Source organism: Rhizobium phaseoli (assembly GCF_010668805.1).
Lineage (GTDB): Bacteria > Pseudomonadota > Alphaproteobacteria > Rhizobiales > Rhizobiaceae > Rhizobium > Rhizobium phaseoli_A.
This window is the reverse complement of record NZ_WUFT01000007.1, coordinates 224153-315558: the sequence shown is the minus strand read 5'-3', so window position 1 is coordinate 315558 and position 91406 is coordinate 224153. Positions and strand designations below refer to the sequence as shown.

Annotated in this window: 82 protein-coding genes, 1 tRNA gene and 1 pseudogene (1 of these 84 cut by a window edge); 61 read left to right on the top strand and 23 right to left on the bottom strand. The window is 60.0% G+C overall.

The window, feature by feature from the left end:
* Positions 1-230: pseudogene (locus GR197_RS13585) on the top strand (bifunctional methylenetetrahydrofolate dehydrogenase/methenyltetrahydrofolate cyclohydrolase); the annotation flags it as partial.
* On the opposite strand, the gene GR197_RS13580 reads toward GR197_RS13585, so the two are convergent.
* A complete protein-coding gene (locus GR197_RS13580; RefSeq protein WP_164010234.1) occupies positions 231-1259 on the bottom strand; it encodes a substrate-binding domain-containing protein in 1029 nt (342 codons plus the stop codon).
* A 298-nt stretch (positions 1260-1557) separates the two neighbouring features.
* Between GR197_RS13580 and GR197_RS13575 the strand changes: the two genes are divergently transcribed.
* The 6 genes from GR197_RS13575 to GR197_RS13550 all read left to right on the top strand — a co-directional run bounded on the left by GR197_RS13575 (position 1558) and on the right by GR197_RS13550 (position 8613).
* Positions 1558-2919: an ABC transporter substrate-binding protein gene (locus GR197_RS13575; RefSeq protein ID WP_164010232.1), complete on the top strand. Its 1362-nt coding sequence runs from the start codon at positions 1558-1560 to the stop codon at positions 2917-2919.
* 187 nt (positions 2920-3106) lie between these two features.
* Positions 3107-4120, top strand: a complete 1014-nt coding sequence (locus GR197_RS13570; protein WP_164010230.1) for a carbohydrate ABC transporter permease — start codon at positions 3107-3109, stop codon at positions 4118-4120.
* A gap of 1 nt (position 4121) precedes the next feature.
* A complete protein-coding gene (locus GR197_RS13565) occupies positions 4122-5285 on the top strand; it encodes a carbohydrate ABC transporter permease (RefSeq protein WP_164010228.1) in 1164 nt (387 codons plus the stop codon).
* Between the two features lie 34 nt (positions 5286-5319).
* Positions 5320-6972 (top strand): alpha-glucosidase, encoded by a 1653-nt coding sequence (locus tag GR197_RS13560; protein ID WP_164010226.1) that lies wholly within the window; start codon positions 5320-5322, stop codon positions 6970-6972.
* Positions 6973-6993: 21 nt separating this feature from the next.
* Entirely contained in the window at positions 6994-8082 is a 1089-nt protein-coding gene (locus GR197_RS13555; RefSeq protein WP_164010223.1) for an ABC transporter ATP-binding protein, read from the top strand.
* Positions 8083-8259: 177 nt separating this feature from the next.
* Entirely contained in the window at positions 8260-8613 is a 354-nt protein-coding gene (locus tag GR197_RS13550; protein WP_164010221.1) for a hypothetical protein, read from the top strand.
* An 82-nt stretch (positions 8614-8695) separates the two neighbouring features.
* Here GR197_RS13550 and edd read toward each other — a convergent pair whose 3' ends face one another.
* The 5 genes from edd to GR197_RS13525 all read right to left on the bottom strand — a co-directional run bounded on the left by edd (position 8696) and on the right by GR197_RS13525 (position 15659).
* Complete coding sequence (edd, locus tag GR197_RS13545; RefSeq protein ID WP_164010219.1) at positions 8696-10519, bottom strand: phosphogluconate dehydratase; 1824 nt, start codon at positions 10517-10519, stop codon at positions 8696-8698.
* A 76-nt stretch (positions 10520-10595) separates the two neighbouring features.
* Positions 10596-11294: a 6-phosphogluconolactonase gene (gene pgl, locus GR197_RS13540; protein ID WP_164010217.1), complete on the bottom strand. Its 699-nt coding sequence runs from the start codon at positions 11292-11294 to the stop codon at positions 10596-10598.
* Between the two features lie 10 nt (positions 11295-11304).
* Positions 11305-12780: a glucose-6-phosphate dehydrogenase gene (zwf, locus tag GR197_RS13535; RefSeq protein WP_164010215.1), complete on the bottom strand. Its 1476-nt coding sequence runs from the start codon at positions 12778-12780 to the stop codon at positions 11305-11307.
* 134 nt (positions 12781-12914) lie between these two features.
* Positions 12915-14213: an NAD(P)/FAD-dependent oxidoreductase gene (locus tag GR197_RS13530; protein WP_164010213.1), complete on the bottom strand. Its 1299-nt coding sequence runs from the start codon at positions 14211-14213 to the stop codon at positions 12915-12917.
* 9 nt (positions 14214-14222) lie between these two features.
* The gene (locus GR197_RS13525) at positions 14223-15659 is read right to left on the bottom strand and encodes a glutamine synthetase family protein (RefSeq protein WP_164010211.1); all 1437 of its coding nucleotides are present in this window, start codon (positions 15657-15659) and stop codon (positions 14223-14225) included.
* 87 nt (positions 15660-15746) lie between these two features.
* Here GR197_RS13525 and GR197_RS13520 point away from each other — a divergent pair, with 87 nt between their 5' ends.
* The 4 genes from GR197_RS13520 (at position 15747) to GR197_RS13510 (ending at position 22092) form a co-directional block, all read left to right on the top strand.
* Positions 15747-16967: an NAD(P)/FAD-dependent oxidoreductase gene (locus GR197_RS13520; protein ID WP_164010209.1), complete on the top strand. Its 1221-nt coding sequence runs from the start codon at positions 15747-15749 to the stop codon at positions 16965-16967.
* A gap of 144 nt (positions 16968-17111) precedes the next feature.
* Entirely contained in the window at positions 17112-17255 is a 144-nt protein-coding gene (locus tag GR197_RS31990) for a hypothetical protein (protein WP_204330187.1), read from the top strand.
* A 312-nt stretch (positions 17256-17567) separates the two neighbouring features.
* On the top strand, positions 17568-20099 hold the full coding sequence (locus tag GR197_RS13515; protein WP_164010206.1) for a methyl-accepting chemotaxis protein: 2532 nt from the start codon (positions 17568-17570) through the stop codon (positions 20097-20099).
* A 145-nt stretch (positions 20100-20244) separates the two neighbouring features.
* Complete coding sequence (locus tag GR197_RS13510) at positions 20245-22092, top strand: methyl-accepting chemotaxis protein (RefSeq protein WP_164010204.1); 1848 nt, start codon at positions 20245-20247, stop codon at positions 22090-22092.
* Here GR197_RS13510 and GR197_RS13505 read toward each other — a convergent pair.
* On the bottom strand, positions 22065-22301 hold the full coding sequence (locus GR197_RS13505) for a hypothetical protein (protein ID WP_164010259.1): 237 nt from the start codon (positions 22299-22301) through the stop codon (positions 22065-22067). The two genes, GR197_RS13510 and GR197_RS13505, sit on opposite strands and share 28 nt — an antisense overlap.
* Before the next feature lie 89 nt (positions 22302-22390).
* On the opposite strand from GR197_RS13505, the gene GR197_RS13500 reads away from it, so the two are divergent.
* Positions 22391-23260 (top strand): LysR family transcriptional regulator, encoded by an 870-nt coding sequence (locus GR197_RS13500; RefSeq protein WP_164010202.1) that lies wholly within the window; start codon positions 22391-22393, stop codon positions 23258-23260.
* 48 nt (positions 23261-23308) lie between these two features.
* Here GR197_RS13500 and GR197_RS13495 read toward each other — a convergent pair whose 3' ends face one another.
* Together GR197_RS13495 and aceA are read right to left on the bottom strand one after the other, a co-directional pair.
* Positions 23309-23545, bottom strand: a complete 237-nt coding sequence (locus GR197_RS13495; protein ID WP_003584324.1) for an SMc00767 family acetate metabolism repressor — start codon at positions 23543-23545, stop codon at positions 23309-23311.
* Positions 23546-23566: 21 nt separating this feature from the next.
* Entirely contained in the window at positions 23567-24856 is a 1290-nt protein-coding gene (aceA, locus tag GR197_RS13490; protein WP_164010200.1) for an isocitrate lyase, read from the bottom strand.
* A gap of 192 nt (positions 24857-25048) precedes the next feature.
* On the opposite strand from aceA, the gene GR197_RS13485 reads away from it, so the two are divergent.
* From GR197_RS13485 to GR197_RS13465, 5 genes are all read left to right on the top strand, one after another.
* Positions 25049-26458, top strand: a complete 1410-nt coding sequence (locus GR197_RS13485; RefSeq protein ID WP_164010198.1) for a helix-turn-helix domain-containing protein — start codon at positions 25049-25051, stop codon at positions 26456-26458.
* A gap of 126 nt (positions 26459-26584) precedes the next feature.
* Complete coding sequence (locus GR197_RS13480; RefSeq protein WP_164010196.1) at positions 26585-27682, top strand: polyamine ABC transporter substrate-binding protein; 1098 nt, start codon at positions 26585-26587, stop codon at positions 27680-27682.
* 113 nt (positions 27683-27795) lie between these two features.
* Positions 27796-28938 carry an ABC transporter ATP-binding protein gene (locus tag GR197_RS13475; RefSeq protein ID WP_164010194.1) on the top strand — a complete coding sequence of 381 codons (1143 nt, stop codon included), beginning with the start codon at positions 27796-27798 and terminating at the stop codon, positions 28936-28938.
* Positions 28939-28942: 4 nt separating this feature from the next.
* On the top strand, positions 28943-29854 hold the full coding sequence (locus GR197_RS13470; RefSeq protein ID WP_164010192.1) for an ABC transporter permease subunit: 912 nt from the start codon (positions 28943-28945) through the stop codon (positions 29852-29854).
* 3 nt (positions 29855-29857) lie between these two features.
* The gene (locus GR197_RS13465) at positions 29858-30676 is read left to right on the top strand and encodes an ABC transporter permease (protein WP_164010190.1); all 819 of its coding nucleotides are present in this window, start codon (positions 29858-29860) and stop codon (positions 30674-30676) included.
* A 15-nt stretch (positions 30677-30691) separates the two neighbouring features.
* Here the strand turns inward: GR197_RS13465 and GR197_RS13460 are convergent, their stop codons facing one another.
* A complete protein-coding gene (locus tag GR197_RS13460) occupies positions 30692-32584 on the bottom strand; it encodes an AsmA family protein (RefSeq protein ID WP_164010188.1) in 1893 nt (630 codons plus the stop codon).
* Positions 32585-32821: 237 nt separating this feature from the next.
* Between GR197_RS13460 and GR197_RS13455 the strand changes: the two genes are divergently transcribed.
* Entirely contained in the window at positions 32822-34774 is a 1953-nt protein-coding gene (locus tag GR197_RS13455) for an acetoacetate--CoA ligase (RefSeq protein WP_164010186.1), read from the top strand.
* A 215-nt stretch (positions 34775-34989) separates the two neighbouring features.
* Here GR197_RS13455 and GR197_RS13450 read toward each other — a convergent pair whose 3' ends face one another.
* The gene (locus GR197_RS13450) at positions 34990-38919 is read right to left on the bottom strand and encodes a sensor histidine kinase (RefSeq protein WP_164010184.1); all 3930 of its coding nucleotides are present in this window, start codon (positions 38917-38919) and stop codon (positions 34990-34992) included.
* Between the two features lie 214 nt (positions 38920-39133).
* Here GR197_RS13450 and GR197_RS13445 point away from each other — a divergent pair, with 214 nt between their 5' ends.
* The 4 genes from GR197_RS13445 (at position 39134) to GR197_RS31985 (ending at position 40537) form a co-directional block, all read left to right on the top strand.
* Entirely contained in the window at positions 39134-39583 is a 450-nt protein-coding gene (locus GR197_RS13445) for a phasin family protein (RefSeq protein WP_164010182.1), read from the top strand.
* A gap of 129 nt (positions 39584-39712) precedes the next feature.
* Positions 39713-39789, top strand: a tRNA-His gene (locus tag GR197_RS13440).
* A 93-nt stretch (positions 39790-39882) separates the two neighbouring features.
* Positions 39883-40320 (top strand): DUF4174 domain-containing protein, encoded by a 438-nt coding sequence (locus GR197_RS13435; protein WP_164010181.1) that lies wholly within the window; start codon positions 39883-39885, stop codon positions 40318-40320.
* Positions 40321-40369: 49 nt separating this feature from the next.
* Entirely contained in the window at positions 40370-40537 is a 168-nt protein-coding gene (locus GR197_RS31985) for a hypothetical protein (protein ID WP_204330186.1), read from the top strand.
* Here GR197_RS31985 and GR197_RS13430 read toward each other — a convergent pair.
* Together GR197_RS13430 and GR197_RS13425 are read right to left on the bottom strand one after the other, a co-directional pair.
* Positions 40534-41415: a LysR family transcriptional regulator gene (locus GR197_RS13430; protein ID WP_164010179.1), complete on the bottom strand. Its 882-nt coding sequence runs from the start codon at positions 41413-41415 to the stop codon at positions 40534-40536. The two genes, GR197_RS31985 and GR197_RS13430, sit on opposite strands and share 4 nt — an antisense overlap.
* Positions 41412-41726 carry a putative quinol monooxygenase gene (locus tag GR197_RS13425; RefSeq protein WP_164010177.1) on the bottom strand — a complete coding sequence of 105 codons (315 nt, stop codon included), beginning with the start codon at positions 41724-41726 and terminating at the stop codon, positions 41412-41414. The genes GR197_RS13430 and GR197_RS13425 overlap by 4 nt, the downstream gene beginning before the upstream one ends.
* Before the next feature lie 175 nt (positions 41727-41901).
* On the opposite strand from GR197_RS13425, the gene GR197_RS13420 reads away from it, so the two are divergent.
* From GR197_RS13420 to GR197_RS13385, 8 genes are all read left to right on the top strand, one after another.
* Positions 41902-43398: a CoA-acylating methylmalonate-semialdehyde dehydrogenase gene (locus GR197_RS13420; RefSeq protein WP_164010175.1), complete on the top strand. Its 1497-nt coding sequence runs from the start codon at positions 41902-41904 to the stop codon at positions 43396-43398.
* A 213-nt stretch (positions 43399-43611) separates the two neighbouring features.
* Positions 43612-44094 carry an iron-responsive transcriptional regulator RirA gene (gene rirA / locus GR197_RS13415; RefSeq protein ID WP_164010173.1) on the top strand — a complete coding sequence of 161 codons (483 nt, stop codon included), beginning with the start codon at positions 43612-43614 and terminating at the stop codon, positions 44092-44094.
* Positions 44095-44454: 360 nt separating this feature from the next.
* The gene (locus tag GR197_RS13410) at positions 44455-46050 is read left to right on the top strand and encodes an ABC transporter substrate-binding protein (protein WP_007633190.1); all 1596 of its coding nucleotides are present in this window, start codon (positions 44455-44457) and stop codon (positions 46048-46050) included.
* A gap of 86 nt (positions 46051-46136) precedes the next feature.
* Positions 46137-47141, top strand: coding sequence for an ABC transporter permease subunit (locus GR197_RS13405; protein ID WP_164010171.1), 1005 nt, complete (start codon positions 46137-46139; stop codon positions 47139-47141).
* 9 nt (positions 47142-47150) lie between these two features.
* Positions 47151-48041: an ABC transporter permease subunit gene (locus tag GR197_RS13400; protein WP_164010169.1), complete on the top strand. Its 891-nt coding sequence runs from the start codon at positions 47151-47153 to the stop codon at positions 48039-48041.
* Positions 48041-49057: an ABC transporter ATP-binding protein gene (locus GR197_RS13395; protein ID WP_164010167.1), complete on the top strand. Its 1017-nt coding sequence runs from the start codon at positions 48041-48043 to the stop codon at positions 49055-49057. Before GR197_RS13400 ends, GR197_RS13395 begins: the two co-directional genes overlap by 1 nt.
* Entirely contained in the window at positions 49054-50007 is a 954-nt protein-coding gene (locus tag GR197_RS13390) for a peptide ABC transporter ATP-binding protein (RefSeq protein ID WP_164010165.1), read from the top strand. The genes GR197_RS13395 and GR197_RS13390 overlap by 4 nt, the downstream gene beginning before the upstream one ends.
* Before the next feature lie 27 nt (positions 50008-50034).
* Positions 50035-50574 carry a gluconokinase gene (locus GR197_RS13385; protein ID WP_164010163.1) on the top strand — a complete coding sequence of 180 codons (540 nt, stop codon included), beginning with the start codon at positions 50035-50037 and terminating at the stop codon, positions 50572-50574.
* On the opposite strand, the gene GR197_RS13380 is transcribed toward GR197_RS13385, so the two are convergent.
* The 3 genes from GR197_RS13380 to GR197_RS13370 form a co-directional block, all read right to left on the bottom strand.
* Complete coding sequence (locus GR197_RS13380) at positions 50564-51811, bottom strand: NAD(P)/FAD-dependent oxidoreductase (protein ID WP_164010161.1); 1248 nt, start codon at positions 51809-51811, stop codon at positions 50564-50566. The genes GR197_RS13385 and GR197_RS13380 overlap by 11 nt on opposite strands.
* A 75-nt stretch (positions 51812-51886) precedes the next feature.
* Positions 51887-52390, bottom strand: coding sequence for an isoprenylcysteine carboxyl methyltransferase family protein (locus GR197_RS13375; RefSeq protein WP_164010159.1), 504 nt, complete (start codon positions 52388-52390; stop codon positions 51887-51889).
* Positions 52387-53439, bottom strand: coding sequence for a 3-oxoacyl-[acyl-carrier-protein] synthase III C-terminal domain-containing protein (locus GR197_RS13370; protein ID WP_164010157.1), 1053 nt, complete (start codon positions 53437-53439; stop codon positions 52387-52389). The genes GR197_RS13375 and GR197_RS13370 overlap by 4 nt, the downstream gene beginning before the upstream one ends.
* A 169-nt stretch (positions 53440-53608) precedes the next feature.
* On the opposite strand from GR197_RS13370, the gene GR197_RS13365 reads away from it, so the two are divergent.
* From GR197_RS13365 to GR197_RS13355, 3 genes are read left to right on the top strand one after another with little or no spacing between them, the layout of a single operon-like run.
* Positions 53609-54145 carry a tetratricopeptide repeat protein gene (locus GR197_RS13365; protein WP_164010155.1) on the top strand — a complete coding sequence of 179 codons (537 nt, stop codon included), beginning with the start codon at positions 53609-53611 and terminating at the stop codon, positions 54143-54145.
* Between the two features lie 45 nt (positions 54146-54190).
* Entirely contained in the window at positions 54191-54796 is a 606-nt protein-coding gene (locus tag GR197_RS13360; RefSeq protein ID WP_164010153.1) for an RNA polymerase sigma factor, read from the top strand.
* The gene (locus GR197_RS13355) at positions 54793-55599 is read left to right on the top strand and encodes an anti-sigma factor family protein (RefSeq protein ID WP_164010151.1); all 807 of its coding nucleotides are present in this window, start codon (positions 54793-54795) and stop codon (positions 55597-55599) included. The genes GR197_RS13360 and GR197_RS13355 overlap by 4 nt, the downstream gene beginning before the upstream one ends.
* A gap of 35 nt (positions 55600-55634) precedes the next feature.
* Here the strand turns inward: GR197_RS13355 and GR197_RS13350 are convergent, their stop codons facing one another.
* Positions 55635-57560 (bottom strand): putative bifunctional diguanylate cyclase/phosphodiesterase, encoded by a 1926-nt coding sequence (locus tag GR197_RS13350; RefSeq protein WP_246724559.1) that lies wholly within the window; start codon positions 57558-57560, stop codon positions 55635-55637.
* A 558-nt stretch (positions 57561-58118) separates the two neighbouring features.
* Complete coding sequence (locus GR197_RS13345; RefSeq protein WP_164010257.1) at positions 58119-58907, bottom strand: glycosyltransferase family 2 protein; 789 nt, start codon at positions 58905-58907, stop codon at positions 58119-58121.
* 243 nt (positions 58908-59150) lie between these two features.
* Here GR197_RS13345 and rfbA point away from each other — a divergent pair, with 243 nt between their 5' ends.
* The 21 genes from rfbA to GR197_RS13240 all read left to right on the top strand — a co-directional run bounded on the left by rfbA (position 59151) and on the right by GR197_RS13240 (position 78083).
* The gene (rfbA, locus tag GR197_RS13340) at positions 59151-60062 is read left to right on the top strand and encodes a glucose-1-phosphate thymidylyltransferase RfbA (RefSeq protein WP_164010147.1); all 912 of its coding nucleotides are present in this window, start codon (positions 59151-59153) and stop codon (positions 60060-60062) included.
* A gap of 24 nt (positions 60063-60086) precedes the next feature.
* A complete protein-coding gene (locus tag GR197_RS13335; protein ID WP_012556659.1) occupies positions 60087-60461 on the top strand; it encodes a sugar 3,4-ketoisomerase in 375 nt (124 codons plus the stop codon).
* 1 nt (position 60462) lies between these two features.
* The gene (locus GR197_RS13330; protein WP_164010255.1) at positions 60463-61569 is read left to right on the top strand and encodes a DegT/DnrJ/EryC1/StrS family aminotransferase; all 1107 of its coding nucleotides are present in this window, start codon (positions 60463-60465) and stop codon (positions 61567-61569) included.
* Complete coding sequence (locus GR197_RS13325) at positions 61566-62444, top strand: ABC transporter permease (protein WP_164010145.1); 879 nt, start codon at positions 61566-61568, stop codon at positions 62442-62444. Before GR197_RS13330 ends, GR197_RS13325 begins: the two co-directional genes overlap by 4 nt.
* Positions 62444-63763 (top strand): ABC transporter ATP-binding protein, encoded by a 1320-nt coding sequence (locus GR197_RS13320; RefSeq protein WP_164010143.1) that lies wholly within the window; start codon positions 62444-62446, stop codon positions 63761-63763. Before GR197_RS13325 ends, GR197_RS13320 begins: the two co-directional genes overlap by 1 nt.
* Positions 63760-64740 (top strand): NAD-dependent 4,6-dehydratase LegB, encoded by a 981-nt coding sequence (locus tag GR197_RS13315; RefSeq protein WP_164010141.1) that lies wholly within the window; start codon positions 63760-63762, stop codon positions 64738-64740. The genes GR197_RS13320 and GR197_RS13315 overlap by 4 nt, the downstream gene beginning before the upstream one ends.
* Positions 64733-65446 (top strand): nucleotidyltransferase family protein, encoded by a 714-nt coding sequence (locus GR197_RS13310; protein ID WP_164010139.1) that lies wholly within the window; start codon positions 64733-64735, stop codon positions 65444-65446. The genes GR197_RS13315 and GR197_RS13310 overlap by 8 nt, the downstream gene beginning before the upstream one ends.
* A complete protein-coding gene (locus tag GR197_RS13305) occupies positions 65439-66284 on the top strand; it encodes an NAD-dependent epimerase/dehydratase family protein (protein ID WP_164010137.1) in 846 nt (281 codons plus the stop codon). The genes GR197_RS13310 and GR197_RS13305 overlap by 8 nt, the downstream gene beginning before the upstream one ends.
* A gap of 1 nt (position 66285) precedes the next feature.
* Positions 66286-67356 carry a radical SAM/SPASM domain-containing protein gene (locus GR197_RS13300; RefSeq protein ID WP_164010129.1) on the top strand — a complete coding sequence of 357 codons (1071 nt, stop codon included), beginning with the start codon at positions 66286-66288 and terminating at the stop codon, positions 67354-67356.
* A gap of 191 nt (positions 67357-67547) precedes the next feature.
* Positions 67548-68564, top strand: coding sequence for an N-acetylneuraminate synthase family protein (locus tag GR197_RS13295; protein ID WP_164010127.1), 1017 nt, complete (start codon positions 67548-67550; stop codon positions 68562-68564).
* On the top strand, positions 68561-69238 hold the full coding sequence (locus GR197_RS13290) for a cytidylyltransferase domain-containing protein (RefSeq protein WP_164010125.1): 678 nt from the start codon (positions 68561-68563) through the stop codon (positions 69236-69238). The genes GR197_RS13295 and GR197_RS13290 overlap by 4 nt, the downstream gene beginning before the upstream one ends.
* The gene (locus GR197_RS13285) at positions 69220-70188 is read left to right on the top strand and encodes a PseG/SpsG family protein (protein WP_164010123.1); all 969 of its coding nucleotides are present in this window, start codon (positions 69220-69222) and stop codon (positions 70186-70188) included. The genes GR197_RS13290 and GR197_RS13285 overlap by 19 nt, the downstream gene beginning before the upstream one ends.
* On the top strand, positions 70185-70883 hold the full coding sequence (locus GR197_RS13280) for a WbqC family protein (RefSeq protein WP_164010253.1): 699 nt from the start codon (positions 70185-70187) through the stop codon (positions 70881-70883). Before GR197_RS13285 ends, GR197_RS13280 begins: the two co-directional genes overlap by 4 nt.
* Complete coding sequence (locus GR197_RS13275; protein WP_164010121.1) at positions 70880-71512, top strand: PIG-L deacetylase family protein; 633 nt, start codon at positions 70880-70882, stop codon at positions 71510-71512. Before GR197_RS13280 ends, GR197_RS13275 begins: the two co-directional genes overlap by 4 nt.
* Complete coding sequence (locus GR197_RS13270; RefSeq protein ID WP_164010119.1) at positions 71497-72363, top strand: hypothetical protein; 867 nt, start codon at positions 71497-71499, stop codon at positions 72361-72363. Before GR197_RS13275 ends, GR197_RS13270 begins: the two co-directional genes overlap by 16 nt.
* The gene (locus tag GR197_RS13265; protein WP_164010117.1) at positions 72360-73286 is read left to right on the top strand and encodes a methyltransferase, TIGR04325 family; all 927 of its coding nucleotides are present in this window, start codon (positions 72360-72362) and stop codon (positions 73284-73286) included. The genes GR197_RS13270 and GR197_RS13265 overlap by 4 nt, the downstream gene beginning before the upstream one ends.
* Positions 73277-74155, top strand: a complete 879-nt coding sequence (locus GR197_RS13260; RefSeq protein ID WP_164010115.1) for a glycosyltransferase family 2 protein — start codon at positions 73277-73279, stop codon at positions 74153-74155. The genes GR197_RS13265 and GR197_RS13260 overlap by 10 nt, the downstream gene beginning before the upstream one ends.
* Positions 74152-75159, top strand: coding sequence for a class I SAM-dependent methyltransferase (locus tag GR197_RS13255; RefSeq protein WP_164010250.1), 1008 nt, complete (start codon positions 74152-74154; stop codon positions 75157-75159). Before GR197_RS13260 ends, GR197_RS13255 begins: the two co-directional genes overlap by 4 nt.
* 10 nt (positions 75160-75169) lie before the next feature.
* Positions 75170-76303, top strand: a complete 1134-nt coding sequence (locus GR197_RS13250) for a CgeB family protein (RefSeq protein ID WP_164010113.1) — start codon at positions 75170-75172, stop codon at positions 76301-76303.
* A gap of 35 nt (positions 76304-76338) precedes the next feature.
* A complete protein-coding gene (locus GR197_RS13245) occupies positions 76339-77115 on the top strand; it encodes a class I SAM-dependent methyltransferase (protein WP_348643278.1) in 777 nt (258 codons plus the stop codon).
* The gene (locus GR197_RS13240; RefSeq protein WP_164010109.1) at positions 77112-78083 is read left to right on the top strand and encodes a hypothetical protein; all 972 of its coding nucleotides are present in this window, start codon (positions 77112-77114) and stop codon (positions 78081-78083) included. Before GR197_RS13245 ends, GR197_RS13240 begins: the two co-directional genes overlap by 4 nt.
* A 39-nt stretch (positions 78084-78122) precedes the next feature.
* On the opposite strand, the gene rfbB is transcribed toward GR197_RS13240, so the two are convergent.
* Positions 78123-79178 (bottom strand): dTDP-glucose 4,6-dehydratase, encoded by a 1056-nt coding sequence (gene rfbB / locus GR197_RS13235; RefSeq protein WP_164010107.1) that lies wholly within the window; start codon positions 79176-79178, stop codon positions 78123-78125.
* A 181-nt stretch (positions 79179-79359) separates the two neighbouring features.
* On the opposite strand from rfbB, the gene gmd reads away from it, so the two are divergent.
* Both gmd and fcl read left to right on the top strand, forming a co-directional pair.
* The gene (gmd, locus tag GR197_RS13230) at positions 79360-80421 is read left to right on the top strand and encodes a GDP-mannose 4,6-dehydratase (protein WP_164010105.1); all 1062 of its coding nucleotides are present in this window, start codon (positions 79360-79362) and stop codon (positions 80419-80421) included.
* On the top strand, positions 80422-81372 hold the full coding sequence (gene fcl / locus GR197_RS13225; protein WP_164010103.1) for a GDP-L-fucose synthase: 951 nt from the start codon (positions 80422-80424) through the stop codon (positions 81370-81372).
* Positions 81373-81726: 354 nt separating this feature from the next.
* Here fcl and GR197_RS13220 read toward each other — a convergent pair whose 3' ends face one another.
* The 4 genes from GR197_RS13220 to GR197_RS13205 form a co-directional block, all read right to left on the bottom strand.
* On the bottom strand, positions 81727-82470 hold the full coding sequence (locus tag GR197_RS13220; RefSeq protein ID WP_164010101.1) for a GntR family transcriptional regulator: 744 nt from the start codon (positions 82468-82470) through the stop codon (positions 81727-81729).
* Positions 82471-82636: 166 nt separating this feature from the next.
* A complete protein-coding gene (locus GR197_RS13215) occupies positions 82637-83767 on the bottom strand; it encodes a sugar phosphate isomerase/epimerase family protein (protein ID WP_164010099.1) in 1131 nt (376 codons plus the stop codon).
* A gap of 68 nt (positions 83768-83835) precedes the next feature.
* The gene (locus tag GR197_RS13210; protein ID WP_164010097.1) at positions 83836-84711 is read right to left on the bottom strand and encodes an amino acid ABC transporter permease; all 876 of its coding nucleotides are present in this window, start codon (positions 84709-84711) and stop codon (positions 83836-83838) included.
* Between the two features lie 5 nt (positions 84712-84716).
* Complete coding sequence (locus GR197_RS13205) at positions 84717-85646, bottom strand: ABC transporter substrate-binding protein (RefSeq protein ID WP_164010095.1); 930 nt, start codon at positions 85644-85646, stop codon at positions 84717-84719.
* Between the two features lie 576 nt (positions 85647-86222).
* Between GR197_RS13205 and GR197_RS13200 the strand changes: the two genes are divergently transcribed.
* The 5 genes in view from GR197_RS13200 to GR197_RS13180 are tightly spaced (at most 57 nt apart) and all read left to right on the top strand, a layout consistent with a single transcriptional unit that may run on beyond the window.
* On the top strand, positions 86223-87335 hold the full coding sequence (locus GR197_RS13200; RefSeq protein ID WP_164010093.1) for an ABC transporter ATP-binding protein: 1113 nt from the start codon (positions 86223-86225) through the stop codon (positions 87333-87335).
* Between the two features lie 57 nt (positions 87336-87392).
* The gene (locus tag GR197_RS13195; protein WP_164010091.1) at positions 87393-88436 is read left to right on the top strand and encodes an ABC transporter substrate-binding protein; all 1044 of its coding nucleotides are present in this window, start codon (positions 87393-87395) and stop codon (positions 88434-88436) included.
* A gap of 10 nt (positions 88437-88446) precedes the next feature.
* Positions 88447-89274, top strand: coding sequence for an ABC transporter permease (locus tag GR197_RS13190; RefSeq protein WP_164010089.1), 828 nt, complete (start codon positions 88447-88449; stop codon positions 89272-89274).
* Positions 89267-90100 carry an ABC transporter permease gene (locus tag GR197_RS13185; RefSeq protein WP_164010088.1) on the top strand — a complete coding sequence of 278 codons (834 nt, stop codon included), beginning with the start codon at positions 89267-89269 and terminating at the stop codon, positions 90098-90100. Before GR197_RS13190 ends, GR197_RS13185 begins: the two co-directional genes overlap by 8 nt.
* A 33-nt stretch (positions 90101-90133) precedes the next feature.
* Positions 90134-91406: the 5' portion of a M24 family metallopeptidase gene (locus GR197_RS13180; RefSeq protein ID WP_164010086.1), read on the top strand. The gene runs 152 nt beyond the window's last position; 1273 of the gene's 1425 nt are visible here — the first part of the coding sequence; its start codon is at positions 90134-90136; its stop codon lies off the right edge, out of view.

Genomic DNA, 91406 nt, shown 5'->3' with positions numbered 1-91406 from the left:
GGCCGGGTGCGACGGTCATCGACGTCGGCATCAACCGTGTGGCAGCTCCCGAAAGAGGCGAGGGCAAGACCCGGCTGGTCGGCGACGTCGCCTTCGCTGAGGTCTCCGAAGTCGCCAGCACCATCACCCCCGTTCCCGGCGGCGTCGGGCCGATGACCATCGCCATGCTGATGGCCAATACCGTCATCGCCGCTCATCGCACTGCCGGGCAGACCCCGCCGCAGTTCTGACTATAGCTGCTGCGGGGCAGGGCCGGTCGAGGCTCTGACGATTAGCTCGGTCTTCCAGAGTTCCTGATCAGGGAAGGGGCCGGCCTGCTTCACCGTGCCGATCAGCCGCTGCGCGATGCGAACGCCGGCGGCCCTGAGAGAGGAGCGCGTCGTCGTCAGCGGCACGGAGAAGTTTTCCGGCTTCAGCAGCGGCAGCACGTCGTCATGGGCGATCAGCGAGATATCCTCGCCGAGCCGCAATCCCGCCTGGTTGACCGCGCGGATGGCGCCGAGGGCCAGCACGGTGCTGGAGCAGAGGATGGCCGTTGGCCGCTCCGGCAACTGCAGGAACTGTTCCATTGCCAGCAGCCCTTGCTCGTCCGTCATCAGCGCATGGCTGATGCAATCCTCGTCGAGCGCCAGCCCGCGCTCGGCAAGCGCTGATATGACGCCGTTCTTCCTGCGGATGGCGAAATCGAGATGTATTGGTCCGTTCATCAGCGCGAAGCGCGTATGGCCGAGCTGCAGCAACAGCCGCGTCGCATCGTAGAAGGCGCCCTCATTGTCGATGTCGAGATAGGGATAGTCGGGCTCCGCACCGAAGGAGCGGCCATGCACCACATAAGGCATGGAGAGCGATTTCAGCATGGCAAGCCGCGGGTCGTGGCCGCGCATATAGGCGGCGAACAACGCATCGACATTGCCGCTGATCGCGAGGCGCCTGAGCGCCGCAACCTCGTCGTCCGGGTCGGCCGGCATGATGACGAAGTGGAAGTCGTGGCGCACCGCCTCTTCGCCGAGCCCGGCCAGAAATTCGCCGAAATGCACGTCGGACTGGTGGCCGGGCGCCGTCGGCATGACGAGGCCGATCGAGCCGGCCTTGCCGGTCGCCAGCCGCTGCGCCGCCTTGTTCGGCCGGTATCCGGTTTCCTTGACAGCTTGAAGCACGCGCTCCCGGGTCGCCTCGTTGACCTCGGGATAGCCGTTGAGCGCTCGGCTCACCGTCGTCTGCGACAGCCCCAGCAATTCCGATAGCTGTTTGAGATTCACCTGCTATGCTTCCTCCCGGCCCGCCCGTCGGCCGTTTTCAAAAGGCCTGCCGCCTCCCAGTGGCATCCAAAGCGCTTTCAATTATGTAGCATTTGGTGTGCTTGACTCAAGAAAAATCGCTCCATATTTCCCGATAACCGCCGCTGCACCGTCGTACAGGCGTGTTCACGGCGGGGTTCTCATGAAATGACTTGACTCCATTCCGCCGAAAGTGGAATGAGTTGAGTGTCAAAGCGCTTTGAAATTTCCTTTTAAAGGGAATTCGGTGCGGTTGGGATTGTGATGGGAGGTTGATCACATGAAAAAGTCATTTTTGATGGGCGTTGCCGTGGCAGCGCTTTTTGCTGGTGCTGCGTCCGCGGCCGATCTGAAATTTGCCCCAGGGCAGGATGCCAAGTTCAATTGGAAGAGCTATGACGAATTCAAGGCCGCTCATGCCGATCTGAAGGGGCAGCCCCTGACGATCTTCGGGCCGTGGCGCGGCGAGGACGAGGCGTTCTTCATGAGCGTTCTTGCCTATTTCACCGAAGCGACCGGCATCGAAGCCAAATACTCCTCTTCCGAAAACTACGAGCAGCAGATCGTCATTGACACGCAGGCAGGCTCGCCGCCGAACATCGCCGTTCTGCCGCAGCCGGGCCTGTTCGCCGACCTCGCCAGCAAGGGCTTCCTGACGCCGCTCGGCGACGACAACTCCAAGTGGATCAAGGACAATTACGGGGCCGGCGACAGCTGGGTCGGTTACGGCACCTATAAGGGCAAGGACGGCAAAGAAGCCTTCTACGCCTTCCCTTACAAGGCCGACGTGAAGTCGCTGGTCTGGTACGTTCCGGAGAACTTCGAGGAAGCCGGCTATAAGATCCCGACGACCATGGAAGAGCTGCATGCCCTGACCGACCAGATCGTCAAGGATGGCGGCGTTCCCTGGTGCATCGGTCTCGGTTCCGGCGGCGCCACCGGCTGGCCGGCGACCGACTGGGTCGAGGACATCATGCTGCGTACCCAGCCGCCTGAGGCCTACGACAAGTGGACGACCAACGAGCTGAAGTTCACCGATCCGGCCGTTGTTGCCGCGATCGACGAGTTCGGCAAGTTTGCCAAGAACGAGAAATATGTCGACGGCGGCGTCGCGGCCGTGGCCTCGACCGATTTCCGCGACAGCCCGAAGGGCCTCTTTGCGGTTCCGCCGAAGTGCTACATGCACCATCAGGCCTCGTTCATCCCGTCCTTCTTCCCCGAGGGCACGAAGCTGGGCCAGGATGCCGACTTCTTCTACATGCCGACCTTTGCGTCGCATCCCGAACTCGGCAAGCCGGTTCTCGGTGCCGGCACGCTCGTTTCGATCACCAAGGATTCGAAGGCGGCCCGTGCCTTCATCGACTTCCTGAAGACCCCGATCGCGCATGAGGTCTGGATGGCGCAGTCGAGCTTCCTGACGCCGTATAAGGGTGTCAGCACCGAGGCTTATGCCAATCCGCAGATGAAGAAGGAAGGCGAGATCCTGACCTCCGCCACCACCTTCCGTTTCGACGGTTCCGACCTGATGCCGGGCAAGATCGGCGCGGGCGCCTTCTGGACGGGCATGGTCGATTTCGTCGGCGGCAAGTCGGCTCAAGATGCTGCTGGCGAAATCCAGAGCGCCTGGGACGGCATCAAGTAATCTTCCAAAATTATGCCGCCGGCTTGCCGGCCGCATGGCTTGCATGACTGGCCGGGTTCGCAAAGAGCCCGGCCATCGCAGCATTTATTGTGATTGGGCAATACAAACAGTTTGACGATGACCGGCGCTGACCCGTCAGAATAACAACCGGTCGCAATAAGATCAGGGGAAGCAGGGGAGGGACGAAATGCTGTCGCAGATAGTGTCCGCTTTGGGCGTCGTGGTCGCCGCCGTTTTCGCGTGCTCGGCCTATTTTTATTTTTCGAACAAGATCCTGGATCTCGCTCTGCCGGTGAAGGATGGCGACATCCGCGCCGCATCGCGCAATCTCAACCGCCGTGCGCTCGTGCGCCCGTGGTTGTTCGTCGGCCCGGCGCTCTTCCTGCTCGTTGTCTATCTCGTCTATCCGGTCGTTGCGACCTTCATCCTCTCCTTCTACGACCGCGCCGGCGAGCAGTTCGTCGGCGTCGCCAACTATAAATGGGCGCTCGTCGACCGCGAATTCCGCCAGTCCATCTTCAACAACATCCTCTGGCTCGCTGTCGTACCGGCCGCCTGCACCTTCTTCGGCCTTGTCATCGCCGTGATGACCGACCGCATCTGGTGGGGCAATATCGCCAAGAGCATCGTCTTCATGCCGATGGCGATCTCCTTCGTCGGCGCCTCGGTCATCTGGAAGTTCATTTATGAATATCGCGGCGGCAACGACGTCCAGATCGGCCTCTTGAACGCCATCGTCCAGACGTTCGGCGGCACGCCTGAGGTGTGGATCTCCGTTCCCTTCTGGAACAATTTCTTCCTGATGGTCATCCTGATCTGGATACAGACCGGTTTTGCCATGGTCATCCTATCGGCCGCCCTTCGCGGCATTCCCGAGGAGACGATCGAGGCCGCCGTCATCGACGGCGCCAATGGCTGGCAGATCTTCTGGCGCATCATGGTGCCGCAAGTCTGGGGCTCGATCGCGGTTGTCTGGACGACGATCACCATCCTCGTCCTCAAGGTCTTCGATATCGTGCTGACCATGACCAACGGCCAGTGGCAGTCGATGGTGCTGGCGAACCTGATGTTCAACTGGCTATTCCGCGGCGGCGGCGATTCCGGCCGAAGCGCCGTCATCGCCATCATCATCATGCTGGCCGTCACGCCGATCATGGTCTGGAACGTGCGACGCGCCAATCGCGAACTGAAGGGCCACTGAGATGACCGCTGTCGGAAGCTACTTCAAGATCGGCCCCGCCCGTCTCTTCGTTCACGCCGCCGTTCTGCTGATCGTCATCGTCTGGCTGATCCCGACGCTCGGGATCTTCGTCAGCGCGCTGCGCGACAAGGACCAGATCGTCGTCTCCGGCTGGTGGACGGCCTTCGTCGGCTCGACGCAGACCGTCGCCGTCCGCCTGGGCACACCGGACCAGCAGCAGCAGGAAGGCGCAACCTACGTCATCACAGGCAATGTGCTGGAGGGCCAGACCGGCCGTTCGGTAAAAGCCTTCGGCAACCGGGTGCAGCAGCCGGCCGCCTTCGAAGCCGGTCAGACCGCCGATCTCGGCGACGGCGAAACCCTGCAGATCAACAGCGACGGCAGCTACCGCTATGTGAAGAACGCCGCCTTTTCGCCCGACGAACGTCCGCGGCGCATCTATGCATCCGTCTCCGCGCCGCCGGAATTCACCATGCAGAACTACAAGACGGTTCTGACCGGCGAGGGTATCGGCCAATCCTTCATCAATTCGCTGACTGTGACGATCCCGGCGACGATCATTCCGATCCTGATTGCCGCTTTCGCCGCCTATGCGCTCAGCTGGATGGAATTTCCCGGCCGCGGGCTGCTGATCGCGCTCGTCGTCGGCCTCATCGTCGTGCCGCTGCAGATGTCGCTGATCCCGCTGCTGCGTCTCTATAACGAGATCGGTACCATGCTCGGCGAACCTTCCAAGACCTATCCCGGCATCTGGTTGGCCCATACTGCCTTCGGCATGCCGCTCGCCATCTACCTCCTGCGGGCCTATATCGCCGGCCTGCCGAAGGAGATTATCGAATCCGCCCGCGTCGACGGCGCCAGCGATTTCGAGATCTTCGTCCGCATCGTATTGCCTCTGTCCTTCCCGGCACTCGCCTCCTTCGCCATCTTCCAGTTCCTGTGGGTGTGGAACGACCTGCTCGTCGCCATGGTCTTCCTCGGCACCGACAAGGACCACCTCGTTCTCACAGGCAGCCTCAACGCGCTGCTTGGCTCACGCGGCGGCAATTGGGAGATTTTGACGGCGTCGGCCTTCGTCACCATCATCGTGCCGCTGCTCGTCTTCTTCGGGCTGCAGCGTTATCTGGTGCGTGGCCTGCTGGCGGGCTCGGTCAAGGGAGGCTGACCATTTTCGACCGTGACTTCAAACAGGATATTCCATGAACGTGGCTCCCCAATCGATCTCGACCCCCGACAAGGACTGGTGGCGCGGCGCGGTGATCTATCAGATCTACCCGCGCTCCTACCAGGATTCGAACGGTGACGGCATCGGCGACCTGAAGGGCATCACCGCCCGCCTGCCGCATGTGGCAAGCCTTGGCGTCGATGCCATCTGGATCTCGCCCTTCTTCACCTCGCCGATGCGCGATTTCGGTTATGACGTTTCCGACTACGAGAATGTCGATTCGATCTTCGGCACGCTGGTGGATTTCGACACGATGATCGCTGAGGCCCATCGCCTCGGCATTCGGGTGATGATCGACCTCGTCATCTCCCACAGTTCGGATCAGCACCCCTGGTTCGTCCAGAGCCGCTCCAGCAAGACCAACGCCAAGGCAGACTGGTATGTCTGGGCCGACGCCAAGCCGGATGGCACGCCGCCGAACAACTGGCTATCGATCTTCGGCGGTTCGGCATGGGCGTGGGATCCGACGCGCATGCAATATTACCTGCATAACTTCCTGACCTCGCAGCCGGACATGAACCTGCATAATCCTGAGGTGCAGGACCGTCTGCTTGATGTCGTCCGCTTCTGGCTCAACCGCGGTGTCGACGGCTTCCGCCTCGACACCATCAATTTCTATTTCCACGACACGCAACTGCGCGACAATCCCGCCCTTGCTCCGGAACGCCGCAACGCCTCGACGGCGCCGGCGGTCAATCCCTATAATTTCCAGGAGCATATCTACGACAAGAACCGGCCGGAAAACCTTGCCTTCCTGAAGCGCTTCCGCGCCGTTCTGGAAGAATTTCCGGCAATTGCCGCCGTCGGTGAGGTCGGCGACAGCCAGCGCGGCCTCGAAATCGTCGGCGAATACACCTCCGGCAACGACAAGATGCATATGTGTTATGCCTTCGAGTTCCTGGCGCCCGATCCGCTGACGGCGGAGCGCGTCGAAGAGGTGATGCAGGATTTCGAAGCTGCAGCACCCGATGGCTGGGCCTGCTGGGCTTTCTCCAATCACGACGTCATGCGCCATGTCAGCCGCTGGGGCGGGCTGGTCGCCGATCACGACGCTTTCGCCAAGCTCTATGCCTCGCTGCTGCTGACGTTGCGCGGCTCGGTCTGCCTCTATCAGGGTGAGGAGCTGGCGCTGACCGAGGCCGATCTCGCCTATCAGGATCTGCAGGATCCCTATGGCATCCAGTTCTGGCCGGAGTTCAAGGGCCGCGACGGCTGCCGCACGCCGATGGTCTGGGACAGTCAGGTCGCCCAGGGCGGATTTTCGACGGTCAAGCCCTGGTTGCCGGTGCCGGTCGAGCATATCCTGCGTGCCGTCAGCGTTCAGCAGGGCGACGAGGCTTCGGTGCTGGAGCACTATCGCCGCTTCATCGCCTTCCGCAAATTGCACCCGGCCTTTGCCAAGGGTGAGATCGAATTCGAGGAGCCGCAGGGCGATGCCTTGGTCTTCACCCGTGAATACGGCAATGAGAAGCTGCTCTGCATCTTCAACATGAGCCCGGCCGAAACCGGGGTCACTTTGCCTGCGGGCGAATGGCAGGCGTTGACGGGGCATGGCTTTATCAGCAACAACTATGGCGACAAGATCGATATACCGGCCTGGGGGGCGTATTTCGCCCGTCTCGCTTAAGGATCAGCAGGGGAGAGAGACATGACTGGACTGACGCTGAAGGATATCCGCAAATCCTACGGTTCCGTGGACGTTCTCCATGGGATCGATCTCGATATCAAACAGGGCGAATTCATTGTCTTCGTCGGTCCGTCCGGCTGCGGCAAGTCAACACTTCTGCGCATGATCGCCGGTCTTGAGGCGATCACCGGCGGCGAGATGTATATCGACGGCCATCTCGTCAATGACGTGCCGCCTTCCAAGCGTGGCATCGCCATGGTCTTCCAGTCCTATGCGCTCTACCCGCACATGACCGTCTTCGACAACATGGCTTTCGGCATGAAGATCGCCGGCGAAAGCAAGCAGGAGATCGACCGTCGCGTCCGGGCGGCGGCCGAGAGCCTGCAGCTGACCAACTATCTCGACCGCCTGCCGAAGGCGCTGTCCGGCGGCCAGCGTCAGCGCGTGGCGATCGGCCGCGCCATCTGCCGCGATCCGAAGGTCTTCCTGTTCGACGAGCCGCTGTCCAACCTCGATGCCGCGCTGCGCGTCGCCACCCGCATCGAGATCGCCCGCCTGAACGAACAGATGGCCGATACGACGATGATCTACGTGACCCACGACCAGGTCGAGGCGATGACGCTTGCCGACCGCATCGTCGTTCTCTCGGCCGGCAATATCGAGCAGGTCGGTGCGCCGCTGGATCTCTACGAGCGCCCGGCCAACCTCTTCGTCGCCAAATTCATCGGCTCGCCGGCGATGAACATCATCCCGGCGACGGTCGCCGGCACCGGAAGCCAGACGACGGTGACGCTGACCGGCGGCATGTCGGTGACCCTCGATGTTGCGACCGACGCCTCCGAAAAGGGCAAGCAGGCAAGCTTCGGCGTTCGTCCGGAGGATCTGAGGGTCGCCGACGGCGCCGACTATCTTTTCGAGGGCGAGGTGTCGATCGTCGAAGCGCTCGGCGAAGTCACGCTGCTCTATATCGAAGGCCTGGTTCCGGGCGAGCCGATCGTCGTCAAGCTGCCCGGCATCTACGATGTGAAGAAGGGCCAGAGGATGCGGTTTGCCGCCGACAGGCAGAAGTTGCATCTGTTTAACGCAACCGGCCATACCTACCGGAAATGAGGCGGCCATTTTTGGGGTGATGGCCCTAAGAATTATACGGGACGGGCCGAATTCTCACTTTCTGTTAAAGATCGGCTGCTACCTTTTCCCCATCGATTTATGAGGGGGATAAGCACCGTGGCCGCATCCAATCCGTCACAGCCAAAATCTCATTTCCTGAGCAAGGAAGAATCCTTCATGTATGACCGCGAGCAGCGGTTCAAGATGGAGGACACCATGAATGCCGCGCGCATCGAATATACGGAAAAGGGCGTCATGCACGCGGCTTCGCGCCGTTGCGATATCATCCGGATCTCGATGAGCAGCGCGTCACTCGCGATCCTCACCCAGTTCAACCTGCCGAAGCAGTTCTATCTGGATATTCCGGATGCCCGCATCACCAAGGTCGGCTGCCTGCTGATGAAGGTCAACGCCAACAATACGGTCGAAGTCCGCTTCCTGCGCCTGCTGACGCAGAAGGAACTGAACAAGATCTTCGTCTACAGCACCCATCCGGCGCACCGCGACTACGTTCTCGATATTCGCGCCTGACCGGATATCACTGCACTGATTCGGAAAACCCGCGGGGTGCTTCGCGCACCCCGCGGGTTTTGTTTGTCTGCAGCAATCATGCTCAGTTGTGGAAGAGCACGCTCGCGCCCTGATCCGAAGCGCCGACGGCGCGGCGGAACGGCGCGAAGAGTTCGCGGCCCATGCCGAATTCATTGTCGGAGAGATCGACCGTCACCGGTTCGCGCTCGGCCATGTCGGCCGCATCGACGAGCAGCTCGAGCGTGCCCTTGATTGCGTCCAGGCGGATGATGTCGCCGTCGCGAATACGGGCGATCGGGCCGCCGTCGACCGCTTCAGGCGTGACGTGGATTGCGGCCGGCACCTTGCCTGAGGCCCCGGACATGCGTCCGTCGGTCAACAGCGCCACGCGGAAACCGCGGTCCTGCAGTACGCCGAGCGGCGGCGTCAGCTTGTGCAGTTCCGGCATGCCGTTCGCCTTCGGCCCCTGGAAGCGCACGACGGCGATGAAATCGCGGTTGAGCTTGCCTTCCTTGAAGGCATCCTGGAGTTCCTGCTGGCTGTGGAAGATGATCGCCGGCGCCTCGATGATGTGACGCTCCGGCTTGACGGCTGATATTTTGATGACCGCCTTGCCGAGATTGCCACGCAGCATCTTCAGCCCGCCATTCGCCTGAAACGGCGTTTCGATGCTGGAGAGAACCTTGGGATCGACGCTTTTTTCGGGCGACGGCTGGCGCAGGACGGCGCCGTTTTCGCCGAGACGGGCGTCGACCGTATAGGCTTCGAGGCCATGGCCGAAGACGGTGCGCACGTCGTCATGCACCAGCCCGTGTTTCAACAGTTCCTTGATGAGGAAGCCCATGCCGCCGGCCGCCTGGAAATGGTTTACATCGGCAAGCCCGTTCGGATAGACGCGGGCAAGCAGCGGCACAATTTCCGAAAGCTCGGCGATGTCCTGCCAGGTCAACTGGATCCCGCCCGCCCGCGCCATGGCGACGAGGTGCAGCGTGTGATTGGTCGAACCGCCGGTCGCATGCAGGCCGACAACGCCATTGACGACCGAGCGCTCGTCGATCATCTCGCCCGCCGGCGTGAATTCGTTGCCGAGCGCGGTGATCGCCAGCGCCCGCTTGGCGGCCTCGCGCGTCAGCGCTTCGCGCAGCGGCGTGCCGGGGTTGATGAAGGAGGAGCCGGGCATGTGAAAGCCCATGATCTCCATCAGCATCTGGTTGGAATTGGCGGTGCCGTAGAAGGTGCAGGTGCCGGGGCCGTGATAGGACTTCGATTCCGCTTCCAGCAGCTCGGCGCGGCCGACCTTGCCCTCTGCGAAGAGCTGACGCACGCGCGACTTCTCGTCGTTCGGCAGGCCTGTCGTCATCGGGCCGGCAGGAACGAAGATCGACGGAAGGTGTCCGAAGGACAGCGCCGCAATGACGAGGCCCGGTACGATCTTGTCGCAGACGCCGAGGAAGAGGGCGGCATCGAACATGTTGTGCGACAGGCCGACGCCCGCCGACATGGCGATCAGATCGCGCGAGAACAGCGAAAGCTCCATGCCCGGCTGTCCTTGGGTGACGCCGTCGCACATGGCCGGCACGCCGCCCGCCACCTGCGCCACGCCGCCGGCCTGGGCTGCCGCCTCGCGGATGATCGCCGGATAGGTCTCGAACGGCTGGTGCGCCGAGAGCATGTCGTTATAGGCGGTGATGATGCCGAGATTGGGGATGCGGTCGCCGGCGAGCGCATCCTTATCGGCGGGGGAACAGACCGCAAAACCGTGGGCCAGGTTGGCGCAGCCGAGCACCGAGCGCTGCACACCCTGGGACGCGGCGGCGCGCAGGCGTTCCAGATAGCGCTCGCGGGTTGGTTTCGAGCGTTCGACAATGCGATCGGTGATCGCAGAAATGCGTGCGTGAGCGGACATGGAAGATCCCTGCCTTGTTCGTTGTCTTAATCTTTCGGCGGCTCTGGCCTGATACTCGATCGGGATTGACGGCCGATCAGGGAGCCCAGTAGATCTCGACCGGGGAAGTGGCCCGGCGCAGAACGGCGCGGATCGGCATGTCTGCCTCTTCACCCTTGCCTTCCGCCTTGGCGAGAACGTCTTTTTTGCCTTCGCCCTCAATATGGAGAACCAGGAGTGCGGCATCCTGAAGACCGGAGAAGGTGAAGGTCAGGCGCGGTTCACCGGCCCCTTCCGCTTCCATGGTGATGATGCCGCGCGGCGTCGATGCATCGAGCGCCTTGGCGAGATTGCTGCCGCCGGGAAAGAACGAGGCGGTGTGGCCGTCGCCGCCCATGCCGAGGATGACGATGTCGAAGGGCGAACTGATCGCCCTGGTCTTCTCGGTCGCAAGCTTTGCGGCCTCCTCCGCCGAGGCCGTGTCCTGATAGAGCGGCACGAAGCGCGCCGCCTTGGCTTTGTTCTGTAGGAGATTGGCATCGACCAGCAGATGGTTCGAGCGCGCATTGTCGGCCGGCACGAAACGCTCGTCGACAAGGGTGATCGTCACCTTGTCCCAGGCGATGTCGCGCGTCGACAGTGCCTGGAAGAACAGCTTCGGGGTCGAGCCGCCGGAAACGGCGATGGACGCCGTTCCACGCGCGGCAATCGCCGCCGAAAGCATATCGGCGACCTTGTCGGCGAGGCTGCCGGCGAGATCTGAAGGGCTGGCGAAGGAATGCAGGGTCGATGCCATCGGTTTCGTCCTAGATATCGTCATGCCAAGTGCGGCCGTCGCGCTCGATCAGCGCGATGGCCTGGCTCGGGCCCCAGGTGCCGGCCGTATAGCCCTGCACCTGCTGGCCGGTCGTTTCCCAACCCTTGAGGATCGGATCCACCCATTTCCATGCGGCTTCGACTTCGTCGCGACGCATGAACAGGGTCTGGTTGGAGCGGATCACGTCCATCAGCAGACGCTCGTAGGCGTCCGGATTGCGGACGTTGAAGGCCTGGGCGAAGCTCATGTCGAGTGAGACGTTGCGCAGGCGCATGCCGCCTGGGCCCGGATCCTTGATCATCAGCGACTGCTTGACGCCTTCATCCGGCTGCAGCCGGATGATCAGCTGGTTGGCGACGATGCGCCCGGCCGCCTGGTCGAAGATCGCATGCGGGATCGGCTTGAAGGTGATGACGATCTCGGACATGCGTCCGGTCAGGCGCTTGCCGGTTCTGATGTAGAAGGGAACGCCGGCCCAGCGCCAATTGTTGATCTCCGCCTTGATGGCGACGAAGGTCTCGGTATTCGAGACGCCGCCTTCGAGCTCTTCGAGATAGCCCTTGACCGGGCCGCTGCCCGATGCGCCGGCGCGATACTGGCCGCGGACGGTCGCCTGCTCGACATTGGAGGCATTGAGCGGCTTCAGCGCGCGCAGCACCTTCAGCTTCTCGTCGCGAACGGCTTCCGAATCCATCGACGATGGCACTTCCATCGCCGTCAGGCAGAGCAGTTGCAGGATATGGTTCTGCACCATGTCACGCAATGCGCCTGCCGTATCGTAATAGCCGGCGCGGCCCTCGAGGCCGACTGCTTCAGCCACGGTGATCTGCACGTGATCGATATAGTTGGCGTTCCACAGCGGCTCATAGAGCGCGTTGGCGAAGCGCAGCGCCATCAGGTTCTGCACCGTCTCCTTGCCGAGATAGTGGTCGATGCGGAAGATCTGCTCTTCCTTGAAGGCACGGCCGATCGTGTCGTTGAGCTGCAGCGCCGAGGCGAGGTCGCGGCCGATCGGCTTCTCGACGACGATGCGGGTCGACTTGGTGATCAGCTTGTGGTCGTGGATCTTCTGCGAAATGTCGCCGAAGATGCCCGGCGCGACCGCGAGGTAAAAGGCGCGCACCCGATCCTTGCCCTCGTCGAGCAGCTTCTTCAGCTGATCCCAGCCGGTATCCGTGCGGGCGTCGACCGAGACGTAGTAGAGGCGGGCACAGAATTTCTCCACCTCCGCTTCGTCGTATTCGCCCTTCTTCAGGTGCTCGTTCAGCGCGTCCTTGGCGAATTTGCGGTATTCCTCGTGCGTCAACGGGCTGCGCGAGGCGCCGATCACACGGGTCGGTTCCGTAAACTGGCCTTCGATCTGGCGATGATACAGCGCGGGCAGAAGCTTGCGTTCGGCAAGGTCGCCGCTGCCGCCGAAGACGACATAATCAAAAGGCTCAACGGGAATGATCTGGCTGCTCATGAGCTTATCTCTCAATCAGGCTGGTTGGCGGCTCTTTTAATCTAATCGATTTAAAAAAGCCAGTGTGCGGTGCAATGAATCTCTCAGGCACCGGTTTTAGAGCGAATTTCCGGAAGAGGAAATCCGCAATCGGACTAAAATTTGTCGCGAAGCGCAAACCACGACAAGGCGAGGAAAAGCAACGGCGTCCGCATGCTGGCTCCGCCGGGAAAGGCTGGAATATCGAGCGATTTGAAGAGGTCGAGATCGCCGGATTTTCCAAGCACCGTTTCCGCATAGAGCTTGCCACAATAGTTTGACAGCATGACGCCATGGCCGGAATAACCGCCGATCGAGATGACGCCGGGCATGACCTCGCGCACGAAAGGCTGGCGCGGCATGGTGATGCCGACGCTGCCGCCCCAGGCGTGGGTAATCTCGATATTCTTCAGATCCGGATAGATCTCGGCGATCTGCCGGCGAATGTGCTCGGAAATGTCTCGCGGATTGTCCGACGTATAGGCCTCGCGCCCGCCAAACAGTAGCCGACCGTCGCCGAATTTGCGGAAGTAGCGCACGACGAAGCGCGAATCGGCCACGGCCTCGTTGCCCGGCAACACATCGGGATGCCGGTCGAGCGGCGCTGTGGCGCCGATGAAAGAGCGGATCGGCATCACATGTCTTGCGGTCACCGGTTCGAGGCCGTCGATATGGCCATCGCAGGCAATCAGCGCCCGGCCGGCCGTGATCGTTCCCCTTTCGGTTTCGATCGTCACCTTGCCGCCGCCTTGGCGGATCGCCTTTGCCGCGGTCATCTCGAAGATCGCAGCGCCGGCATTGGCGGCGACCCTGGCCAGCCCCACCAGCAGCTTCAGCGGATGGATGTGGCCGGTGCCGACATCGCGCACGCCGCAATGAAAACGCTTCGAACCGAGCCGCTCCTGCGTTTCCTTCTCGTCCATGAAGCTGATGTGCGGATAGTTGTAGCGCAACGCGGCGATCTCGGCATTTTCGTAATAGGCGCGTTTGTAGCTCGCCTTGTGCGCGACGTTGAGCTGGCCGGGCACATAGTCGATCTCGATCTGGTGCTCGCGGGCGAAATCGATCAGATGGCGCTTGGCCGCCTCGGCAAGATCGAACAGCGCCTTCGAGCGTTCGTGGCCGATCGTCGCCTCGAGTTCTTCCGGCCACCATCGCTGGCCGGTGCCGAGTTGGCCGCCATTGCGCCCGGACGCCCCGTCACCGAAGCGGCAGGCCTCGATCAGCACCACCGAAACGCCTGCCTTGGCAAGATTATAGGCGGCCTGCAGGCCGGTATAGCCGCCGCCGATGATGGCGACGTCTGCTGTTCTCGAGCCGTCGAGGGCGGCATAGGTCGGCCGCTCCCCGATGGTTGCCTGATACCAGGATAGTCCCGGCGAGATCGGGCTCTGCCACATCTCCTGCGATGCCATGACGCTCCCTCACACGTTGAGCAGAAGGAATTCCCGCTCCCAGGGGCTGATCACCTGCATGAAGGTCTCGAACTCGCCGCGCTTGACGCCGGCATAGAGGCCGATGAACTGCTTGCCGAAAATCTCTTCGAAGGCGGGCTCGTCCTCGAGCAGCGCCACGGCTTCCAGCAGGCCGCGCGGCAGGTCGATCGAGCCTTCATTTGCCGAATCCTCCGTCGGCGCCGTCGGCTCGATCTGCTTCATGATGCCGAGCAGGCCGGAGGCGAGCGAGGCGGCAAGCGCCAGGTAGGGATTGGCGTCCGAGCTCGGCAGCCGGTTTTCGACGCGCCGCGCCTGCGGATCGGAAACCGGAACACGGAAGGCCGTCGTCCGGTTGTCGTAACCCCAGGCATTGTTGACCGGGCAGGACATGTCAGGCTGCAGGCGCCGGTAGGAGTTCACATAGGGCGCCAGCATCGCCATCGCGCTCGGCACGAATTTCTGCATGCCGCCGATGAAATGGAAGAACTCCTTCGAAGCCGATCCGTCCGCGTTGGAGAAGACGTTTTTACCCGTCTCGATATTGACCACCGATTGATGGATATGCATCGCAGAACCCGGCTGGGCCTGCATCGGCTTGGCCATGAAGGTCGCATAGATGTCGTGCTTCAGCGCCGCCTCGCGGATCGTCCGCTTGAACAGGAACACCTGGTCGGCAAGCTCGATCGGATTGCCGTGGCGCAGGTTGATCTCGAGCTGCGCCGGTCCCTCTTCGTGGATCAGCGTATCGATCTCGAGGCCCTGCTTCTCGGAGAAATGGTAGATATCGTCGATCAGTTCGTCGAATTCGTTGATCCCGGCGATTGAATAGCCCTGGCCGCCGAGGATCGAGCGGCCGGACCGGCCCTTCGGCGGGTGCAGCGGATAGTCGGGGTCGTCATTCTTGGCGACCAGGTAGAATTCGATCTCCGGCGCCACGATCGGCTTCCAGCCGCGGTCGTGATAGAGGCTCAGGATCCGTTTCAGCACGTTGCGCGGCGTATAGGGCACTTCGCCGCCGTCGGAATCGACGATATCGCAGATCACCTGCGCCGTCGGGTCGGTCTCCCAGGGCACGACCGAAAGCGTCGAAAGATCCGGCATCAGCTTCAGGTCGCTGTCGCGCGGCTCATAGCGGAAGCTCTCCGTCTCCTCCGGATACTCGCCCGAAATCGTGTGCCGGTAGATCGCCGAAGGCAGCGCCAGCGAGGTATTCGAGGTGAATTTCGAGCTCGGCATCATCTTGCCGCGCGGAACGCCGGCAAGGTCCGGCGTGATGCATTCGATGTCTTCGATGCCCCTGTCCCTCAGCCATCGTGCTGCCTCCTTCCAGTTCGCAACACCGCGCAGAGACCCGGGGTCCGGGGGAGTTTTCTTCGAGGCGGGTACGTTTTTGGCAGGCTTCAGCGTCGTCTTTTTTGGGGACATGACACACCGGTCTGGTTGATCGTGGCGCCATCATAACCGGACTTTGCCAATTGGCGAGAGGTTGAGAACGTTGACTTTCGCCCTTTGATGGAAAAAGAAGACGCTGTCTTGATCGGGGAAACGGGTTTGCAGCGCAAAAGCGACGTCATCGTCATCGGCGCCGGGGCGGCGGGCATGATGGCGGCCATTCGGGCCGGAAAGCGCGGCCGCTCGGTCGCGATCCTCGACCATGCAAGGGCGCCCGGCGAGAAAATCCGCATATCGGGCGGCGGCCGCTGCAATTTCACCAATATCCATGCCGGACCGAAGAATTTCCTCTCCGCCAACCCGCATTTCTGCAAGTCGGCGCTCGCCCGTTTCACGCCCGCCGATTTCATCGCCATGGTCGACCGGCACGGCATTGCCTGGCACGAAAAGACGCTGGGTCAGCTTTTCTGCGACGATAGCGCCAAAGACGTCATTCGCATGCTGCTCGCCGAGATGCGCAGCGCCGGCGTGCAGTTGCATCTCGGCACCGAGATATCAGGCGTCGAAAAGGTGGAGGCGGGTTTTCGGGTCAAGACCGGTGACGATAGCTTTGAAGCATCGACGCTGATCGTCGCCACCGGCGGCAAGTCGATCCCGAAGATGGGCGCCACCGGCTTTGCCTATCGTCTCGCCGAGCAATTCGGTCTTCCCGTGCTTGAAACCCGCCCCGGCCTCGTGCCGCTGACGCTCGATCCTGGCCTGCTCGAGGCCATTACCCCGCTCGCCGGCATTTCCGCCCCGGCCGAAATCCGCCATGGCAGGACCGCCTTCCGCGAAGCGCTGCTGTTCACCCATCGGGGTCTCAGCGGCCCCGCCATCCTGCAGATCTCCTCCTACTGGCGCGAAGGCGACGAGATCGTCGTTTCGATCGAACCGGATATCGACATTGCAGCACATCTGAAGACGGCAAAGCAGCGCAATGGCCGCCAGTCGCCGCAGACGGCGCTTGGGGACATACTGCCGAAACGGCTGGCCCAATATCTCGTCGAGCGTGAGAAAATCTCCGGCAATATGGCCGACCTGCCCGACAAGGCGCTGCTGCGCCTTGCCGCTGGAGCCCAGAACTTTGCGGTCAAGCCGTCCGGCTCGGAAGGTTACCGCACCGCCGAAGTGACGCTCGGCGGTATCGATACGGCAGCGCTCGATTCCCGCAGCATGGAGGCCAAGGCCGTACCCGGGCTTTACTTCATCGGCGAATGCGTCGACGTCACCGGCTGGCTCGGCGGCTATAATTTCCAATGGGCCTGGGCCTCCGGATTTGCCGCCGGCGAATATGCATAAATGCAGGTAATACCGATTCAAGACTTCTTAAGAGAGGTGCGCCATCCTGTCTCAATTGGCGATCTGCAAAGCTCTTCCTAAATAAGCTTTACCAGCAAGCCGTTTTGTTGGATTGTTGTGTCAGACAGAAGTGAGGTTTCCAGCATGACCAGAAACACACGACGCGCCCGCGCCATCGCAATTGCCCAGGCGAAGCCGAACGCCCGGATGGTCACCCTGCGTTATCTGATGCTGGCAGCCGGCGCCACCGCCGCCAGCCTCGCGCTGCTCTCCTCGCACTTCCTCTGATCCTGTCTTCAGGCCTGTAACGAACGTCGCGGCGCGAATGTCGCCGGCCTGCAGCCTCGTTGCTTACAAAATTTCAACTATTTCACCGTCTTGGCTTAATCCGCCGCAACCGCTTATCCGAAAATTAATATCTAATCTGACACAATTGCCCGCGATTATTTGGGCATTTCCAAGTTGTTTGGACATGAACCGGCAATGACTGCCGCCTGGCTTTCCGGGTTCCCGATGTAACTAAGAACAGCTCGATGTGTACTCGGCTGGCGCCAAATGGCCGCCTGCGGGAGGAGTGGTGCATGAAAGGCCCGGAACGCCATGTTGATTGACAAGATTCTTTCCCGCTTCAGGATCAAGACGAAGGTTCTGATCTTCGTTCTGCCTTTCGTCGTCACCATTTCGGCGGTGGGCCTGACGGGCCTTTACGCTTCGGGGCTGCTTCAGGGCCGCATGGAAATATCCAACAGCGTGCTGCAGTCGCTGAGCGGCTTCAAGGATCTCTACGGTTCGATGGACGATTTCCTGCGCGTCACCAGCCAGCAGGCACGCGACAAGCTGCTTGCGGATCTGACGACCCAGCAGGGCGTGCTCGATGCGACGTTGAACCAGGTCGGTGAAGAGGCCGCCGGCCGCGATAGCCTGGCCGAAGCGTCGCGCCGCACCAAGGACATATCAGGCGTGGTGGGCAAGCTCTGGGGCCTGCATGAGCAGGAGCAGGCACTGCATGAGCAGATCGACGCGGCGCAGAAGAGCCTGATCAGCACCCGCTTCACGGTTTCCTACCAGGCCGAGGAATTGCAGACGGCGCTTCAGAACGACGAGGGTGCCGCCACCATCACCTTGCGCACCGCCGACCGCCTGCTGAAGGGCGGCGATTTCCTCGGCACGGTCGCCAGCGGCTACAGCAAGCCGCAGACGCCGCAGGAGAAGATCGCCTACATCAACGAACAGATGCCTGCGATCGTCAAATCCCAGCGGCTGATCGCCATCTCGGTTCCGACCAATCAGAAGAACGTCATTGACGCCCTGGCCGCGACCATCGACAGTATCAAGGCGATCGCGGCGATGCCCGCTCCGACCGACGAGAACATCGCCGAACTCGGCCGTCTCGTGTCGCGCTTCCGCCAGACCTCGACCTATACGCAGCTGACCGCGACGCAGAAGATGCGTGAGGCGACACAGCGTTTCGCCGAGCTCGAGGGCCGCATCGGCCAGACCAACTCCGTCCTTCAGGATACAAGGCGCCTCGAAAATTCCGTCTATGCGCTGCAGATCGTGCTTTCCGATTTCCTCGCCAACTCGAGCAAGGACAATCTCGTGCGCCTGCAGCAGCAGGCCGGCACGCTCGGCAAGGACATGCAGGTGCTGATCACCAGCGCCAAGGGTATGGGCTTTGCCGAAGGCATATCCGGCGCAATCCAGCCGGCACTTGACGCCATCTCCGGCGGCGGCTCGAAGATCGTCGATACGATCGGCGAGCGCGTCACCGCCTATGCCGCTGCCCGCCAGGAGCTCGACCATATCTGGACGAAGCTGACCGATTTCGCCGAGCTGCAGAAGCAGACGGCCGGTACCGAGCGCACCCAGGCAAACGGCATCTCCGTCATCACCACCGGTCTTGGCATCCTCCTGTCGATCCTCGGCGGCATCGCCCTGGTTCTGACGCTGCAGCGCCCGATCAGCCAGATCACCGCCGCCATGCGCCGCATCGCCGAAGGCGCGCTGGAGACCAGCATCTCCGGCGAGCAGCGTCACGATGAAATCGGCGACATGGCCCGCGCGCTCGGCATCTTCAAGGAAAACGCCATCTCGAAAATCCGCATCGAAGAGCAGAGCGACGAGGAACGCGCCGCTGCCGAACATGAGCGCCAGCGCAACGACGCCGACAAGCGCGAGATGGATCGCCAGATCGAATTTGCCGTCAACGCGCTCGCTGCCGGCCTCGAACGCATGTCGCAGGGCGATATCTCGACGACGATCGAGACACCCTTCATCGGTCGTCTCGAACAGCTGCGCCAGGATTTCAACGGCTCGATGATGCGCCTGCAGGCGACGATGAGCCAGATCCGCGACAATGTCGAACTGATCCAGGGCAATGGCAACCAGATGGCCCAGTCGGCAGAGGATCTCTCCAAGCGCACCGAACAGCAGGCTGCCTCGCTGGAAGAGACCGCCGCCGCCGTCGACGAGATCACCGTTACGGTCCGCTCGTCGGCCGAACGCGCCAAGGATGCCGACCAGATCGTTCGCCAGGCCAAGCGCAGCGCCGACGATTCCGCCGTCGTCGTCAGCAACGCGATCGACGCGATGGGCCGCATCGAGGAGGCCTCGCGCCAGATCGAGCAGATCATCGGCGTCATCGACGAGATTGCCTTCCAGACCAACTTGCTGGCGCTCAATGCCGGCATCGAGGCGGCCCGCGCCGGTGAAGCCGGCAAGGGCTTTGCAGTCGTCGCGATGGAAGTCCGCGAACTGGCCCAGCGCTCCGCCGCCGCGGCGCAGGAGATCAAGGGCCTGATCAACAAGTCGACCAACGAGGTCAGCTCCGGCTCGCAATTCGTGCAGGAGACCGGCACGGTGCTTGCCAAGATCAGCGCTCAGATTGTCACGATCAGCCAGCATGTCGAGATGATCGCTCGCGCCAGCCACGACCAGTCCAATGCACTGCAGAGCGTCAACGCCACGGTCAATCAGATGGACCAGATGACGCAGCAGAACGCCGCCATGGTGGAAGAGACGACAGCCGCCAGCCGCGAACTGGCCGACGAGGCGGGTTCGCTGCGGCGCCTCATCCAGCAGTTCAAGATCGATGGCGAGGCAGGTGCCGCACCGGTCTACCGCGCCGCCTGATCGTCGCTCCCATCTTCAACAGAACGGCCCTGGCTTCCGGGGCCGTTTTCGCGTCATATAGGGGCAGGCAGTGGCCCTGATTTACAGAAAATTTTCCTTAACGCTTTTCGTCTAATTTAGCCCCGGTCTTCTGCCGGGGGTTTTGATGCTGCGCCTTTTTTCCACGTCGATCGTCCGCCAGATCGTTGCGATCACGCTGTTTTTGCTGGCGATCAGCACTGCCGCCATTGTCGGCGTCACCTATTATAATTTGAGCCGTTATGTCATGGACGGCGCCGTTGCCGATGCCCGGGATGCAACCCGCACCATGGCCGTCCTCTACGGCGCGGCCGATCAGGGCGCCAGGGTCGAGCTGAAGGACAACCAGCTCTCGACAGTCACGGAAGACGCCATTCCGGCCCTTGCCGATCACTCGCTGGTCGACCGGACCGCGCAGTCGATCGCCGGCGTTGCCACGATCTTCCAGAAGCAGGGCGGCGACTACGTCCGCATCTCCACCAACGTCAAAAAGGAAAACGGCGACCGCGCCGTCGGCACCAAACTCATCGCCGAGCATCCCGCTCAGCCGGTTCTCGCCAGGGGCGAGGCCTATTACGGCCAGGCCGAGCTTTTCGGCCGCAAATTCATGACCGGCTATTTCCCGATCAAGAACAAATCGAGCGCCAATATCGGCATTCTTTTCATCGGCATTCCGATGGAAGTCTATTACCAGCGCATGTATGAGCTGCAGATGCTGGTTCTCGGCGTCGGCGCCATCGTCATGCTCATTGTCGGTGTTCTCGCCTTCTATGCCATCCGCCTGTCGGTGAAGCCTCTGCAGGCGCTGACCGCGAGCGTTCACGCGATTTCCTCGGGCAATCTCGACGAAGCCATCCCCTGTGTAGAGAAGAAGAACGAGTTCGGCGACATCGGCCGTGCCTTGGCGCTTTTCCGCGACAGCGCCCGCGCCCGGCGCGACCTGGAAACGCAGGCTGCCGAACAGCGCGCCTTGAGCGATGCCGAACGCGCCAGGAACGATGCCGATAAGCGCTCGCTCGACGGCCAGATCGACTTTGCCGTCAACCAGCTTGCCGCCGGCCTCGGACGCCTGTCGCAGGGCGATGTCTCGCAAACGATCGGCACGCCCTTCGTCGGCCGGCTGGAGCAACTGCGCGTCGATTTCAACGCCTCCCTCCTGCGGCTCCAGGACACGCTGTCCGGTATCCGCGACAGCGCCTCGACCATCCAGCGCAACAGCGGCGCCGTCTCCGTTTCAGCAAGTGAGCTCTCGAAGCGCACAGAGGCGCAGGCGGCAAGCCTCGAGGAGACCGCAGCCGCGGTCGAGGAGATCACCGTCACGGTTCGCTCGTCGGCCGAGCGTGCCCGCGAAGCCAACCATGTCGTCGCCGCGACCAAAAAGACGGCCGACAATTCCGGCGCCGTCGTCGGTGATGCTGTCGCCGCCATGGATCGCATCGAAGAGGCTTCGCAGCGCATCGAGCAGATCATCGAGGTGATCGACGATATCGCCTTCCAGACCAATCTTCTGGCGCTGAACGCCGGCATCGAGGCGGCCCGCGCCGGCGAGGCAGGCAAGGGTTTTGCCGTCGTCGCCCAGGAGGTCCGCGAACTCGCCCAGCGTTCGGCCGATGCGGCCCGCGAGATCAAGTCGCTGATCGAGACATCCAGCCGGGAGGTGACGGTGGGCTCCGAACTGGTCCAGAAGACCGGCAGCGTCCTTGCCTCGATCAGCCAGGAGATCATCGCAATCAGCGGCCATGTCGAGACCATCGCCACCGCAAGCCGCGATCAGTCCGCAGCACTTCAGGAGGTCAACGGTTCGGTGAACGCCATGGACCAGATGACCCAGAAGAACGCCTCGATGGTGGCCGAGACCACCCAGGCAAGCCGGCTGCTTGCCGGCGAGGCCGATACGCTGATGACGCTGATCGACCGCTTCCGCATCATCGCCGAGCCGGCCGCCGCTCATCTGGTGGCAAGGAAGGTCGCCTGAGGAGCGTAGCCGCAGCTGCCGCCGGATTGCGCCGCCGCCTTGCGGCGTAATCTGAGATTGAGATCGAGCGAGGTGAGCCAGGCGGCGAAGTTGACGAGGCCGCTGTCTCCGAACTCGGCGTAGAACCGATCCTCGTCGGTCTTGCCTTTGCCCGGCCTGCAAGTGTGCCGATATCCCTGGGTGCCTGCGATGGTGATCAAGTCGATCATGGCGATGTCCTTTCTGTAGAAGACATCTCCTGATTTAGGCATCGAATATCTCTTCATAAACAGGGAAAACCTCGCTATGTTTTTCACCCATGAAAAACGCGAATTGGGATGCCTATCAGCTTTTCCTGCAGGTCGCCCGGCTCGGCGGCTTGACCGGGGCGAGCACGGCAAGCGGGCTGAGCCCCGCGACCGTCGGCCGGCGCATGCTCGATCTCGAACAGGAGGTCGGCCGCGCCTTGTTTTCGCGCAGTCAGACCGGTTACCGCCTGACTCAGGATGGCCAGACGCTGCTCGACCACCTTCAGGAGATGGAGGCCGCCGCCCGCAAGGTGGAGGCCTGGCGGCAATCGGGCGAGGGCGGTACGACTGTCCGGATTGCCGCCGGCACCTGGGTTGCCTGGCTGCTGACGGAGAATTTCGCCGCCATCCGGATGCCGGGCGACGGCTTTGCCATTTCGCTCACCATTGGCGAGGCGCGGGCAAGCCTTGCCTATCGTGAAAGTGATATCGGCATTCGCGCCTTCGAGCCGGAGGAGGCCAATCTCGCCGCCCGCCGGCTCGGCGAGGTGGCCTATGCGGTCTATGTCAGACGCAACGCCGCCGAGACCGATGAGCGCTGGATTGCCGTTGCCGAGGAGGAGGCGATATCGGCTTATCTGCGCTGGCCGCACGCCCATGCCGCAACCGGGATCGTCGCCACGGTCAATCGGCCGCGGTCGCTGCCGGATCTGGTGCGCGCCGGCGCCGGCAAGGCCGTGCTTCCCTGTTTTGTCGGCGATCTCGACCCTGAATTGCAGCGCCAGGGCGGTGAGTTGCCGGAATTGCGCCACGCCCAATGGATCGTCATGAACGCCGAGGATCGCCATCGCCCGGAGATCCGCACCGTCGCCGACCGCATGACCAAGCTGATCCCAAGTTATGCCGATCTCTTCGCCGGAAAACGGCCGAGCCGCGGCTGACGGATTTTGAAGCGCCCGCGCCCTTTCCAGGATGCGCGGACGCTCTCCTCAATGCCGGTTGGTGACGACGACGGGGATCAGCAGGTCGCCCCAGTTGCCGTCGCCGCCGTGATGGCGGGCCGAGCGCACCAGCTCGACCGAGACGCCGGCCTCGACGGCTTTCATGACCGATTGGTTCAGCCGATGCAGGTCGTTGGCGAGCATGCGGATCGTCGTCTGCTGATCCTCGCTCATGCTGGTCGATTGCTCCTCGGCCCGTTCCCGGACGCGTGAAATGGATGCCATGATCTTCTTCTCCTCTTCGCTCTATTCCGCAGCCGGTTTGAACTGCGCCTGTTCAGTCGAGCCGTGCATTGCCGTGGTCGACGACCGGCCGCCGGTGATGGCGAGCGACACGGCGTCGAAATAGCCGGTGCCGACCTCGCGCTGGTGTTTGGTGGCGGTATAGCCGTTGACCTCGGCGGCGAATTCCGCCTGCTGCAGCTCGGAATAGGCCGACATCTGCCGCTGCCGGTAGCCGCGTGCCAGCTCGTACATTCCGAAGTTCAACTGGTGGAAGCCGGCGAGCGTGATGAACTGGAACTTGTAGCCCATCGCCCCGAGTTCGCGCTGGAACCGTGCGATCGTCGCCTCGTCGAGGTTCTTCTTCCAGTTGAAGGACGGCGAGCAATTATAGGCAAGCAGCTTGCCGGGATAGACCTTGTGCACGCCTTCGGCAAAACGCCGCGCCTGATCGAGATCCGGTTTCGAGGTCTCGCACCAGATGAGATCGCAATGCGGCGCATAGGCCACAGCCCGGGCGATGCAGGGCTCGATGCCGTTTCTGACCTGATAAAAGCCCTCGACCGTGCGCCCGGCATCATAATCGACGAAGGGCTGGTCGCGTTCATCGATATCGGATGTCAGCAGTTTCGCCGCTTCTGCGTCGGTACGGGCAATCACCAGCGTCGCAACCCCCATGACGTCGGCGGCAAGCCGGGCGGCGTCGAGATTGCGGATGTGGGCGGCGGTCGGGATCAGCACCTTGCCGCCGAGATGGCCGCATTTCTTCTCCGAGGCGAGCTGGTCCTCGAAGTGGACGCCGGCCGCACCCGCCTCGATATAGGCCTTCATGATTTCGAAGGCGTTGAGCGGTCCGCCGAAGCCCGCCTCCGCATCGGCAACGATCGGCGCAAACCAGGTCTCGACCGAAAGCCCCTGGGCTTCTGCAGTCTCGATCTGATCGGCGCGCTGCAGCGTGCGGTTGATGCGTTTGGCAAGCTCCGGCCCGGCATTGGCGGGATAGAGCGACTGATCGGGATACATCGCCGATGCCGTGTTGGCGTCGGCGGCCACCTGCCAGCCGGAGAGATAGATCGCCTTCAGCCCGGCGCGCACCATCTGCATGGCCTGGTTGCCGGAAAGCGCGCCGAGCGCATTGACGAAATCCTCCTGATGCAGCAGCCGCCACAACCGGTCCGCCCCCAATTCGGCCAGCGTATGGCGGAGCGCTACCGAACCTCTGAGTCGCTGCACGTCATCGGCCGAATAGGGCCTCTCGATGCCGTCGAACCGACTCGCCGTTGTGTTTGGTACAAGCTTGTAAAAATCCGTCATGCTGTTCTCCTCGCTAAGAAGTCTGAAAAAAAGGGTGCTGATGACAAGTTTGACAATATGACGCGAGATGGCCAGAAAAACCTTTGATTTCCGGGGCGGAAAGAGGTTAAGATGACGAGGATTGACAGAGTAGCGCTGTGAATTTGTAAAAGTTTGTAAATAAAGCGCTTCTGCCTTGTCAAAGGGTGTGCCATGGCGGAACGGAAGATATTCGCAGGCCCGAAAGTCAGGCGCATCCGCAATGCGCTGGCACTGACCCAGACCGCCATGGCCGAAGCCCTTGAAATATCGCCGTCCTATTTGAATCTGATCGAGCGCAACCAGCGGCCGCTGACGGTGCAGCTCCTTCTCAAGCTTGCAAGCGTTTATCGGGTCGACCTAGAGGAGTTGCGCGGGCAGACCGGCGGCAGTCTCGGCCAGCTCAAGGAAGTCTTTGCCGATCCGCTGCTTTCGGGCGAATTGCCGGGCGACCAGGAATTGGTCGAGGTGGCCGAGGCTGCACCCAATGCCGCAAGCGGCATGATCAAGCTCTACCGAGCCTATCGCGAGCAGGCGGCAAGGCTGTCCGATCTGACGGCGCTGATGGCCGCCGAAGGCCACGCACCTGTCGCCGCCGGCCGGTTGCCGCTCGACGAGGTGCGCGAGACGCTGGAGCGCGGGTCTGCCTATTTCGGACGGATCGAGACGGCGGCGGAAGCCTTTGCCGCGACGCTCCCCGGCGGCCTCGATCTTTCCGTCGGGCTCAAGGACTGGCTGCGGGCCGAGCGCGGCATCGCCGTGCGGGTGCTGCCCGTCCACGTCATGCCGGATCTGCGCCGCCGTTTCGATCGCCATTCGATGCGGCTTTTCATCTCGGAACGCCTGTCACCGGCAGACCGCGCGCACGAGATCGCTGTCGAGGCGGCGACCCTGGCTTTGCTGCCGGCCATCGATGCCGAACTCGATGATCTCTCGCTCTCCTCCGCCGAGGCGCGCCGCATCGCCCGCTTCGAGCTTGCCCGCATCGCCGCCTTGGCGCTCGCCATGCCCTACGAAGCCTTTCTGTCGGCGGCGAAGACGACGCGTTACGATATCGATATTCTCAGGGCGCGCTTCGGCGTCTCCTTCGGCCATGCCGCCGCCCGGTTGACGATGCTGCAGCGGCCAGGCGCGGCCGCCACCCCTTTCTTCGTGATCGAGATCGATGCCGCGGGCCACAGGCTGCGCCGGGCGGGTGCCCAGGGCTTTCCGCAGGCCCGTTTCGGCGGCGGCTGTCCGAAGCTCAACATCCACGCCGCCTTCCTGCAGCCGGGCCAGATCCTGGCCGAAAAGGTGGTCATGCCGGATGGCGCGTCCTTCCTGACGGTCGCCCGCAGCCTGGAGGGTCCGAGCGTCGAATTCGGCGAAAGACTGAGGCGCACGGCGATCCTGATCGGCTGTGACGCCGCCCTCGGCGAGGCTCTGGTCTATGGCCAGGCGACGGCGCTCGATGCGGTCGAGATCGGTCCGGCCTGTCGCCTTTGCGAGCGGCGCGGCTGCCTTTCCCGCGCCGAGCCGCCGGTGACCAGACCGCTCGGGCTCGACGAGATGGTGGCGGGGCTTAGCGCCTTCGACTTCCAGTGATTGTGAAATCATTGAGGGCTCAGGATTTTGCGCTTGTGGGCTGTGAAAATCCTTCTTAGTCTGCGGACAAAACCAGAGGGAAAAGATGTCCGGGGGTGCGGAATCTTCGAACAAACAGGAGAAGTCATGAGGTCAAATATTCTATGCGTGACGGCCGCCGCCGTTGCCGCACTCCTTGCTGCCGCTCCGGCCTTTGCCCAGGAGCGTGTGGTCAACGTCTACAACTGGTCGGATTATATCGACAGTTCCATCCTCGAGGATTTCACCAAGGAAACCGGCATCAAGGTCGTCTACGACACTTTCGATTCCAACGAGACGCTGGAAACCAAGCTCCTGGCCGGCGGTTCGGGTTACGACGTCGTCGTTCCCACGGTCTCCTTCATGCAGCGTCAGATCGCCGCCGGCGTCTACCAGAAGCTCGACAAGTCTAAGCTGCCGAACCTCGTCAACATGTGGGACGTCATCATGAAGGGTGTCGCCTCCTTCGATCCCGGCAATGAATACAGCGTCGACTACATGTGGGGCACGACGGGCATCGGCTACAATGTCGACAAGGTCAAGGCCGCACTTGGAACCGACGACAAGCCCAATTGGGATGCGTTGTTCGATCCCGCGAAGGCTGCGAAACTGAAGGATTGCGGCATCTATATGCTGGATTCCCCGACCGACGTCGTGCCCTCCGTGCTCGCCTATCTCGGACTCAATCCCAACAGCACCGATCCCGCCGATCTGAAGAAGGCGCAGGAGGTCCTCGTTGCGGTTCGTCCCTTCGTGCGCAAGTTCCATTCCTCGGAATATATCAGCGCCCTTGCGAACGGCGATATCTGCATAGCGCTCGGTTATTCCGGCGACATGTTCCAGGCCCGCGACCGCGCTAAGGAAGCAAATGCCGGCGTCGTGGTGGATTATTCGGTCCCGTCCCAGGGCGCCCAGATCTTCTTTGACGTCTTCGGCATTCCGAAGGATGCGCCGCATGTGGCGGAAGCCCATGAATTCATCAACTACATGATGAAGCCTGAAGTCGTCGCCAAGGCCTCGAACTTCGTCTTCTATGCCAACGGCAACAAGGCCTCGCAGCAGTTCCTTGATAAGGAAGTTATCGAGGACACGGCGATCTATCCGACGCCCGAGGTAATGGCGAAACTCTTCACCGTGCCGCCGCTCGATCCGAAGACACAGCGGCTCGTGACGCGGCTATGGACCACCGTGGTCACCGGCCAATGATTTGATCACGGCCCGGACGGAAACGTCCGGGCCTTTTTTTGACGATCCCGGCCGGGAGAAACCGGGAACAAAAGCCGAGAACTAAAGCAAAGAATGTATTTTCGGGGAACAATATGAAGTCTTTAGGCAATATTCGCCGCTCTTTCGCACCTTGGACCGATCCGTCCGCCAAGCCCTTCATATCAATCAAGAATGTCACCAAGCGTTTCGGCGATTTCATCGCCGTCGATAACCTGTCGCTTGATATCTATCACCGCGAGTTCTTTGCACTGCTTGGCGCCTCCGGCTGCGGCAAGTCGACGCTGCTGCGCATGCTTGCCGGCTTCGAGCAGCCGACCTCCGGCGAAATCGTGCTCGACGGCACGAACATGGCCGGTACGCCGCCTTACAAGCGGCCGGTCAACATGATGTTCCAGTCCTATGCGCTCTTTCCGCACATGACGGTCGAGAAGAACATTGCCTTCGGCCTGAAACAGGATGGCATGGCGAAGGACGAGATAACTGAGCGCGTCTTGCAGATGCTGAAGCTCGTCAAGCTCGAGCAGTTTGCCTCCCGCAAGCCGAACCAGCTTTCCGGCGGCCAGCGCCAGCGCGTGGCGCTGGCCCGCTCGCTCGCCAAGCGCCCCAAGGTGCTGCTGCTCGACGAACCGCTCGGCGCGCTTGACAAGAAGCTGCGCGAGGAAACCCAGTTCGAGTTGATGGACCTGCAGCAGAGCCTTGGCCTCACCTTCGTCGTCGTCACCCACGACCAGGAAGAGGCGATGACCATGGCCGATCGTATCGCCGTCATGAGCCACGGCAAGGTCGTGCAGGTGGCGACGCCGGCGGAGATCTACGAGGCGCCGAATTGCCGTTTCGTTGCGGATTTCATTGGCGACGTGAACATTTTCGACGGAAAGGTCGCCTCATCGGGCAACGGCACCGTCGAGTTATCAGTCGATAGCGGCTTCAGCGTGCGTGTCGCCGCTGCCGAAACAGCCTCGGCAGGCAGCGCCGCCGGCTTCGCCATCCGGCCGGAAAAGATGCGGGTTACCCGTCAGGCGCCGGCCAACGCTTCGGTCAACGCCGCCAGCGGCGAACTCTGGGACATCGCCTATCTCGGCGACATGACCGTCTTCCATGTGAAATTGCAGAGCGGCAAGGTCGTCAAGGCCTCGTCCCTCAATGCGCAGCGCTCCGTCGACGACCCCTTCACCTACGACCAGGAAGTCTGGATCTCGTTCGACGAGAACGCCGGCGTCCTGCTGAAGGATTGAGATCATGGGCAAGCTCACGTCCGGCCTCTACAATCGCCTGGTCATCGTCATCCCTTATGCTTGGCTGCTGCTCTTCTTTCTGGCGCCGTTCTTCATCGTCTTCCGTATTTCGGTATCGACGACGGCGATCGCCATGCCGCCCTATGAGCCCGTCTTCTCTTTCACCGACGGCTGGGCCGGCCTCTGGAGCAAGATCGGCGATCTCTCCTTCGACAACTACACCTACCTCACCGACGACCCGCTCTATTTCAACGCCTATGTCTCGAGCGTGGTGATCGCCGGGATTTCTACCTTCCTGACGCTGCTGATCGCCTACCCGATCGCCTACGGCATGGCGCAGGCGCCCCGTGGCCTGCGCCCGACCTTGGTGATGCTGGTCATCCTGCCCTTCTGGACGAGCTTCCTGATCCGCGTTTATTCCTGGATCGCGATCCTGAAGCCGGAAGGGCTTCTCAACCAGCTTCTCCTGTCGCTGCACCTTATCGACACGCCGCTGATCATGCTCAACACCAATACCGCCGTCTATATCGGCATCGTCTATTCCTATCTGCCCTTCATGGTGCTGCCACTTTATTCGGCGCTCGAGAAGATGGACGGCACGCTGATCGAGGCTGCCCAGGATCTTGGCTGCACGCCGATCCGGGCTTTCTGGCGTGTCACCTTCCCGCTGTCGATCCCCGGCGTGGTGGCCGGTTGCATGCTGGTCTTCATCCCGGCCGTCGGCGAATTCGTTATTCCTGATCTGCTCGGCGGGTCGCAGACGCTGATGATCGGCAAGACGCTATGGAATGAGTTCAATTCAAACCGCGACTGGCCGGTCTCCTCGGCGGTGGCGACCATCCTTTTGCTGATCCTGGTGATCCCGATCGTCTTCTTCCAGAATGTTCAGGCCAAGGCCGAAGAGCGGGGGAAATAAGCCATGCTGAAATGGACCCGTTTTAACATCGTCTCCGTCACACTCGGCTTTGCCTTCCTCTATCTGCCGATTGTGCTTCTGGTGATTTTCTCCTTCAACGAATCCAAGCTCGTCACTGTCTGGGGCGGCTTCTCGACGAAATGGTATGTCTCGTTTATGAGCAATCAGGCTTTGCTTGACGCTGCCTGGGTGACGTTACGCGTCGGGCTGCTGTCGGCGACGTTTGCGACCATCCTCGGCACGATGGCGGCGCTGACGCTGGTGCGCTACACGCGCTTTCGCGGCCGCATGCTGTTTTCGGGCATGATCTACGCGCCGCTTGTCATGCCCGACGTCATCACCGGCCTGTCGCTGCTGCTGCTCTTCGTCGCAATCGGCTTCGACCGCGGCTTCTGGACGATCACACTGGCGCATACGACGCTCACCATGTGCTTCGTCGCCGTCGTCGTGCAGTCGCGGCTGTTGAGCTTCGATCATTCGATCGAGGAAGCGGCGCAGGATCTCGGCGCGCCGCCGGTGCGCACCTTTTTTGAGATCACCTTGCCGATCATCGCGCCGGCGGTGCTCTCCGGCTGGATCCTTGCCTTCACCCTGTCGCTCGACGATCTGGTGATCGCGAGTTTCACCTCGGGGCCGGGCGCCACCACGCTGCCGATGCGAATCTACAGCCAGGTTCGCCTCGGCGTGACGCCGGAGATCAACGCCGTGTGCACGATCCTGATCGCCATCGTCGCGGTCGGCGTCATCTGCGCCTCGATCGTCACCAAGCGCCGGGAAATCCAGCGCCAGCGGGACGAGCGTGCGGCGGCGGCCGGCGCCTGATTCGAAGAAAACGGATTATGGCGCGTGGGGTGTGGTGCCGAGAAGCGGAACCGGTGAGATCACCGGGTTCGGCCACGAGCCGCCGATGAAAAACGGCAGAAGCGGCAGCTCCGCCGCCTTGGCCGGGTCGGTTGACTCGAGCGATCCGGAAAGCGCCAGCCCATTCGACTGATAGGTGATGACGCCGGAAAGCGTCAGCGTCTCGGCCGTGCCGGCGATCTGGGCGTCGTGCATCTCTGCGGAGCCGTTGGCGAAATCGGCCTGAAGGTTCAACTGGTTGAAAGCGAATCCGCCGCCTGTTGCCGCGCTCAGCGGGAAGAACGGTTTTTCGGCTGCCTGGGTCCTGAGGGCTGCGGTATCGATGCCGGGGATCGTGCCTTCCCGTGTCCAGAAGCGCAGCCTGCCGGTGACGTCGGCAAGGCCGGTCGTCCAGATCGCCTTTGGTGACTGCAGGTCGAGATCGAGCGATCCAGTCGCCAGCGGCAGCGGCCCCTTGAGCTGCAGGCGCTCGGCAAGGGCTGCGAAGTCGGCATCGCGGATCGACAGCTGCAGCTTGCCGCCACCGTCGAAGTCGCGCTGGGTCGCTTCCAGATGCGCGGTCATCTCGCCGCCTTCGAACCGGCTGTCACCAATATCGAATTTCGCTTCGCCGCCGGCAACGATCATGCTGGCGCCGACATCGGAAAGCTCGAACAGGCCCATCTGCGCGCGCCGCGCCGAAAGCCTGACGTCGACATCGAGCAGTCGCAGCGGCCCGCTTATACCGGCGGATATCTCCTCCGCCTCGCCGGCGGCGAGCCTGAGCGCGAAGGCATCGAGAAACGGCTTGAGGTTCATCTCGTCGAAGGCGAGCGTGCCGCCGATCTTCGGCCGTTTGCCGGGTTGGGTGAAAAGGTCCATCACCCCGGTGGCACTCGCTTCGTTCAGCGACAGGCTGAGATTGTTGAAGCGGAGCCCATTGCCCGACGACATGATGTCGGATTCGAGCGAGGCGCTCTTCAGGGTTGCGATGCCGGGGATCGATTTGCCCGACCATGTGAGAAGTGCGGGCATATCGGGAATGCTGGCGGTGATATTGCCGGAAAGGGCCGAAAGGCTGGCGATGCTGGCAATCCCCTGGAAGTGCGCCGTCAGCAGGTTCGATGTCAGCGACGTCCGTGTCTCGGCATTCCTGCCGGCAAAGGCGAGCAGCGGCTGGCGCGAGGCGAAATCAACCTTCAGGTCCTCGCCATTGATGCGGGCGATAACGACCGCCGAGATCGCGCCCGATAGCCTCGGCCAGGCGATATCTGCGGTGACGCTGTCGAAATGATAGGCCTTGCCGGTCTTGATGTCGGTCACCGTGAGCGCGCCGTCTTCGACCGTTACCGCGCCGATCTCGGCATCGAGATCCGGATCGAGCACCTCGGCGCCGTTTTCGGTGCGCACGCCGCTGATTGCGCGGGCGAGCAGGCCGGCATAACTCCAGTCGATCAGCCCATTCTCGTCGCGCGTCAGCGCCAGGTTGGGGCGCAGCAGGTGGAATTCGTGAAAGCTGGTGCGGCCTCTCAGCGCATCGATGAGGCTGAAATCGGCCGACAGGCTGTCAATGCTGCCGAGCAGCTTGTCGCCGCTTTTGCGCGGCTGGCGGATGGTGATCTGGTTCAGCGTGATGCGCGGCGTCGGCCAGAATTCCAGAACCGGACTACCTTTGATCTCGGCATGATAGCCCGTCCATTTCGACAACGCGTCCTCGATGCCCGAGCGCACGAAACCGGTCGAAATGAGATAGGGTGCGGCAACCCGCAGCGCCACGAACAGCGCCAGCGCGATCAGCAGAAAGACTGTCGACAGCCGGGCGAAGGCCGGAAGCCAGCGCGAAACGGGTCCGATCTTCCTGCGCCACCTGCGATGTCTTGACGTGCTCATGATCTCCGCCGGCAATTCCGCCGGTCATTCCGTTATGCGCTGGTTTCGCGGATATAGGAAATATCGGGCATATGCAAATCCCCTACAGCGCCGCGCATCTTTTCAGCCATGCAAAGGACGCTGCAGCACTTCGAAACGACGCATCGTCGTTCTGAATGCGTAGGCTAGGATGCGTCGGTTCCGGACTTTATAATGCAATGCAGCATGATATAAGACGGCATCGGGGAGGAGGATTGAATGCAGGATAACAGACCACTTTGGGTGCCCTCGGCGGATGCCGTTGCAACAAGCCCGATCCATGCCTTCATGGCGCGCTGCAATGCCGATTTCGGGCTTTCGCTTTCCGGCTTTGAGGATCTGCATGCCTGGTCGGTGGCCGAGCGGGAGAAATTCTGGTCGGCCGTCTGGGATTTCTGCGGCGTCAAGGGAGAGCGCGGCGCAGAGGTGCTTGCCAATGGCGACCGCATGCTGGAAGCCCGCTTCTTTCCCGATGCAACGCTGAACTTCGCCGAGAACCTGCTGGCCGGCCGCGGCGAGGGCGATGCCATCGTCTTCCGCGGCGAAGACAAGGCCGGGGATCGTTGGTCGTGGGATCGGCTGCGGGCGCTGGTCTCGAAGCTCCAACAGGCCTTCAAGGCACGCGGCATCGGTGAGGGCGACCGCATCGCCGCGATGATGCCGAACATGCCGGAGACCGTCGCCGCCATGCTGGCCGCCGCCTCGATCGGCGCCATCTGGTCGTCCTGCTCTCCGGATTTCGGCGAGCAGGGCGTGCTCGACCGCTTCGGCCAGATCGGCCCGAAGCTGTTCATCGCCTGCGATGCCTATTGGTATTCCGGCAAGCTGCAGGATGTCGGCGCCAAGGTCGCAACCGTCGCCAAAAGCCTTGATGTACCCACGGTCGTCGTCCACTATGCCGGCGATGCGGAAGCAGTCGTTGGCAAAACGCCTGGCGCTTCGACGCTGGAGGCCTTTGTCGCGCCCTATGCGGCAAGGGAGGTCGAGTTCACGCCGCTTGCCTTTTCCCATCCGCTTTACATCCTGTTTTCCTCAGGCACCACAGGCGTGCCGAAATGCATCGTGCATTCGGCCGGCGGCACGCTGTTGCAGCATCTCAAGGAGCAGCGGCTGCATTGCGGCCTGCAGGCGGGCGAGAAGCTGTTCTACTTCACCACCTGCGGCTGGATGATGTGGAACTGGCTGGTCAGCGGCCTTGCCAGCGGCGCAACGCTCTGCCTGTTCGACGGCTCGCCGTTTGCGCCCGATGGCAACGTGCTGTTCGACTATGCCGAGGCCGAAAAATTCGCAATCTTCGGCACCTCGGCGAAATACATCGATGCGGTGCGCAAAAGCGGCCTGACGCCGCGCAAGAGCCATGATCTCTCCAGCCTTCGGCTGATGACCTCGACCGGTTCGCCGCTGTCGCCTGAGGGGTTCACCTTCGTCTACGAGGGCATCAAGGCGGATGTGCAGCTTGCCTCGATCTCCGGCGGCACCGATATTGTCTCCTGCTTCGTGCTCGGCAATCCGCTGCAGCCGGTTTGGCGCGGTGAGATCCAGGGGGCGGGCCTCGGTCTTGCGGTCGACGTCTGGAACGATGACGGCAGACCGGTGCGCGGCGAAAAGGGTGAACTCGTCTGCACCAAGGCCTTCCCGTCGATGCCGGTGATGTTCTGGAACGATCCCGACGGCGTCAAATATCGCGCCGCCTATTTCGACCGGTTCGACAATGTCTGGTGCCACGGCGATTTTGCCGAATGGACGGAGCATGGCGGCCTGATCATTCACGGCCGTTCGGATGCGACGCTCAATCCCGGCGGCGTGCGCATCGGCACTGCCGAGATCTACAATCAGGTCGAGCAGCTGGACGAGGTGGCCGAGGCGCTCTGCATCGGCCAGGAGTGGGACGACGATGTGCGCGTCATCCTCTTCGTTCGTCTTGCCGCCGGCGTGGCGCTGAGCGATGATCTGGTCAAGGCGATCAAGACGCGGATACGCACCGGCGCCTCGCCGCGGCACGTGCCGGCAAAGATCATCGCGGTCGCCGATATTCCCCGCACCAAATCAGGCAAGATCGTCGAGCTTGCGGTGCGCGAAGTCGTTCACAACAGGCCGGTGAAGAACCAGGAAGCGCTCGCCAATCCCGAAGCGTTGCAGCTCTTCGCGGGGCTGGAGGAGCTCAGGGATTGATGGCGGATCGGACGTTTACAAGCTTTTGCCACTGATCCATGCACTGTCATGGAAACCTTTCGTTAAGAAAGGTTTGTCAAATCTAAAGCTAACTTGGGGGCCGTACATGAACGAGGCGGCCTGGAGCCTTCGGGCTTTCGATGATGGTGATCGACTGAGATCTTGTTGAACAGCACCAAATTCAAGGCAGCCCTCGGCTGCCTTTTCTTTATGGCTCAACCTGCCAGCACCCGCTGCGACGGGAAGGTGATCTCGACGAGCGTACCTTCGTTCGGCGCCGAATTGATCGAAAACACCGCCCGGTTGGCATCGACCATCGCCTTGGTCAGCGGCAGGCCGAGCCCGGTGCCGTCGCCGCGATGGCGCGATTGGGTCGAGGAAACCTGCCGGAACGGCTTCATCGCCTGGTCGAGTTCGCTGCGCGTCATGCCGATGCCGGTATCACGGACCCTGAGCACGACGCTGCCATTGGCCTCATAGGAGGTGGAAACGACGATCTGCCCACCTGATGGGGTGAAGCGGATGGCGTTCGACAGGATGTTGAGGGCGATCTGCTTGATCGAGCGCAGATCCGCCACGACCTCTGGCACCGCCTGCGACAGCGCCGTTCGGATGATGACGCGCTGGCCGTTTGCCTGCGGCTGGACCAGCGCCACGGCCTCGGAGACTGCCTCGTTAAGACCGACGGCGGCAAAATCGAGATCCATCTCGCCTGCCTCGATCTTCGAAATGTCGAGCAGGTCGTTGACGATATCCAGCACGTGCCTGCCGGAACGGCCGATGTCGTTGGCATATTCAATATAACGCGGATGGCCGATCGGCCCGAAGCGCTCGCCGGCCATCATGTCGGAAAAGCCGATGATGGCGTTGAGCGGCGTGCGGATCTCGTGGCTGACGCGGGCAAGGAAATCGGTCTTGTGGGCGTTGGCGGTTTCGGCCGCACCCTTGGCGTTGCGCAACTCGTCCTCGGTGCGCTTCCACTGGGTGATATCGCGGATAACGGCGCAATAGCCGTTGGAGGAGGTGAGATGGCCCATCGTCATGAACAGCGGCACGAAGCCGCCGGCGGCCTCGCGGCCGATCACTTCGCGCCCGTCGTTCAACACACTGGCAACGCCATGGCCCGACAGGCCGTGGAGATAGTCGAGCACAGCCTTTTGGCTCTCATGGGCAAACAGCATGACGAAGGGTTTGCCGCGCGTCTCCTGCTCATCATAATTGAAAAGCGCGCTGGCCGACCGGTTCATCGAGCGAATATCGCCCTCGGTGCCGATGACGACGACGCCGTCGGTCGCCGTTTCCAGGATCGAGCGCAGTTCCTCCACCTCGACCTGAAGCTTGGCCACCTTTTCGACCATCCGCTCGGGACGCGCTTCGGACCGGCCTTCCGAGCGGCCCTCGGAGCGATTTGTCTCGCTGCGGCTATCATCCTTGGCTTCCACCGGCATCAGCGCCAGCATCAGGGCGTTGGCGTCTTCCCAGCGCACCGATTGCAGCCGCGCGGTCACCGGAACCAGCCTGTCGTCGGCCTTGACCAGCATCATGGTGCCGGTGCCTGCGGCCTTCTCCTCGAGTTCCCGCCGCTGCAGCAGCGCTTCGATGCCGCCAACCTCGCGCAACGCGTCGAGCGTTGCATAACCGGTCAGCCGCATGAATTCCGGATTGGCATGGATCAATGCATCGCCGACATGGATGAGCACGGCAACCGGCAGCTGGTCGACCGTTCCAACCGAAAGCCCGTCGGTCATCTTGATGCGCGGCGGGATGAAGCTTGTCAGAACCTCGATCTGGCTGACCGTCTCCTCCAGCCCCTCCGTCGCCTCGTCCTCGGCGATAACAGCGGGCTCCTCGGCGTCGATATCGTCTTCGCTCTGCGCCTCGACGGCATTCTCGAAAATCGCTTCCTGCGGCGCGATCTCCTCCAGCGAGGGTGATTCCACCGTGTCGGCACCGGCCGTTTCTGCCGTAAGTTCTTCGGGTTCGGAAGCCTCCTCGAAGCTGGCCGTTTCGGTCACAGGTTCGATCGGCGCCGGCGCAGCCGGTTCGTCCTTGCTGGCGCCGAAGGCCTCGAGACGCTTGGCGATTTCGCGGAAATTGGCCTGCTCGGCGGCCGTCAGCCCGGCGCTGCTATTGTGGAGCTGCACGATCTTGTCGGAGAAACGGCGATTGGGCGTTTCCGAAATGCGAAGCGCCGGCGGCTCGTCGGAAGGTTCCGCTGCCGGTTCGGCGGCGGAGACATCACGGGCATCGGCGATATCGTCGGCGGCTTCCGCAACACTTTCCTGGAAAACCGGCTCGCCAGACGCCTGCTCGCCTGACTCCCGCTCAATGGACGCCTGCTCGGCGGCAATCTCTTCCGCCGCTGGCTCCGTCTCGGTCTGCGGCTCGGTTGCCGCAAGCGCCTGGTCCTCGACCTCCTCCGTCAGGACGGGTTCGATCACCGCCTCTTCATCCACTGCCGGCACGGCGTGTTCCACCTCGGCAATGGTCTCGGCCACCGGGCCGAGGCTGGCCGCATCATGGCCGATACCGTCAGGGCCGAGTGTCAGGCCGAGTGCCAGCGGATCTTCCTGCGCATCGGAAAGCCGGACGACGCCGAAACCGCGGAAACCGTCGAAGTCGCGGTTGCGGGTATAGGTCGGCAGCGCCGCCAGATCGACCGGCACGACGAGACTGGTGCCTTCGACCGGCCAGAGGATCGTTTTGCCCGACCATGTGTCGCGGCGGGCGAGCGCCTCGGCAAGCTTGCCATCGGGATCGAGATTGAAGAGGGCGGCGATATCGCCCAAGGCAGAACCGATAATGTCGGATGCATGCGGACCGACCGCATCGGCAAATTCGTGGCTGACCTCGTTGAAACGGCCCTCTGCATCGATCTTCCAGACGAAGCGGGTGGCGCGGCTGTTCGGCCTGAAGACGAAGCCGGGCTCAGCCGCAAGCTCAGGGATGGGGGAGGGGTCGGGGACCACAGGCGTTGCAAGGACGGGCTCTTCGTGAACCGCTTCCTGCCCATCTTCGGCAAGCACTTCGATGGCTTCGACAGGCGCTTCCGCCGTCGCCGCAGTTTCCACCGTCTCCGTGACGGCGGTCAGGTCGTCCTCGATGATCGCGGCCGGCTCATCGGCCTCATCCGCGCTGCGGTCGATAACGCCGCCGTCGTTTTCCGGCTCCTGATGCCCGGCGAGATCGGTCTCGTCAGCCACCTCGTCTGCGGATGCCGCTGGCGTCTCAGCCGGCAGTTCATTTTCACCGGTAATTTCCTCGAGCGTTTCCTCGACGTCCTCGATCCCCGAGACTGCCTCGATGATTTCGGTAAAGCCTGCGGTGGCAACCGGCTCGTCGCCGGGCTGTTCGGCCGATGGCACGCTGTCTTCCTGCGCGGGCGCATCGAGCGCGTCGAGCGCGGGCGTATCGACCGAGCTGAGCCTGGGCGCCTCGATCGGTTCGGGCGCGGGTACGTCGACCGGGTCGAGATGGCCGATCGCGGTCTCCACCGCAAACAGCAGATTGAGCGCCGGCTCGTCGCTGAGCTTGCCGACGGCTGCCGGAAGATTGCCTCTGCCGGTGGCAACGGGTCGCTTCACCAGCCGGTCGGGATGCGCGCCGGCAAGGTTGATCAAGGTTTTTGCCGTCTGCTCGGAAATTCCCAGCGAGGCAAAACCGGGCGAGGCGGCGATGACGTCGCCGTTGGCGCCGATCACCGCCATATGCGTGTCGGGATCATCAAGCCCCTGCAGCATCTGGGCCGCCGAGGCGCCTGAAGTGAGCGGCTTTGCCGAGACCGGCACCGAAAACAGCACGGCCTTTTCGCCTGAGGAAAGCCGGATCAGTTCGGCCGCCGCCTGCACCTGCACGCGCTGGAAACCCTTGGCAACGCGGATCATCAGGCTTCTGGAGTCACCGATATCGGCAAGCTGGCGCGCGGCTGTTTCCAGCTGGCGGAAGGTAATGTCGGTGCGGTCGACACCCTGGTCCAGCAGATCATAGACGGCCGAATGGCCGAAAAGTTCGGCACCCGCCCCGTTCGCCCAGAGCAGGCGGGCAAGGTCGGCCGAAAACAGCACCATGGCCTCGCCGCGTGAAAATCGTTCCCGCACCCGTGCATGCACGGCGATATCGATGAACGGATATTGGACTGCGGGCATGATCAAACCTTGTCGCTGTCGGCCTTCTTAAATTAACGGCTTATTAATAACTGCGGGGCGCATGCGGGTCCAGAAGAGGAGGGGGTTTTCGGCCGGCAAGGTTAACGTCTTGTGCATCGCACAATAAATGTTGCAATGCACAATGAAATGTCTTATATAAGCATCATCCCAACTATTGCAGGCAGCGACTGCCTCAGCCCAAAGGATGCGACCCATGGCTACCATAAAGACCGACGACGTTTTTTCAATCGCTTCTTTCGACCCGTCCAAGTTCTCGGAATCCTTCCGTGAATTCGCCGAAAAGGGCGCTCAGCAGTCGAAGGACGCCTATGCCAAGCTGAAGACCGCTGGCGAAGAAGCCGGCAAGACGCTCGAAGCCACCGTGCAGACCGCACAGGCCGGCACCGTCGAACTCGGCCTGAAGGCGATCGACATTCTGCGCGTCAATTCCGAGAACTCGCTGTCGCACTTCGAAGCGCTGCTCGGCGTCAAGTCCGCCGCCGAATTCTTCGAGCTGCAGACCTCGTTCATCCGCAAGCAGGCTGAGCTGACCGTCGAACAGGCGAAGTCGATACAGGAAACCACCAAGCAGGTTGCCGAAAAGCTGGCAAAGCCTTCCAAGGAAGCAGCCGAAAAGGCCATGGCTTCTTTCAAGGTTGCCTGATCGGTCTTTTCGATCGAAGACAAAAGGCTGGACCCCACGTCCAGCCTTTTTCTATATTGACGCGGAATGGGGCTTGAATTCATCGCCAAGTCCTCGTATGTGACCCCCGTCGCGCCAAGCGCGATTTATGCGGTTGTAGCTCAGTTGGTTAGAGCGCAGGTTTGTGGCACCTGAGGTCGGAGGTTCGAGACCCCCCAACCGTACCATTTTCTCCACGATCAGAATGAAAACCCGGCTGCTGTTCTTTAATGGAACCCATGCCGTGTCGGACCGTTCTCCAAGTTAACGGGAGAATATGCATGTCGAAAACCCTTCTCTACGGCGCGACCAAAATCGACGAGACCAACAGCGCTTATGCGCCGGTTGAAAGTCTTGCGGCCTTCCAGTGGAAGAACCGCGTCTTCGTTGTTTTCGCCGACAAGGACAATGCCCGCGCCGCCCGCCAGGAAAATCAGCTTTTGGCCGACCGTTCAGCCCTCGACCAGCGTGATCTGGTGGTGCTCAAGATATCGGGCGCAGGTGTCCGGCCACTCTTCGGTGGCGCGGACGGCCTTGACGGCGAGGCGATCCGCCGCGATCTCGAGGCTTCGGAGATTGGCGAATTCGCCGCCTTCCTTGTCGGCAACGATGGCACCGTGAAGCTCAAACTCAGCAAGCCGATCACCGATGGCGAGCTTTTCGCGATCATCGACAGCATGCCGATGCGCGCTGCCGAATCGCTGAAGCCGGACAGATAGTCCCGGCTCATCGTCAGTTTAATCCAGCATCATTAAAAGGGAGGCGGTCATGTCCCTGCCCAACGAACCTATTCCCGATCAGCCGCCGATGCCGGTGCCCGGCTGGAAGCCGATGCCGCCGATCACCGAGCCCGAGCCGGACAGGCTGCCCGACGAGGCGCCGGTTCCCAATCCAGACGAGAACGACGAGCCGGCAAAGCACGTAGGCCGCCTTTAAAGAAAGATCTGTCGCTCGGCGCTAACGAGTTCCTGCAGGAAATCGACAACGCTCCTGACGCGTACGAGGTCGCGCGCCGTTTCGTGATAGGTCGTCCAATAGGCGCGCCGGATCGAAACCTCCGGCAGGATGCGCTGGAGCTCGGGATATTGCCGGGCAATATAATCGTGCAGGATGCCGATGCCGGCGCCGGATCGGACCGCCTCCGTCTGCCCGATCGCCGTCGAAATTTCGAAGCCCGCATCCCAGCTTCGCATCACCTCGCCGGAGAAATTCAGTGAGGCGGTGAAGATCAGGTCTTCGACATAACCGATGCGCGGATGTGCTTTCAGCGCGTCGATATCAGCGGGTGTGCCCCGGGAGGCGAGATAGTCGCGCGAGGCATAGAGGCCGAGCGTATAGTCGGTGAGCTTGGAGGAGACGAGCCGGCCTTGTTCGGGCCGTTCCAAAGTGATTGCGATATCCGCCTCGCGCTGCGACAGCGAGAAGGAGCGCGGCACCGGCACGAGCTGGATCTTCAGCGCCGGATGACGCTCGATCAGCCGGCCCATGCGCGGCGCAAGAAAGGAAACACCGAACCCATCCGGCGCGCCGACGCGCACCGTGCCGGCGATCGCCGTATCGGTGTGGCCGAGCTTGGCTTGCGCCGCGAGCATTTCCGTTTCCATCCGCTCGGCGGACGCCAGGAACACTTCTCCTTCGGCGGTCAGCTCGCAGCCATTGGTGCGGCGGATGAAAAGCCGTGTCTTCAGCGCCTCTTCCAGCGACGTCAGTCGACGCGAGAGCGTGGCGTGGTTGAGCCCCAGCCGCTTGGAGGCGGCAAGGATCTGCCCGGTGCGGGCGACCGCGAGGAAAATCCGGACATCGTCCCAGTTCATGGCTTGGTCCGCATTGCGATCGGATCGACCTCGATCAGCGTCAGCGATGTCACCATGCCGGCCGTCTCGCTCTTGTATTTGAGGAAATGCGGTGTCCGCAGATGGGCCTCGTAGGCCTGCTGGTCGGCATAGACTTCGAGAATTCGGATGCGGTTTGGATTGTCCCTGATGGCAACAGCGCTGAGCGAAATTACCCCGTCTTCCAGCGCAACGGAGGCCTCGATTTCTTCGGTGAGCAATACGCGGTAGGCTTCCAGCCTGTCCGGATCGATCTCCAGCTCCGCCATTCTGACGACAGGTTCCCGGCGCATCGGTTTGTCCTCCCCTCGGGTTTGACTTGTCCGCACACCGTGCCAAGTTCGGAGCAGCAGCGTCGGACATAACGGCAGAGCTATAATATACGCACAACGGTTACTTATATCAGCGCATTGATTTGTGCAAATTGAAGTGCGATTGTGGGTCATCCAAAAACAGGAGGAACATCCCATGCATGAGATCGGTCATTTCATCGGCGGCAAGCAGGTTGCCGGCACCAGCGGCCGCGTCAGCAATGTCTACAATCCGGCAACGGGCGAAGTGCAGGCGACAGTAGCACTCGCAAGCGTCGAGGAATTGCGCGCCGCAGTCGAAAACGCCAAGGCTGCGCAGCCGAAATGGGCCGCCACCAATCCGCAGCGCCGCGCCCGCGTCTTCTTCAAGTTTGTCGAACTCTTGAACAAGCACATGGACGAGCTTGCCGAAATGCTCTCCAAGGAGCACGGCAAGACGATCGAGGATGCCAAGGGTGACGTCATCCGCGGCCTCGAAGTCTGCGAATTCGTCTGCGGCATTCCGCATTTGTCCAAGGGCGAGTTCACCGAGGGCGCCGGGCCGGCGATCGACATGTATTCGATCCGCCAGCCGGTCGGCATCGGCGCCGGCATCACGCCCTTCAATTTCCCCGGCATGATCCCGATGTGGATGTTCGCCCCGGCGATTGCTTGCGGCAATGCCTTCATCCTGAAGCCCTCCGAGCGTGATCCTTCCCTGCCGATCCGCCTCGCCGAACTGATGATCGAGGCCGGCCTGCCGGCTGGCATCCTCAACGTCGTCAATGGCGACAAGGGTGCGGTTGATGCGATCCTCACCGATCCGGATATCGGCGCCGTCTCCTTCGTCGGCTCGACGCCGATCGCCCGCTATGTCTATGGTACCGCGGCGATGAACGGCAAGCGCGCCCAGTGCTTCGGCGGCGCCAAGAACCACATGATCATCATGCCGGACGCCGATATGGATCAGGCCGTCAACGCGCTGATGGGCGCAGGCTACGGCTCGGCCGGCGAGCGTTGCATGGCGATCTCGGTTGCCGTTCCGGTCGGCGAGGACACCGCCAACCGCCTCGTCGAAAAGCTGATCCCGAAGATCGAATCGCTCCGCATCGGCCCCTACACCGACGACCAGGCCGACCTCGGCCCGCTCGTCACCAAGGACGCTTATAACCGGGTTCGCGGTCTTATCGACCGCGGCGTCGAGGAAGGTGCCAAGCTCCTCGTCGACGGCCGCGATTTCAAGCTCCAGGGTTATGAAGACGGCTACTTCGTCGGCGGCTGCCTGTTCGATGACGTCACGCCCGAGATGGACATTTACAAGACCGAGATCTTCGGACCGGTTCTCTCCGTTGTTCGCGCCCAGAACTACGAAGAAGCGCTGTCGCTGCCGATGAAGCACGAATACGGCAACGGCGTCGCGATCTACACCCGTGACGGCGATGCTGCCCGCGATTTCGCCTCGCGCATCAATATCGGCATGATCGGTATCAACGTTCCGATCCCGGTTCCGCTCGCCTACCACTCCTTCGGCGGCTGGAAGGCCTCGAGCTTCGGCGACCTCAACCAGCACGGCACGGACTCGATCAAGTTCTGGACGAAGACCAAGACCGTCACCGCCCGCTGGCCCTCCGGCATCAAGAGCGGCGCCGAATTCGTCATGCCGACGATGAAGTGATCTGACGATCAATCGATCTGCAATTCGGGGGCCTTTTTGGCCCCCGTTTTGTTCGACCTGTTGGAACGGAAGTTCGGCACCCGAGTCCTCGAGCAGGATTCGACGTCGCGGCAAATGGCCCCATAAGCTGAATGCAAATTTCATATTTTGGAATTGTTCAAAACTACCAAACCGCCTATATAGGTCCGAACAGGCACGAGTCAGGAGATCGGCATGCGGTTGACGAAGCAGACCAACTATGCGGTTCGCATGTTGATGTATTGTGCTGCCAATGACGGGCACCTGAGCCGGATTCCGGAAATCGCCAGGGCTTACGGCGTTTCCGAACTGTTTCTTTTCAAGATCCTCCAGCCGCTGAACAAGGCCGGCCTGGTCGAAACCGTGCGCGGCCGCAATGGCGGCGTGCGCTTGGGCAAGCCGGCGGCCGACATCACGCTCTTCGACGTCGTTCGGGTGACGGAAGACAGTTTCGCCATGGCCGAATGCTTCGAGGATGACGGCGTGGTCGAATGCCCGCTGGTTGACAGCTGCGGCCTGAATTCGGCGCTGCGCAAGGCGCTCAACGCCTTCTTCGCTGTGCTGTCGGAATATTCCATCGACGACCTCGTCAAGGCGCGCCCGCAGATCAATTTCCTTCTCGGAATTACCGGCGAGCGGCCATATCGCAAACCCGCGATCGTTGCGCCCGCCGCCTGAATCTAAACAGCAGGACAGAGTTTTGAAACCGCGGTTGCCCGACAACCGCGGTTTTTATTTTGCCGGGTCTCGCCGGCGCGGCAAGAGATAAAAATCCGCAGCGTGGCACGCGAATCCGATCGATCGCGACACGCATAAGAGGCGCAATTATCCAGAATACGACGAAATTCGGGACATTTTTATCCGAATATGTCCGAATGAGGCTGATTTTTGACGGAAAATTTCTAAAATTGTCCAAGTGGAAAAATTTTCTGCGTAGCCCGTTGCTTTCAGTAGATAAATATCGTTCCATCGACCGTCGATCGGGATGCCAATCTGCGGTCTCCAGACATCAAAAAAGAACAACCGGGAAACAATATTATGAAAAAGATCTCTGTCATGCTGGCAGCGACGGCCCTGATTTCGGTCATGGCGACGTCGGCCTGGTCCAAGACCCTTGTTTATTGCTCCGAGGGCTCGCCGGAAGGCTTCGACCCGAGCCTCTATACGGCAGGCACGACCTTCGACGCGTCGTCGCGCACGGTCTATAGCCGCCTCGTCGAATTCAAGCATGGCGGTACAGAGATCGAGCCCGGCCTGGCTGACAGCTGGAGCGTTTCGGCCGACGGCACGCAATACACCTTCAAGCTTCATCCCGGCGTCAAGTACCAGACCACCGACTTCTTCACGCCGACGCGCGATTTCAACGCCGACGACGTCGTGTTCTCCTTCGAGCGCCAGCTGAAATCCGACAATCCGTGGAACAAGTATGTCGAAGGCGGTTCCTACGAATACGCTGCCGGCATGGGCTTCCCGGATCTGATCAAGTCGGTCGAGAAGGTCGACGACCTCACCGTCAAGTTCACGCTCAACCATCCCGAAGCGCCGTTCCTCGCCGATCTTGCCATGGACTTCGCCTCGATCGTTTCCAAGGAATATGCCGACAAGCTCGCCGCCGACGGCAAGATGGCGCAGCTCAACCAGCAGCCGCTCGGCACCGGCCCGTTCACCTTCGTCGCCTACCAGCCCGATGCCGTCATCCGCTACAAGGCCAACGAAACCTATTTCAAGGGCAAGGAAAAGATCGACGATCTGGTTTTCGCCATCACCTCTGACGCGGCTGTCCGCGCCCAGAAGCTGAAGGCCGGCGAATGCCACCTAATCCCCTATCCGAACGCAGCCGACGTTCCCGAACTGAAGAAGGATGACAAGCTGACGGTGATGGAACAGGCCGGTCTCAATGTCGGCTTCCTCGCCTACAACACGCAGATGGCTCCGTTCGACAAGCCGGAAGTTCGCCGCGCCCTGAACATGGCGATCAACAAGCAGGCGATCATCGATGCCGTCTTCCAGGGCGCCGCGGCCGTTGCCAAGAACCCGATCCCGCCGACGATGTGGTCCTATAACGACGCTGTTCAGGACGACAAGTACGATCCGGACGCTGCCAAGAAGGCTCTTGCCGATGCTGGCGTCAAGGATCTCAGCATGAAGATCTGGGCAATGCCGGTTTCGCGCCCCTACATGCTGAATGCGCGCCGCGCAGCCGAACTGATGCAGGCGGATTTTGCCAAGGCCGGCGTCAAGGTCGAGATCGTCACCCATGAATGGGCCGAATATCTGAAGCTCTCCTCCGACGTGAAGCGCGACGGCGCCGTCATCCTCGGTTGGACCGGCGACAACGGCGACCCGGATAACTTCATGGATACGCTGCTCGGCTGCGACGCCGTCGGTGGCAACAACCGCGCTCAGTGGTGCAACAAGGAATACGACGAGCTGATGACCAAGGCCAAGCTGACCGCCGATGTCGGCGAGCGCACCAAGGCCTATGAGCAGGCGCAGCTGATCTTCAAGAAGGAAGCTCCCTGGGCAACCCTCGATCACTCGCTCGTCTTCGTTCCGATGAGCAAGAAGGTCACGGGCTTCTTCATGGATCCGCTCGGCATTCACCGCTTCGACGGCGTCGACGTTTCCGAATAACCAGAATAATGTAAGAATGCCCGGCAGAGCTGGGCGCAGCCGGCGGTCAGGATCTCCTGACCGCCGGAAACTATTGGACATCTGCCATGTTGCGTTTTTTCATCGGCCGCCTTGCGGTGCTGATCCCGACATTCCTCGGCGTTTCCCTCATTGCCTTCTCCTTCATCCGCATGCTTCCCGGCGACCCCGTCATGCTTCTGTCGGGTGAGCGCGTCATGGCGCCGGAGCGTCATGCCCAGATCATGCATGATCTCGGCTTCGACCGGCCTGTGTATGTGCAGTATTTCGATTACCTCGGAAAACTGCTGCATGGCGATCTAGGCACCTCGATCGTCACCAAGCGGCCCGTTCTCGGCGAATTCCTGACGCTGTTTCCGGCGACGCTGGAACTTTCGCTCTGCGCCATCATCCTCGCCGTCTGTCTTGGCGTGCCCGCCGGTATCTTTGCCGCCGTGAAGCGAGGCACGTGGTTCGATCAGAGCGTAATGGGTGTTGCCCTGATCGGTTATTCCATGCCGATTTTCTGGTGGGGCCTGCTGCTCATCATCTTCTTCTCCGGCTATCTCGGCTGGACGCCCGTTTCCGGACGCATCTCGCTGATGTATTTCTTCAAGCCGGTCACCGGCTTCATGCTTGTCGACAGCTTGCTGTCAGGCCAGAAGGGGGCGTTTTCCTCCGCCGTCAGCTACCTTATTCTGCCGACCATCGTGCTGGCGACGATCCCGCTTGCCGTCATCGCGCGCCAGACGCGCTCGGCAATGCTCGAGGTTCTGGGAGAGGACTATGTCCGCACGGCGCGTTCGAAGGGCCTGAAGCCATTGCGCGTCGTCGGCGTGCACGCGCTGCGCAATGCGATGATCCCAGTCATCACCACGATCGGTCTGCAGATCGGCGTTCTCCTTGCCGGCGCCATCCTCACCGAAACGATCTTCTCCTGGCCGGGCATCGGCAAATGGATGGTCGATTCCGTCTTCAAGCGCGATTACGCCGTGGTCCAGGGCGGCCTTCTTTTGATCGCCGGCGTCATCATGATGGTCAATCTGATTGTTGATATCCTCTACGGCTTCATCAATCCGCGCATTCGTCATTAGGAGCGGTTCATGAGCACCGTCACCGTCAAAACCGGCCAGCCATCCGCTCTCGCGGAATTCTGGCACTATTTCTCCCGCAACAAGGGCGCCGTCATCGGCCTCGTGGTTTTTACCATCATCCTGGTCGTCGCCGTCTTCGCGCCGCTGTTTGCCCCGCATGAACCGAATGAGCAGAACCGCCAGGTGCTGCTGGCTGTGCCATCCTGGATGGAAGGCGGCAGCATCTCCTTCCCGCTCGGAACCGATGCCGTCGGCCGCGATATTTTGTCGCGACTGATCTACGGCGCGCGCTTCTCGCTCTTCATCGGCGTCGTCGTCGTCACGCTTTCGGTCATTTCAGGCGTGCTGATCGGCCTCGTCGCCGGATATTTCCGCGGCAAGGTCGATACGGCGATCATGCGCCTGATGGATATCATCCTGGCCTTCCCGTCGCTGCTGCTCGCCCTCGTGCTGGTTGCCGTGCTCGGGCCTGGACTTACCAATGCGATGATCGCGATTTCGCTGGTCAACCAGCCGCATTTCGTGCGGCTGACGCGCGCCTCGGTCATATCGGAGCGCGAGAAGGAATATGTCATCGCCTCGCGTGTCGCCGGTGCAGGCACCTTCCGCCTGATGTTCAAGACCATCCTGCCGAACTGTCTTGGGCCACTGATCGTCCAGGCGACGCTCGCCTTCTCGGCGGCGATCCTCGATGCCGCCGCCCTCGGCTTTCTCGGCATGGGCGCCCAGCCGCCGACACCCGAATGGGGAACCATGCTTGCCGAATCCCGCGAGTTCATCTCGCGCGCCTGGTGGGTGGTAACATTCCCGGGTCTTGCCATCCTCATCACCGTTCTCGCCATCAATCTGATGGGTGACGGCCTGCGCGATGCGCTTGACCCCAAGCTGAAGAGGTCGTGATGCCGCTCCTCGAGATTGAAAATCTGACCGTCGAATTCCAGACCTCGTCCGGTCTCTTCCGCGCCGTCGACCGCGTATCGCTTGCCTGCGACAAGGGCGAGATCCTGTCGGTCGTCGGTGAATCCGGCTCGGGCAAATCCGTCGCCATGCTGGCGCTGATGGGGCTTCTGCCCTGGACGGCGAAGATCACCGCCGACCGCATGCAGTTCGACGGCCAGGATCTGCGCGGCATTTCCGGCCGCCAGCGCCGCCGGATCGTCGGCAAGGACATGGCGATGATCTTCCAGGAGCCGATGTCGAGCCTCAATCCGTGTTTCACGGTCGGCTTCCAGCTCGGCGAAACGCTACGCGTCCACATGGGCCTCAACCGCAAGGAGCGCCGCGAGCGCTCGATCGAACTCCTGAACCTCGTCGGCATTCCGGCGCCGGAAGACCGGTTGTCGAACTTCCCGCATCAGATGTCGGGCGGCATGAGCCAGCGCGTGATGATCGCCATGGCGCTCGCCTGCAATCCGAAGCTCTTGATCGCCGACGAGCCGACAACCGCGCTCGACGTGACGATCCAGGCGCAGATCCTCGATCTGCTCGTGCGTCTGCAGAAAGAGCAGGGCATGGCGCTGGTGCTGATCACCCACGACATGGGTGTCGTCGCCGAAACCGCCGAGCGCGTGCAGGTGCAATATGCCGGCCAGAAGGTCGAGGAGCAGCCGGTGAAGGCGCTGTTCCGCGATCCGCATCATCCCTATACAGCAGCCCTGCTCGCCGCCTTGCCGGAACGCGCCCAGGTTGGCCAGCGTCTTCCCTCGATCGCCGGCGTCGTTCCTGGCCAGCACGGCCGCCCGACAGGCTGTCTTTTCGCGCCGCGCTGCGGCTACGCTACGGTCGAATGCGATCGCGGTGTCGTCCGTCAGGGGCCGGAGCTTGGGCTGGCGCTGTGCAATTATCCTTTGAAGGACGGCAAGCCGCTTGGCCATCCCGGCATCATGGCCGTTGAAACTGCAGGAGATCTCGTATGACGGGCGCCGTTCTCGAGGGCAGGGATCTCGCCCGCTTCTACACGGTCAATCGCGGCCTCTTCAAAGCCGATGCCACCGTCAGGGCGCTGAACGGTGTCAGCTTCAGTCTCCATTCCGGCAAGACGCTCGCCGTCGTCGGCGAATCCGGCTGCGGCAAGTCGACGCTCGCTCGCCTGGTCACCATGATCGAGAACCCGACGTCGGGCGAATTGCTGATCGACGGCAAGCCCGCCCATGTCGGCGACCGCAGCCTGCGCAGCCAAGTGCAGATCGTCTTCCAGAATCCTTACGGCTCGCTCAATCCGCGCCAGAAGGTCGGCTCCATCCTCGAAGAGCCGCTGAAGATCAACACCGATCTCAACGCCGCCGCCCGCCGCCGCAAGGTGGAGGAGATGATGGCCCGCGTCGGCTTGCGTCCGGAGCATCACGGCCGTTATCCCCATATGTTCTCTGGCGGCCAGCGCCAGCGCATCGCCATTGCCCGCGCTTTGATGCTGCGGCCGAAGGTGCTGGTCCTCGACGAACCGGTATCGGCGCTTGACCTCTCGATCCAGGCGCAGGTGCTGAACCTGCTGATGGATCTGCAGAAGGAGATGGGACTTGCCTATCTATTCATCTCGCACGGCCTCTCCGTCGTCCATCACATCGCCGACGAGGTGATGGTGATGTATCTCGGCCGGCCAGTGGAAACCGGTCCTGCCGCCGAGGTCTTCGCCCGGCCGCGCCATCCCTATACGGCAGCCTTGCTGTCGGCGACACCGATCGCCGACCCCGACCGCGCCAAGAACCGCATCCGCCTGCAGGGCGAACTGCCGTCGCCGCTGAAACCGCCATCGGGCTGTCACTTCAATCCACGCTGCTGGAAGGCGCAGGACCATTGCCGCCAGGTCTCGCCGGAACTAAGCGGCGAAGGTGCACAACAATATGCCTGTCACTTCCCGCTCGATTGAGCGGGAAATCAAGCTTTGGGAGAAGCCATGCCGGGTGAGCGGATGAATAAAGCCCATGCGATCATCGTCATGGGGGTCAGCGGCTGCGGCAAATCCTCCGTCGGCGAAAAGCTCGCGGGAGCCCTGCACCTGGCCTTCGTCGAAGGCGATGCGCTGCATCCGGCCGCCAATGTCGAGAAGATGTCGAAGGGCATTCCGCTGACCGATGAGGACCGGATGCCCTGGCTCGACCGCATCGGCGAAGACATGAAGGCCTCGCTTGAGAAAGGCGAGGGCATCATCGTCTCTTGCTCGGCGCTGAAACGCATCTATCGTGACAGGCTGCGAGCTGCGGCCGGCGGCAATCTCTTCTTCGTCTATCTCGAAGGCTCCAGGCAATTGCTGACGAAACGGATGGGCGAGCGCAAGGGCCATTTCATGCCGGTGTCGCTGCTCGAAAGCCAACTGGCGACGCTGGAAACGCCGACCGGAGAGCCAGGGGTCGTCACAGTCGATATCGATGACACCATCGAAGGCATCTCGGTCACGGCGCTGAAGGGTCTTGCCGCCCTCGGCGTCACGGCTTGAAGCGCTGCGGCGAATAGGCCGCAATATCAATGAACTGCGTCTCGCCGGTGATGAGTTCGGCAAGCACGCGGCCGGTCACCGGTCCGAGCGTCAGTCCGTGATGGGCATGGCCGAAGGCGAACCATAGGCCCTGATGGCGCGGCGCCTTGCCGATGATAGGCATCATATCCGGCGTGCAGGGGCGGGCGCCCATCCAGGGTTCGGGATCGAGCCTCTCTCCAAGCGGGAAAATCGTGCGGGCCACGACCTCGGCCCGGTCGAGCTGGACCGGCGTCTTTGGCGCATCAAGCGTTGCAAACTCCGCCCCTGTCGTCAGCCGGATGCCGCGGCGCATCGGCGCCATGAGATAGCCGCGTTCGGCATCGAGCATCCAGTTGTTGAGCACGGCATCGCCCTTGGCGGCATAATGCATGTGATAGCCGCGCTTGACGCCGAGCGGGAAGGAATAGCCGAGCCGGCGCGTTGCGACGGCAGCCCAGGGGCCAAGCGCCAGAACCGCATCGTCGGCTTCGAGCGCGCCTTCCCCAGTCATGATCTTCCAGCCGGAGCCGAACTGGCCGAGCGAGGCGGCGTCGCCTGTGACGAACCGGCCGCCGAGGCTTTCGAAATAGCGGCGATAGGCCGATGTCAGCGCATGCGGATCGAGCACCGACCAGGGATCACGCCAGCGGATGCCGCCGGCGAAATCGCCTGCCATGTCAGGTTCCATGCGGGTGATATCGGCCGAGGTCAGGTTGTCATATTCCACGCCGAATTCATTCTGCCACAGTGCGGCCTCTGCAAACGCCTGGTCACGCTTGGCCTCAGTCCGGAAAATCTTCATCCAGCCATCCCTACGGATCAGCGCTTCGGCCTGCGCCGCCTCGATCAGATCCTTGTGTTCGGCAATCGAATTTTCGATCAGCGGCGCGTAGGCCCGGGTGATGACCGCGTGGCGCCGCGCATTGGAATTCCACCAATAACGGGCGAGAAAGCCGACCTGGCTCGGCAGCGTTCGCAGGTGATAATGCGCGTCGATGCGGTTATTTACGGCATAACGCATGAGAAGCCCAAGCTGCTGAGGAAAGCCGTAGGGCGCAACACCTTCGCGCTGGATCAGGCCGGCATTGCCGAAGGAGGTTTCGTTGCCCGGATCCTTGCGGTCGATCAGCGTCACCTGCCGGCCGCGCCGCTGAAGATGGATGGCCGCCGACACCCCGACGATGCCGGCGCCGAGTACGATTGCGTTCTTCGTCATTTCCCCTGCATTCCGCTTTGTTTATCGGGGTGAAAATGCCCGTGCGGATACCGCCGCGCAAACAAAAAATCGCATTCATTTCAAAATCATTGCGCCTTTCAGTGCGGCATTTTCAGCCTTCACGCGGATATAGAGGACTAAGGCATTCAGAAGCGAAAACCCGATCGCGTAAAACGGCAGGCCGAAGGCCAGCGGAAGGGCGGCGATCTCGCCGACAACGATCGCGTAGTTCGGATGCTGGAGGAAGCGATAGGGTCCCGATGTGACGAGCGGCTCGCCGGGCAGGACGATGATGCGCGTCGTCCAGCGGCCCTTCAGCGTCGCCAGCACCCAGAGCCGCAGCGCCTGCAGCCCCGTGAAGACGGCAAACCAGAAGGGTTCGACCGGCCTGCCTGAAGCAAGCAGCCAGAGCCCGATGATCCAGGCTGTATGCAGCGCCACCATGACGGGATAGTGCTCCGCTGCGACCTCTCTGGCGCCCTTGGCGAGCAGAGCGGCGGTGTTGCGCCGGGCGAGCGCCAGTTCCCCCAGCCGCTGCAGCGTCACGAAGGTAAGCAGCGCGATCGACGGCCACATCATGCCGTCCTCCTCAGCGTCACGCAGCTTGCCGAAAAGCCTGGGCCCATGGCAATCATCGCCGCCCGCGCCGGCAACCCGGCACGGATCGCCCGTTCCAGCACGAACAGGATGGTCGGCGACGACATGTTGCCGTAGTCGGCAAGCACCGCGCGCTCGTGATCGAGCGAGCCGGGCGCCAGCGAAAGCGCGCTCTCCATCGCCGCCAGCACTTTCGTCCCGCCGGGATGGCAGATGAAGCGGTCGATATCTGCCGGTTTCAGTCCGTTTCGCGCCAGAATGGCAGTCACCGCCGGGCCGAGCTCGCGTTCGGCAAAGGGCGGCAGCGATTGCGCCAGCACGATACCGAAGCCGCCATCGTCGATCTTCCAGCCCATGATGTCGAGCGTATCGGGAAAGAGGTGTTCGCCGGTCGATTCCACTTCCGCCAGCCCGCCTCCGCCCGACCGCAGCACGCAGGCGGCGGCACCGTCGCCGAACAGCGCTGTCGCGATGATGTTCGGTCGGGTCAGCTCGTCCAGCCGGAAGGCAAGCGTGCAAAGCTCGATCGAGACGAACAGCACGGCGGCGCCCGGCCGGCTCCGCGCCAGCCGCGAGGCGATCGCAAAGCCGGACACACCGGCAGCACAGCCGAGCCCGAACACCGGCACGCGCTCGATATCGGTCCTGAAACCCATCCGGCGGGCCAGCTGCGCATCGAGGCTCGGCGTCGTAAAACCGGTGGAGGAGACAGTAACCACGCAGTCGACATCGCCGGCCGTAAGCCCTGCCTGACGGAGAGCAGCGGTGGCGGCCTTAGCGAAAAGCTCACCCGCTACCTCCGCATAGGCCTGCATCCGGTCCTGCCAGCCATGCGGCTCGTCGAACCAGGCAAGCGGCCGTGCCGCATGGCGCTTTTGAATGCCGGCACTGTCGAAGACGCGGGCAAGATGGCGGAAATCCTCGAAACGGTCGGCAAACAGCCGGCCGGAGGCTTCGACCGCCTCTTTCTGGAAAATGACATGTTCGGGTGCGGCGACGGCGAGGCTGACGAGTTTTACGGTATCGGTCACTAAATTCTCCTTGTCGTTCCCGGCGTAACGCTGAGAACACCCGGTTTCGACGATCTATTCGGCCTCGGTGGCTTCACGAAGCCGTGATGGAGAAAATAGGAAGGCTGCCGAATAAAGCGCGGGGCAGCGGTGTTTTCTCCTCGCAACGTCACTTTTGAGGAGTTTTCCCATGACGATCATGACAGTCCGTATTGCTTCCCTCATTCTCGGCGGCTGCCTTGCCGCTTCCGTTTTCTCCGGCCCGGTCTTTGCAGCCGGCAATGACAGCAGCACGATGCCGACCTGCAAGAAGGGTGAGATCTACGATCAGAAGACCAAGAAATGCGTCAAGCAGCAGAGCGCCAACGTCTCGGACGAGAACCGCACCGACTACGCCTATTCGCTGGCCAAGACCGGCCGCTACGAAGAGGCGCTTGCCATGCTCGACACGGTCAAGGACCAGAATACGGCCGAGGTGCTGAACTATCGCGGCTATGCCACCCGCAAGCTCGGCCGCACCGACGAGGGCATCTCCTATTACCTCAAGTCGGTGAAGATGGACCCGCAATACGCCAAGGTCCGCGAATATCTCGGCGAAGCCTATGTCATCAAGGGTCAGCTCGACCTCGCCAAGGATCAGTTGAGCACCATCAAGGCGATCTGCGGCACCTCTTGTGAAGAATATCAGGATCTGAACGCCGCCATCATCGACCCGTCGAAGATCTGATTGGTAAGCATCGGCGGGAAACGGAACAGAGAAAGGCATGTGAGAATGTCTGTCGCGCCTACCTCATTTCCTGCCTATAGTCGCGCGAGAATGGAATCGCCGGTTCGTCCGGCGGTTCCGAAAAATGCAGGATCGGCGGAGGCGGCCATCGCCAGCGAAGCGGATATCAGGAGCGGCCTGACGGAAAATCTGGCAAGGCTCTGGCGTTATGGTCTTGTTCTCTCGCATCAGCGTGATGTCGCCGACGATCTGGTGCAGGCGACCTGTGTTCGCGCTCTGGAACGTGCCGATCAGTTTGTCCCCGGCACCCGGCTCGACCGCTGGCTGTTTTCGATCCTCCATTCGATCTGGCTGAACGAGATCCGTTCCCGCCGGGTGCGCCAGGGCCAGGGTTTCGTCGATGCCCGGGAGACGCTGACCTTCGACGGCGCGCATGCCACCGAAATGCAGGTGATGGCCGGTCAGGTGCTGAAACGGGTCAATGCGCTGCCCGAAGCACAGAGAACGGTGGTTTTCCTCGCCTATGTCGAAGGGCTTTCCTATCGCGAGGTGGCAAGCATATTGGATATTCCGATCGGAACTGTGATGAGCCGGCTGGCGGCAGCCCGCGCCAAGCTCTCCGGCGATGGCCTGGAAGGGGGACGGCAATGAACACGAAGCAAATCATTCCCTCCGACGAGGATCTGACCGCCTTCATCGACGGCGAATTGACGGCCGAAGAGGCCGCACGCATCGAGACCATGGTGATGAATGAAGACGAGAGCGTCGCCGAGCGGCTGGAATTCCTGGCGCGCGCCAGCCTGCCCTTCGAGCCGGCCTTTGCCCCGCTGCTCGCCGAAGCCCCGCGCCAGAAACTGGAGACGATGCTCGCCGCCATCCCGGCGCGCAAGAGCGCAAAATCAGGCCTCCCACCCACATTCGCCACCCGTCGCCACTTCCTCGGCGCGCTTGCCGCCTCGCTGGTTGCCGGCATCGCCATCGACCGCGCTTTCATCGGCATCGGCAGGGGCTTTTCGGCAAGGGACGAAAACAGCGAATGGCGCGCCGTGGTCGCCGATTATATCTCCCTCTATACGCCCGAAACCCTTGCCGGCCCCGTTCCCGCCAGAGACGTCCAGGCCGCCCAGCTCGGCTCCCTCGACGACAAGCTCGGCCTGTCACTGTCACCCGAGGCCGTCTCGCTTCCGGGCATTGATTTCAAACGCGCTCTGCTGTTGCAATATGACGGCAAACCGCTCGCCCAGATCGCCTATCTCGACCCCGAAACCGGCCCGATGGCGCTCTGCATCGTCAGATCAGATGCAGGCACCAAGGCGGCGGACCTCGAAAACCGCAAGGGCATGAATGTCGTCTACTGGTCGAACGCGACGCACGCCTTCATGCTGATAGGGCATGCGGAGGCGGATCGGATGACGGCGATTGCGGATGGGGTGCGCGGCAAGGTAACTGCGTAAGCTATGTCTTACGCGCGGCCGGAGGACTAGCGGGTTCAATGAAGGCGAGCACGATTTGGGAATGACAGGTTGGACCGCAAATTCAAAAACGCGGGTATGTCCTCCTCCCGCATCGGCCGCGAATAGAAATATCCCTGGATCAGGAAACCGCCGAGCTCTCTGAGGACTGTCACTTCTTCCTGCGTTTCGACGCCTTCGATGACGCAGTCGAGGCCCATGTCGCGACCGAGCGCCAGCAGGGATTTGACGATCTTATAGCTGGCCGGCTTCTGATGCAGGTCGGTCACGAAACTCCGGTCGATCTTGATCTTGGTCAGCGGCAGCGCGTGAAGGCGTGAAAGGCTCGAATAGCCGATGCCGAAATCGTCAAGCGATATGCCGCAGCCGAGCGCCTTCAACGTGGTGATCGCGCTTTGAATCTGGCCGAAATCGGCGGCGAAGGCTGTCTCGGTAATCTCGAGATCGAGACATCTGGGATCGAACTGACTTGCGTGGATAATGCTGATGAGATGCAGGAAGCCTTCTGGCGAGGTCAGGTCCTGCGCCGACAAATTGAAGGAAAGGCGAATGCCCGCCGGCCAATCGGACGCGACAGCGAGCGCTTTTTCGAGGAGGGGCCGTGTCAGGCGATTGATGAAGCCCGCCCTTTCGGCGACGGGGATGAACTGGACCGGCGAGACGCTTCCAAGCACGGGGCTCGTCCAGCGCGCCAGCGCCTCGAATCCGATGGTCTCGTCCAATCGGGCATCGACGATCGGCTGAAATACGACGCTCAGTTCCTCCTGCAGATTGGCCATCTGCAGGACCTGTTCGATCCGCGCATCGCGACGGATTTCCGCGTCATGGTCCGACGAGAACAGGACCGCCTTGCCGCGTTTGGTCCGCTTGCCGTGATAGAGCGCGTAGTCGGACCGCTCGAAAAGATCCGCCGCGCTTCTGGCCTTTTCAGGGTAAGCCGCAAAGCCTATGGAGCATGAAATCTGGACGGCGGCTTCCGCAAAGACGAATGGCACCCGCAGCGCATTGCACAGGCTTTCTCCGAGGGCCAGCAGTTCGGCCTCGCTCGTTGGCCCAGGCACGATCAGCGCGAACTCGTCGCCGCCAAGTCTCGCGAGATGGATATTCCCGGCGCATAGCCCGGCAAGACGCTGACCGACTTCGTAGAGCAACTTGTCGCCGATGCCGTGGCCATAGAGATCGTTGACGGGCTTGAAGCCATCGAGATCGATGATGCCGACTGCAAGGCTTTGCCCATTGGCCTCGGCTTCGCTGAAGGCTTCCCCGAGATGGGAGAAGAACGCGCGGCGATTGGGAAGCTCGGTGAGGCTATCGAGATTGGCAAGCCGAAAGTTTTCGTTGCTGAGCGCCTCCGTCTCTATCTTCGCTTCGATCAGCCGTGTGAAATCCCGGTATTGAATGAGAAGGATGGCCAGCATGGTGCCGGAAACAAGCCCGGTATTGATGGCGATGGCGATGAAGACGGCATTGCCCGACAGGGCGAAAAAGATGAAGAACGCGCCGTTGACGATGGCGGCGACGGTAAAGGCTGCCGGGCGCAGATGCATCAGGCAGAAAATGACGCCGATCACGGTAATCGCCATGTAGAAAGCCACATGGCTCTTCGCATAGGCATCGCCGTAAGGAAACAGGAGCAGCGCCCAGCCGGTGAAGGCGACGGCAATAATGCTGGCGAGGCGATTGGTGCGCGCGAGCGCCCGCGCGGCGATCTCAGGGGTTGGCGTGATCCGCATGGAATGCGACCAGGACATGAGGCGAACCGCGCAGACCAATGTCAGAGCGATCGGGATGTACACGGCCAACCAGCTTGGCGCGACCGACATATGGGTCGCCGCCAGCACCCATGTATTGGTCAGCAAGATGACGTACATGAGCGGCAGCTGATAGGAAAAAGCCCTGTACTGCGCCTTGAGCAATTCCGGCTTGTCCAGAGGTATCGACATGAAGGCCCGAACCTTCGCGAGCCTGCTCGTCGACGGGATCGGATCTGTTTTCATGTTTGCGCGCTCTGCTCGACTTTCTTGCAGATCATGGTCGTTTGTATAATTCTCATGAAGCTGCATGAACCGAACGGTTTTGGAAGAAGCAAGTCGCAGGGCGTCGGGCTTGTCTCTCGGGCCAGTCTGCCGCGACAGTTCTATCGGCTTTGGGATCATTGTTTGAAAAGATACAATCGACTCATTCGATTGCATTCGGGCCTCTCGACGGACCGATCAGCTGTACCGTCGACTTAAATTACGGGCGCAGGCAGCCAGTCGGGCGTTTGGATTTCCGCGACCGAACTAAGCATCCAATGCGTTAACGTTTCTGCACCGCAAGCCGGTTGCGCGGCAGGATTATTCGCAAAATGGATATTCAGTTCGCGATGAGGCTCCCGATGCCGCCGCGAGGGCACGAACGCGGTGTGTGGCTTGATGCCAATCGGCGGCGGCGGGCGGGATACGGCGATTGCGGATGGGGTGTATAACCAGCTATTGGCGCCGCATGAGGGACAAGCCCAGCTATCGATTTCGTTTCACGAACTGACCAAGACGGTTCACAAGCTTCGATGCCCAGAACATGAGGATCGAGACCCCTAAGCCATGGTCAGCAAGTGAACGAAGCACCTCCTTGTTCTGACGCGATATGTTCTGAACGTTCTTGTTTGTGGCGCCCCCCAAGCGCATCCTGACCAACACGCGGGGGATATAAACGGTTTTGATGCGCGCGACTTCCAGAAATCGCATCATCAACTCGACGTCGGCTGCCAGCCGATAACGCAGATCGAACGTCCCAAACCGGTCATAGATGTGACGCCGAACATAGAATGTCGGATGCGGCGGACACCAGCCGCGTCCAAAAGAACCGGGTTTAAACGGACAGGATTTCCAATAACGGACTGTGCGATCGGGATGCTGGTTGGAAACATAGATGAGATCGCCATAGCAGCCGTTATAGGCTTCATCTTCCAGCGCGGCTGCCACGGTTTCGAGGGAGCCGCTGCTCTCGAAAGTGTCATCCGCATTCAAGAAGCCGATGATGTCGCCGCTCGCAAGGCCAATCCCCTTGTTCATGGCCTCATAGATACCCCCGTCCGGCTCCGAAACTACGCGGCGGTTCTCCGCCGGCGCCGAAGCGATGATGGCGAGCGTGGAATCGCTTGAGCCACCGTCAATGATAATGTGCTCGAAATCGCGGTAGGTTTGCGTGTCGATGGACCGCAACGTATCGGCAATGGTCCGCTCGGCGTTCCAGCAAACAGTGATGAGGCTTATCCGGGGGGCGCGTGGATCGGCAGTGTCTGCAGCCATTTTAACGGGTGTCTTGCTCATATTCTAAGGGGCGAAATCTGGCCAACCCGTAGCAGACGGAAAGGCGGCATCGCAATCCGGTACTGCAGATTATCCTCGATCAATGCAGCGATTGGGCGACCTCCCGTCTCGGCAAGTGCATTGCATGCCGATCGATCTATCTGTAGTGAGCAGTGTCGAACAGCGATCGTCATCACGACAGCTCGTGAATGCGCGCGGATTTACCAGGTTGCAGGAGGTCTCTTGTCTTCGAAGAAAAAGCTGCGCAAGGGCATCTTGCTTGCCGGAGGCTCGGGCACTCGGCTCCATCCCGCGACTCTCGCCATTTCGAAGCAACTTCTCCCGGTTTTTGACAAACCGATGATCTACTATCCCCTGTCAACGCTGATGCTTGCAGGTATCCGGGATATCCTGATCATCTCCACGCCGCAGGACACCCCACGTTTTGAACAGCTGCTGGGTGACGGCGCCCAATGGGGATTGAATCTTCAATATGCCGTGCAGGCCGCGCCGGAAGGCATTCCCCAGGCGTTCTCGATCGGCAGGGAATTCATCGGGCGAGAGGCAACCGCCCTCGTGCTTGGAGACAATATCTTTTACGGCAACCTCCTGACGCATGACTTATCCGCGGCTTCCGAGAAATCGGACGAAGCGACGATCTTCGCGTATAAAGTCCACGATCCCGAACGGTATGGGGTGGTGGAGTTTGACGGTCAGGGCAAAGTCCTCACCTTGGAGGAAAAGCCATCCAGGCCCCGCTCTTCTTACGCGGTGACGGGTTTATATTTCTACGACAATGACGTGATTGACATTGCTGCCGGTTTGAAACCCTCGCCGCGCGGCGAAACCGAGATTACCGATATCAATCGGCATTATTTGTCGGCCGGGAGGCTGAATGTTGCGGTCCTGGGGAGGGGGCATGCCTGGCTTGATACGGGCACGCATGATTCACTCCTTGAAGCCAGTCAGTTCATTGCCACCATCGAGCGGCGCCAGGGGCTGAAGATTGCCTGCCCCGAAGAAATCGCATTTCATTTGGAATACATAGATGCCGAGCAATTGCTAAGGCTGGCGGCTCCACTTGAAAAGAGCTCTTACGGTCGATACCTCATCAGCCTGGTGAGGGAGCCAGCTCCGCATTTCCCAACCGGCTGAACCGACAAAACTGGAAAACCAATCTTGTCTGCTTTTACCCTGCTTACGTTAAAGACGATGTCCGACGGACGAGGCGCTCTGACCGTCATGGACGGAATACTGCCATTTCCGGTCGTCCGGAGCTTCTGGATCTATGGAGCCGACGGCTATACACGCGGTGGTCATCGTCATCACCAGACTCGACAGGCATTGGTGGCGCTTTCGGGAAGCGTGATGATTTTGATGGACGATGGAAAGGCCCGCGAAGAGATCACCTTGTCGTCACCGGACCAGTGCCTGCTGGTAGAGCCAAGGGACTGGCACGAAATGACCTTCGGTCCCGGTTCGATCCTGCTCGTTTTTGCGTCTCGCGGATACGATAAGGACGACTACATCGACACCCCCTATGAGCGGCTTTGAGATGATTGAGTATGAAAGTCTTGCGCAGGCCAACCGCGCGCTGATGGAAGAGTTGGAGGCGGTTGCTTCCCGTGTCATTCGCTCCGGGTGGTACATACTTGGGAATGAGGTTTCCTCATTCGAAGCTGAATTCGCCGCCTTTGCGGAAAGCAAACATTGCATCAGCGTGGCCAATGGTCTGGATGCGCTGATCCTGTCGATCGAAGCGCTCGATCTGCCGAAAGGCAGCGAGATCCTGGTTGCCTCCAATACCTATATAGCCACTATTCTGGCAATTCTTCGCGCCGGCCACAAACCTGTTCTGGTGGAGCCCGAACGCGAAACCTTCAACATAGACCCGGAGCGCCTTCCCGCGGCGCTCACACGCAAGACGCAGGCAATATGCGTGACGCATCTTTTCGGCAAAGCCTGCCGGATGACGGAGATCGCCGCGTTTGCAAGCGCACATGGTCTCAAGGTGATCGAGGATTGCGCGCAGTCTCATGGTGCACGCTATGACGGCAAGCTGACCGGCACCTTCGGAATTGCCGGCTGCTTCAGCTTCTATCCGACCAAGAATCTCGGAGCTCTCGGAGATGCGGGCGCGATCGTCACGTGCGATGACGAATTTGCAGATCGCCTCAGACACATGCGCAATTACGGCTCGAAGAAAAAATATGAGAACGTCTATATCGGTGTAAATTCCAGGCTTGATGAGATGCAGGCTGCATTCCTGCGGGTCAAACTCCGTCACCTCGATCAGGTGACTGAACATAAGCGGGCACTGGCCGATATCTATTTTGCCAATCTACCCGAATGGCTGGCGCAGCCGCTTCGTCGGCCTGCCGAGTATGACGTGTTTCATATCTTCGGGATACGGCACCCGGCCCGTGACGAATTGCGTCAGTGGCTGCTCGATAACGGGGTCAAGACCGAGATACACTATCCGATCGCGCCGCATAGGCAGAAGGCAATGCAAGGCATTCTTTCCGGCGATTATCCCATTGCCGATGAGTTGCATGCCACCGAACTGAGCCTGCCTATTTCGGCCGGGCATAGCAGCGATGAGATCGAGCGCGTCTGCAGCCTTCTTGCTGCGCTCCCGGAAAAGCTGAAGTTGGCGGCATGACAGAGCACCTGAAAGGACCGGCCTCGGCACGTGCGGATGACGATTGGGATATCGTCATCAAGCCCTCGAAGGGCAATACGCCGGATCTCGGCCTTGTCTGGCAATATCGCGACCTCGTCTGGATGTTTTTCAAGCGGGATTTCACGACATTTTACAAACAGACCATTCTCGGGCCTGTCTGGTACATCATCCAACCGTCGCTGACGGCGATGACCTATTATGTCGTGTTCGGAAAAATCGCCAATCTTTCCACGGATGGCCTTCCGCCCTTCCTGTTTTACATGTCGGGCACGATCATCTGGAGCTATTTTGCTGCCTGTCTGACCAATAACTCCGAGGTCTTCTCGAAAAACGCCAATCTGTTCGGAAAGGTCTATTTTCCCAGGCTTGTGGTGCCGCTCTCCGTTGCGATGAGCGGCCTTGTCGCCTTTGCGATCCAGTTCCTGCTCTTGCTGACGGTTTCGATTGGGCTGAAAATTGCCAATCCCGATCTGGCCCTGAACTATTGGTTCCTGTTTCTGACGCCGCTGGTGCTGCTCTATATCGCCGTGCTGGGCATCGGTGCCGGGCTTGTCGTTTCGGCGCTGACGGTGCGTTTCCGCGATCTTGTCTATGCCGTCGGGTTCATGACGCAACTCTGGATGTATGCGACGCCGATCGTATACCCCTTCAGCCAGATCCCGGAACGGTATCATTGGTTCTATTATCTCAATCCAATGACGACGCCGGTTCAAACCTTCCGCTGGGCACTATTCGACGCTCCCGTCTTGCCCATCGGTCTTTGCCTCGCCAATCTCGCGGTAACTATCGCAATCACCCTGTGCGGGCTGGCACTTTTTTCGCGGGCGGAAGCCAACGCGATGGATACCGTCTGATGAACGACATCGTTATTCGAGCGGAGCACGTCAGTAAGCTCTATCGTCTTGGCGTGATCAATCACGGCACTCTCTATCGCGACCTTCAGAGCTGGTGGGCGAAGTGGCGCAATCTTCCGGATCCGAATGTTTCGGTATCCGACCATACGTCCGACCGCGGCGCGCAGTCGCGGCTGAAGGGGGACATTTTCCATGCGCTGGATGATGTCTCTTTCGAGGTCGGACAGGGCGAGATCGTCGGGATTATCGGCAGGAACGGGGCCGGAAAATCCACGCTGTTAAAGGTGATGTCGCGTATCACCATGCCCAACTCCGGCTTCATTGGCATACGAGGCAGAATTGCCAGCCTGCTTGAAGTCGGCACCGGATTTCATCCGGAACTCACCGGCCGGGAGAACGTCTATCTCAATGGTGCCATCCTTGGCATGAGCCGTGCCGAGGTCAGATCGAAATTCGATGAGATCGTCGAGTTTGCCGAGATCGGCGAATTTATCGACACGCCGGTGAAGCGATATTCGTCCGGCATGTATGTGCGTCTGGCCTTCGCCGTCGCGGCGCATCTCGAGCCGGAAATACTTCTGGTCGACGAGGTATTGGCTGTCGGCGACGTCAACTTCCAGAATAAATGCATGGGGCGCATGCAGGAAGTCACGAAGGCCGGACGAACGATTATCTTCGTCAGCCACAACATGACGGCGATCAGCAGCATCTGCCCGAAATCTATCCTGATGGCCGATGGAAAAGTCGCTGCGATGGGCGATACCGCAGATGTGATAAAAGCCTACCTCGACCGCCCGGAATTCGGCGGCACGGCAATTTACTCCGTCAATCCCGAGGACGTCGATGGAAAGGCGGTCATTTGCCGTGTTGCGGTACTGAACGAGAGGGACGAGGTTTCGGGAACAGTGGAACTGTCTAAGGGCTTCTCCGTCGAGGTCGAATACGAATTGAGGGAGCCTCTTTCCGGTCTCTCGGTCGGGATGCAGATCATGATGGAGGACGGCTACACCCCCCTCGTCAGCCTTTCCGATCCCGAGCTCGACGTCGGGCGCCTGGATACCCGGCCAGCCGGTTATTATCGCGCCCGGGTCAAATTTCCCGGATATCTTCTCAATACCGGCACCTTCTACCTGCGGCTGGGCATATCGAGCCGGTTCTCGATCTATTCGGTCGCCGAAGGCATTCGGTTTGACGTGGAAGATAATGTCGGAATTATCCAGATGCTGGGTCAGCAACGGAAGCCGTCGATTTCAGCGATACAGCTGCCTTGGGAGGTTGAGAAGCTTTTCCTGCGCGATTCTGAGGGTGTGTTGAAATGAAGAAAGCGCTTGTCACCGGGGCAGATGGGTTCATCGGCTCCCACCTTGTCGAGACGCTGGTCAGGTCGGGTGTCGAAGTTCGCGCCCTCTGCCAGTATAATTCGTTTTCCAGCTGGGGCTGGCTCGACCAATCGGAATATCGCGGCAAGTTCGAGGTGATCCTCGGAGACGTCCGTGATCCCGCCCAGATGCGCTCCGTCGCCAGAGGTGTCGACACGATCTTCCATCTTGCCGCGCTGATTGCGATTCCCTATTCCTATCAGGCTCCCTCAAGCTACATCGATACCAATGTGCATGGGACGCTGAACGTCCTTCAAGGGGCTCTCGACGCCGGTGTCGGAAGAGTGATCCAGACCTCGACGAGCGAAGTTTATGGGACCGCACGTTTTGTGCCGATCAGCGAAAGCCATCCCTTGCAAGCGCAGTCGCCCTATTCGGCGTCCAAAATCGGCGCCGATGCGATCGCCTACAGTTATCATTCGAGCTTCGATCTGCCGGTGACGATCGCACGGCCTTTCAACACCTACGGCCCGCGACAATCTGCAAGGGCGGTTATTCCAACCGTGATTTCGCAGCTTCTGAGTGGACGAAGGACGCTGAAGCTTGGTGCGCTCTCGCCCACCCGGGATTTCAATTTCGTGCAGGATACGTGCGAGGGCTTTCTGGCGCTAGCGGCCTGCGACGAAGCCATCGGACAGACGGTCAATATCGGCTCGGGCAGCGAGATATCGATCGGCGATACCGTTCGGCTGATCGCCGATATCATCGGCGTCAACATCGAGATTGAATGCGATGAACAGCGGTTGCGTCCGGCAAACAGCGAAGTGGAACGCCTGTGCTGTGATAACAGCCTGATCAAGTCTCTGACGGGATTTTCGCCTCGCTACAGCATGAAAGACGGGCTCCAGGCGACGGTCGAATGGCTGCGTCAGCCTGAGAATCTGGCGCGGTATAAGGCGGATATTTTCAATGTCTAGGCGAGCAGTCATTCTGGCAGGGGGAATGGGAACGCGGCTGCGGCCCTATACCGTCGTGCTTCCCAAGCCGCTGATGCCGATCGGCGATTATCCCATTCTTGAGGTTATCATTCGTCAGCTGATAGCGGGCGGATTCCAGCATATAACGCTTGCCGTCAATCATCAGGCCGAATTGATCAAGGCGTTTTTCCAGGATGGCGACAAATGGGGCGTGCGCATCGACTATTCGCTGGAGGATCAGCCGCTTGGCACCATGGGTCCGCTGCGGCTGATCAAGGATCTGCCGGAGAATTTTCTGGTCATGAACGGAGACATCCTGACGGACCTGAACTACGCGGATTTTCATGATGCTCACATCCGGGAGGGGAATATATTCACCATCTCGTCAAAGACACGCGAGCATCGCATAGACTACGGCGTTCTGGACACCAACGAAGCAGGGCTGCTGACAGGTTTTCGGGAAAAGCCGACAGCTGAGTATAAAGTCAGCATGGGGGTCTATATGGTGTCTTCGACAGCGGTCGAGTACATCCCGCAACACGGGGCCTACGGCTTTGACCGGTTGATGCTCGATCTCCTTGCGGCCGGAAAGCCGGCGACGGTTCGTGATTTTCCAGGCTATTGGCTCGATATCGGACGGCCCGACGATTATGCGTTGGCGATCGAGCAGTTCGAAACCATGCAATCTAGGTTCTTGAATGGTTGATGCCATCGTCACCGGTGCTGGCGGCTTTCTCGGGAAGCGTCTGGTTGAGCGGCTTAAACAGGCCGGCGTTGAGGTGCTTGCGGTTGACCGAACGCATGGTGATATAAGCGAAGAGGGAATCTGGCAGGCGCTTCCCGCTGCCCGCACGCTGTTTCACCTTGCCGGCCGGACGTTTGTTCCGGATAGCTGGTCACAAGGCCCGAGTTTCATGGCCGCCAATGTTCTCGGTACGCAGCATGCTTTGAACTGGTGCAAGCGACACAAGGCGAGGCTCGTATTCGCAAGCGCCTATGTTTACGGAGTGCCGGAGCGCCTGCCGATCCATGAAAACGATCGGGTCAGGCCGAACAACCCCTACGCTCTTTCCAAACACCTTGCCGAACAACTCTGTGAGTTTGCTGCCACACACGAGCAAATACCGGTGGTGGTATTGCGTCTTTTCAATATATATGGGGCTGGGCAGCGTCCGGAGTTCCTGATACCGACGCTTCTGAACCGGATACGGGCGAAGCAGGACATACAGGTCATGGACCTCAGCCCGCGGCGGGATTATGTCTTCGTTGACGATGTCCTGAGCGCCTTTGCCAAGGCCATGGACGTGTCGGAAGGTTACCACTGCATCAATATCGGCTCCGGCACGTCGTATTCGGTGCAGGAAATCATCGATTTCTTGCAGAAAGCGGCCGGCACTGATCTACCAGTAGTGTCGTCTTGCGATGTTCGGCGGAATGAAATACCTGACGTGCGGGCCGATATTACGCGGGCTCGCGCCGTTCTCGGATGGCGGCCGGAATGGGATATGCCCGCCGGCATCCGCGTGATGATGAAGGAGTCTTAAATTGAACGAGCGTTACGTTCCGATCAACAAGGGCAACTACTCGATGGACACGGACGAGCGCGAAGCCGCGTTCGACAGATTCCGTGGCGAGGGCTGGGAAACCGAATACGCGGATTACCGTCGCAAGTGGTCGGAATATGCCCTGAACCAGCAGGTTTCGGATTACCCGCTGCTGGTTGATCTCGAGCTGGCGTCGATCTGCAATCTGCGTTGCCCGATGTGCTATACAATCAGCGACGAGTTCAAGAAAAACGTCAATACGACGCGGATGGACTGGGACCTCTATTGCCGCATCATCGATGAGATCGGCGGCAAGGTCCCGGCGATCCGTCTGTCGCTGCGCGGAGAAGCGACGCTGCACAAGCGCTTCGCCGACTGCGTGCGTTACGCCAAGGATCACGGGATCAAAGAGGTCTCGACCCTCACCCATGGCTTCAAGCTCAACAGAGACTATTTCGCCGAGCTCGTCGATGCCGGCATCGACTGGATCACCATTTCGGTCGACGGCACCGGTGAGACCTACGAGAAGATACGCAAGCCGATCAAGTTCCAAGCCCTGCTCGATAAGATCAAGGAGATAAAGAAGTACAAGGAAGAACGCGGTCTCCACCGCCCTGTTATCAAGGTGCAGGGTATCTGGCCGGCAATCCGCGAAAATCCGGATCTCTATTATGAGACGTTTGCGCCGCATGTAGATCTGGTCGCCTTTAATCCGCTGATCGATTACCTCTGGAACGACACCGAGATTGAGTATCTCGAAAACTTTACCTGCCCGCAGCAGTATCAACGGCTTGTTATCGGCGCGGACGGGCTCGTCATGAAGTGCTCGAATGACGAGGAAAATAAGGAATTGGTGGGCGACGCAAAAAAGCAGACTGTACATGAAATCTGGCACGGCGAGAAAATGAACGCTGTGCGCGCGCTTCATAAGGAGCCGCAAGGTTTTCTGAAAAGCGAGGTTTGCCGCCGCTGCTATCTACCGCGCTTGACCAATGACGAACTGGTAGAGATTGGCGGTCGGGAGGTAACCGTGCGCAACTATGTCGACCGTATTCAGGAAATCGGTAAGTGACGTGACTCCCGTGGGAGCAAACCGAGTGTGAAACCCGACGGGAGCGACGAAGGACAATATCCACGGTGATCATGGGCCGGTGCGGAAGGGACTTTCTCGATTGATACTTATCGGAATGGTCGGCATCAATGCAAATTTACGCGATATTGGTCGGCGTGCCAGCTCGAGCCGGTAAATTTAGGGAGTAGCAAATGTTTCGCAACTATCGAAAAAATAGATGTTATATTATTGCTGAGATCGGGGGCAATTTCACAACTTTCGAACAGGCGAAGCGCTTGATTGAGGAAGCCAAGAAGGCCAACGTCGACGCTGTGAAGCTTCAGACATATCGAGCGTCAACTATTTCGAGCAAACACGCCATTTTCGATATGGAGAATACCGGAATAACGTCACAATTCGACCTCTTCCGCAAGTATGAGGTAGATGTTGAACTGCATGAAGCGGTGTTCCGGCATGCGGAAGGTCACGGTCTGGATTGGTTTTCCACACCCTCGCATGAAACGGATGTGGATCTCCTTGAGAAATGCGGAGTTGGTGCACACAAGGTTGGCTCGGACGACGCAGTGAACCTGCCTTTCTTGCGGTATTTGGCTAAGACTGGAAAGCCAATCATTCTTTCGACTGGTATGTGTACGATGGATGAGGTCAAGGAATCCGTCGCGGCCATTAAGGAGGCCGGCAACGAGACATTGATTCTATTGCACGCGATTACCAGTTACCCGACTCACGCCGAGAACGTAAATCTGGGCGCAATGCAAGCCATGATTCAGGCGTTCCCAGATCTCGATGTCGGATATTCCGACCACACACTGACGCCGATTGCCAGCCTCTGTGCTGCCGCCATGGGTGCGCGGGTGATCGAACGGCATTTCACTTATGATAAGAAGGCTGACGGCCCTGATCACATGCTGTCCGCCGATCCCGAAGAGATGAGGTGGCTGGTCGATGCTATCAGATCCTTCGAGGTCATGCGGGGGAGCGGTGTGAAAGAACCTGCCGCAAGTGAAGCAACGACTCGGATCAATAATCGGAAAAGTGTGATCTTGAGTAGAGCGATGAAGGCAGGTGACGTAATCACTGCTTCTGACATTGCGATCAAGAGACCTGGTTATGGCATCGCGCCGAAGGAATTCGGCCAGGTCATCGGACGCACGCTGCTAAGCGACATAGGAGAGGATGCTGTGTTGAAGTGGGATGATTTGCGGTGACGCTGGGGATCATTGTGCAGGCTCGGATGGGCTCGGCCCGTCTACCTGGTAAGGTGATGCGTTTACTGAATGGCAGGCCGCTGATCTCGCATGTTATTGACCGGCTTGTGATGCTGCGCAATGAAGCTGGAATCGTTGTCGCAACGGGACAAGGGCGGGAGAACGATGTTATTGAAGGCTGGTGCCTGGAAAACAATGTGAGTTGCTTTCGGGGTCAGGAAATTGATGTTCTCGACCGCTATTATCGGTGTGCGAAAAGCTACGGTTTTACGGATATCGTACGATTGACAGCCGACAACCCGTTTACAGATATCGCTGAGCTGGATCGCCTGATCGATCTTCATCGTAGCGGTAGTTACGATTATACCCACGCTTTCGGTCATCTACCGGTTGGTGTTGGCGCAGAGATATTCACATTCGAGGCTTTGGAACACAGCCATCGGGAAGGGCTGTTGCCGCATCATCGTGAGCATGTAAACGAATATTTCATCGATCGCCCAGAGCTCTTCAAGATTGGGCAGGTGAAGATTGCACCAGCAAAGACTGCCCCCAGCTTGCGGCTTACCGTCGACACCGAAGACGACTGGCGGCGAGCCGACATGCTCGCGACCAGGGCCACCGGCCCGTGGCTAAGTACTGAAGAGGCAATCGCCTTATGTTCGTCTTCTGCATAGAGAGTTCTCATTCCCGAGGCATGGGACATCTGTACCGATCACTAACCCTTGCCGAGGAACTAGGTCGACGAGGCCGTGATATCCATTTTCTCATCAATGATCATGAATCGACGCTAAACGTACTCAAATCCCGCGGTTTTGAATTCACTATTTATGATCTTAAGGCTCCTGGCGGTTCATGGGAGCGCGCATTTGTTGAAACGGTCAGGCCGCTTGAAGTATGGGTCGACGATCGCCTTGATACTACCCTTGCGCATGCAGAGGCGGTAGTAAGCGCTGGCGCAAGGCTTGTTACCTTCGACGATCGAGGCGACGGAGCTGAGTTGGCGGATATCAATATCAGCGCTCTTGTCTTTGACGAGATTGACCGACTTAAGGGGCGCGAGGTGAAGAGCGGTATTGAGTATATGATCCTCAATCCCGAAATTGAGCGATACCGGCGAGCGCGCAAGTCAGTGAGTTCGATTCTCGTCACGCTTGGAGGCGCAGACACCCATGGGGTTACGGTTCGTGTTGCCAACTGGCTGCAAAGCAAGCCGGTTGCTGTGACAGTCGTGACTGGCCCTGCTTTCCAGCATCGAGAAGACCTCCATGCGGTATTGTCGAAACCGGACGTAGCGAGCATTCAGCATCTTACCGGCGTTCCTTCGATGGCTCAGGAAATGAATAGGCATGATCTTGCTATAACTGGCGGGGGCTTAACGCCGTTCGAGGCTGCCGCAAGCGGATTGCCCTCGATTGTCATAGCGAATGAATTTTTCGAAATCCCGGTGGGACGCGCCTTGGAAGAGCTCGGTTTTTCCCGGTTCGCGGGCCACCATCGTTCCGTTGATTTTGACACGCTGTCGCTCGACCTACCTATCGAAATAATGAGCCAAACTGCATTACGTCGAACTAACCTGAATGGTAGCCACCGGATCGCAGATATTCTTGAGGCCTTGCTACGCTGATGCGGACAGTAGTTATTCACCAGCCTGACTTTGTGCCATATCTCGGCTTCTTTCAGCGCTTCATAAACGCTGATCTTTATGTTGCCCTCGATCACGTCTCTTTCGTCTACGGGAGCCGTGGCTGGACTCATAGAGATAAGATCAAGACGGCCCAAGGTGCCAAATGGATCAATGTCGGAATCCGGAAGCCGGATTATGGAGCGCCGATAAATACGGTAACGATGGGGGAAGATCGCACGTGGATCGAAAGAAATCTTTCGCTGTTGCGTGAGAACTACAGAGGATGCCATGGCTGGGGTGAAGTTTATTCGCGTATTGAGCAACTCATGCACGCTCGTTTCGAACTTATGTCAGACTTTAATCTCCACTTCCTCAACGGTATTTTGGAGATTTTAGACATAGACATGCCTATGGTCCGGTCGAGTTCGCTTCAGCCGAAAGGTAGTAAGAACGAATTGCTGATCGAACTCCTGCAGAAGGTTGAGGCAACCTCATATCTTTCTGGTCTTGGCGCTCGAGACTATATGCAGCCGCAGCTTTTTGAAGCTGTCGGGATTAATGTTATCTGGCAACATTTCGTCCATCCCGTCTATCCGCAGCCTTTCGGCGAATTCATGCCGTACCTCAGTATCCTCGACACACTGCTGAATTGTGGTATTGCAGGCACGCGTGACCTGCTCTGGAGTTGCAAATGAATATTCTCGCGATCGGTGCCCATTTTGACGACGTGGAACTAGGCTGTGGCGGTGCTTTGGCGCGTCACGCAGCGAACGGCGACACGGTTTATGTCTATGTTGCAACCGTATCCGGCTTTTCCAACCAGTATGATCAGTCCGTGCGCAGCAGCGAGGTCGCCAGAGCCGAAGCGGATGCTGCGATGGAAATTCTCGGCGTCCAGAAAATGTTTTGCGGCGAGTTCAAAACGCTGCAGATCGAATTCGTCGATCCGCTGAATATCGAGATCCTCAAGCTCGTGCAGGATCTTAAGATCGATATGGTCTACACCCACTGGGTCGGAGACATCCACCATGACCATCTGGCCTTGTCACGCGCATCGCTGCACAGCTGCCGCCACGTGCCTCGCCTGCTGATGTACCGCAGCAACTGGTATCATTCGACGGTGGATTTCAGAGGGAATTTCTACGTCGACATTACCTCCCATTGGGAGCAGAAGGAAAAGGCAATCCTCGCCCACGAATCCGAGATGGAGCGCACGGGCCGGAAATGGGTGAGCTTCTTCCGGAACGAAGCCGAAAATGCCGGACAGCGTATTGGTGTCAAATATGCCGAAGTGTTTGAGGTGGTGAAGTGGCTGCAGCCTTAAGAAAGGTTTTGACCTTCGGCTCCATGCTGCTCCCCTACGGTGTGTATGAGCTGAGGCGCAGGCTCAGTAATCGTCACAAATTCTCTGCCGATGTTGCGAGATCGCTGGCAGGAAATCGACAGCTTGCCGGTCGGCACGCGGGCCAACGCTGTTTCATTTTAGGAAATGGGCCGAGCGCCAAGGGCTTGGATCTGTCGCGGCTTCAAGGCGAAAACGTCGTCACCGTTTCCAACGGCTACTTGCATTCCGATTTCGACAAGTTCCAATCTCGCTATCACTGTGTTCCACAGGTTACCTACGGATTGATGACATCAGACGACGTAATCCGCTGGTTTGATGAGATGCATTCACATCTGGGCGCCGCGGAACTGTTCCTCAGTTCCACCGAAGCGGAGCTCGTTCGGAAACACAATCTGTTTGCAGGACGAACGGTTCGATATCTCGTGCTGGCCGACAGCTTCGACGATAGGAGATCGGCGGAAATCGTCGATATCTCTCGCCCGGTGGCGCGCGTCGAGTCGGTGCCGGTGATGGCCTTGATGATAGCGATGTATCTTGGTTTCAAAGAGATCGTCCTGCTCGGCGTTGACCATGATCATTTCCTGTCATCAAGCTACCAATACGCGTTCGACCTCAAGGTCCAAAAGGGCATGGACAGCACCGCGAATGCGGACGGCACCTTGAGAACGAACCGTCACGATGATTTTCAAACGCTGGCGCGGCTGTGGCGACAATATCGAGCCATCGCAAACATCGCGAAAGCGAATGGCATCCGTATCGTCAATTCCACACCCGGTGGGGCGTTGGACGAATTTGATCGACGGCCTTTCGAAGCCTGGTTTGAAGAATGAGACGGATTAATTTTTCGCTTCCGGGAATTCATTGTTTGCTTGAGGTGACGCGGGAATCGCCGCAAGCCCGCGAACAGGACGTTTTGAGCCAATTTCGGCGTCACAACGTCGTGTTCGACGGGCCTCACGACGATTGGCGCGCGGCCATGGCTGCTGCAGATGGATATGATGCGCCGGCTATTCTTGACAAAGTGGTTGACGCGACCCGCGCAGTTGTTCAGGGCCGTGCCGCATATGAGCGAGATACTGTCGTTTTCACGGACAGAAGCTATTCGCACCCGCTGCTTGCCTGGCTTCTCTATGCTGCATCCCGCTCCGATCTTCATTTGAGGGTGGTCGATTTTGGGGGTGCGTTAGGAAGTTCTTATTTTCAGCACCGCTCGGCATTGGCGCATCTTGCGGAATTGAAATGGTGCGTCGTCGAGCAGCCGCATTTTGTCAGCGCGGGTCGAACGGAATTTGAAGATGAGCGGTTGAGTTTTTCCGACAGTCTGGATGAGGCGATTGATCGTGTGAAGCCCAACGTCGTTCTGCTCTCCGGTGTTCTCCAATATCTTGAATATCCTTTCGAATATCTTGAAGGTCTTCTGTCGAAGGGCGTCAAGTTCATACTGATTGACAGGACGGCTGCGCAGTTCGATGTCGCAGCCGCGCCTTTCGTGCAGCATGTGCCCGCGTGGATCTACAGCGCCAGCTACCCGGTATGGTTCTTGAACGCGGATGAAATGCAGGACAGCTTTGCCAAGAATGGTTATGAGGTCCTAGATCGCTTCCAGCCGGCCGGTACATTTGGCTCAGTAACACCGCCGCCCTTGCAAGAACTGAAACGTTGGGGCATTGGCGTTACACCAGCGCATCAGCAGCACGAATGGCCGTATGTTGGCTGGTTTCTCGAGAAGCTGGAAATCTCGCAATGCGCGTGAACGTCATTATCCCTGTTTTCAATCGCCTTGAGCATACCCAAAAGGTGTTGGAAGCTCTGAGGAGCCAGACCGTCTGTGACGCCATGACGATTGTCATCGTCAACGACGGTTCGACCGATGGAACCGCAAAATACCTTCAATCGCAGAGCGACGTGACCGAAATCCGAGCCGACGGTAATCTCTGGTGGGGCGGCGCCATCGAGGAAGGGCTGAAACATGTGCTTCCCGCCTGCCAACCGGACGATTATGTCCTGTTTCTCAACAATGATACCTGGTTCGACGACAATTTTGTTGAAGCCCTGGTGCAGGCGTCCAAAGAAAACGGCGGAGCCGCGGTCGGAAGCGTCATCCATGAAGAGGGGCGGGATCCGCCTCTTGTCAGTATTGGGGCTAAGGTCAACATCAATCGGCTTGCCGTCTGGGATCTGCTTTCGGAATTGAGCGAAATGGAAAAGCGGTCACCCTGCAGCCAGTATCGCGTCGATGCATTGAGTGGTCGGGGAACGCTTTACCCCGCGCTCCTGTTTCGGAAGCATGGCAGTATGCGGCCGAACCTTCTGCCGCACTACATGGCTGACTACGAAATCGCCATGCGCTTCGCGCGTGCGGGAGTGCCTCTGGTTGTCAGCAGCAAGGCAATCGTCTATTCGCCTCCGGTATATGGCAACGACGCGTCCAGCCTTTCATGGCGAAAGCGGTTGTTTGGCAGGCGTTCGGCGCACAACGTGTTTCAGCGTCTTATTTTTTACTCGCTTGTCGGGTCACCGGTGCAACGCATGACAGCGCCGATCCGTATGGCGTATTTCTCCTGCAGCCGCGCGTTTTCAACGTGGAGGTCATTGGCGAAACGAAAGGAAGGAACGATATGAGCGGCGGCCAGCATGAGCAGTGCATAGCGTGCGGATCGAAAATGCGAACCTTTATCGAGCACATCAGCGATGATCGATACGGTTGCCCCGGCGTCTACTCGATAGACCGATGCGTTTCCTGCGGCCACATGTCGACTGCGCCACGGCTGACGGAAGAAGACCTGCCCGCGCTCTACAGCAATTATTATCCGCGCCGGGAGATCGACTTTAATGCGCTGGAAAAGGAGGCTGGCCTCGTCGAGAGACCTTTTGCCAGGCTCCGCCGGTGGATGGCTGGAACCGACAACCAGGGGCATTATCTTGCCAAGCCGGGGCAGAAGGTCCTGGATATCGGCTGTGGCTCCTGTCTCTCTCTTCTGGAGATGCAAAAGCTCGGCGTCGAATGCTGGGGCGTGGAGGCTGATCCGAACGTTCGTACAATTGCTGAAAAATATGCTTTGCGCGTCCATATCGGCAATATCTATGACGTGCCGTTCGCAGATCAGAATTTTGATCTTATCGTGCTGAACCAGGTCATCGAACATGTTCCCGATCCGCTTGCGATGCTCGAGGCTCTCAAGAATCGTCTGAACAGTGGCGGCCGTGTCATACTGGCTTTCCCGAATACCGGTTCCTTTCATCGCAAGGTCTGGAAGGAGCGCTGGATCAACTGGCACATTCCGTACCATCAGAACCATTTCAATCGAACGTCCTTTGCGCTGCTCGCGCAAAAATCCGGTTACGATGTCGCGCGCATCAGGACGATCACGCCCAATCTCTGGTCGGTGCTTCAGCTCAGGACCTCTCGGGAGCAGCGGCAGGAGGGCAGGGCGTCCGGTACATGGTCGGAAAGCGGCAGCTTCGAGAAGTCCCCGAGCTTCATTCGAAAGCTCCGCAATGTCACTGTGACGCGCGGCGCACGCCTTGCCGGCGCCATGATGGGCTTTGTGAACCGGGCTCTGGACGCAACGGGGCAGGGCGATAGTCTCCTGGTGGAACTACGGCTCTCCGCGACAAAGAACTAGGATCAGCGTCATGCGGATTGCCGTATTCGATACCTACTATTCCCGATTCCTGACGATGCATTATCGTCGCAATCGGGATTTGAGGTCGGCCTCTTCCCAAAAGCAGACGGACGCTCTGCTCGAGGCTGCGTTCGGCACATCCGATTTCTACTCGCGCCACCTGAAAGAGCTTGGCTGCGATGTCATCGATATCGTCGGCAATTGCGTTCCGCTCCAATCGGCCTGGGCGCGGGAGAACACCGAACCATTCAGCCCATGGGCAATGAAACTGCCACATCGGTTTTTCAGGTTGCCTTACATCGGCGCGCGCCTGGCAGCGCTCCCCGGCTTGCTGGAGGTCGCGATGGCGCGGGTTCGAGCATTCAAGCCGGATGTGCTGTATTGTCAGGATCTCAGCTTTTTTCCGCCTCATGCTCTGATGGAGCTGAAAAGGACGGTGCCGTTGATCGTCGGCCAGATCGCTTGTCCGCTGCCGCCGGACGGCTTTCTGCGGCCCTATGACCTCATTCTGACATCCTTCCCGCATTTCGTGCCCCGTTTTCATGAGATGGGCATAAAATCCGAATATTTCAGGATCGGCTTCGATACTCGGGTGCTCGAGATTCTCGGCGATGTCCCCCGTGATGTTCCGGTGAGTTTTGTCGGCGGCATCAGCCGTCATCATGGCAAGGCCATCCCGTTGCTCGAACATCTCGCCGATACCACGCCGATACAGTTCTTCGGCTACGGTGCGGCGACGCTTCCGCGCTCATCTCCCATTCGACAACGCCACAACGGCGAGGTCTGGGGTCCGGATATGTACCGCGCTCTGGCGCGCAGCCGGATCACCGTCAACCGGCATATCAATGTTGCTGAGACCAATGCCAACAACATGCGGCTTTACGAGGCGACCGGTGTCGGATCTCTGCTCATCACCGACCGCAAAGACAATCTCGGTGAGATTTTCGACGTGGGCAAGGAAGTGGTCGCCTATTCCAGTCCTGAGGAAGCCGCGGAACTCATCCGCTACTATATCGACCACCCGGACGAGGCTGACGCCATCGCGAAGGCCGGCCAGGCGAGGACGCTGAAGGATCACACCTACAAGTCGAGAATGAAAGAGCTGATGCCGATCCTCGAGAGACATCTGGAGAAACAGGGCTGATGTCATTTGTGCGTACGACTCTCAACCGCTTTCCGGTGTTGAAGAGCCAGCTGAAGCGGTTGCGTGAACAGCTGCTGCCCGCGGCATCGGTATCCTCCCATTATGTCGAGATCGATTCAGCGCGGCGAGACAGCGAAAGCTCGCGCCTTGCCGCATCTTGGAAAGCGAGTGATCTGCCTGCACGCCAGAGAGCGCTCGTCGAGCGCCAGTTGAAGGACTATCGCAGCGGCGCTTCGATCGATGTGTTCGATGTTTTTACCGCTGCGCTACGCAAGATCGACAATCTCCCGGCCGCCGGTTCATTGCTCGAAATCGGGTGCTCCAGCGGATATTACTCCGAGGTGCTTGAGGTAAATGGTCTGCCGTTGCGGTACCACGGCTGCGATTATTCCAATGCCTTCATCGACATGGCGCGCGGCATCTATCCGGCACTGCCGTTCGACGTGGAGGATGCAACGCGGCTCAGCTATCAGGACAATGTTTTTGATGTCGTGGTTTCGGGATGCTGCCTGCTGCATATTGCCGATTATGAAGCGGCGATCGCAGAAAGCGCCCGCGTCGCCAAAGAATACGTCATTTTTCACCGTACTCCCGTCGTCTATGGCGAACCGACCAAGTATTTCCGCAAGCAGGCCTATGGCGTCGAGACCATGGAAATCCATTTTTCCGAGCCGGAGCTATTGGACAGCTTTCGGGTTCACGGCCTGGAAGTGCAGGCCACCTTCACGCTGAACGAGAGCGCGGATCCGCGTGACAGTAGCAAGGGCAATGCAAACCGCACCTATTTGTGCAGGAAACAATCCCAGTCATGACGACCTACTTCTGTACCCTTTTCGACAGCGGCTATCTCATCAAGGGGATGGCCATGATGGAGAGCCTCGTCCAGTGGTGCCCGGACGCGCATATTTTTGTGCTCTGTATGGATCAGCAGGCGCAGGAGATATTGACCGCCTCCAAGAGGTCCTACATCAGCTGCATTCCGCTTGCCGACCTGGAGACGCCGGAACTCCTGGAAGCCAAGAAATCGCGTGGCGTCGCCGAATATTGCTGGACTTTATCTCCCTGCCTCCCGACCTTCGTGCTGCAGCATCACCCGGAAATCGATTTCATCACCTATCTCGACTCCGATCTGCTGTTCTATTCCCCGATCCAACCCATCCTCGATGAAATCGGCGACAATTCTATCGCAATTATCGAACATCGTTTTGCCCCGCGGCTGCAGGACAGAGAGGTGAACGGCCGCTTTTGCGTGGAATGGGTGAGTTTCCGACGCGACGAAGAGGGGATGCGCTGCCTGGACCGCTGGCGCGAGCAATGCATCGAATGGTGTTACTACCGCCTCGAAGACGGCAAAATGGGCGACCAGAAATATTTGGACGAATGGCCGGATCTCTATCCGAATTGCCATATCATCGAACATCCGGGCGCCGGCGTTGCTCCCTGGAATTACGAAAAAATGCATTTTACGCAGGATGCGTCCGGCCAGATCAAAGTCGACGGCTCACCTCTGATCTTCTATCACTTCCATCAGTTCCAGCTGTTAGCCAACGGTGAATTCAATCGACTGTCGACTTTCTACACCGCCGTATGCGAGGAACCGGTCGCTGCCTACGAGGCTTACGAGCGCGCGCTGATTCGGGCGCTGGATGCGATCAGGACGATTTCCCCCCGCTTTTCCGGCGGCCTTCGTCCTTTTCGTGCTGTGGCGATGCGCAGATGGGTGCAGCGTCATGTACCACTGCCAATCAAGCGGTTCCTGCACCATTTCATTCGGTATTGAGGTCACGCTCGCGGCGCGAGAGATCTCGCGCCCTCGAGCCTATTGGTATTGACGGTCGATCCATTGGCGGTAGTTGCCGCTGGTGACGTTTTCTATCCAGGCTTCGTTGGCAAGATACCATTCGACAGTCTTGCGAATGCCCGTATCGAACGTCTCGGTTGGACGCCAGTTCAGTTCCCGCTCGATTTTGGTCGCATCGATGGCGTAACGGCGATCATGGCCGGGGCGGTCACGCACGAAAGTGATCTGGGACTTGTAACTTGCCCGGTCGGGCCGGGGCCTCAATTCGTCGAGCATTTCGCAGAGCGTATTGACCACCGACAGGTTGGTCAGCTCGTTTCTGCCGCCGACATTATAGGTTTCCCCGACCTTTCCACTCTCCAGAACGCGTCGGATCGCGCTGCAATGGTCCTTGACGAACAGCCAGTCGCGGACCTGCATTCCATCCCCGTAGACCGGAATCGGTTTGCCCGAGAGGGCATTGTGGATGACCAGGGGAATAAGCTTCTCGGGAAAATGATAGGGGCCGTAGTTGTTCGAACAGTTTGTCGTCAGAACCGGCAGGCCATAGGTGTGATGATAGGCGCGAACCAGATGATCGCTGGCCGCCTTGCTCGCGGAATAGGGACTATTGGGCTCGTATTTGCGATCTTCGCTGAAGGCCGCTTCCGCGGGAGCAAGCGAACCGTAGACCTCGTCCGTCGATATATGAAGAAAACGAAAGCTTTGTCGGAATGCTTCATCCTGTGCGGCAATAAATCCGCGCGTAGCCTCCAGCAGACGGAAAGTGCCGACGATATTCGTCTGGATAAATTCCTCAGGGCCATGGATCGATCGGTCCACGTGACTTTCGGCCGCGAAATTCAGGATCGCACGGGGACGATGGGACCGGAGCAGTTCCGCAACCAGGTCGTAGTCCGCGATGCTGCCCTTGGCGAAGAGATGGCGCGGGTCGCTCCAGACGGAGGCGAGGTTCTCCAGATTGCCGGCATATGTCAGCACATCGAGGTTGACGATCGGCTCATCATGAAGCGCAAGCCAATCGAGCACGAAGTTCGCACCGATAAAACCAGCTCCCCCCGTCACCAAGATCATATTTTCCCCCTTGAAGTTCTGACAATTTGGAGAGTTTAGTCTCATTGTGCCAGCCCCACGTCAACCGAAGAGATCGGCGATGCTAATTTCGCCGGCCCGGCCGCGGTCACATGGGGGTTGCACTCGTTCGGCCGTTTCCATAAACACGACCCCAAGATTGTATCGAAAGACGATGTGAAAAATGACAAAAACCGCGCTGATTACTGGTGTGACCGGTCAGGATGGGGCCTATTTGGCTGAATTGCTTTTGAGCAAAGGCTATACGGTGCACGGTATCAAGCGCCGGTCATCGTCTTTTAATACAGGCCGCATCGAGCATATCTACCAGGATCCGCACGAGGAACATCCACGCTTCATTCTCCACTATGGCGATATGATCGACTCGACCAATCTGCTGCGGATCGTGCAGCAGACGCAGCCGGATGAAATCTACAATCTCGCCGCACAAAGCCATGTGGGTGTCAGCTTCGAAACGCCGGAATATACGGCGGATGCCGATGGTATCGGGACGTTGCGGCTGCTCGAAGCGATCCGTATCCTGGGGCTCGAGCAAAAGACCCGGTTCTACCAAGCATCGACATCGGAACTCTACGGTCTTGTGCAGGAAGTGCCGCAGAACGAGAAGACGCCGTTTTACCCGCGCTCTCCCTATGCCGCAGCCAAGCTCTATGCCTACTGGATCGTCGTGAATTATCGCGAGGCCTATGGCATGCACGCATCCAATGGCATTCTTTTCAATCACGAAAGCCCGCTTCGCGGCGAGACTTTCGTAACCCGCAAGATCACGATGGCCGTGGCTGCCATCCATCTGGGTCGGCAGGATAAGCTTTTCCTCGGCAACCTGGACGCCCAGCGTGACTGGGGCCATGCCCGTGAATATGTCGAGGGCATGTGGCGCATGCTGCAGCAGGACAAGCCGGATGACTACGTACTGGCGACCGGTGAGACGACGAGGGTCCGCCAGTTTGTCGAGTGGGCGTTTGCCGACGTCGGCATTGCTTTGGAATGGAAGGGCACCGGCGTTGACGAAAAGGGTTACGACTCTGCCTCTGGTGCGTGCCTTGTGGAAGTCGATCCTCGATATTTCCGCCCGACGGAAGTCGACCTTCTGCTGGGCGATCCGACCAAGGCCCGTCAGAAGCTGGGCTGGCAGCACAAGACCCCGGTTCGTGAGCTCGCCGCAGAAATGGTGCGCGAGGATGTCAAGCACGGGAAGGCTCTAAACAGCCGGAAAGAGAGCTGAGTGTACGACTTGTCCAACAAGAAGATCTGGGTTGCCGGTCATCGCGGTATGGTCGGCAGTGCTCTTGTGCGCAGGCTTCAATCCGAAGATTGCAATGTCATCACGGCCACGCGCCGTGAGGTCGATCTGACGCGGCAGGACGAGGTCAAGAAATTTGTTGAAGCAAACCGACCAGACGCGATCATTCTCGCTGCTGCCAAGGTTGGCGGTATCCTCGCCAATGACAGCTATCCCGCTGAATTTATTTATGACAATCTGATTATTGAAGCGAATATCTTCGAAGCCGCCCACCGGGGCGAAGTGGACCGGCTGCTCTTCCTCGGTTCAAGCTGCATTTATCCCAAGCTCGCTCCACAGCCGATTCCCGAAGAGGCACTATTGACCGGTGCGTTGGAGCCAACCAACGAATGGTACGCGATCGCCAAGATCGCCGGTATCAAGCTTGCGGAAGCCTATCGTAAGCAATACGGTCGCGACTATATCTCGGCCATGCCGACCAATTTATACGGCCCGGGCGATAATTTTGACCTGAATTCCAGCCATGTGCTGCCGGCACTCATCCGCAAGGCGCACGCTGCGAAACTTCGCAAAGACCCGCATATGGTGGTCTGGGGCACGGGAACACCGCGCCGCGAGTTTCTCCACGTCGACGACTGCGCCGACGCGCTGGTGTTTCTTCTGAACACATATTCGGGCGCGCAGCACGTCAATGTCGGCTCGGGAACAGATCTCGAAATTATCGAATTGACACGTTTGGTCTGCCGCGTTGTCGGTTACGAGGGAGAGATCATTCATGATCTTTCCAAGCCCGATGGCACGCCGCGAAAGTTGATGAGCAATCAGAAGCTGCAGGACATGGGCTGGAAGCCGCGCATCTCGCTTGAGGACGGCATCCGGGCCACTTACGCCTGGTTTCTGGAGTTCGAAAATAGATCGGATCCGGCCACCTGATATCAGGTCGGCGAGGACCAGCATTTCTCTATTTCGGCGTTGATGTTGTTCGCGATATAAAAATGTCGCCGGACCGGCAGTCCGTTTCTGTCAATTTCAAGCGTGGCTCGAACACGACAATCCACCCGGAAATCTTTGCCGCCTGGAGTCAACAAGTGCTTTTCAGTGAGATCGATTGGCTGGGGAACCTGTATTCTCATATGATTTCAATGACTTAGAAAAAAGACCCTGAAATTCCCTCTGTTTTCCAATCGCGAGCGACCGTGGATGCCACCTTTGTGCCCTGGCTTTGGGCCTCAGTCAACATGAGGACCCAGCGGCAATTATTTCCGCTGCTGACCTCGGTGGAGCAACTCAAGAAAAGTTCTCCAGCACTGCGAGGAACGTATGCCGATCGCCTTGTCCCTCGGTCAGCCGCACCCGGCCTTCGATGTCCGCAAGATGGTGATCCATCAGATCCTGTGCCTTGGTGAGATCCTTCGTCTTCAGCGCTGTAACGATCATACGATGGTGGTCCGCACCACAGTCGTCCTTGCGGTCTTCTTCGTAGAGCGACATGACGAGGGAGAGGCGGGCGACGATCTTGGAGAGCATTTCCGTCAGCACGGGGTTACCGGCAAGATCGGCGAGGACGATGTGGAACTTCCCTGACAGAACGGTCTTCGATTTCTCGTCACCGTGGTGATGGATATGCTCTTCCTCGTCCGTCAACCGTTCCAGCGCATCCAGTTCGTCGGATGTGGCGCGCAGGATGACGAGTTCGAGCAGCATCCGTTCCAGTTTCCGGCGCGCCTCGAACAGGTTCTTCGCTTGCTCGATGCTCGGTTCGGCGACGAAGGTGCCGCGGTTTTTCTTGCGTTCGAGAAGGTGGTCGCTTTCGAGCACGCCAAGCGCACCGCGAACGACAGTGCGGCTGACGCCGAAATGCTCGGCAATCGCTTCTTCGAGAATCTTGGTCCCCGGCTTGAGCGCGCCTTCGCCGATCGCCGCCGCCAAAGTGTTGCGGATGCGTTCGGACACGTCGTCGTTATCAACGGTGTCCGTCGCCCCGTTGGCGGTTGTGGACGGTTTCAGGCTTTGACGACGCGTCTTCTTCATCATTCGTCTCCGGGCTTGGCAGCCGCCGCCGGTTCACACCGGAAGTCGTGACATATCCGATATCGGTGCGCCGTAATTTTTTCCATAAGAATGTTTGTGCGCAACTCGATGTTTCCACCATAAGCTGATGATATCGGGCGGCCGAAGCCGCCGTCATTTCAGCCGATCAGGCCGCCTTCCTGTCCGCTGTTGCCGAATTCAGCGTAATGCCCTTGTCTTTGCAGATCGTCTCGATGTGACGTGCCGACTGCTTGATGAAGGCGATCGCTTCGTTGAAGCCGTAGGACTGGTGTTCGTAGGTGGGATAGCCGTACTGGCTGGCTTCATAGGCCTCCCAGTTCGGGACCTCGCCGGATGCAACGCGCTGTTCGTAGGCATCCACCAGCGCCATGTAAGCGTCGAGCTCCTCGGCTGTCAGGTCGCGATGGCCGGCGCGCCAGATGGGATCGTCGATCTGGATGCACTGGCGCGGGTTCGCCTTGCGCGGTTTGTCGGCGACGGAGGCCGCCACCTCCAGCGAGAGGTTGAGCGTGGGGTTTGTTTCGGCAAGGATCGGCAGGATCGTCTCGAAATCAACGATACCGCCGCCGACGGGGCGGGTCTGGAAGTCGAGACCGCCGGGCGCGCGGCCGACATAGGCATCCTTGATATGCGTCTGGCGGACGAAGGGGGCGAGGCGCTTGGCCGCAAAGACCGGATGCTCGGCGCGCTGCAGGCCATTTGCGGTGTCGAAGACGGCACCGACGCAATCCGCGCCGACCTTCTCGATCAGCCGCAGGATCTCGAAGGAAGTGATCTCGTCATGCGTCTCGATGTTCAGGTGCGCGCCATGCGCGCGGGCTACCGGCGCAAGCTTTTGCAGAACCTTCTCGATGCCGATGAGTTGGTCCTCCCAGGTGACGTCCGTCCGGAAGCGGTCGTTGGCGAGCCGGCCGCGATACTCCGATTTGAAGTTTCCGGGGGCGACCCAGAGTTCGAAGCAGCCAATGGCGGCGCTCGCCTCGATCATCCGCGTGAAGCCGGCGATGATGTCGCCATCACCGGCAGCTCTAAGCGCCGGTTCCTCGGCGCTGCAATAGGGATTGATCTTACCGACGCCGCTTTCGAGGTAGAGGCCAAGTTCGTCAGCCTTCGCCCTGATGTCGCGCAGTTCGCCCATGTCGAGCGTCAGGCTCATGTCCAGCGCCGTCGAGAAGAAAATGCCCGAAAGCCCGAGCTCCTTGACGTGGTCAAGGCTGGCGAGCGGGCCGCGCTTCTTCGATTCCGGCAGTTTGATATTGTCGATGCCAAGCTTCATGGTGTGCTCCTTGTCGTTTCCTGACAGCTCTCGCTTCTCTGGCGAGGCCCTTCGTTGTTGGTTGGCCCTCAGGCGCGTTTCGCGTCGCGGGACTTGTCGGCGTCGCTGCGGTATTTGGGCTGAAGGCTCTTTTCGAGATAGTGCTGGCCGATCGACGCCACCGTGGTGATCGCGAGGTACCAGATGGATGCGACGAACAGCAGTTCGATCACCAGGAAGTTGCGGGCGTAGATGACCTGCGCCTGCGTCAGCAGGTCCTGCATGCCGATGACGGAGACGATGGCGCTCGCCTTCAGCATGCCGATCGCCTGGTTGCCGGTTGGCGGGACGATGAGGCGTGCGGCCTGCGGCAGGATGATCGTCCGGAATGTCTGCCGTGGCTTCAGTCCGAGCGCCGTCGCCGCCTCCCGCTGTCCTCGGTCAATGGCAAGAAGGCCGCTGCGGATGATCTCCGACATGTTGGCGGCCTCATGCAGACCGAGAGCCAGGAAGCCTGCCAGTGCCGGAGTGACGAGATCGTTGATCGAGATGCTATAGTATCCCACCCCGACCTGCGGAATGAAGAGCGCGATATTGAACCAGAGGAAGATCTGCACGATCAGCGGCACGCCGCGAAACCACCAGACGAAGCCTGCGGCAATCGCCTTAAGAACAATGTTCGTCGATGTTGCCATGACGGCGAGAAGGCAGCCGAGGCCGATGCCAAAGACCATCGCGCCGGCCGTCAGTTCGAGCGTCAGAAACACGCCGCGCAGGATCGAGGGATGCACGAGATAGCGCGGAATCTCGGACCACTGCACGCTCTGGCTCTGCGCGACGGTGGCTGCGAGGAGCACCAGCGCGAGGATCGCGCTGGCACCGGTTGCGAACTGCCCCCACTTGATCGACCTGGAGGCCGGTGGCGGCAGGCTCATTGTCGTTGTCTGCGTGGTGAACAGTGCCATGAGCTTCACTCCGCGGGCATGCTGGCGGCGTCGTTGACCTTGACGGTCTTGACGGCGAGCGGGCCGAGGCTCCACTTCTTCATGATCGTCTCGTATGCGCCGCTGTCGACCATCTGCTGCAGGGCGGCGACGACGGTGTCGCGGAGCTCCGGATTGTCCTTCGCGGTCAGTATGCCGAGATAACCGACGGCGAGACGGATGTCGGGAAGCGCCTGCAGGCCCTTGCCGTTGCCGGTCTGGTGTTCGGTCGTGTAGACGCTGGTCGCGTAGCCGTTGACGGTGGCGTCGGCGCGCCCGGTGCGGACCGCCTGCAATACGTCGGGCATCTTCGGGATCGCCATGATGTCGATCGGCGTCTTGCACTTCGCGGAGGCGGCCTCAACCATCTTGCCCTGGAAGGTGCCGACCGGAACGGCGACCTTCTTGCCGCAGAGGTCCTCCATGCTCTTGATGCCAAGCGGGTTGTCCTTGATCGTCATGATCGTGGTGGCATCATACATGTAGTCGATCACATCGACCTGCTTTTCCAATTCGACATCGTCGTTGATGCCGGAGATCGTCATGTCGAAGCGCTTGGACAGGATCGCGGGAACGATGGCGGCGCCGGCGCCGACATCCGTCATCTGGACATTGAGCCCCAGGATGACCCCGAGGGCTGCGGCGAGATCGGCATCGATGCCGACAAGCTTGCCGTCGTCATCGTGGAAGCTGATCGGCGGCGTTAGATCCGTTGCGATCTTCAATACACCCGATGTCTTGATGGAAGCGGGAAGGCCATCCGCCAGCTTCTGGGTCAGCACCACGCCTGGGAGCTTGCTGACGTCAGCCGCTTCCATCTTCTCGGCCGCGCTCTCCGCTGCATGGGCCGAGAGTGACATGAGGATGACGAGGGCGGTTGCGGTGCCGGTCTTCAGAAGTGCCTGCACGTTTTTCATGGGATCCCCTTTTTCGATTTTGCTCTGCGTGAATTTTCAGGGAATACCCAAGCAATCACCGTGCCAGTTTTATCCTCAAGGCATCAAGTAATTGAATCTGATCGAATAAAATCTCCTCTGCATTTGTCCGAATAAAGTTTCGAAGATTATTTCGCACAACCGTTCGAAATAACAATGATTAAAAAATCATCCCTGCGTCGGTTTTCTGAGCGAAAACTGCCTGAAGTCTTGCCTTCGCCTTCATCCTTATCTTTTGCGTGCTGGCAGGCATCTGGCGAAATTGCTTGTTTCTCGCCGGATTCGCCAGGCGTTCGGTCTATAAATGGGCAGAATTCTGCACAACATCGAGCCTATTGGCAAAAGTTTAGACATATCAATATCCGGAATAAATGTCGTAAAATAATAATGAGAAAGTTTCGAAACTTTATAAATCATAAAAAGGGTCCCACAATCAGATACTTGAGTTTATCCCGCTTGCCAACCTCCGAATCTGGCACGTCCCTTGCAATTCCCTTTGCATGAACATGCTCCGGTGTTGGAGCGCTCTTCGCTACCACGCAAGATCAGGGAAGCCACATGCTGGACATCGCAAAGACGACCGATCGCAAGCGGCTCAGTGTTGGGGGCGTTACCCATAGCTATGGCGGGCAGAATGCCGTCAGCGACATTTCCTTCGACATCGAGGCCGGTGAGATCGTCGCGCTTCTGGGGCCGAGCGGCTGCGGTAAGTCCACGGTGCTGAGGGCCATCGCTGGCCTCATCCAGCCGAAGGCGGGCAGGATCGTGCTCGGCGACGACGATCTTGCCGATGTCTCGGCCCGCGCCCGCGGGATCGGCATGGTATTCCAGAACTATGCGCTTTTCCCGCATCTGACCGTCTCTGAAAACATCGCCTATCCGCTTGCCTGCCAGAAGGTGCCGCGCGCTGAACGAAAGGCGCGCGTTTCGGAGATGCTGTCGCTCGTCCGGCTTGAAGGTTACGGCAACCGCCTGCCGCGCGAACTCTCCGGCGGTCAGCAGCAGCGTGTCGCCGTCGCCCGCGCCATTGCAGGGCGGCCTTCTCTCCTGCTCCTCGACGAGCCCTTCGGCGCGCTCGACCGGGCACTGCGCTTCGACCTTCAGGTGGAACTCCTCCATCTCCAGAAGACGCTTGGCATCACCACCCTGATCGTCACCCATGATCAGGAAGAGGCCCAGAGCCTTGCCAGCCGGCTGGTGCTGATGAACAAGGGTAATGTCGAGCAGATCGACACGCCGATGGGCGTCTATGACAGGCCGAAAACCCTGTTCGTCAACACCTTCATCGGACAGACCAACGTTCTTCATGGAACAGTTGCCGAGCTTGGCGAAGACAGCACTGTGATCGCCCTGAAGAACGGCGAAAGCCTCGTCTTGCCGCGCCGTCTGAGCTTCACAACGGGCTCGGATGTCACCATCACGTTCCGGCCCGAAGAGGTTCGTTTAATGACGCAGCCGGGTGTGAACGCGCTTGCCGCGCGCATCACCGTTTCCGTGCCGCTCGGACCAACGCTTATCCACGATCTCGTCCTCGACGACGGCACGGGCCTGCGCGTCTCCGAGGTTCGCGGTCCTGGCACAGCCATTCCTGATATCGGCGCACAACTTTTCGCAGAGATCGACACCCGCAGGTGTCACGTATTTCCGGCTGAACCGGAAAGCATCCAGTGAATGAACCCCGTTGAATGCCCCCGTGAATGAACAAAGACAACCAACAGAGGTGACAGCATGAACGACTTCAAAATGACCCGCCGCCATTTCGGCCTTCTCGCTGCCGGCGTCGCCGCAGCCTCCGCAGTGCCCTTCGCTGCCCGTGCGGCAGCAGGCGAAACCGCGATCGCCGCGACCTTTCCGGGCAACTGGGAAGACGGCTATCGCAGCGTTCTCGCCCCGCTCGTCAAGGAAGCCGGCTACGGCCTGACGATCGCCCCCTCCATGGCGCAGGACCAGCTCGCCAAGGTCATGGCAAGCCCCGGCAACCCTCCCTACGACACGCTGCTGATGTCGCCGGGCCAGATGGCGGTCGCCATCGACAACGACATCATCCAGAAGATCGACCCGAGCCGCCTGGAGAACTGGGGCATGCTCGATCCGGCCTTCCAGGGTGAATACGGTCCGACCGTGACGATCGAAGTCAATGGCATCGCCTACAACCCCGATCTCGTTCCGCGCCCGAAGGGCTACCGCGATCTGTTTGAAAACCCGGCCTATAGCGGCCTCGTCTCCTGGACCGGCTTCGGCTCGAACACCGCCGTCATGGCCTATACGGAGATGGCGAAGATCTTCGGCTCCGGCCCCAACGACATGGAAGCCGTCTTCAAGGTGTTCAAGGAGCATCCAGAACAGTTGAAGGGCGTGGTCGACAGTACCAACCACCAGATGACGCTGTTCCAGCAGGGCGAAATCGCCGTGTTCATGTGCTCGACGGGCAATGTCGCCCGCTTGAAGTCGATGGGTCTCAAGGCTGAGTATGTCGCGCCGGAGACCGGTGCGCCGGCGGCTCCGGTCAACATCCACCTGACCAAGGGCGCAAAGAACCTCGATGCGGCCTACGCCTATATGGATGCCGCCATCTCCAAGGCTGCCCAGGACAAGCTGAAGCTGCCCCCGACCGAAATGTTCCCGACCAACAAGGATGTCGCGCTCACGCCCGAGATCAAGGCCTATGTGACGCGCGAGCAGCTCGGCAACATGGTCTATCCGGACTGGGTCGCCATCAACAAGAACCGCGCCGACTGGATCCGCCAGTTCGACGCTCTCGTCGCAGGCTGAGGAGAGCACGATGAAGGCGGGCGGTTTTCCATACGTTATCCCGATGCTGTTGCTGTCGGTGGCGTTCTTTGCGACGCCGCTCGCCGTTCTCGTCGGTTTCAGCTTCACAGGCCCGGGCGGGGCGACGCTGGCCAACTACTTCAGGTTCTTCGGGGACGCGTTCAATTTTCGCGTCCTGCTCAACACGGCACGGCTCGGTCTATTAACCGTTGCCGCCACCACGCTGCTCGGCGTACCGATCGCGCTGCTCTACTGGCACAGCGGCAAGACCGCGCGCCAGGTCATCATTTTCCTGACGCTCATTCCAATGTTGACCAGCAACGTGGTGCGGACCTTTGCCTGGATCGTCATTCTCGGGCGGCAGGGGCCGATCAGCGAGGCGTTGCTCGGGCTTGGTTTGATCGGCCGGCCGATGACCCTGATGTTCACCGAACTCGGTCTCGTCATGGCCATGTGCCAGATCGACCTTCCGCTGATCATCCTGCCGCTGGTCGCGATCCTGTCGCGCACGCCGATTCAATATACTGAAGCGGCGCAGGTTTCCGGTGCCGGTCCCTGGCGGATCTTCGTGACCGTACTCATCCCACTGATGCTGCCGGGTTTGCTGGCCGGCTGGATCCTCGTGTTTGCTAGCACCAGTAGTTCCTTCGTCACGCAGGCCGTCATCGGCGGCGCGCGCAACGTCTATGTTCCGCAACTGATCTATCGCGAGGTCGGTACCTTGTTCGACTGGCCGCTGGCATCGGCGATCGCCGTCGTGTTGCTGCTCTCCACCGGTTGCCTGCTCGTTGCAATGACCATGATTTCCCGTCACAGGAGGCTTGTCGGCCATGGCTAATCCCAAGCTTAATCAAAGGCGCGAAAATCCCATCCCCGGCCTGCTCTACAAGCTCTTCGTCTTCGGTTTCGGCACCTTCGCCGTGATCTATCTCGTCGCGCCGATCGTCATCGCCCTGACAATGTCCTTCACCTCGGGCCAGACGCTCAAATACCCGCCCGAAGGCTTCTCGCTTCGCTGGTACGAGGCGCTCCTCGATCCCGTCCGCTCGGCGACGGAACATGCGGCTGCCTTCAATTCCTTGAAGATCGCAGGCCTTGCGGTTCTGGGTTCGCTTCTCTTTGCAGTGCCCGCCACGATCGGCATGAGCCGGATGCGCAAGGGCACGGTCGGTGCGATCGAACCGCTGCTGCTGTCGCCGCTCGTCCTGCCGAGCCTCGTGTACGGTCTGGCGGCCCTGATCGTCGCCAACTTCGTCGGGTTCCAGCCGTCGCTCTGGCTCACCGTGACCGGCCATGTCGTCGTCTTCGGGCCACTGATGTACCGCGCCGCCTCCGTCGTCGCGCAGGGCCTCAATCCCTCGCTCGCCGAGGCATCGACCGTGATGGGCGCATCCTGGTTCACCACGCTTCGCCGGGTGACGCTGCCGCTGCTGATGCCCGGCATTCTCGCCGGCGCGTTTCTGGTGTTCATCCAGTCGCTGGACAACGTCTCGATCTCGCTCTTCCTCGCCGATGCCGAAACGACAGTCCTGCCGCTCCGGATGTTCGCGTTGATCGAGGAATCGCTCGACGTCCGCGTCGCTGCGATATCAGGCATCCTCATCGGCTTGACCCTGATCGTCATGCTCGTCGCCCGGCGCGTTCTCGCGCCGCGCCAGGCCTGACCAAACTCAAGAATAATCTGGAAGGAAACACTCATGCCCACTCGTGCAATCCAGTCAGGCTCGTACCGTGTCGGCTCGCTGCTGGCCGATTTCCAGCCGGACTTCGATTTCGATGCGCCCCTGCCGCTGCCGGTCGAGGAGTTCGAGGACCGCCTGCGCCGCATCCGCCGTCAGGCCGTGGAGGCAGGGCATGATGCGCTGATCGTCCACACTGGCGGCGTCGGCTGGTTCCACACATCGAATCACTACCTGCGCTACATCTGCGACTGGATGCGCGAGGGCGTTCTGATCATCCCGTCTGACAGCGACAAGCCGCTGACGCTGCTTTCCTTCTTCACACAGTCTGTGCTCCTGCCGCCGGGCGGCGAGCCGGTGCTGGTCGAGGACATCTGGCAGATCGGCCCGATCGGCCGTGAATATGCCGACCGTCCTGGCGACAGCGTCGTCAAGACCGCCGAGAAATGCGCCCAACTCTTGGCCGCTATGGGGCTCGCGAAGACTCAGATCGGTCGCATCGGCGACCGGACGTCGCTGACCTTCTGGGCGGCGCTTGACGAATTCATGCCGAAGACCAAGTTCGTTGCCGACAATGCCATTCTCGACCGGATGCAGAAGGTCCGCTCGCCGCGCGAGATCACCATGTTCCGCGCTGCCGCCCAGCTCATCAGCATTGCCACCCAAGCGGCCTATCACGTCGCCAAGCCCGGCGTCACGGACCATGAAATCTACGCAGCCTTCACCCAGGCGCAGCTTTCCTATGGCGGCGAGACCGGAGATGGTTACCAGATCGGCATCAACGAGTTCGGCACCCACTGCGGCAAGCCCTACGGCCACGTCGTTCGGCCCGGCGACCTGATCAATCTCTATGTCTCCAACGTCACCTATCGCGGCTACACCGCCCAGACCGCGCGCATGATAGCGATCGGCGGAATCAACAAGCGGCAGGAGGAGGTGCTTGATGCCTGCACCGAGGGCGTCAAGCGCGCCGAGAAGCTGATCCGCCCCGGCGCCCTGATGCGCGACGTCAACAATGCGGCCTTCGTGCCGATGATCGAGCGCGGCATGCTGGCCTCGCCCGAAGCGCGCACCATGCCCTACAACTGGGCCCCGATGGAAGACGGCAGCGCCCGCCTCATTCCGCGCCAATACGTGAAGAACATCGACTGGGAGGCGCAGGGTCGCAAACTCATGCACCTTTACCCGGCGATCCACGGGCCGCATAACCCCAATCTCGGCCATTCGGTCGGCATGGCCGGCGGGCAGAACAGCTTCAACATCTCCTCCCACAATTACGACCGGATGGAAG

Bases quoted from the DNA above. Each gene is read 5' to 3' on its own strand.
- GR197_RS13405 (WP_164010171.1), top strand. From the start codon at position 46,137: ATGTTGCGTTTTTTCATCGGCCGCCTTGCGGTGCTGATCCCGACATTC.
- GR197_RS13240 (WP_164010109.1), top strand. From the start codon at position 77,112: ATGACGACCTACTTCTGTACCCTTTTCGACAGCGGCTATCTCATCAAG.
- aceA (WP_164010200.1), bottom strand. From the start codon at position 24,856: ATGACGGATTTTTACAAGCTTGTACCAAACACAACGGCGAGTCGGTTC.
- GR197_RS13400 (WP_164010169.1), top strand. From the start codon at position 47,151: ATGAGCACCGTCACCGTCAAAACCGGCCAGCCATCCGCTCTCGCGGAA.
- zwf (WP_164010215.1), bottom strand. From the start codon at position 12,780: ATGAGCAGCCAGATCATTCCCGTTGAGCCTTTTGATTATGTCGTCTTC.
- GR197_RS13255 (WP_164010250.1), top strand. From the start codon at position 74,152: ATGAGCGGCGGCCAGCATGAGCAGTGCATAGCGTGCGGATCGAAAATG.
- GR197_RS13350 (WP_246724559.1), bottom strand. From the start codon at position 57,560: ATGTCGATACCTCTGGACAAGCCGGAATTGCTCAAGGCGCAGTACAGG.
- GR197_RS13265 (WP_164010117.1), top strand. From the start codon at position 72,360: ATGAGACGGATTAATTTTTCGCTTCCGGGAATTCATTGTTTGCTTGAG.
- GR197_RS13525 (WP_164010211.1), bottom strand. From the start codon at position 15,659: ATGTCCCCAAAAAAGACGACGCTGAAGCCTGCCAAAAACGTACCCGCC.
- GR197_RS13495 (WP_003584324.1), bottom strand. From the start codon at position 23,545: ATGGCATCCATTTCACGCGTCCGGGAACGGGCCGAGGAGCAATCGACC.
- GR197_RS13215 (WP_164010099.1), bottom strand. From the start codon at position 83,767: ATGAAGCTTGGCATCGACAATATCAAACTGCCGGAATCGAAGAAGCGC.
- GR197_RS13460 (WP_164010188.1), bottom strand. From the start codon at position 32,584: ATGAGCACGTCAAGACATCGCAGGTGGCGCAGGAAGATCGGACCCGTT.
- rfbB (WP_164010107.1), bottom strand. From the start codon at position 79,178: ATGATCTTGGTGACGGGGGGAGCTGGTTTTATCGGTGCGAACTTCGTG.
- edd (WP_164010219.1), bottom strand. From the start codon at position 10,519: ATGTCCGCTCACGCACGCATTTCTGCGATCACCGATCGCATTGTCGAA.
- GR197_RS13380 (WP_164010161.1), bottom strand. From the start codon at position 51,811: ATGACGAAGAACGCAATCGTACTCGGCGCCGGCATCGTCGGGGTGTCG.
- GR197_RS13475 (WP_164010194.1), top strand. From the start codon at position 27,796: ATGAAGTCTTTAGGCAATATTCGCCGCTCTTTCGCACCTTGGACCGAT.
- GR197_RS13260 (WP_164010115.1), top strand. From the start codon at position 73,277: ATGCGCGTGAACGTCATTATCCCTGTTTTCAATCGCCTTGAGCATACC.
- GR197_RS13570 (WP_164010230.1), top strand. From the start codon at position 3,107: ATGCTGTCGCAGATAGTGTCCGCTTTGGGCGTCGTGGTCGCCGCCGTT.
- GR197_RS13310 (WP_164010139.1), top strand. From the start codon at position 64,733: ATGTCTAGGCGAGCAGTCATTCTGGCAGGGGGAATGGGAACGCGGCTG.
- GR197_RS13565 (WP_164010228.1), top strand. From the start codon at position 4,122: ATGACCGCTGTCGGAAGCTACTTCAAGATCGGCCCCGCCCGTCTCTTC.
- GR197_RS13560 (WP_164010226.1), top strand. From the start codon at position 5,320: ATGAACGTGGCTCCCCAATCGATCTCGACCCCCGACAAGGACTGGTGG.
- GR197_RS13435 (WP_164010181.1), top strand. From the start codon at position 39,883: ATGTCGAAAACCCTTCTCTACGGCGCGACCAAAATCGACGAGACCAAC.
- GR197_RS13510 (WP_164010204.1), top strand. From the start codon at position 20,245: ATGCTGCGCCTTTTTTCCACGTCGATCGTCCGCCAGATCGTTGCGATC.
- GR197_RS13200 (WP_164010093.1), top strand. From the start codon at position 86,223: ATGCTGGACATCGCAAAGACGACCGATCGCAAGCGGCTCAGTGTTGGG.
- GR197_RS13220 (WP_164010101.1), bottom strand. From the start codon at position 82,470: ATGAAGAAGACGCGTCGTCAAAGCCTGAAACCGTCCACAACCGCCAAC.
- GR197_RS13250 (WP_164010113.1), top strand. From the start codon at position 75,170: ATGCGGATTGCCGTATTCGATACCTACTATTCCCGATTCCTGACGATG.
- GR197_RS13480 (WP_164010196.1), top strand. From the start codon at position 26,585: ATGAGGTCAAATATTCTATGCGTGACGGCCGCCGCCGTTGCCGCACTC.
- GR197_RS13365 (WP_164010155.1), top strand. From the start codon at position 53,609: ATGACGATCATGACAGTCCGTATTGCTTCCCTCATTCTCGGCGGCTGC.
- GR197_RS13410 (WP_007633190.1), top strand. From the start codon at position 44,455: ATGAAAAAGATCTCTGTCATGCTGGCAGCGACGGCCCTGATTTCGGTC.
- GR197_RS13325 (WP_164010145.1), top strand. From the start codon at position 61,566: ATGACAGAGCACCTGAAAGGACCGGCCTCGGCACGTGCGGATGACGAT.
- GR197_RS13470 (WP_164010192.1), top strand. From the start codon at position 28,943: ATGGGCAAGCTCACGTCCGGCCTCTACAATCGCCTGGTCATCGTCATC.
- GR197_RS13185 (WP_164010088.1), top strand. From the start codon at position 89,267: ATGGCTAATCCCAAGCTTAATCAAAGGCGCGAAAATCCCATCCCCGGC.
- GR197_RS13575 (WP_164010232.1), top strand. From the start codon at position 1,558: ATGAAAAAGTCATTTTTGATGGGCGTTGCCGTGGCAGCGCTTTTTGCT.
- GR197_RS13355 (WP_164010151.1), top strand. From the start codon at position 54,793: ATGAACACGAAGCAAATCATTCCCTCCGACGAGGATCTGACCGCCTTC.
- GR197_RS13395 (WP_164010167.1), top strand. From the start codon at position 48,041: ATGCCGCTCCTCGAGATTGAAAATCTGACCGTCGAATTCCAGACCTCG.
- GR197_RS13295 (WP_164010127.1), top strand. From the start codon at position 67,548: ATGTTTCGCAACTATCGAAAAAATAGATGTTATATTATTGCTGAGATC.
- GR197_RS13315 (WP_164010141.1), top strand. From the start codon at position 63,760: ATGAAGAAAGCGCTTGTCACCGGGGCAGATGGGTTCATCGGCTCCCAC.
- GR197_RS13550 (WP_164010221.1), top strand. From the start codon at position 8,260: ATGTATGACCGCGAGCAGCGGTTCAAGATGGAGGACACCATGAATGCC.
- pgl (WP_164010217.1), bottom strand. From the start codon at position 11,294: ATGGCATCGACCCTGCATTCCTTCGCCAGCCCTTCAGATCTCGCCGGC.
- GR197_RS13305 (WP_164010137.1), top strand. From the start codon at position 65,439: ATGGTTGATGCCATCGTCACCGGTGCTGGCGGCTTTCTCGGGAAGCGT.
- GR197_RS13505 (WP_164010259.1), bottom strand. From the start codon at position 22,301: ATGATCGACTTGATCACCATCGCAGGCACCCAGGGATATCGGCACACT.
- GR197_RS13210 (WP_164010097.1), bottom strand. From the start codon at position 84,711: ATGGCACTGTTCACCACGCAGACAACGACAATGAGCCTGCCGCCACCG.
- GR197_RS13330 (WP_164010255.1), top strand. From the start codon at position 60,463: ATGATTGAGTATGAAAGTCTTGCGCAGGCCAACCGCGCGCTGATGGAA.
- gmd (WP_164010105.1), top strand. From the start codon at position 79,360: ATGACAAAAACCGCGCTGATTACTGGTGTGACCGGTCAGGATGGGGCC.
- GR197_RS13375 (WP_164010159.1), bottom strand. From the start codon at position 52,390: ATGATGTGGCCGTCGATCGCGCTGCTTACCTTCGTGACGCTGCAGCGG.
- GR197_RS13515 (WP_164010206.1), top strand. From the start codon at position 17,568: ATGTTGATTGACAAGATTCTTTCCCGCTTCAGGATCAAGACGAAGGTT.
- GR197_RS13205 (WP_164010095.1), bottom strand. From the start codon at position 85,646: ATGAAAAACGTGCAGGCACTTCTGAAGACCGGCACCGCAACCGCCCTC.
- GR197_RS13450 (WP_164010184.1), bottom strand. From the start codon at position 38,919: ATGCCCGCAGTCCAATATCCGTTCATCGATATCGCCGTGCATGCACGG.
- GR197_RS13520 (WP_164010209.1), top strand. From the start codon at position 15,747: ATGGAAAAAGAAGACGCTGTCTTGATCGGGGAAACGGGTTTGCAGCGC.
- GR197_RS31990 (WP_204330187.1), top strand. From the start codon at position 17,112: ATGACCAGAAACACACGACGCGCCCGCGCCATCGCAATTGCCCAGGCG.
- GR197_RS13190 (WP_164010089.1), top strand. From the start codon at position 88,447: ATGAAGGCGGGCGGTTTTCCATACGTTATCCCGATGCTGTTGCTGTCG.
- GR197_RS31985 (WP_204330186.1), top strand. From the start codon at position 40,370: ATGTCCCTGCCCAACGAACCTATTCCCGATCAGCCGCCGATGCCGGTG.
- GR197_RS13360 (WP_164010153.1), top strand. From the start codon at position 54,191: ATGTCTGTCGCGCCTACCTCATTTCCTGCCTATAGTCGCGCGAGAATG.
- GR197_RS13285 (WP_164010123.1), top strand. From the start codon at position 69,220: ATGTTCGTCTTCTGCATAGAGAGTTCTCATTCCCGAGGCATGGGACAT.
- GR197_RS13425 (WP_164010177.1), bottom strand. From the start codon at position 41,726: ATGCGCCGGGAACCTGTCGTCAGAATGGCGGAGCTGGAGATCGATCCG.
- GR197_RS13385 (WP_164010163.1), top strand. From the start codon at position 50,035: ATGCCGGGTGAGCGGATGAATAAAGCCCATGCGATCATCGTCATGGGG.
- GR197_RS13420 (WP_164010175.1), top strand. From the start codon at position 41,902: ATGCATGAGATCGGTCATTTCATCGGCGGCAAGCAGGTTGCCGGCACC.
- GR197_RS13390 (WP_164010165.1), top strand. From the start codon at position 49,054: ATGACGGGCGCCGTTCTCGAGGGCAGGGATCTCGCCCGCTTCTACACG.
- GR197_RS13465 (WP_164010190.1), top strand. From the start codon at position 29,858: ATGCTGAAATGGACCCGTTTTAACATCGTCTCCGTCACACTCGGCTTT.
- rirA (WP_164010173.1), top strand. From the start codon at position 43,612: ATGCGGTTGACGAAGCAGACCAACTATGCGGTTCGCATGTTGATGTAT.
- GR197_RS13195 (WP_164010091.1), top strand. From the start codon at position 87,393: ATGAACGACTTCAAAATGACCCGCCGCCATTTCGGCCTTCTCGCTGCC.
- GR197_RS13555 (WP_164010223.1), top strand. From the start codon at position 6,994: ATGACTGGACTGACGCTGAAGGATATCCGCAAATCCTACGGTTCCGTG.
- GR197_RS13430 (WP_164010179.1), bottom strand. From the start codon at position 41,415: ATGAACTGGGACGATGTCCGGATTTTCCTCGCGGTCGCCCGCACCGGG.
- GR197_RS13320 (WP_164010143.1), top strand. From the start codon at position 62,444: ATGAACGACATCGTTATTCGAGCGGAGCACGTCAGTAAGCTCTATCGT.
- GR197_RS13485 (WP_164010198.1), top strand. From the start codon at position 25,049: ATGGCGGAACGGAAGATATTCGCAGGCCCGAAAGTCAGGCGCATCCGC.
- GR197_RS13445 (WP_164010182.1), top strand. From the start codon at position 39,134: ATGGCTACCATAAAGACCGACGACGTTTTTTCAATCGCTTCTTTCGAC.
- GR197_RS13455 (WP_164010186.1), top strand. From the start codon at position 32,822: ATGCAGGATAACAGACCACTTTGGGTGCCCTCGGCGGATGCCGTTGCA.
- GR197_RS13345 (WP_164010257.1), bottom strand. From the start codon at position 58,907: ATGGCTGCAGACACTGCCGATCCACGCGCCCCCCGGATAAGCCTCATC.
- GR197_RS13500 (WP_164010202.1), top strand. From the start codon at position 22,391: ATGAAAAACGCGAATTGGGATGCCTATCAGCTTTTCCTGCAGGTCGCC.
- GR197_RS13530 (WP_164010213.1), bottom strand. From the start codon at position 14,213: ATGGCATCGCAGGAGATGTGGCAGAGCCCGATCTCGCCGGGACTATCC.
- GR197_RS13275 (WP_164010121.1), top strand. From the start codon at position 70,880: ATGAATATTCTCGCGATCGGTGCCCATTTTGACGACGTGGAACTAGGC.